The sequence below is a fragment of the Streptomyces sp. NPDC048436 genome (genome assembly GCF_043200355.1).
Classification (GTDB): domain Bacteria; phylum Actinomycetota; class Actinomycetes; order Streptomycetales; family Streptomycetaceae; genus Streptomyces.
In genome coordinates, this window is record NZ_JBICXP010000005.1 from 170,188 (window position 1) to 278,691 (window position 108,504).

Here is a 108,504-nt window from a genome sequence, read left to right on the forward strand (position 1 = left end):
CACGTCGCCTGGGCGGCATTGCACAGGCGGGTGCCCACTGTGATCGAAAGGCGACCGGATACGCTGACTTGTGTGATGGCAGCGACACATCGACAAACCGTGTCATCGACCCCGTCATCGCGCAAAGATCGACCGAGTGATGATCGACCGAGTGACCGACTTGTGATCGTCAGCAGACAGGAGAACCCCTCGTGACCGTCGTCGGGCCCTTCGGCCTCAGCGTGCGGGACCAGGCTCTCGAAGCCGATGTCCAGGCCGGATTGGCGGCCGTCGAGGAAGGTCTGCTCGACGCCACCAAGAGCGGGGTCCCGTTCATCACGGACGCCGCTCAGCATCTGGTGCGCGCGGGCGGCAAGCGGTTCAGGCCGCTCCTTGTGATGCTCTCCGCGCAGTTCGGCGATCCGCACGCGCCGGGCGTCGTGCCCTCCGCCGTGGTCGTCGAGCTCACGCACCTCGCGACGCTCTACCACGACGACGTGATGGACGAGGCGGACGTGCGCCGCGGAGTCGAGAGCGCCAACCAGCGCTGGGGCAACTCGGTGGCGGTGCTCACCGGCGACTTCCTCTTCGCCCGTGCCTCGTACATCCTGGCCGACCTCGGCCCGGACGCCGTCCGCATCCAGGCGGAGGCCTTCGAACGCCTGGTCACCGGCCAGATCCTGGAGACCGCGGGACCGCCCGACGGCCGCGACCCCATCGACCACTACCTCGACGTGCTCGGCGGCAAGACCGGCTCGCTGGTCGCGGTGGCGTGCCGTTTCGGCGCCATGATGTCGGGCGCCGACGAGACCGTCGTGGACGTCCTGACCCAGTACGGCGAGCGGCTCGGCGTCGCCTTCCAGCTCGCCGACGACGTACTGGACATCGCCTCCGACTCGCACGAGTCCGGCAAGACGCCCGGCACCGACCTGCGCGAGGGCATTCCCACGCTGCCGGTGCTGCGGCTGCGCGAGCGGGTGGAGAAGCTCGGTCTCGCCGAGGACATCGCCCTGAGCGAGCTCCTCGAATCGGACCTGACGGACGACGCGCGGCACGCGGAGGCGCTGGCACGGCTGCGGGCGCACCCCGCACTTGAGCAGGCCCGCAGGGACACCGTGCGGTACGCGGAGGAGGCGCGGTCGACTCTCGCGCCGCTGCGGGACTGCGACGCGAAGACGTCGCTCGTCGAGCTCTGCGATCTGGTGGTGCATCGGGCGGGCTGACGCCCGACCGAGAGGTGTGACTGAGGTCACATTCGTCATCGGTCTTGGATTGAGTCCAGGATCGGATCTATTCCGTACCTATGCCCAGAAGCTGACGCAGTGGGGCGTCGGTTCAGGTACGGGGGAGATCTCGATCATGGGCGTTTTTGGTACCTCTGGCACATGCGCGAACCGCCGCCGGGCGCTGCTCGCCGCCGGTGTGGCCGTCGCCGCGGCGGGGGGTGTGGCGGTGGCGGCGCCGCCTGCCGTCGCCGACAGCGGAAGCGGAAGCGGCGGAGCTTCCTTCGTGGCGAGCCTGAACGGCGCGAACGAGGTGCCGGTGCAGGGTGGCCCCGCGGTGGGCGACAAGGATGGCCGGGCCCTTGAGTTCGTCAGGGTCGAGGGCGACAAGGTGTCGGTCACGGTCAAGTGGCGCGGCACGGGCAAGCCGACCGCCCTCCATCTCCACCAGGGCGCCAAGGGCACCAATGGCGGCATCAAGGTCGACTTCACCAAGCTGCTGTCCACGAAGGGCACAGGCAGCGAGGCCACAGGCAAGAGCCACCGGGTCACCGGCACGGTCACGGTCGACGACGCCGCGCTGCTCGCGGAGTTGAAGACCAACCCGGGCGGTTTCTACGCCAACCTGCACACCGCCGAGTTCCCCGGCGGCGCCGTCCGCGGCCAGCTGCACAAGGTGACCACCGACTTCGACTTCCGCGACGCGGCGGCCCACTTCCAGGCATCCGTGATCCGGGGCAGGCAGATCTACGAGTGCGAGAAGGTCGAGGACGGCTCCGGCTCGGGGAAGTTCGCCTTCGCCCAGCGTGACGTGCGCGCCCGGCTCGGCGGCAACATCGCGCACGACTTCGTCGCCCCCAACTCGGGCGTCCCGCGCTGGACCGCCCCCGACCGCAGCCAGGTCACCGGCAAGCTCATCTCCAGGACGCCCAACGGTGACAACAACATCCCCGAACTCGACCTGGCGGCAACCCGGACCGGCAAGCCGCGCGGTCTCCTCGCCGGCACCGCGGAGATCCTGCGCCTGAACACAGCCGGCGGGGTCGCACCGGCGGGTGACTGCGAGCCGGGAGCCATCGCGGAGGTGCCGTACCGGGCGGACTACGTGTTCGTGCAGCGCTGAGCCGAGCGCGTTCTCAGCAGTTCTCAGCAGGACAGGCGGCGTATCCCCTACGGGATGGGGGAGGCGCCGCCTGTCCATGTCATCCCACAGCAGTACGTGGAGTTGAGCCCGGGGTCTGACGCTTCTCGTCGGCCGATTTGGTCGTATGGACATCAGCAAGGTCCAGCAAGAAACAACCACTCCTGACCTATTCGGGTGAGAATGGCGGCGCGGGGTGGACGCACGCACGTACTGGGAAGGCCGCCGCCGACCACGGAGGTAGGGCACACAATGGCACCGTACGAACCTGAGCAGAACACCGGTGAGGCCGGGGAGCTGCGCGCGGGCCGCCGGAAGGCGGCACGTTACGTGGTCCCCCTCGCGGTGGCGGGGGTGGCGGCGGCGACCATCGGGCTCGTCCCGGCGCTCGCGACGTCGGGCGACCCCGAGTTGCCGGACATCACCGCACAGAAACTCATCGAGAAGATCGCCGCGTCGGACACGGAGCAGCTCTCGGGCACCGTGAAGATCAGCACCGACCTGGGGCTGCCGTCCTTCGGCGGCATGTCCGGCGGCTTCGCTCCTGGCAGTGGCGGGGGCGGCGAGGGAGGGGACGGCGAGGGCTCGTCCGCCGACCCGCAGTCGAAGCTGATGGAGCTGGCGTCCGGCACGCACACGCTGCGCGTCGCCGCCGACGGCCCCGACAAGCAGAAGCTGTCCGTCCTGGACGACGCCGCCGAGTACAGCCTGATCCACAACGGCGACGACGTATGGGCGTACGACAGCAAGTCGAACGAGGCGTACCACTCCAAGGCGGAGGGCAAGGCCGGGGATTCGGCCGAGAAGGACCTCCCCAAGGACGTCCCGTCCACGCCCAAGGAGCTGGCCGACGAAGCGCTGAAGGCGGCGGACTCCACGACGTCGGTGAAGGTGGACGGCACGGCGCAGGTGGCGGGTCGTGACGCCTACCGCCTGGTCATCAAGCCCAAGCAGTCCGGTTCGACGGTCGGCCAGATCACGGTCGCGGTCGACTCCAAGACCGGTACGCCGCTGAAGTTCACGCTCACTCCGGCGGGCGGCGGCAGCGCGGTCGTCGACGCGGGCTTCACGAAGGTCGACTTCGACAAGCCGGCCGCGTCCACCTTCGCCTTCACGCCGCCCAAGGGCGCGAAGGTCACCGAGGAGGGCGACGAGGCCAAGGCCGAGAAGCACGGCTTCAAGGACGGCGGCAAGGAGTTCAAGGGCGAGAAGGACCTGGATGGCCTGAACGGTCTGAACGTCATCGGCGAGGGCTGGACCTCCATCGCCGAGCTGAAGCTGCCGGGCGGCCAGGGCCTGCCGACCGGTGAGTCCGGTGACGTACCGCCGGACGCACAGCGGCTCCTCGACTCGCTCGGCGACCAGGTGAAGGGCGAGTTCGGCTCGGGCACGGTCTTCAAGACCCGCCTGGTCAACGCCCTCATCACCGACGACGGCAAGGTCTACGTCGGCGCGGTCACCAAGGACGCCTTGGTGAAGGCGGCGAACGCGGCGCACTAGGCCACAGGCTGCGAACCAGACAATAAGCGGCGGATTCAGGGGGACACCCCTGAGTCCGCCGCACCGGTGAGGGAGGACATGTGCCCCGCGAAGACGGCAGCCCGACGCCACATGTGATCGAGACGGAGGCGCTCACCAAGCGCTACGGCAAACAGCTGGCTGTGGACCAGCTGAGCCTCACCGTTCCCGCGGGCAGCGTATTCGGGTTCCTCGGGCCGAACGGCAGCGGCAAGACGACCACCATCCGGATGCTGATGGGCCTGATCGAGCCGACTTCCGGCCAAGCGCGGGTCCTTGGCCGCCCCATGCCGCGCGAGGCACGCACCGTACTGCCGCACGTGGGCGCGCTCATCGAAGGCCCGGCCCTCTACGGCTTCCTCTCCGGCCGCGACAACCTCCTGCGCTACGACTCCGCCGACCCGACCGCGGACCCGCGCACCCGCGGGGCCCGCGCCGAAGCGGCCCTCGACCGGGTGGGTCTTACGGCCGCCGGGGGCAAGAAGGCGAAGGCGTACTCCCTCGGCATGAAACAGCGTCTGGGGCTCGCGGCCGCGCTGCTCCAGCCCCGCAGACTCCTCGTGCTCGACGAACCGACCAACGGCCTCGACCCTCAGGGGATGCGCGAAATCCGGTCACTGGTCCGGGAGTTGGCCTCGGAGGGCACGACGGTTTTCCTCTCCTCGCACCTTCTGGACGAGATCGAGCAGGTCTGCACGCATGCCGCGGTGATGGCCCAGGGTCGCCTGATCACCCAGGGTCCGGTGGCCGAACTCGCCGCAGGCGCGCGGGGGCGGCTCAAGGTCACGACCCCGGACACGGGCGACGCGGCCCGCGTCCTGAAGGAGCTAGGCGTGACGGATCTCGTCGTGACGGAGGACCGCGTGACGGGCGAACCGCCGGCCGCGGAGACCGGCACGGACCTCGCCGAGCTGAACGCGGCCCTGGTCGGGGCGGGTGTGCGAGTACGGGGCTTCGGCGTCGAAAGGGCCTCGCTCGAGGACGCGTTCGTGGCGCTTACGGGGGAGGGTTTCGATGTCGCGGGCTGAGATCGACGACGTACAAAGGCGCGAGGTCCGGTGGGTCTGGACCCTCGGGCTCTTCCGCAGCGAGCTGGGTATCACCTTCCGTCGCTGGCGCACCCTCGCCCTGCTCGGCGTGCTCGCGGCCGTGCCGATCCTCGTGGGCGTCGCCGTCAAGATCGAGACCAGTGACGGCTCGTCGGTCGCCGGGGGCGGCGAGGGCGGTGGCCCGGCGTTCATCGCGCAGATCACCAACAACGGCCTGTTCCTGGTCTTCACCGCGCTCGCCGCGACGCTTCCCTTCTTCCTCCCCATGGCGGTCGGCGTCGTCGCGGGCGACTCCATCGCGGGTGAGTCCAGCGCGGGGACGCTGCGCTACCTCCTGGTCGCCCCGGCGGGACGTACGCGCCTGCTGCTCGTCAAGTACGCGACGGCGATGACGTTCTGCCTGGTCGCGACCCTCGTCGTGGCTGTCTCCGCGCTCGCTGTCGGGGCGCTGCTCTTCCCGGTCGGCGAGGTCACCACCATCTCCGGCACTCAAATCGGCTTCGGTGAGGGGCTGTTGCGCGCCCTGCTCATCGCCCTTGTCGTCGCCGCGTCACTGGTCGGTGTGGCGGCGCTCGGGCTCTTCGTGTCGACGCTGACGAGCAGCGGTATCGCCGCGATGGCGACCACCGTCGGTCTGCTCATCACCATCCAGATCCTCGACCAGATCCCCCAACTGCACGCCATCCAGCCGTACTTCTTCTCGCACTACTGGCTGTCGTTCGCGGACCTGATGCGCGAGCCCGTCTACTGGGACGAGCTGGTCAAGAACCTCGGCCTCCAGGGCCTGTACGCCGCTGTGTTCGGCTCGGCGGCGTGGGCGCGGTTCGGGGCGAAGGACATCTCGGCGTAGCGGGCGTCAGGGCGTCAGCTCTCGTACGCGAAGCGCGCGAGCTGCGGCTCCTGGGCGAAGAACGTCTTGGCCTCGGTCAGGGCCCGCTCGTCCTTCAGTACGTCGCCGGGCTTGCTGCCGTTGCCGAGCAGTACGCCGCCGAAACGCATCCCGAGATACGCGGCGGAGTTGCGCAGGGTGCCGACCAGCGGATCGGCGACGACCGGCTCGTGGTCCGCCAGCGCCGTCACTCCCCACAGGTTGCGTTGGGCCAGCGTGGCCTTGAACTCGACTCCGGGGATGCGCAGCCAGCCCGACCAGTAGTCGAGGTAGCGCTTGGTGGTGGCCGAGACCGAGTACCAGTACAGGGGCGACACGATGACGATGTCGGTCGCTTCGAGGGTCGCGTCGAGCAGGACCCCGGCGCTGTCGCCGGACGGCCGGGTGTAGTCGCTGTCGTGCCGGAGGTCCTCGAAGTCGGGCAGCGGGTGGTCGGCGAGGTTCAGCCAGCGCTGCTGGACGTCCGAGGGAAGCTGCTCGGCGGCCCGGCGGGCCAGGATCTCGGAGTTGCCGTCGGCGCGGGAACTGCCGAGCACGAAAAGGAACTTGCGAGTCATGGGGCCCCTCCTGGAAATACGGCTACTGCTCATTACCTGCGTGTGCACTATATGCACACGCAGGTAACTGTGTCCAGGGTGGCCTGTGGCCCGCGGGTCAGGCGGAGAGCCCCCACACCGCGTACGCCACCGCGTCGCTGTTGTGGTCGAGCGCGGTGCCGTCGATGTTCGACTCCGTGTCGCACGCGGAGTGGTAGCACTTGTCGAACGGCTCACCGGCCGTGCCGCCCCAGTTCTGGGCCTGCCCGGCGGTCTTCTCGTAGTCGGCGCCGCTGAAAATACCGCCGACCGGGACGCCCGCGTCCTTGAACGGGGCGTGGTCCGAGCGTCCGTCGCCCTCCTCGTCAGGCTCCGTGGCGAGGTCGAGGCCGCCGTAGAAGTCCTTGAAGGTCTTCTCGATGGTGGGGTCGTCGTCGTAGACGAAGTAGCCCGGGTTCGGGGAGCCGATCATGTCGAAGTTCAGATAGTCCTTGATCTTCGAACGCTCGTCGGCCGGCAGCTTCTCGACGTAGTGCGAGGAGCCGACGAGCCCCAGCTCCTCGGCGCCCCACCAGGCGAACCGCAGATGCTTGGCGGGCTTGTACTGCTCGCGCGCCACGGTGAGGGCGGTCTCCAGTATCGCGGCCGAACCGGAGCCGTTGTCGTTGATGCCGGGCCCCGAATCGACGCTGTCGAGGTGCGAGCCCGCCATGACGACCTGGTCGGCGTCGCCGCCGGGCCAGTCGGCGATCAGGTTGTAGCCGGTCTTGCCGTTGGAGGTGAACTCCTGGAGCGAGGTGGTGAATCCGGCCTCGTCCAGCTTGCCCTTCACATAGTCGACGGAGGCCTTGTAGCCCGCGCTGCCGTGGGCGCGGTTGCCGCCGTTGGACGAGGCGATGTTCTGCAGCTGCGAGAGGTGGGCCTGGACGTTGGCCACGGATATGTCGGGCGCGGCCGCCGTGGGGGAGGGGGCCGCGGAGGATATCGCGCTGGTCGTGAGGAGTCCGGCGACGGCTATGACGGCGGCCGCCGTGGCGCGTCCGGGAACGGAGAGCTTCATGTGGGGGGCTCCGTGTTCTGTTGGCTCATTGCGTGGGGGACGCCAATTCCGCGTATGACGAACGGAATTGGCGTGCCTGATGGTGCTGGTGAGGTTGACCACGCGTCAAGAGCGCATATCGACGGGGTCGAGGCCGGCCAAGGTGCTGGAGACGACGTACCGCTCCATGCGGGCGTAGGGCCTGATCGAGCCCTGTGGCAGCCCTGCCTCGTAGGTGCCGCGCCCCATGAGCACGGTGTCGAAGCGCTTGTTCCGCGGCGCACCCGGGAGCGGCCCCCGCGTCACTGGACGCAGAACTCGTTCCCCTCGGGGTCCGTCATGACGATCCACTCGCCCCCCGGCTCCTTGACGTGCCGCAGGACGGCCGCGCCGAGCGCCTCGATGCGGGCGGCCTCGTCCTCGCGGGTGCCGGGCGCGGCGTGCACATCGAGATGCAGCCGGTTCTTGACGGTCTTCGTCTCCGGCACGCGCTGGAAGAGGATCCGCCGGCCCTGACCCGTGCCGCTCTCCTCCTCGTACGGATCGTCCGGATGCCGCACGGCCACCAGATCACGGAAGGCGCGGCGCCCGCGGAACTCGACGGTGTCGGACTCCTGGATGGCGCCGAAGCCGAGGAGGCGGGTGATGAGGACGCTGTTGTCCTCGACCTCGTAGCCCAGGGTCTCGGCCCAGAAGGTGGCCTGCGCGTGCGGATCGGCGGCGTCGACGACGAGTTTCCAATGTAGCGTCATAGTAACCACTTATACTGGTTACTATACGGAGGTAGCAATGAGGCAGGCCGGACAGGCGGAACGGGCACGGCGGCCGAGCGGGCCGGGGCTGACGCTGCATCACCCCGACGGGCAGCGCTTCCACTTCGATCCGGGCGCGCTGTGCCTGGAGTTGACCGCGACGGGCGGCCCGGGGATCTTCGCCCGCTTCGAGGCGCTGCACGCGCCGTCCGACCTGGTGCGGTGGGCGGGCGAGAGCCGCCTCAAGGCCGCCTCGCTCGAACTGACCGTCAGCGACGAGGAGTTGGCGGCGGTGCGGAACACCCGTGACGCCCTCTTCCTGCTCACCTTGGACCACGCCCAAGGCCGCCCACCGGCCCCCGAACTCCTGGCGACCGTGAACGCCGCGGCGGCCGAGCCCCCGCTCACCGCCCGCATCGAGCCCGACGGCACCCGCGCCTGGGCGCCGAACGCCACCGGCACCCAGCTCCTGTCGACCGTCGCGCGGGACGCCGTCGACCTCTTCACCGGGCCGTACGCGCACCGCATCCGCAAGTGCGCGACCTCCAACTGCTCCTTGCTCTTCGTCGACACCTCACGCCCGGGCCGCCGCCGCTGGTGCTCGATGGAACGCTGCGGAAACCGCCAGAAGGCCAGGGCGCACCGCGAGGCTCACTCGACGCGGGCCACCGCCTCCGCCACCCGCGACTCATAGGCCGGCCCCGGCCGCTCGGCGGCGAGCCGAGCCGCGTTACGCCGCGCGGTGCGCAACGCGTCCCAGGTCAGCAGCGTCAGCGCCAGCCACACGAGCCCGAACCCGGCCCACCGCTCAGGAGGCATCGCCTCGTGGAAGTAGAGGATGCCGAGCAGGAACTGGAAGACCGGCGCGAGGTACTGCAGCAGCCCAAGGGTCGACAGCGGCACCCGTATCGCGGCGGCGCCGAAGCAGACCAGGGGAATGGCGGTGACCACACCGGTCGCCGCGAGCAGCGCCGCGTGCCCGGTGCCTTCCGCCCCGAACGTCGCGTCCCCCCGCGCACCGAGCCAGACCAGGAACCCGACCGCGGGCAGGAACTGGATCGCGGTCTCCGCGGCGAGCGACTCAAGACCGCCGAGTCCGACCTTCTTCTTCACCAGGCCGTACGTGGCGAAGGAGAAGGCCAGGCAGAGGGAGATCCACGGCGGCTGCCCGTAGCCGAAGGCGAGTACGAGGACCGCCGCGAGGCCGACGGCGACGGCCGCCCACTGCACGGGACGCAGCCGCTCGCCGAGCAGCAGGACGCCCATCGCGATGGTGACCAGGGGGTTGATGAAGTAGCCGAGGGAGGCTTCCACGACGTGGCCGGAGTTCACGGCCCAGATGTAGACGCCCCAGTTGACGGTGATGACCGCGGCGGCGATCGTCACGAGCCCCAGCTTGCGCGGCTGGCGTATCAGCTCCCCCGCCCAGGCCCAGCGCCGCATGATGAGCAGCGCGACGCCGACCACGACGAGGGACCAGGCCATCCGGTGCGCGAGGATCTCACCCGCGCCCGAGGGCTTCAGGAGGGGCCAGAACAGGGGCACGAGGCCCCACATCCCGTAGGCCGCAAAACCGTTCAGCAGACCTATGCGCTGCTCGCTCTTCGACTGCGCAGCTGCGGCAGCGTCCACGGCCCCTCCTTGGTACACGGCAGCCCCACGCTGCATCCCCGAAGGTAGCGGCCCGGACACCCCCGTGTCATGCCCGTCTCACGAAAACGGTCATGACGTCCGTCCCGCCGTACCGCGCGCCCTCCAGCCGGGCGTTCAGCCCTTCAGCGCCACCGAGATCGCCTCGGCCACCGGCGTCGTCGGCCGCCCGATGAGCCGCGCCAGATCACCGCTCGTACCGGCGAGCCGCCCCCGCTCGATCGCCGAGTCGACGTCGACGAGGATCGCGGCGAACTGCTCGGGCAGCCCGGCGCCGGTCAGAATCGCGAGGTGCTGCTCGGCGGGGACGCTCGCGTACGAGATGTCCTTGCCGCTCTGCCGGGCGACCTCGGCGGCGTACTCGGCGAAGCTCCACGCCACGTCACCGCTCAGCTCGTAGACCTTGCCCTCGTGACCCTCACCGGTCAGTACGGCGACGGCGGCCGCCGCGTAGTCGGCGCGCGAGGCGGAGGCGACCCTGCCCTCGCCCGCGGAGGCGACGACGGCGCCGTGCTCCAGGACGGGGGCGAGGTTGGCCGTGTAGTTCTCGTGGTACCAGCCGTTGCGCAGGAACGTGTGCGGAAGGCCGGAGTCGAGGATCAGCTGCTCGGTCGCCTTGTGCTCGGCCGCGAGGTCGAAGTCGGCGTCGGGCCCGCCGAGGATGCCGGTGTACGCGAGGAGCGCGACATCCGCGCCGCGCGCCGCGTCGATGACCGCCGCGTGCTGCGGCACCCGCTTGCCCACCTCGCTGCCGGAGATCAGCAGCACCCTGTCGCCCGCGGCGAAGACGCCGGCGAGGGTCTCGGGCGCGTTGTAATCGGCGACGCGCAGTTCGACGCCGCGCGCGGCCAGCTCGGCGGCCTTGTCCTTGTCGCGGACGACGGCGGCGATCTGCCCGGCGGGGACCTGCGCGTCGAGCAGCCCGTCGATGACGAGACGGCCGAGGTGTCCGGTGGCTCCGGTGACGACGATGCTCATGGCTGATTGCTCCTGTTTCGACCAGTGGAATTCGGTATGCCCTAACCGTAGCGCTGGCGCTAACTATTCGTAAGTACCCACTTTGAAGTAAGGTACTGGCATGACAGTAAGTGGGTGGAACCTCGACAGCGACCAGATGTGCCCGCAGCGTCTGGTCCTGGAGCACGTCACAAGCCGCTGGGGCGTCCTCGCCCTGATCGCCCTGGAGGAGCGCTCGCACCGCTTCAGCGAGCTGCGCCGCGCGCTCGGCCGGGTGAGCGAGAAGATGCTGACCCAGACCCTGCAGACCCTGGAGCGCGACGGCCTCGTGCACCGCGACGCCAAGCCGGTCATCCCGCCCCGCGTCGACTACTCCCTCACGGATCTGGGGCGCGAGGCCGCCGAGCAGGTGCGGGCCCTTGCGGCCTGGACGGAGCGGCGCATGGACGACGTACACAAGGCGCGTGCCGCATACGACGAGGCCCGGTCCTGAGAGATCAGAACCGGGCGTCGGGGCGAGGCTGTTGAGAGGACTGTGGAGCGTCAGCCTGCGACGGTCCAGGTGTCGCCGCCGGCGAGGAGGGCTGCGAGGTCGCCCTTGCCGTTCTGTTCGATGGCGGTGTCGAGCTGGTCGGACATGAGCGTGTCGTAGACGGGGCGTTGGACATCGCGCAGGACACCGATGGGCGTGTGGTGCAGGGTGTCGGGGTCGGCGAGGCGGGAGAGCGCGAAGGCCAGGGTGGGCGAGGTGGAGTGCGCGTCGTGGACCAGGATCTGAGACTCGGTCTCAGAAGTGACCGGGACGACCTTGAGGTCGCCGGTGGCCGCGTCGCGTACGACGCCCTTGGAGCCGAGGCCGTTCTCCAGCGGTGTCCCGAAGCGGATGGGCTGTCCGTGCTCCAGGCGGATGACGGCTTCCTCGGCCTGCTGCTTGTCCTTCAACACCTCGAAGGCGCCGTCGTTGAAGATGTTGCAGTTCTGGTAGATCTCCACCAGGGCCGTGCCGGGGTGGTCGGCGGCCTGGCGCAGCACGGAGGTGAGGTGCTTGCGGTCGGAGTCCACCGTGCGCGCCACGAAGCTCGCCTCCGCGCCGATGGCGAGGGAGACGGGGTTGAAGGGCGCGTCGAGTGAGCCCATCGGCGTCGACTTGGTGATCTTGCCGATCTCGGAGGTCGGGGAGTACTGGCCCTTGGTGAGTCCGTAGATCCGGTTGTTGAAGAGCAGGATCTTGAGGTTGACGTTGCGGCGCAGGGCGTGGATGAGGTGGTTGCCGCCGATGGACAGGGCGTCGCCGTCGCCGGTGACCACCCACACGCTCAAGTCCCGCCGCGATGAGGCGAGTCCGGTGGCGATGGCGGGGGCGCGGCCGTGGATGGAGTGCATCCCGTAGGTATTCATGTAGTACGGGAAGCGCGAGGAGCAGCCGATGCCGGAGACGAAGACGATGTTCTCCTTGGCCAGACCCAGCTCGGGCATGAAGCCCTGCACGGCCGCCAGGACGGCGTAGTCACCGCAGCCGGGGCACCAGCGCACCTCCTGATCGGACTTGAAGTCCTTCATGGACTGCTTGGCCTCGGCCTTGGGCACCAGGGAGAGCGCTTCGATCGTGCTCCCGGTGCCTTCGGTCTGCGTGTCAGCCATGGATGGCCTCCTTGAGGGCCGTGGCGAGCTGCTCGGCCTTGAACGGCATTCCGTTGACCTGGTTGTACGAGACGGCGTCCACGAGGTACTTGGCGCGGACCAGCGTGGCGAGCTGCCCGAGGTTCATCTCCGGGATCACCACCTTGTCGTAACGCTTGAGGGCCTCGCCCAGATTCCGTGGGAAGGGGTTGAGGTGGCGCAGATGGGCCTGGGCGACGCTCTCGCCGACCGCGCGCAGACGGCGTACGGCGGCGGTGATGGGTCCATACGTCGAACCCCAGCCAAGGACCAGCAACTTGGCGTCGCCGGTGGCGTCGTCGACCTCCAGGTCGGGCACCTGGATTCCGTCGATCTTGGCCTGGCGGGTGCGGACCATGAAGTCGTGGTTGGCCGGGTCGTAGGAGATGTTGCCCGTGCCGTCCTGCTTCTCGATACCGCCGATACGGTGCTCAAGACCCGGCGTGCCGGGAATGGCCCAGGGGCGGGCCAGGGTCTGCGGGTCCCGTTTGTAGGGCCAGAAGACTTCCGTGCCATCGGCCTCGGTGTGATTCGTACCGGAGGCGAACTGCACACGCAGATCCGGGAGTTCATCCGTATCCGGGATCCGCCAGGGCTCGGAGCCGTTGGCCAGATACCCGTCCGACAGCAGGAACACCGGCGTGCGGTAAGTGACCGCGATGCGCGCCGCCTCGATCGCGGCGTCGAAGCAGTCGGCGGGCGTCTTGGGGGCGACGATCGGCACCGGCGCCTCCCCGTTGCGCCCGTACATCGCCTGCAGCAGATCGGCCTGCTCGGTCTTGGTCGGCAGGCCCGTCGAAGGCCCGCCCCGCTGGATGTCGATGACCAGCAGCGGCAGTTCGAGCGAGACCGCGAGGCCGATGGTCTCCGACTTCAGCGCCACACCGGGACCGGACGTGGTGGTGACCGCCAGCGACCCGCCGAACGCGGCGCCCAACGCGGCCCCGATGCCCGCGATCTCGTCCTCGGCCTGGAAGGTGCGCACCCCGAAGTTCTTGTGCTTGGACAGCTCATGCAGGATGTCGGAGGCCGGGGTGATGGGGTACGAGCCCAGATACAGCGGCAGATCCGCCTGCCGGCCCGCCGCGATCAGCCCGTACGACAGCGCCAGGTTCCCCGAGATGTTGCGGTACGTGCCCATCGGGAACGCGGCGGACGCCGGGGCCACCTCGTAGGAGACGGCGAAGTCCTCCGTCGTCTCACCGAAGTTCCAGCCCGCATGGAACGCGGCGATATTCGCCTCCGCGATGTCCGGCTTCTTCGCGAACTTCGTCCGCAGGAACTTCTCCGTGCCCGCCGTGGGCCGGTGATACATCCACGACAACAGCCCAAGCGCGAACATGTTCTTCGACCGGCCCGCGTCCTTGCGCGAAAGGTCGAACTCCTTGAGCGCCTCGACGGTCAGCGTCGTCAACGGCACCGGGTGGACGCTGTATCCGTCCAGCGAGCCGTCCTCCAGCGGCGACACCTCGTAGCCGACTTTCTGCATCGCCCGCTTGGAGAACTCGTCCGTGTTGACGATGATCTCCGCGCCGCGCGGCACATCGGCGATGTTCGCCTTCAAAGCCGCCGGGTTCATCGCGACCAGGACGTTCGGCGCATCGCCCGGAGTGAGGATGTCGTGGTCGGCGAAATGCAACTGGAAAGAGGAGACACCCGGCAGGGTCCCGGCAGGAGCACGGATCTCGGCGGGGAAGTTCGGCAGTGTCGACAGGTCGTTCCCGAAGGACGCCGTCTCCGAAGTGAACCGGTCACCGGTGAGCTGCATACCGTCACCGGAGTCACCCGCGAAGCGAATGATCACCCGGTCCAGACGGCGTACATCCTTCTCGCCGGTGTGCTTGCGTTGCTCTCCGACGACTGCCCCATCGGCCTGCTCGGCTGGGCTACTGACCTGGCTGGTCACTGAACTGGACCTCCCTCGGGCGGCTGAGCGGGAAGGGCTGGGCGACCGGCCTTCCCAAAGCCCACCCTACGTCGGTAAGGGTCGCCTTCCTGGGGTAGATCGCATCGTGGACGTGTTTTTGAGACGCCCGAATGCCCCGATTTGCCGTGATGTGCCTAGCCCCCCGGCCCGCCATGGAAGACGCCCCCACTCATTCTTTGGTTCTAGGACTGTTCTCCGTGCTCGTGTCTCGTGCGCGTGTCTGTGTGTCTGTGCGTCTGCGTGCTCGGTGCCGCTGCCGCTGCGGTGCGTGAAATTGCTGACAGAGTGTCAGGTCGCTAGGAGTTGAGATAGGTGAGCACCGCCAGTACACGCCGGTGATCCCCGTCACTCTGGGAAAGGCCCAGCTTCAGGAAGATGTTGCTGACGTGCTTCTCGACGGCGCCGTCGCTCACCACGAGCTGCCGGGCCACCGCCGAGTTCGTACGCCCCTCGGCCATCAGACCGAGTACCTCGCGTTCGCGTGGCGTAAGCCCCGCGAGGACGTCCTGCTTGCGGCTGCGGCCGAGCAGTTGCGCCACGACCTCCGGGTCGAGCGCGGTGCCGCCGTCCGCGACGCGCACCACGGCGTCCACGAACTCGCGCACGTCGGCGACGCGGTCCTTGAGCAGATAGCCGACGCCACGACTGGACCCGGCGAGCAACTCGGTGGCGTACTGCTCCTCGACGTACTGGGAGAGGACGAGCACCCCGAGCCCCGGATACTGCTGGCGCAGATGCACCGCGGCCCGCACTCCCTCGTCGGTGTGCGTCGGCGGCATCCGCACGTCGGCGACGACCACATCCGGCAGTCCGCTCGTCGACGACAGTTCGTCGATCGTCTTGATCAGGGCGACCGCGTCGCCCACCCCCGCGACGACGTCATGCCCGCGGTCGGTCAGCAACCGGGTCAGGCCCTCCCTGAGCAGCACTGAATCCTCGGCGATGACCACCCGCACTTTGTCCTCCACGTCCACGGCCCCCCGGTGTATTCGGTTCTCGGTGTTCCCCGGCACTCAGTATCGCGCCTGGGCGCGTGAGAAGGGGCGTTACGGCCTGCGTGGGCTCGTGGGCCCTCGCGGGCACGGCGAAACCCACCCGTCCATCCCGCGTCGCGGGGCGTTCGGGTGGGCAGCGGGCCGGCAGCCGCGGCTACGCCCGCCAGGGCAACTCCGCCGTCACGGTCGTGGGCCCGCCCACCGGCGAATCCACCACGAGGATCCCGTCGACCGCGTCGAGCCGCTCGGCGAGTCCGGCAAGGCCGGAGCCGCTGGTGACGTCCGCGCCGCCCGCGCCGTCGTCGGAGACCTGGAGCATGAGCCGGTCCTCGACCTGCCAGACGTCGACCGCGCCCCGGGTCGCACGGGCGTGCTTGCTGATGTTCTGCAGGAGCTCGGAGACCGTGAAGTACGCGATGCCCTCGATCGCGGCGGCGGGCCGCGCGGGCAGGTCCACCTCGACCTGGACCGGTACCGTGCACCGGGCGGCCAGCGAGGACAGGGCCGCGTTCAGGCCGCGGTCGGTCAGGACCGCCGGGTGGATGCCGCGGGCCAGGTCGCGCAGCTCCTGGAGGGCGACCTTGACCTCGCCGTGCGCCTCGTCCACCATGCGCGCGGCGGCCTCGGGGTCCTCCGTCAGTTTCTCCTTGGCGAGACCCAGATCCATGGCGAGGGCGACCAGGCGGGCCTGCGCGCCGTCGTGCAGGTCCCGCTCGATGCGGCGCAGGTCGGCCGCGGCCGTGTCGACGACGACACCACGGTCCGACTCCAGCTCGACGACCCGCGTCGCCAGGCTCGACGGGCCGAGCAGCCCGACGACCATGACGCGGTCGACGGTGGTCAGGGCCCGGATGATCCAGGGGGTGGCCAGCATGACGAGCAGGCCGGTGAGGGCGGTGACGCCGATCTCGAAGGGGTTGTCCAGGAGGACGCGGTGACCGTCGTCGCCGTAGAGCTGGATGCCGTCCTGGCCCGCGTAGGCCGGGAAGATCCACTGCCACAGCGGGTACGTCACCATCGCCCAGCCGTACGTCCAGAAGACGATCGACACGGTGAAGGAGAAGATCGCCCACGGCATGTGCAGGACGGCGTAGACGACGTGCCGCCAGGAGACGCCGCTCTTGAGCACGGCGCCCATCCAGGCCATCGGGCCGCTGCCCTTGGGCCGCAGCGGCTCCGGGTTCGCCACCTCCACGTCGAGCAGCGCACGTGCCCGCACCCGCTCCAGCGAGCCGATGCCACGGCAGGCGGCGAGTCCGGTGGCGAGCACCGGGATGCCGATGAAGGTGATCAGCAGTCCTGCGCCCAGCGACAGCATGGTGATGGCGAACGTGAACGTCACGATGGAGATCGGCAGGCTCAGGAGCACATAGCCGAACTCCTTCCAGGCGCGGGCCTCGAACGGCGCGCGCAGCCCGGCGGGGACACGGTGGCGTCGCTCGTCGAGGTCGGATCCCCGGAACTCCGAACGGTCCATGCGGCCGTGCTCCTGTCCGTACTCGTGTCCGTACTCCGTGGCCATCGGTGTCGTCCGTTTCTGCTCGGGTCAAGCTCTGTTCCGGAGTCGGGTTCCGGCGTCGTATCTCCAGAGTGCTGGCCGAACTTGATCCGGACCATGTGGTGCGTAGGTGTCTTGGACCGGGGGTTTTCCCTACCCCCGGGCCGCGTGCTCCCGGTCCCGCCACGGCAGTTCCGCCGTGATCGTCGTGGGCCCGCCCTGCGGCGAGTCGATCACGAACAGGCCGTCGACCGCGCCGAGCCGGTCGGCGAGCCCCGCCATACCCGTGCCCCCGTCGAGGCTCGCGCCGCCGTGGCCGTCGTCCTGCACCTGGATGAGGAGCCGCTGGTCCGCGCACCACACCTCGACGGACGCCGAACGGGCCCCGCTGTGCTTGCTGACGTTCTGCAGCAGCTCGGAGACCGTGAAGTACGCGATGCCCTCGATCGCGGCGGCCGGGCGCGTCGGCAGATCGGCGGTCACCTTCACCGGGACCGTGCACCGCGAGGCCACGGAGGACAGCGCCGCGTTCAGGCCGCGGTCGGTCAGGACCGCCGGGTGGATGCCGCGGGCCAGGTCGCGCAGCTCCTGGAGGGCGACCTTCACCTCGCCGTGCGCCTCGCCCACCATGCGCGCCGCGGCTTCGGGGTCCTCCAGGAGCTTCTCCTTGGCCAGACCGAGCCCCATGGCGAGGGCGACCAGGCGGGCCTGCGCACCGTCGTGCAGATCGCGCTCGATGCGGCGCAGGTCGGCCGCGGCCGTGTCGACGACGACACCACGGTCCGACTCCAACTCGACGATGCGCCGCTCCAGTTCATCGGAGGGCGAGAGCAGCCCGCGCACCATCGCGCGGTCCGCGTTGGCCAGGCCGCGCACGATGTAGGGGAGCACGGGCCAGAGCACGAAGAGGCCGACCAGGGTGATGGTGAAGGTCAGCACACCCCAGGGCAGCCGCATGAACCCGTACAGCATGGCGCGCCAGCCCACCGGATCCTTCAGGCTCGACCACAGCCAGCTGAAGAACCCGTGCCCGTGCGTCGGCATCGGGCTCGGCTCGTCGATCCGCACCCCGAGCAGCGAGCGGGCCCGGGCCCGCTCCACCTTGCCGATCTGCCGTGCGCCGAGCAGCGCGCCCGCGAGCAGCGGCAGGCCGATGACCGTCACGGCGAGTCCGCAGCCCATCGCGAGCGTCGTGACGACGTAGACGAAACCGGCCACGCCCAGCGGGAGGTTGGTGAGGAGATGCGCGATCTCCTTCCAGGTGTGACGGCCGTACGACGCGAAGCGCGCGGGCGGCGGCGGTGAAGGAGTGGATGAGGACATGGCGCTTGCGGTCATAAGCGCTAGGGTGCCCGGCGCGCCGCCGCGATGCCATGAGGAGGGCCGCCCGGACGACCGGGGGATAACCCCACCCGCGGGTACCACCGGGCACCACCAGTCCTTGCCGAAGCGTGACGCTCTGCTTACCTCAGCTTTAGCAGGCCCTAGACTCCCGTGGGGTCGGATGAGGGCGGTCAGGGAGTGAGGGGCTGACGTGCACGTGACGAACGTCGCGGCGAGCTATTACCAGTCGTACTCAGTCGTCGGGCTGCTCGCCGTCGTCGGCGTGCTGTTCGTCGCTGTCGCCTTCGGCGCGGGGCGGCTGCTGCGGCCCGTCGTGCCGACCCCCGAGAAGCTGCTGACGTACGAGTGCGGCGTCGACCCGGTCGGCGACGGCTGGGCCCACACCCAGGTCCGCTACTACGTCTACGCGTTCCTCTACGTCATCTTCGCCGTCGACTCGATCTTCCTCTTCCCGTGGGCCACGGTCTTCGCCGCGCCCGGCTACGGTGCGACGACGCTGGTGGAGATGTTCATCTTCCTCGGCTTCCTGACCGTGGGCCTGCTGTACGCATACAAGAAGGGCGTCCTCACATGGACGTGACCCCCGCTTCCGCTTCCGCCTCTTCCGTCCCTGCCTCGGCCCCCGTCGATCTGCCGGAGCCGGTGCTGCGCCCCGAGCCGCAGAAGCTCGGCGTGCTGTCCCGCCTTGCCCCCGAGCCGATGAAGGTGGTCCTCAACTGGGGCCGCCGGTACTCGTTGTGGGTCTTCAACTTCGGGCTCGCCTGCTGCGCCATCGAGTTCATCGCCGCCTCCATGGCCCGGCACGACTTCATCCGGCTCGGCGTGATCCCGTTCGCGCCGGGGCCGCGCCAGGCCGACCTGATGGTCGTCTCCGGTACGGTCACGGACAAGATGGCCCCGGCCGTGAAGCGCCTGTACGAGCAGATGCCCGAGCCGAAGTACGTCATCTCCTTCGGCGCCTGCTCCAACTGCGGCGGCCCCTACTGGGATTCGTACGCGGTGACCAAGGGCGTCGACCAGATCATTCCGGTCGACGTGTACGTTCCCGGCTGCCCGCCCCGTCCCGAGGCGCTGCTCCAGGGCATCCTCAAGCTCCAGGAGAAGATCGCGGCGGAGTCGCTGCGTGAGCGGTACGGCAACGGCGGTAGTGGCGGTAGTGGCGGTAATGGCAACCGGCCTTCGACGGCGGCTCTCCAGAGCGGACTCGTGAAGCCGCCGGTGCCGGGTGCCGCGACGGCGGGCGGGTCCGTGGCGGGGGAGGGGAACGCATGACCGGCTGGCTGCCGAGCCCCGTCGAGGAGCTCTTCGGCGCGGAGGCCACGGCCGACGAGGCGTACGACCTCCTGACGGTCGACGTCCCGCCGAGCTCGTGGATCACGGCGCTCGAAACCGCGCGCACGGCCCTGACCTGCACCTACTTCGACTGGCTGAGCGCCGTCGACGAACCGGGCACGGGCTTCCACGTCTCGGCCCACGTCGTCGCCCTCTCTCCTGTACGCCGCCTCCTCATCCGTACGACCGTTCCGCACGAGGCCCCGGTCCTGCCGACCGCGGTCGACGTCTACGCGGGCGCGGCGTGGCATGAGCGCGAGACGCACGAGATGTTCGGCATCGGCTTCGACGGCCACCCCCACCTGGTGCCCCTGCTCCTCCCGGACACCTTCGAAGGCCACCCCCTGCGCAAGGACTTCGTCCTGGCCGCCCGTGTCGCCAAGGCGTGGCCCGGCGCGAAGGAGCCGGGGGAGTCGGAGCACGGCGGGCCCAAGCGCCGCCAGATGCTGCCGCCCGGCGTACCCGACCCGAACGAATGGGGCCCCCTGAAGGGCCAGCTCCCCGCGGCCCCGGCCCGCCCGGCCCGCGGCGCCGCCCGCGCGGCAGGCGACCGCCCGGTCCGCCGGGCCCGCACGGCGGGGGAGGGCTCGGCCAGCCAGGCGGCGGACGCACCGCCGGAGGCTCCCGCGCCTGCACCGCGCAGGGCGCGCAGCGTGAGCCAGGGCTCGGCATCCCAGCGGCCGACGGCGGAGTCGGCACCGGAGCCGAAGCAGTCGGAGGCGAAGCCGTCGGAGGCGGAGCCGAAGCCGGAGACGCCCCCGGCCGGTTCGGACGCCCCGTGGCACCAGGCACGCCCGGCCTTCGAAGCCACCGAGGAACCGGCTCCGAGCACCCCGGAGGAATCCGAAAGCACCGACGCAGGCGCCACCGACACCAGCACCGACACCAGCACCGACACCAATACCGCTGGCCCCGAAGAGACCCGCCCCGAAGACAACCGCCCCGAAGAGACCCGCCCAGGAGGCACGGAGTGACCGACGCGCTCGACGTCGCCCTGCGTCTCCTCATCGTCTTCGCCGTCTTCCTGGTCCTGCCCCTCGTCATCGGCCAGACCGAGCACAAGGTGATGGCCCACATGCAGGGCCGCCTGGGCCCGATGTACGCGGGCGGCTTCCACGGCTGGGCCCAGCTCGTCGCGGACGGCGTGAAGTTCGCGCAGAAGGAAGACGTCGTACCGGCCGAGGCCGACCGCCGCATCTTCCAGCTCGCTCCCGCCGTCGCCCTGCTGCCCTACCTCCTCGTGCTGGTCGCCATCCCCATCGGCCCGAGTGAAGGCGCCGTCGGCCAGCTCGTCGACGCGGGCATCTTCTTCGTCCTCGCGGTCATGGGCGTCGGCGTACTCGGCTCGCTCATGGCCGGCTGGGCCAGCGCCAACAAGTTCTCCCTCCTCGGCGGCCTGCGCACCGCCGCCCAGCTCCTCGCGTACGAGCTGCCGATGCTGCTCGCCGCCGCCTCCGTGGCGATGGCGGCCGGCACTGTCTCGCTGCCCGGCATCCTCAACGCCTTCGAGTGGTGGTGGCTGCCCTGGCAGATCGTCGGCGCCCTCGTCTTCTTCATCGCGGGCCTCGCCGAACTCCAGCGCCCGCCCTTCGACATGCCGGTCGCCGACTCGGAGATCATCTTCGGCGCGTACACCGAGTACACGGGCCTGCGCTTCGCCCTCTTCCTCCTCGCCGAGTACGCCGGAATCGTCGTCCTCTGCGGCCTCACCACCGTCCTCTTCCTCGGCGGCTGGCACGGCCCCTGGGGCGCCGACGGCCTCGGCTGGGTCTGGACCCTCCTGAAGACCGGCCTGCTCGCCTTCGTCGTGATCTGGCTCCGCGTCAGTTACCCCCGTCTCCGCGAGGACCAGCTCCAGAAGTTCTCCTGGACCCTCCTCGTCCCGCTCGCCCTCGCGCAGATCGCGCTCACCGGAATCGTGAAGGTGGCGATCAACTAGTGGCTCCGATCCCCGGATCCGGCCTGGCCAAGGGCCTCGCCGTCACCCTCCGTACGATGACGAAGAAGACCGTCACCGAGCAGTACCCGGAGCACCAGCCCGAACTACCGCCCCGCACCCGCGGCGTGATCGGGCTCTTCGAGGAGAACTGCACGGTCTGCATGCTCTGCGCCCGTGAGTGCCCGGACTGGTGCATCTACATCGACTCCCACAAGGAGACGGTCCCGCCGGCCGTCGAGGGTGGCCGCGAACGCAGCCGCAACGTCCTCGACCGCTTCGCCATCGACTTCTCCCTCTGCATGTACTGCGGCATCTGCATCGAGGTCTGCCCCTTCGACGCACTGTTCTGGTCCCCGGAGTTCGAGTACGCCGAGACCGACATCCACGAACTCACCCACGAGCGCGACAAACTCCGCGACTGGATGTGGACGGTCCCCGCCCCGCCCGCCCTGGACCCCGCCGCGGAGGAGCCCAAGGAGATCGTCACCGCCCGCAAGACGGCGGAGAAGCTGGCCGCGGCGCAGCAGGCCACGCAGCAGGCCACGGAGTCCGGACCGGAGGGAGACGCATGACCCTCGCGGCCAACGCCCCCCAGGGCTTCCTCTCCCCGACGGGAGTGGAGATCGCCTTCGTCCTGGTCGGCCTCGTCACCCTCGGCTCGGCGATCGTCACCGTCACCACCAAGCAGCTGGTGCACGCCGCCCTGTGGCTCGTGGCGACACTCGGCGGCCTGGCCGTCGAGTACCTCCTGCTCACCGCCGAGTTCATCGCCTGGGTACAGGTCCTGATCTATGTCGGCTCCGTCGTCGTCCTCCTCCTGTTCGGACTGATGCTCACCCGGGCCCCCATCGGCCGCTCCCCGGACGCCGATTCGGGCAACCGCCCGGTCGCGCTCGCGGTGGCCGCCCTCGCCGCGGCCGCCCTGGTCTGGGTCGTCGTCGACGCCTTCCGCACCACCTGGATCGATCTCGACAGCGCCGCCGAGAAGGCCCAGGGCTCCACCGCCGTGACCGGAGAGTTCCTCTTCCGGCACTGGGTGCTGCCCTTCGAAGCCCTCTCCGTGCTGCTCCTCGCCGCCCTGGTCGGCGCGATCGTCCTCTCCCGCAGGAACGCCCGCATGACCCGCCTGACCCGCACGACCGGCCTGACCGGCCTGACCCGCACGACCGGCCTGAACGGCGCCCCCGGCGACCGCCCCGCCACCGGTGCCCCCGGCGACAAGGAGCAGCGCTGATGCACCTCGCCTATCCCGCCGTCCTGGCCGTCCTCCTCTTCTGCGTAGGCCTGTACGGAGTGCTCGCCCGGCGCAACGCGATCCTGGTCCTGATGTCCGTCGAGCTCATGCTCAACGCCGTCAACCTCAACCTGGTCGCCTTCGATGTCTGGCTCCGCGACGCCCTCCACTCCGGCCAGGCCCTGACGCTCTTCACCATCGCCATCGCCGCCGCCGAGATCGGCATCGGCCTCGCGATCGTCCTGGCGGTCTACCGCAACCGCGGCTCCTCCGCAGTCGACGAACTCCGCGACACCGCCGAGGGCCCCGACGACCCCGATGACGATCCCGAGGGCGCCGCCGCCGAAGAGCCCGCTTCCGAGGATGAGGCGCGGAAGTCGGAGAAGGCCCAGAAGTCGCAGAAGGCTGAGGCCACCGCGTGACCACGACCACCCTCGCCGTACTCGTCCCCCTCCTGCCGTTCCTCGGCGCCGTCGCCGGCCTGCTGCTCGGCCGCACGATCCCGGGTCTCGTACGCCCCCTCGCCGTGCTGCCGACCCTCGCGGCGCTGGTCCTCGCCGCCCTCGTGGCGTACCGACAGGGCGGCGGCCAGTCCGTCGACTCGGCCACCGAGCTCACCCCGACCGGCTCGGTCCCCGTCGAACTCGCCCTGCACATCGACGGCTTCGCCGCCCTCGTCGCCGTACTGGTCGGCGTCGTCGCCTCCTGTGTGCAGATCTACTCGACGGGCTACCTGCGCGACGACCCGCGCTACCCCTCGTACGCCGCTCTTGTCTCCCTCTTCACCTCCGCGATGCTGCTCGTCGTCTACTCCGGCGACCTGATGGTGCTCCTGGTCGGCTGGGAGATCATGGGCATCTGCTCGTACTTCCTCGTCGGCCACTACTGGGAGACGCCCGAAGCCCGCGCCGCCTCCCTCAAGGCCTTCCTGGTCACCAAACTCGGCGATGTCCCCTTCCTGATCGGCCTGTTCGCGCTCGCCACCGACGCCGGGTCTTTCCGCATCACGACGATCCTCGCGAAGGTCGCGGACGGCGGCCTCGACCACCCGACGCTGATCGCCCTGCTGCTCCTCGCCGGTGTGGCGGGCAAGTCCGCGCAGTTCCCGCTGCACACCTGGCTGCCCGACGCGATGGCGGGCCCCACGCCCGTCTCCGCGCTCATCCACGCCGCGACGATGGTCGCCGCCGGTGTCTACTTCGTGGCACGGCTCCTCCCGGTCTTCGCCGCCTCGTCGGCGGCCCTGGTCGTCCTCGCCGTCATGGCCGCCGTCACGATGGCCGGATCTGCCCTCGCGGCGCTCGCCCAGGACGACATCAAGCGCGTCCTCGCGTACTCGACGATCGGCCAGCTCGGCTACCTCACCGGCGCCCTCGCCGTCGGCGACCGCGGCGCGGCCGTCTTCCACCTCCTTACGCACGGCGCCTTCAAGGCGCTCCTCTTCCTCGGCGCGGGCGTGATCATCCACGCCGCAGGCACCAACTCCCTCGCCGCGATGTCCCGTATGAAGGGCCTGCGCGACCGGGTCCCGGACGCCTTCTGGACGATGACCGTGGCGCTCCTCGCGCTCGCCGCGATCCCGCCGTTCAGCGGCTTCTTCTCCAAGGAAGCCGTCCTGGGCGCCGCCGAGCACGCGGCCACCGGCCACTCCGAGACGGCCCCCAACGCCGCGGGGTGGATCGTCCTCGTCGCCGGTCTGCTGACCGCCCTCCTCACCGCCGCCTACGCGACGCGCCTGTGGCTGCTGGCCTTCAACGGCAAGGGTCCAGAAGCCCCCCACCACGGCAGGCAGCCCATCACGATGACCGCCGTGCTCTGGGTGCTCGCCGTCCCCTCACTCGCCCTCGGTCTGACCGTCGGCGTCCTTCCGGACTGGTTCGACGGCCACTCGCTCACCCCGACCCTCACCACCTCCGTCCTTGGCACCGGACTCGCCCTCGTCGGCGGGCTCGTCACCTACGGCGCCTGGCGCCACACCACGGCACTGGCCGCCCGCCACCCGATGGGCGCGGTCGCCGCCGACACGGGGGGCGATGGAGGCCTGGTGGAAGCAGAGGCCATCGCCACGCACGCCCCCGCCTACGGAGACGTGGCCGGCGCCCACGACCCGGCCGACCCCGGCCGCCTCCTGCTCGGCCCGCTGCACCGGCACGCCGCCGTCGGCTTCCACCTGGACGCCCTCTACGCGGCCCTGTTCGTGCGCCCCGTCCAGGCCGCCGCGCGCCTCGTCCGGTTCCTCGACCGCGAGGTCGTCGACACGTACGTACGCGGTGCGGGCGCCGCACCCCGCTGGCTCGGCGCGGCCGTCCGCCGCGCGCAGACCGGCAATGTGCAGACCTACCTGAGCGCGCTGCTCGCAGGCACCGTCGTCCTGGCTGTCGCCGCCGTCCTCGTCGCCACCGCCGGAGCGTGAGCAGCCGTGATCGATATCAGTGAATCCGTGATGCAGCTTCTTCTCGCGTTGATCGTGGTCGGCCCGCTCATCGGTGCCGTGGCCGCCCTGCTCCCGGCTCCGCCCGGACTTAAGGGGAAGTCGCCGGACCAGGCCGTGCTCCGCCACGGCGTGATCGTGACCGGCGCGATCCTCATCGCCGCGATCGTCCTCGCGCTCGGCTTCGACCATGACCACCCGTCAAAAATGCAGGCCACGACCGATATCAGCTGGATCCCCGCACTCGACGTGCGCATCCACCTCGGCATCGACGGCATCTCGCTCCCCCTCCTGGTCCTGACCGCGCTCCTGACCTTCCTCTGCGCGCTGTACTCCTACTTCAAAATGCCGACTGGGCCGTCCCCCAAGGCATTTGTGGCACTGATCCTCGTGCTCGAGTCCGGCACCCTCGCGACCTTCGCCGTCCTCGACCTGCTGCTGTTCTTCCTGGCGTTCGAGATGGTGCTCATCCCGATGTACTTCCTCATCGCACGCTGGGGCGGCGCCGAACGCACCCGGGCAGCCTGGAAGTTCATCCTCTTTACGCTGCTCGGCTCCGTCGTGATGCTGCTCGGCCTCCTCCTCATCGGGCTCAACTCCGGCACTTTTGACATGGTGGCACTCGCCACTGACAACGGCCGCGGGCTCTCCACATCCGTGCAGGTCACCGCCGTTCTGGCGGTCGGAATCGGGCTCGCGGTCAAGACGCCGATGTGGCCGCTGCACAGCTGGCTGCCGGACGCGCACACCGCCGCGCCCACCGTCGGCTCGGTCCTGCTGGCCGGCGTGCTGCTGAAGATGGGCACGTACGGATTCGTCCGGATCCTGCTGCCCGTCACGCCCGACGGAATGCACACCTTCGCGCCGTACCTCGCGGCCTTCGCGGTCGTCGGGATCATCTACGGCTCGCTCGCCTGCCTCGCCCTCGCCAAGCAGGGCGCGAAGGGCGACCTCAAGCGCCTCATCGCGTACTCGTCCGTGGGCCACATGGGCTTCGTCCTGCTCGGCATCTCGACGATGAGCCCGACCGGCGTGAACGGCGCGCTGTTCGCCAACATCGCGCACGGCCTTATCACCGGCCTGCTGTTCTTCCTCGTCGGCGCGCTCAAGGACCGCACCGGCACAAGCGACCTCGACACCCTCGCGCAGGAGTCGGGCGCCGCGCTCTACGGCAAGGCGCCCCGCCTCGGCGGTCTCCTCGCCTTCGGTGCCGTCGCCTCGCTCGGCCTGCCGGGCCTCGCCGGCTTCTGGGGCGAGATGCTCGCCCTGTTCGGCGCGTTCAAGCCCGCCGACGACCTCAGCCGCCCGGCCTTCCTCACCTTCATGGCGATCGCCGCGTTCGGCACCCTGCTCACCGCCGCGTACATGCTCATCGTCGTACGCCGCGTCTGCATGGGTCCGATGCCGCAGGGCGCGGCCACAACCGAAACCCCGGCGCTCGCCGACGTCCAGGGCTACGAACTCGCCGCCTGGACGCCGCTCGTCGCCCTCACCGTCCTCGCCGGGCTCTGGCCCGCCGCTCTGCTCGGTCTCACCGACCCGGCCGTCCAGCAGCTCCTCGCAGGAGGCAAGTCGTGACCGTGGCCGTCGAAAGCGCCGTCGGCGCCGTCCAGTCCGTCGACTGGCTCGCGATCGCCCCGCCCACCATCGCGGCGGTCGTCGGCCTCCTTGTGCTCGTCGCCGACCTCTTCGTGGGCGACAAGAACAAGGCGCTGCTCGGCTGGGTCTCCGTGGCGGGACTCGCCGCCGCCGCTCTCTCCCTGCTGCCGATCCTCGACGACGACCGGTCGACCTTCTGTCTGACCGGCGGCGCGACCGCCTGCAGCTACACCGCCGACCGCTTCACGCTCGTCATCCAACTGCTCGTACTCGGCGGCGCCTTGCTGGCCGCGCTGCTCTCCATGAGCACCCTCAAGGACGCGAACGGCACCAACAAGGAACTCCCCGAAGGGGAGTTCTGGTTCCTGCTGCTCTCCTCCGCCGCGGGCGCCGCGCTGCTGCCCGCCTCGCGCGACCTCGCGACGCTCGTCGTGGCCCTCGAAGTGGCCTCCCTGCCCGCGTTCGCGCTCGTCGGCCTCCGGCACGGCGACAAGAGGTCCTCCGAAGCGGCCCTGAAGTTCTTCCTCTCCTCCGTCACCGCCACCGCCGTGACGCTGATGGGCGTCAGCTTCGTGTACGCGGCGACCGGCACCCTGCACCTCACGGAGATCGCCGAGGAGCTCCAGCACGTCGACGGGCAGCTGGACACGCTCGCCCAGACCGGCGTCGCCCTCACCCTCGTCGGCTTCGCCTTCAAGGTGGCGGCCGTGCCCTTCCACTTCTGGGTGCCCGACACCTACGTAGGCGCGCCCTTGCCCGTCGCCGCTTACCTGTCCGTCGTCGGCAAGGCGGTCGGCTTCACCGGCCTGATCCTCGTCACCGTCGTCGCCTTCCCCTCGTACGCCGATGTGTGGGGCCCGGCGCTGGCCGTCCTCGCCGCCCTCACCATGACGGCGGGCAACGTGGCGGCGCTGAGGCAGCAGTCCACGCGCGCGTACAGCGCGGTCCGGCTGCTCGCCTGGTCATCGGTCGGCCAGGCGGGGTACCTCCTGGTGCCGATCGCCGCGGCCGGGTACGCCGACAATCCCGCGGAGGCCGAGAAGGCCGTCGGCTCCACCGTCGCGTACGCCCTGATGTACGCGGCCGTGAACCTCGGAGCGTTCGCCGTCGCCGCGCTCGTCGGCCGCACCCAGCGCCTGAACCGCGTCAGCGACTACCGGGGCCTCTACGCCAGAAGCCCGCTCGCCGCGCTGGTGCTCGGCTTCTTCCTGCTCTGCCTCGCGGGCCTGCCGCCGGGCATCATCGGCCTCTTCGCGAAGGTCACCGTCTTCTCTGCGGCGGTCGACGCGGGCCTGGGCTGGCTCGCCGTGGTGATGGCCGTGAACGTCGTGATCGCGCTCTTCTACTACCTGCAGTGGACCGCGCTGCTGTTCCGCGCTCCGGAGGGTGAGCCGGTGAAGCACCGCGTCCCGGCTCCGCTGACGGCCGCCATCGCCCTGACCGCGGTCCTCGGCATCGCGCTCTCCGGAGCGCCGCAGCTCGTCCTGAGGTTCTCCGACACCGGCCTCTTCTGACGGGCCCCCTGCCCTCCGGGAGTCTCTCCGCAAGGCCGCTCGGGCCTCACCCGAGCGGCCCACACCGCTCCTGCGCGCACAAGGGAACTAGTGCTCCCCGCCTGGCGTTGACCAGTACGGGAGGGTCCACTGAAGAGTGGAAGCACCAGTAGGCAGAGGGTTCCCCCACGCACCACCAGGAGGGCGTACCGTGCACCGCCGGCATAACGGGCTGAAGACCGCCGTACTCCTCGGGGGACTGTCCGCACTCATCCTTGTCATCGGCAGTTTCTTCGGCCGTACGGGCTTGATCGTCGCGCTCTTCGTGGCGCTCGGAACCAACGCGTACGCGTACTGGAACAGCGACAAGCTCGCCCTGCGCGCCATGCGCGCGCGCCCGGTGAGCGAGTTCGAGGCCCCCGAGCTGTACCGCATGGTCCGAGAGCTCTCCACCCAGGCCCGCCAGCCCATGCCCCGGCTCTACATCTCGCCCACCGAGGCGCCGAACGCGTTCGCGACCGGCCGTAACCCGCGCAACGCGGCGGTGTGCTGCACCGACGGCATCCTGCGCCTCCTGGACGAGCGCGAGCTGCGGGGCGTCATCGGCCATGAGCTGAGCCATGTCTACAACCGCGACATCCTGATCTCGTCGGTAGCCGGCGCACTCGCCTCGGTGATCATGTTCCTGGTCAACTTCGCCTGGCTGATCCCCGTAGGCAGGTCGAACGACAACGAAGGCCCCGGGATCTTCGGCATGCTGCTGATCATGCTCCTGGGTCCGCTGGCGGCGTCCGTCATCCAGCTCGCCATCAGCCGTTCCAGGGAGTACGAGGCGGACGCGTCCGGCGCGCAGCTCACGGGCGACCCGCTGGCCCTGGCGAGCGCCCTGCGCAAACTCGACGCGGGCACGAAGCAGCTCCCGCTGCCGCCCGAGCCACGTCTTGAGACGGCAAGTCACATGATGATTGCGAACCCTTTCCGTCCGGGGCAGGGCATGTCCAAGATGTTCTCCACGCATCCGCCGATGGCGGAGCGCATTGCCCGGCTCGAGCAGATGGCAGGTCGCCACCAGTGAAGACAATCCTCAACGTCATTTGGCTCGTCCTGTGCGGCTTCTGGATGTTCCTCGGTTACCTGCTGGCCGGGGTGCTCTTGTGCATCACGGTCATCGGCATCCCCTTCGGAGTCGCCAGTTTCCGCATCGGCCGCTATGCCCTGTGGCCCTTCGGCTACACGACAGTTGAGCGCCGTGACGCGGGCGCGCCGTCCTGCATCGTGAACATCCTGTGGCTGATCCTCGCGGGCTGGTGGCTCGCGCTCGGCCACATCGTCACCGGCTTCCTGCTCTGCGTCACGATCATCGGTATTCCGCTGGGCATCGCCAACTTCAAGCTGATCCCGGTGTCGTTGATGCCGCTGGGCCGCGAAATCGTCCGTACCGACCAGCCGTTCGCCTCGCGCTAGCGCGGCCGTCCGGGCAGCAGGCGGGCCGCCCGGCAGGCGCCCCGCTCGATTGTCAGTGCCGTGGTCCACCATGAACACATGACGGAAATCGAGGAGTTGCTGGACCGCGTGGCCGCCGAGGCCAAGACCGCAAGGCCCTGGGGCTGGGACGCGCTGCCCGTCCCCGCGAGCGCCCGCACCCTGGCCGCGGCCGAGGCGGCGCTCGGCTTCCCGCTCCCGCCGCTGCTCGCCGCCCTCTACACCGGCATAGGCGATGGCGGATTCGGCCCCGAGTACGGCCTGTTGCCCCTGCTCGAAGGCGTTTCGTCCGGAGGCGAGCCCTCGGCGGTCACCATGTACGAGGGGATGCGCGCCTCCGACTGGGGCTGGCCCGAAGGCGTGCTGCCGATATCCCACTGGGGCTGCGGGATGTACGCATGCGTGGACAGCCGCTCGGACACCGCCCCGGTCCTGCTCTTCGAGCCCAACGGCGGTGACCCGGAGCACGCCTGGTTCATCGACGCCCCGAGCCTCGCGGACTGGCTCACCATCTGGCTCGACGGCACCGGCTGGTACGAGGAGGACAACGAAGGCGCCGACCTGCCCCCGTGGCCGGGCCGCACCCCCACACCCGCCTGAACCTGCTGTGGCATACGCCGCACCGTACTGATCACCGCAACCGCGCCCCACCCTCATGACGTCCTTCAGGACAACAGCACACAGAGGGGCAGGTTCACCGCATGGGCATCATCAGCTGGTTCGTTCTGGGGCTGCTCGCCGGTGCCGTGGCCAAAATCCTGCTGCCAGGCCGCGACCCGGGCGGCTTCATCGGCACGACCGTCATCGGCATCGCGGGCGCCTTCATCGGCGGCTGGCTCTCCGCCCGCTACCTCGACCGCCCGATAGCCACCGACTTCTACGACGGAGCGACCTGGGCGGCGGCGATCGGCGGCTCACTCGTGCTGCTCATCGCCTACCGCATCCTCTTCGGTCACTCGCGCCGCTGAGGCACGTTCCCCCGATTCTGCGGCCAGCAGCAAGGGCGGGCACCCGGCTCGGGTGCCCGCCCTTGGGCGTCGTACGAAAGGGTGCGAACTACCGGTAGTTCACAAACTGCACGGCGAAGTCGAAGTCCTGCCCCTTGAGCAGCGCCTGCACGGCCTGGAGGTCGTCGCGGCTCTTCGAGCTGACCCGGAGCTCTTCGCCCTGGACCTGAGCCTTGACGCCCTTGGGGCCCTCATCACGGATGATCTTGGCGACCTTCTTCGCGTTCTCCTGGGAGATGCCCTCTTCGATCGAGGCGAAGATCTTGTACTCCTTGCCGGACAGCTGCGGCTCGCCGGCGTCCAGCGACTTCAGCGAGATACCGCGCTTGATCAGCTTGGACTGGAAGATGTCGAGGATGGCCTTGACCCGCTCCTCGCCGTTCGCCTCCATCAGGATCTTCTCGCCGGACCAGGCGATCGAGGCACCCGTGCCCTTGAAGTCGTAGCGCTGCGAGATCTCCTTGGCGGCCTGGTTGAGGGCGTTGTCGACCTCCTGCCGCTCGACCTTCGAGACGATGTCGAAACTGGAGTCGGCCATGTCCTGTGGCTCCTTGTATCGGGGTCTGCGTACTCAGCTGGTGCACGGCCTTCGGTCCCTGGCCGCATCCGCAAAGCCTAGCCACCGCCCCCGCACCGGGTACTGATCAATCGGGTGGCGAAGCACCCCTGTCCATCAGGTATCGTTTACGTCGTTGCCACGGAGCGCCGCGCCAAGCGGTCCCAGGCAGCGACCCAGGCGGTGTGCCCGAGCGGCCAAAGGGAGCAGACTGTAAATCTGCCGGCTCAGCCTTCCCAGGTTCGAATCCTGGCGCCGCCACACGAAGGAGACCCTCTCCGATCTTGCGGAAACGCGAGATGGAGGGGGTCTTTTCGTACGCTGAGGCCATGTCGTCAGGGTCATCAGTGTCGTCAGGGTCATCGCGCCGCAGGAACTGCCCCGAGTGCCGCCGGGAAATCGCCGTCGTCGGGGGTCGGTTCGCCCGTCATGATCCGCCGGGCTCGCACGGCAAGGGCGATCTCGTCTCCTGCCCCGGCTCCCGCAGGCACGCCCAGCTGGGCGCCGCACAGCCGGCTCTGGACGGGTACACGGTGCCGGACTTCCCCGGGCAGCTTCCGCTCTTCTGAGGCGCTCACGCGGGCCTCCAGGGGCTTTGGGCGGACGGTCGGCAGGTCGGCCGGTCGGCCGTCATGGCTGGCGTACGTCCATCCGGCTCACCAGACCGTCCTCGCGGAAGGTGTAGACGTGCTCGACAGTCGACGGAGCCCAGTGATCGCCCGTCTCGTCCCGCAGTCCGGGCCGCACGGTCGCCACGACCCGCCGCCCGTCGTCGTCGAGCCGCAGCCGCTCCAGGTGCACCAGAGGGTGCATCACCGCGAACTGCCGTGCCCAGTAGGCGCGTACCGCCGCGATCCCGCGAGCGCGGGTGTTGTCCAGGAGGTTCGGCCAGTCCACGTCCGGTGCCAGTGAGCGGGGGATGAAGGCCTCGCGCTCTTCGGTACTGAAGACGGCGTACATCCGTCGCAGCAAGGCTTCGTGCGCGGCGGGTACATCGGCGGCGGGCATGGGAGTTCCTCACGTAGGCGGCACTCTTCAGCCAAGCACCGCCCCGCCCGCGGGACATCCCTCAGAAGGCCCACATCCCCGTACGGTCCGTGCGGACGTCAGTTCCCCGCAACGGACTTGACCGCCACGGACACGGGCGTGGACCCGCTGATCAGCTCCAGCGTCAGGCCCGCCGTCGCCGACGAGTCGACGAGCTCCGCGAGCACCGCCGCCACGTCGTCCCGCGGGATCGGGCCGCGTCCGGTCGACGCCTCCAGACGCACGAGACCGGTGCCCGCGTCGTCCGTCAGCATGCCGGGGCGCAGGATCGTCCAGTCCAGGGCCGCGCGCCCGCGTACGGACGCGTCGGCCTCGCCCTTGGCCCGCAGATAGGCGTCGAAGATCTCGTCGCCCTTGTGCGCGGGGTCCGCGCCCATCGACGACACGACCACGTAGCGCCGGACTCCGGCGCGCTCCGCCGCGTCCGCGAAGAGCACGGCGGCGTCGCGGTCCACGGTGTTCTTGCGGTCGGCCCCGCTGCCCGGCCCCGCGCCCGCCGCGAAGACGGCCGCGTCGGCGCCCTCCAGGTGCCCGGCGACCTCTTCCACGGACGCCGACTCCAGGTCGCACAGCGCGGCTTCGGCACCCGCCTCCCGCAGATCCGCCTCCTGCCCGGCCTTACGGATGAGCCCGACGACCTCGTCACCCCGCGCGGCGAGCAACCGCTCGAGCCGCAGCGCGATCTGACCATGACCTCCAGCGATGACAATGCGCATGTCTTCGACCGTACGGCAGGCACCGCGTGTTCGCCCCGCACGCGCGGGGGCATGACCGGAACGGCCGCCCGCCCTCAGGACGGTTCGGCCCCTTTCGGCCGACCGGGCCCGGCCCCCTTCGTCCGTCCCTGCCGCGGCAGATCGAGCGCCACGGCGGCGGCCGAATCGCAGTACTCCCGCACCGCGCTCGTCCGTGCCACCACGCGCCCCCGGTGCACCACGATGCGGCTGTACGCGAGCGAGAGCGCGCCCGCGAGATGTTCGCCGCGCACCGCGAGGAGCTCGGCGGGGAAGCCCGCCTCCACCCTGACCTGGGGCAGGCCCATCGCGGCCCGTGCCGCGGCGCTCACCGCGCCGTACGCGGCCTCGGGCCGCAGCCCGCTCCGCGAGGCCAGCAGATAGGCGGCTTCCAGCGGATCCCCGCGCCCCACGGGGTTCGACACGTCCCGCATGGCCCCGCTGCCGGCGGCGACCCGCACCCCGGCCGCCCGCAGCAGCCGGACCGGAGCCACGGCACCGCGCCGGTCCACGCTTCCGCATCCGCCCTGCGGCAGGCACACCACCGTCACGCCGGCCGCCGCCAGCTGGTCGGCGGTCCGCGCGGCCACGTCCGACGGCAGCCGCCCGAGCCCGCCGCACGGCCCGATCGTCACCCCGGGCCGCAGCCCGCCCGCCATGGCCGCGAGCCGCCCGAGTCGCGCCGGATCGGTGCCGTCCGTGTGCAGGTCGACGGGGCAGCCGTGCTCGGCGGCGACCTCGAGCACCGCCTCCACGTAGCCGGTCGGGTCGGGGTCGAGGTCGGGGCAACCGCCCACTACGGAGGCGCCCATTTTCACCGCGTCCCGCAGCATCGCGAGCCCGTCGGCACCGGCAAGCCCGGTCAGCAGTCCCGGCACGGCCACGGTCGACAGGTCGACCAGACCACGCAGCGAACGGCGCGCCTGCAGCACCGCCTCCATCGACGTGAGCCCCTGGACGTCGCCGATCCGCACATGTGAACGCAGCGCCGTCGCGCCGTGCCCGAGCTGGAGCAGGGCGGCCTCGGTGGTCCGCCGCTGGACGTCGGGGAGGTCGTACGAGATCGGGCCGTCCCCCTCCGCGGAGAGGGCCGTGTCGCTGTGCGCGTGCGGCTCGGCAGCGGCGGGCAGCAGGAGGTAGCCGGCGAGGTCCACGTGCGCGGCGTGCGCGGTGAGGCTGCCCGCGGTGCCGACCGCTTCGATGCGCCCGGAACCGAGCCGCACGTCCACGGTCCGGCCGTCGGTCAGCCGGGCGCCGCGGAGGAGCAGTGCGGTGGCGTCGGCGGCATCGTCTCCTGAGGGCCCGGAAGAGCCGGAGGAGCCGGAGGAGTGGGGCTGCGGCTGGCTGTCGGGCATCGCGCTCCTGAGGTTCGGGGGCGGCTGCGCGGGTGGCCGGCGTCCGGGACTGAGGCGTCCGGGATCCCGCCCAAGATCACGCAACGTGGGTCGAGCCTAGGACGACGGCAGGCCCTCTTCGAGGAGGAGCGAAATAGTCGTACCGGCGTGGTGCGCGGGGTCTGCGCCGGCGTGGCGCGGGGGCCCGAACCGGCGTGGCGCGACGGCCCGAACCGGCGTGGCGCGACGACCCGAACCAATGTGGCGCGTGGGCCCGAACCGGCGTGGCGTGAGGCGCCGAAGTGACGTGGTGAGGCGGCCGGGACGCATGCCGACATGCCCTTGGACGGGCCTGCCGAAACGGATTTGGGCGATCGGCGACCAACCGTGTAATGTCTTCATCGCTCGCCCCAATAGCTCAGTCGGTAGAGCGTCTCCATGGTAAGGAGAAGGTCTACGGTTCGATTCCGTATTGGGGCTCTGATGTCGCGTGATCCTCGCCCTCGGGCGAGGGGATCCGGCATCGCAGCGGTGTAGCTCAGTCGGTAGAGCAAGCGGCTCATAATCGCTGTGTCACCGGTTCAAGTCCGGTCACCGCTACTCAATTGGTAGCCGATTGTGGGGTCGGACCTTCGATCGGCTACTCTTTTTTTGCGTTCATCCGTCCATCCGTCCGTCAAGGAGCACTCACGTGGCTGCCACAGACGTCCGCCCGAAGATCACGCTGGCCTGCGTGGAGTGCAAGGAGCGGAACTACATCACCAAGAAGAACCGGCGTAACGACCCGGACCGTCTTGAGATGAAGAAGCACTGCCCGCGCTGCAACGCGCACACTGCGCACCGCGAAACGCGCTAGATACAGGCTCGTACACGAGGCCGTCCCCGATTCTGGGGGCGGCCTCGCGTCGTTTATCCATACGTGATCCATACGTGCAGGAGGTACCGAGTCCATGGCGCTCGACCAGTCATTCGTGGGGCGGTCCTACCCGCCCACCGATCCCTATGAGGTCGGCCGGGAGAAGATCCGTGAGTTCGCGGAGGCGGTGGGTGACACCAACCCCGCCTACACCGACACGGAAGCCGCCAAGGCTTTTGGGCACCCCGACGTGATCGCCCCGCCGACTTTCGTGTTCGCCATCTCGTTCAAGGCCGCGGGTCAGGTCATCGAGGACCCGCAGCTGGGACTCGACTACAGCCGCGTCGTACACGGGGACCAGAAGTTCGCGTACACGCGCCCGGTGCGCGCGGGGGACCGGCTGACGGTCACCTCGACCATCGAGGCCATCAAGTCGATGGCGGGCAACGACATCCTGGACATCCGTGGCGAGGTCCACGACGAGGCCGGCGAGCACGTCGTGACCGCCTGGACCAAGCTCGTCGCGCGTGCGGCGGAGCCCGCGGCAGCGGAGGCGTGAGGCGATGACAGCGAAGATTTCGTACGACAGTGTCGAGGTCGGCACCGAGCTGACGGCCCAGAGCTTTCCTGTGACGCGCGCCACGCTGGTGCGGTACGCGGGAGCCTCCGGCGACTTCAACCCGATCCACTGGAACGAGAAGTTCGCGGTCGAGGTCGGTCTTCCCGACGTCATCGCGCACGGCATGTTCACCATGGCCGAGGCGATCCGCGTGGTGACGGACTGGGTGGGTGATCCGGCCGCCGTCGTCGAGTACGGCGTGCGCTTCACCAAGCCCGTCGTGGTTCCGAACGACGACAAGGGCGCGCTGATCGAGGTCAGCGGCAAGGTCGCCCAGAAGCTCGACGACAACCGGGTCCGGGTGGACCTGGTGGCGACGAGCGCGGGCCAGAAGGTGCTCGGGATGTCCCGTGCCGTGGTCCAGCTCGCCTGATCGTCGGATCGTCGGATCGTCGGATCACCGCGTCGGCGTAGGTAAGGGGCGCTCGCACTGGCGAGCGCCCCTTACGCGTACCCGTTCCCTCTATACACGTCCCGCCGCGCACACCCCTTGACCTAGGTAGTGATTGGCCACTAACTTGGCCGCATGGTCAGGATGAGCGCAGAAGAGCGGCGGGAGAGTGTCGTCCGCGCGGCGATGATCGAATTCGCCCGCGGCGGCTACAACGGCACGTCCACCGAGGCGATCGCCAAGCGGGTGGGCGTCTCGCAGCCCTATCTCTTCCGGCTCTTCCCCGGCAAGCAGGCCATCTTCCTCGCCGCGGCCCTTCGGTGCTGCCAGGAGACCACGGAGGTCTTCAGTGCGGCGGCCGAGGGGCTGGAGGGGGAGGAGGCCCTGCATTGCATGGGGCAGGCCTACCAGGCGCTCATCGCCGACGACCCGGACAAGCTGCTCATGCAGATGCAGATGTACGTCGCCGTGGCGTCGGCCGAAGCGTCAGGTGACCGGGAGTTCGGGGAGGCGCTGCGGGCCGCCTGGATGGACATGTATGACGCGGCCCGGCTGGGGATGGGGGCGGACGTCGACGAGACGACGCAGTTTCTGGCGTACGGGATGCTGATCAACGTCCTGGTGTCGATGGGGTTCAAGCCCGATCACCGGGTGTGGGCCGGCTTCTACGACTCGGCGCAGCCCAAGAGGTAAGTGGCAGGTGTCATGGGGGGCGTGCTTTTTGCGCCCGTGAAAGTTAGTCATCAATAACTAACCACAGGGGAAGCAATGTCACAGCAGACCGGGAAGCAGACCGCGAAGTGGGGAAGTGCCGCCTGGGCGCTCGCCATCACCAGCGTCGCGGGATTCATGGCGGCGCTCGACAACCTCGTCGTCACCACCGCCCTGCCGTCCATCCGCGAGGACCTCGGAGGCGGCCTCGACGACCTTGAGTGGACGGTGAGCGCCTACACCCTGACCTTCGCCGTACTGCTGATGTTCGGAGCGGCCCTGGGTGACCGCTTCGGCCGGCGCAGGCTCTTCATCGCCGGCCTCGCGGTCTTCACCGGAGCCTCCGCCGCCGCGGCCCTCGCGCCCGGCATCGAGGCGCTGATCGCCGCCCGGGCGGTCCAGGGCGTGGGCGCCGCGGTCATGATGCCGCTGACGCTCACCCTGCTGACGGCGGCCGTGCCGGTGGCCAAGCGCGGTATGGCGTACGGGATATGGGGCGCCGTCAACGGCCTCGCGGTCGCCAGCGGTCCGCTCATCGGAGGCACCCTCACCGAACACGCGTCCTGGCAGTGGATCTTCTGGCTGAACGTCCCGCTCGGCCTCGCCCTGCTGCCGCTCGCCCGGCTGCGGCTCGCCGAGTCGCACGGCACGGGAGCGCCGCTCGACATCACCGGAACGCTGCTGGCCAGCGGCGGGCTCTTCGGCATCGTCTACGCCCTGATCCGCGGCAACCTCGACGGCTGGACCAGCGCGACCGTCCTCGTCGGCCTGATCGGCGGCGGCGTGCTCCTGGCGCTCTTCGTCCGCCACGGCATCCGCAGCGAGAACCCGATGCTGCCGATGCGGCTCTTCCGCAGCCGGGCCTTCTCCGCGATCAACGCCGCGAGCCTGCTGATGTTCGTCGGGATGTTCGGCTCGATCTTCCTGCTCAGTCAGTTCCTGCAGACGGTTCTCGGCTACTCGCCCACCGAGGCGGGCCTGCGGATGCTCCCCTGGACCGGCATGCCGATGATCGTCGCGCCCCTTGCGGGCTATCTCTCGGACCGGATCGGCGGCCGCCCGGTCGTGACGGTGGGTCTCGCGCTCCAGGCCATCGGACTCGGCTGGTTCGCGTTCATCGTGGAGCCCGATATGTCGTACGCCGCCCAGCTGCCCGCCCTGATCATCAGCGGGATCGGCATGGCGCTGTACTTCGCCCCCGCCGCCAACCTGGTGATGTCCAGCGTCCGCCCCTCGGAGCAGGGCATCGCGTCCGGTGCCAACAACGCCTTCCGGGAGGTCGGCGGCGCCCTCGGTATCGCGGTCCTCGCCTCGGTCTTCTCCGGGCAAGGCGGCTACGGCACCCCGCAGACCTTCGTGGACGGTCTCGCCCCCTCGCTCTGGGTGGGCGCCGCGGTGGTCGCCGCGGGCGCGGTGGCCGCGTGGCTGCTTCCCCGGGTGGGCGGCACCAAGCAGACGGCCGACGCCGACGCCGCTTCGCCCGCCGAGAGCGAGCGCGTCCCGGTCGGCGTGTGAACCGGCCTTGACCGGCCGCCCCCGCATCCACGGTCCGTGGCCCCGCCCGAGCGGCGGCGCCACGGACCGTACTCTTGAGCACGTGCAGGAACTCCATGACGCTCCCCTCGCCCCACTGACCACCTTCCGGCTCGGTGGCCCCGCGACCCGTCTGATCACCGCGTCGACCGACGCCGATGTGGTCGCCGCGGTCCGCGAGGCCGACGACTCCGGGACCCCGCTGCTGCTCATCGGCGGTGGCTCGAACCTGGTCATCGGAGACAAGGGCTTCGACGGCACCGCTCTGCGCATCGCCACGAAGGGCTTCGAACTCGACGGTACGAAGCTGGAGCTGGCCGCCGGTGAGGTGTGGACCGACGCGGTCGCGCGCGTCGTCGAGGCCGGACTCGCGGGCATCGAGTGCCTCGCCGGGATCCCCGGCTCCGCGGGCGCGACGCCGATCCAGAACGTGGGGGCGTACGGCCAAGAGGTCTCGTCGACCATCACCGAAGTGATCGCGTACGACAGGAAGACCCAGGAGACGGTCACCGTCGCGAACGCCGAGTGCGACTTCTCGTACCGCCACAGCCGCTTCAAGGCCGAACCCGACCGCTTCGTGGTCCTGCGGGTCCGCTTCGCGCTTGAGGACGCCCAGGGGATGAGCGCCCCGCTCAAGTACCCGGAGACGGCCCGCACGCTCGGCGTGCAGGCGGGCGACCGGGTCCCGGCGGCGGTCGCGCGCGAGACCGTCCTGAAGCTGCGCGCCGGCAAGGGCATGGTGCTCGACCCCGAGGACCACGACAGCTGGTCGGCGGGGTCCTTCTTCACCAACCCGATCCTCACGGACGAGGAGTTCGCCGTCTTCCACGCGCGCGTGGCGGACCGCCTCGGCCCGGACGTCGCACCCCCCGCCTTCCCGACGGGCGACGGCCGCGTGAAGACATCCGCCGCCTGGCTCATCGACAAGGCGGGCTTCACCAAGGGCTACGGCCAGGGCCCGGCGCGCATCTCCACCAAGCACACCCTCGCCCTCACCAACCGCGGCGGCGCGACCACGGAGGACCTGCTGGCCCTCGCCCGTGAGGTCGTCGCCGGAGTGCGGGACGCCTTTGGGGTCACACTGGTCAACGAGCCGGTCACGGTGGGCGTCAGTCTGTAAGCCCCTGGCAGGCGGCTAGCAGGCCACTAGTAGGCGACGCCCACGCCCTGCTTCACCGTCGACAGGTCGTCGATCACCGACAGCATCGCGTGCGCCACGTCCGCCCTGCCGATGAACCGCCCGCTGGCCGGGGTGCCCCCGACGACCTTGCGGTAGACGCCCGTCGCCGGCTTGTCCTGCAGCCTCGGCGGGCGCACGGCCGTCCAGTCCGTCGTGCTGCGCGCGAGACCGGCCTCCATGGCCCGCAGATCGTCGTACACGCTCTTCAGGATCTTGCTGACCAGGACTCCCGCGATCCGGTCGACCACCGGCTGACGCTCGGCCGGCGGGCCCACCGGGGCCGCGCTCACCACCACGAGCCTGCGCACCCCCTCGGCCTCCATGGCGCGCACCACCGACCGCGTCAGCTCGGCCGCGATCCCCGCGTCCGCCTTCTTGCGCGCCCCGAGGCCCGAGAGCACCGCGTCGCGCCCCGCCACCGCGGCTCGCAGGGACTCCGGGTCCGTGAGGTCGGCCCGGAACACCTCAAGGCCCTCGCCCGTCGCACTCAGCCGCGAGGGGTCACGTACGACGGCCGTGACCTCGTGCCCCGCCGCGAGCGCCTGCCGGACGATCTCCCCGCCGACGCCGCCGGTCGCACCGAACACCGTGAGCTTCATTGCGCACCCTCCCCAGGTGGGTAAGTATTCACTCACCTCTAGGGTGAGTATGTACTTACTCCTCCGTCAAGCTCCGTTGGACGGCCCATGCAGCAGAAGCCCACCCGCGCCCGCATCCTCGACGCGGCCCACGACCTCATGCTCACCATCGGGCTCGCGCGCGCCACCACCAAGGAGATCGCCAAGGCGGCGGGCTGCTCCGAAGCGGCGCTCTACAAACACTTCGCGAGCAAGGAGGAGCTCTTCGTGGGCGTCCTGCAAGAGCGGCTGCCCCGCCTCGGCCCGCTGCTGCACCGCCTGGCCGAGGACCCGGGGGAGCGCTCCGTGGAAGAGAACCTCGCCGAGATCGCCCGCCTGGCCAGCCACTTCTACGCCCAGAGCTTCCCGATCGCCGCGTCCCTCTACGCCGAGACCAAGCTCAAGCGCCGCCACGAGGACTCCATGCAGGAGATGGGCACCGGCCCGCACATGCCCATCGAGGCACTCGACGCCTACCTCCGCACCGAACGCGACGCCGAACGGATCGCCCCCGGAGCCGACACCTTCGCGGCCGCCTCGCTCCTCCTGGGCGCCTGCGCCCAGCGAGCCTTCGCCTACGACGCCACGGTCGGCAAGCAGCCCCCGCAGCCGGTCGACGAGTTCGCCGCCGCTCTCGCCCGCACACTCCTCGCGGGCATCAGCCGCTGAGCCACTCCTCGATCCCCGACAGCAGCTTCTCCTGTACGTCGACGGGCGCTGCCGAGCCACGCACCGACTGCCGCGCCAGCTCGGCCAGTTCGTCGTCCCCGAAGGCGTGGTACTTGCGCGCGATCTCGTACTGCGCAGCGAGCCGCGACCCGAAGAGCAGCGGGTCGTCGGCCCCCAGGGCCATCGGCACCCCGGCGTCGTACAAGGTCCGCAGCGGCACGTCCTCGGGCTTCTCGTAGACGCCGAGCGCCACATTGGACGCCGGGCACACCTCGCAGGTCACGCCCCGGTCCGCGAGCCGCTTCAGGAGCCGCGGATCCTCGGCCGCCCGCACCCCGTGACCGATCCGCCCCGCGTGCAGGTCGTCAAGGCAGTCCCGCACCGAAGAGGGGCCGCCCAGCTCACCGCCGTGCGGCGCCGCGAGCAGGCCGCCGTCCCGCGCGATCGCGAAGGCCCGGTCGAAGTCCCGCGCCATGCCCCGGCGTTCGTCGTTCGAGAGCCCGAAGCCGACGACGCCGTGATCGGCGTACCGCACCGCGAGCCGGGCAAGGGTGCGGGCGTCCAGAGGGTGCTTCATGCGGTTCGCGGCGACGAGTACGCGCATTCCGAGGCCGGTGTCCCGCGAGGCGCTCTCGACCGCGTCCAGGATGACTTCCAGGGCCGGGATGAGCCCACCGAGCCTCGGCGCGTACGACGTCGGGTCGACCTGGATCTCCAGCCACCCCGACCCGTCCCGGATGTCCTCCTCGGCGGCCTCCCGCACCAGGCGCTGGATGTCCTCCGGCTCCCGCAGACAGGACCGAGCCATGTCGTAGAGCCGCTGGAAGCGGAACCACCCACGCTCATCGGTCGCCCGCAGCTCCGGAGGCTCCCCGCCGGTCAGCGCCGGGGGCAGCCGCACCCCGTACTTGTCGGCGAGCTCCAGCAGGGTGGTGGGCCGCATCGACCCGGTGAAGTGCAGATGCAGATGGGCCTTCGGCAGCTCTCTTACGTCACGTACACGCTCCATTGGAGGATCTTGCCGTACGCATGCGGCGTCCCGGAAGCCACTTTCCCGTTCGTGCCCATCCCCGAACGAAGAAACGGGCCGCCTCCCCGAAGAGGGGAGACGGCCCGCACGCGCGCGTGGAGCGCGAAAACACCGAACCTCAGTCGCGGGCCTCGGCGAGCAACTTCTGGACGCGTGAGACGCCCTCGACGAGGTCCTCGTCACCCAGGGCGTACGAAAGGCGCAGGTAGCCCGGCGTACCGAAGGCCTCACCCGGGACGACCGCGACCTCGGCCTCCTCAAGGATCAGCGCGGCGAGCTCCACGGAGTTCTGCGGGCGCTTGCCGCGGATCTCCTTGCCGATGAGGCCCTTCACCGAGGGGTACGCGTAGAAGGCGCCCTCCGGCTCGGGGCAGAACACGCCCTCGATGTCGTTCAGCATCCGCACCATGGTCTTGCGGCGCCGGTCGAAGGCCTCGCGCATCTTCTCGACGGCGGTCAGATCGCCGGAGACGGCCGCGATGGCGGCGACCTGCGCGACGTTGGAGACGTTCGACGTGGCGTGCGACTGCAGGTTCGTCGCGGCCTTCACCACGTCCTTGGGGCCGACGATCCACCCCACGCGCCAGCCGGTCATCGCGTACGTCTTGGCCACTCCGTTGACCACGATGCACTTGTCGCGCAGCTCGGGCAGGATCGCCGGGAGCGAGGTGAACCTCGCGTCTCCGTAGACGAGGTGTTCGTAGATCTCGTCGGTCATCACCCACAGGCCGTGCTCGACGGCCCAGCGGCCGATCGCCTCGGCGTCGGCCTCGCTGTAGACGGCGCCGGTCGGGTTGGACGGCGACACGAAGAGGACGACCTTGGTGCGCTCGGTGCGCGCGGCCTCCAACTGCTCGACGGAGACGCGGTAGCCCGTGGTCTCGTCGGCGACGACGTCGACCGGTACGCCGCCCGCGAGACGGATCGACTCCGGGTACGTCGTCCAGTAGGGAGCGGGGACGATGACCTCGTCGCCCGGGTCGAGGATCGCGGCGAACGCCTCGTAGATCGCCTGCTTGCCGCCGTTCGTCACCAGGACCTGCGAGGCGTCGACCTCGTAGCCCGAGTCGCGCAGGGTCTTGGCGGCGATCGCGGCCTTGAGTTCGGGAAGTCCGCCGGCCGGGGTGTAGCGGTGGTACTTCGGGTTCTTGCAGGCCTCGACGGCGGCTTCGACCACGTAGTCGGGCGTCGGGAAGTCGGGCTCACCCGCGCCGAAACCGATCACCGGCCGTCCTGCCGCCTTGAGGGCCTTCGCCTTGGCGTCGACGGCGAGGGTCGCGGACTCGGAGATCGCGCCGACGCGGGCGGAGACCCGGCGCTCGGTGGGAGAAGTGGAAGCGCTCATAACCCCATCGTTCCAGACCGGAAACACCCCCGGTACAGGGGTTTGCGGGACTGCCCCAGCTGATTCTGTTCGACGGAGGGCCGCGAAGCACGTACACTCACTGCTCGTTGGCCCTCACCGGTCGCACCGTCCCATCGCACTCAGTGCACTCGGGTGGATGCGGTAGGTTGGGGGAAATCAAAGGGTCGTAGCTCAATTGGTAGAGCACTGGTCTCCAAAACCAGCGGTTGGGGGTTCAAGTCCCTCCGGCCCTGCTACACACTCCTTTCACCGGGATGTGTGCGCATGTACGTACTGCATTGCACCGCCGTGCGGCTCATACCGGGCGCGGCACGGCCACGACCCGGAATCAGGTGAGGACGAGTGACGGACGCCGTGGGCTCCATCGACATGCCTGATGCCCAGGACGAGGCGCCGGAGTCCAAGAAGAAGGCCCGCAAGGGCGGCAAGCGCGGCAAGAAGGGCCCCTTCGGCCGTCTCGCGCTCTTCTACCGCCAGATCGTCGCGGAACTCCGCAAGGTCGTCTGGCCGACTCGCAATCAGCTCACGACGTACACCTCCGTGGTGATTGTCTTCGTCGTCATCATGATCGGCCTCGTGACCGTGATTGACTATGGGTTCAACCAGGCCGTCAAGTACGTCTTCGGCTGAGCCGATGGCTGAGCCGAGAGCGAAGGGCGCCGTACCCGGCGCCCATTTCGCGCGTTCCACCCCTCTGTATCCAGGAAGAAGCAGCCACAGTGTCTGACCCGAACCTGAACGACGCCATCGAGTCAGTCGAGTCCGCTGAGGACGAGCTCGACATCGTCGAGGCGGCGGACGCCGAGGACCCGGACCAGGCCGAGGCTGCCGACGCCGCCGCGGGCGAGCCCGCCGAAGAGGCAGCTCTGCACGCCGAGACCGAGTCCGCCGAGACCGAGGCCGAGGCGGCCGACGGTGAGGCCGAGGCCGAGGTCGACGACGAAGCCGCCGCCGAGTCCGACGAGGACGCCGCCGAGTCCGGTGAGGACGGCGAGGTTGCCGAAGAGGCCGCCGAGGAAGAAGCCGAGCCGGTCGACCCGATCGTCGCCCTGCGCGAAGAGCTCCGCACGCTCCCCGGCGAGTGGTACGTCATCCACACGTACGCCGGTTACGAGAACCGCGTGAAGACCAACCTCGAACAGCGTGCCGTCTCGCTGAACGTCGAGGACTTCATCTTCGCGGCCGAGGTGCCGCAGGAAGAAGTCGCGCAGATCAAGAACGGCGAGCGCAAGACCGTCCGTCAGAACAAGCTTCCCGGATACGTCCTGGTGCGCATGGACCTGACGAACGAGTCCTGGGGCGTCGTCCGCAACACCCCCGGTGTCACCGGCTTCGTGGGCAACGCCTACGACCCGTACCCGCTGACCCTGGACGAGATCGTCAAGATGCTCGCCCCGGAGGCCGAGGAGAAGGCCGCCCGCGAGGCCGCCGAGGCCTCGGGCAAGCCGGCTCCGTCCCGCAAGGTCGAGGTCCAGGTCCTCGACTTCGAGGTCGGCGACTCGGTCACCGTCACCGACGGCCCGTTCGCGACGCTGCAGGCCACGATCAACGAGATCAACGCCGACTCGAAGAAGGTCAAGGGCCTCGTCGAGATCTTCGGTCGCGAGACTCCGGTCGAGCTCAGCTTCGACCAGATCCAGAAGAACTAGCCCTCCGCGGCTTCCTCTGGAACACACGCCTCCGAACAGGTCAGACAGGCTGCCAAAGCCGGTCTGACCTGCTCGGTTTTTAGCCGCGCGACTATACCCGTTATCGTGGTGCGGTATGCCTCCATCCGGATGACTGGATGGTGGCTGGAAACTCTCACTAGGACCCGGAGAGAGCAATGCCTCCCAAGAAGAAGAAGGTCACGGGGCTTATCAAGCTCCAGATCCAGGCCGGCGCAGCCAACCCGGCCCCGCCGGTCGGCCCCGCGCTGGGCCAGCACGGCGTGAACATCATGGAGTTCTGCAAGGCCTACAACGCCGCGACCGAGTCGCAGCGTGGCTGGGTGATCCCGGTGGAGATCACGGTCTACGAAGACCGCTCCTTCACCTTCATCACCAAGACGCCGCCGGCCGCCAAGATGATCCTCAAGGCCGCAGGTGTCGAGAAGGGCTCCGGCGAGCCGCACAAGACCAAGGTCGCCAAGATCACCGAGGCGCAGGTCCGCGAGATCGCCACCACCAAGATGGAAGACCTCAACGCCAACGACCTGGACGCCGCGTCGAAGATCATCGCCGGCACCGCCCGTTCCATGGGCATCACGGTCGAGGGCTGAGAGCTTTCTCCGTCTGACCTTTCTCAGTGGTAGGGCCAAGCGCTGGTCCACACCACAACTCCGTACCTGAACCAAGGAGCAGCAGTGAAGCGCAGCAAGACTCTCCGCGCTGCGGACGCCAAGATCGACCGGGACAAGCTCTACGCCCCGCTCGAGGCCGTCCGTCTCGCCAAGGAGACCTCCGCGACCAAGTTCGACGGCACCGTCGAGGTCGCCTTCCGCCTGGGTGTCGACCCGCGCAAGGCCGACCAGATGGTCCGTGGCACCGTGAACCTCCCGCACGGCACCGGCAAGACCGCCCGGGTCCTGGTCTTCGCGACCGGTGACCGTGCTGCGGCCGCGGAAGCCGCTGGGGCCGACATCGTCGGCGCCGACGAGCTGATCGACGAGGTCGCGAAGGGCCGCCTGGACTTCGACGCCGTCGTCGCCACCCCGGACCTCATGGGCAAGGTCGGCCGCCTCGGCCGCGTGCTCGGTCCGCGTGGTCTGATGCCGAACCCGAAGACCGGCACCGTGACCCCCGATGTCGTGAAGGCTGTCAACGACATCAAGGGCGGCAAGATCGAGTTCCGCGTCGACAAGCACTCGAACCTGCACTTCATCATCGGCAAGGTCTCCTTCGACGAGACCAAGCTGGTGGAGAACTACGCCGCGGCGCTGGAGGAGATCCTCCGTCTGAAGCCGTCGGCCGCCAAGGGTCGCTACATCAAGAAGGCCGCCCTCGCCACCACGATGGGCCCCGGCATTCCGCTGGACAGCAACCGCACCCGCAACCTCCTCACCGAGGAGGACCCGGCCGCCGTCTGAATCTGACGGCAGTCGCGTCGTGTACGCGTTTGTGATGACGGGCCCCGCAACCTTTCGAGGTGCGGGGCCCGTCCTCGTATGCGTGCGTGCCCGTCAGCGGGCTGCGCTAGCGTGCACCATTCACACGAGTACAAGGGGTGGGATGTCATGAACAGCACGACCATGCGGCGCGCGGGCCTGTCGATCGCGGTGACTGCCGCACTGACCGGGATCGCGGCCTGTGGCTCTTCCGGCGGGGACGGCGACACGAAGGGCAAGGGGAAGTCCGTGGCGCTGAGCCCGATAGCCGCCCTGCGCACCATCGAGGACAAGACCGACAACGCCGATTCGGCCAAGGTCGAGGGCAAGACCGTCATGGGCACGCAGATGTCGATGGACATGGACGGCGCCATGGCGTGGTCGGACGGCATCACCGGCAATGTCACGGCGACCATGACCGGTGGCACGCAGGCCGAGCAGATGAAGCAGATGGGCCAGTCGAAGATCGACTACCGCTATTTGAAGACGGGCTTCTACGCGAACATGGGCGACCAGTTCGCCTCCCAGGCCGGCGGCGGCAAGCACTGGATCGAGTACGACTACGAGACGCTGGCCGAGATGGGCGGCGCCGCGGGCGACGCCTTCAAGGACCAGATGCAGAACACCACCCCGAATCAGTCGGTCAAGATGCTGCTCGCCTCGGGTGACGTGAAGCGCGTGGGCGAGGAGACGGTCCGCGGGACGAAGGCGACGCACTACTCCGGCGAGGTCGACGTCGCCGACTTCACCGGCAAGAACTCGGACCTGGACGCGTCCCAACTGGCGGAGCTGAAGAAGCAGTTCAACCAGGCGGGCATGAGCACCGAGACGATCGACATCTGGGTCAACGGCGACGACCTGCTGGTCAAGAAGGTCGAGAAGGCCGACATGAAGACCGGCTCCTTCTCCCAGACGGTCCACTACAGCGACTACGGCACCCCGGTCACCGTGGAGAAGCCCCCGGCCTCGGACACCATGAGCTTCAAGGACCTCATGAACCAGCAGCCGAAGGCCTGATCCCGCCTGTCGGGTACTCTCACCACACTGAATCTGTATCGATCATGTGTTCCTAGGGGTGGGGTCATGACTGTGAAGAGAGTGGCGGGCGCTGTGCTCGCGACCGGGCTGCTGTGTACCGGTGCGGTGGCTTGCGGAGGCTCCGACGACGGCAAGGCGAAGGGGGCGGCCTCGGGGGAGACGCAGTCCCGTTCGCAGGTGACCGAGGTCATCACGGCCGCGTACGAGAAGACCGCGAAGGCCAAGTCGGCCAAGGTCGAGATGACGATGTCGACGCCGAAGTCGATGTCCGGCGCCTCCGGCACCACCGGCGACATGAAGATGTCCGGCGTCATGGGCTGGGACCCGACCGTCATGGATATGACGATGTCGGGCTCGGCGCTCACGGAGGGTTCCCCGGAGGCACCGGAGAAGATCCGGATGCTCTGGCTCGACAACGTGATGTACATGGACATGGGGGCTGCCGCCGCCAAGGACATGGACGGCAAGCAGTGGGTCAAGATGGACCTGAACACCATCGCCGAGCAGATCGGCGACGAGAAGGCCGCCAAGCAGATGACCGGCGGCCTGGAGAGCATGAACCAGGACCCCGCGCAGCAGCTCGCGATGCTCCTGGAGTCGCCGAACCTGAAGCACGCGGGGCCGGCGAAGGTCGACGGAGTCCAGACCCAGCGCTACAAGGGCCGGCTGACCGTCAAGGAAATGATGGAGACGAACAAGGGCCTCAGCGACGTGCTCAGCAAGAGCGAGCGCGAGGACCTGTTCAAGAACATCGACAAGTCGGGCATCAAGGGCTACGACACCGAGGTCTGGGTCAATGAGGACGACTATCCCGTCCGCATGGACATCGACATCAAGACCCCCGAGGGCACGGTGAAGACGTCCCAGAAGTTCTCCGACTACGGCGCCGCGGCCAAGGTGACCGCTCCGCCGGCCGGCAAGACCTTCGACCTGATGGACATGTTCAAGGAGCTCGGGGACATCGGTAAGTCGGGCTCCGGTTCCAGCGGTTCCAGCGGCTCCGACAGCGGCCTCTGAGCCGATTTGCCTGACGCGAACCCGTTCGCGTACTCTTCCCCAGAAGCCAAAGACCGCTGGTCGTTGCCGTGTGCTCGTCAGAGTGTGCGGTGGCCGAAGGATCCGCTGAAACTGCGGACGACCCGCGTAGGTGACTGTGGAAGTGAGTGCTCCCGGACGGAATCTCGTCAGGTCGAGCTCATGCCCCGGCGCCTGCGCCGGGGCGTTTTGTTTTGTCAGCCCCTTTTGAGCGGTCCTCATCACCCGGAAGGAGGCCGACGCTCTATGCCGACGCCCGACAAGGCTGCCGCGGTAGCCGAGCTCACGGACAAGTTCCGCAGCTCGAACGCCGCCGTGCTGACCGAGTACCGGGGTCTCACCGTGGCCCAGCTCAAGCAGCTGCGCCGTTCGCTCGGTGAGAACTCCGAGTACGCCGTGGTGAAGAACACGCTGACCAAGATCGCGGCCAACCAGGCCGGGATCGACACGCTGGACGACCTGTTCTCGGGTCCGACGGCGGTTGCCTTCGTCACCGGTGACCCGGTGGTGTCGGCGAAGGGTCTTCGTGACTTCGCCAAGGACAACCCCGACCTCATCATCAAGGGCGGTGTCCTTGACGGTAAGGCGCTGTCCGCCGATGAGTTCAAGAAGCTCGCGGACCTCGAGTCCCGCGAGGTTCTGCTCAGCAAGCTGGCCGGCGCGCTGAAGGGCAAGCAGACGCAGACTGCGCAGCTCTTCCAGGCGCTGCCGTCGAAGTTCGTCCGCACCGCGGAGGCGCTTCGTGCCAAGCAGGCCGAGCAGGGCGGTGCCGAGTAATTCGGCTCGCGCATTGATCGCCACCCGCTAGGGCGACGGTCGCAGCGGGCCCAACGTACGCCCGCCTTCATGTACACCCGGCACCAGCCGAAATAGTGGAAGGATCGCCCATCATGGCGAAGCTCAGCCAGGAAGACCTGCTTGCTCAGTTCGAGGAGCTCACGCTCATCGAGCTCTCCGAGTTCGTGAAGGCCTTCGAGGAGAAGTTCGACGTCACCGCCGCCGCCGCGGTCGCCGCTGCCCCGGCCGGCCCGGGTGCCGTTGCCGAGGCCGTCGAGGAGCAGGACGAGTTCGACGTCGTCCTCACCGGCGCCGGCGACAAGAAGATCCAGGTCATCAAGGTCGTGCGTGAGCTGACCTCGCTGGGTCTCAAGGAGGCCAAGGACCTCGTGGACGGCGCCCCGAAGCCCGTCCTCGAGAAGGTCGACAAGGCTGCCGCCGAGAAGGCTGCCGAGTCCCTCAAGGGTGCCGGCGCCTCCGTCGAGGTCAAGTAACCTCGCGAGTCGTCTGACTCCTTCTCAGCGCTGCTCAGGCGGCGCGTGCCAAGGGCGATCACCCATCTGGGTGGTCGCCCTTCGGCGTTCCCCGGCACACCCGCGAGGGCTGCCTTGCGAAGCTCCCACCGACGAGTATGGTGATCTTCGTCGTGCCTCGGAACGGCCGTGACGGTGACGAACTGAGAGCCATGTCTGGGCAGGGGGGCCTTGACGAACCGCACGCAGCGCGCAATTCTCAGGACGCGTCGTCACAACGATCCGCATCCGAGGCATGGATCGGTGACGAAGAGGGCAGTATCGATGTGCGTTGAGGACGTGGCTTGCAGCAGGGGTTGAGAACAACGAGGGTCTCCCAGAACCCGCACTGGACATCAGTGGGCCGTTTGGCTACACTGACCCTTTGCGCTGCCTGTTAGCTGCCTCCTGCCCGTCACCAGGGGCATGCCCATGCTTGAGCACTGTGGACTGAAACTTCCCTGACCTGGGATTTCTGTCTCTGTGTCCAACCTGGGACCGGTACGCGCGTAGTGAGTCCGAGCCCTCGGAAGGACCCCCTCTTGGCCGCCTCGCGCACTGCCTCGACCGCGAATACGAACAACGGCGCAAGCACTGCCCCGCTGCGCATTTCCTTTGCAAAGATCAGGGAGCCCCTCGAGGTTCCGAACCTTCTTGCGCTCCAGACCGAGAGCTTTGACTGGCTGCTCGGAAATGACGCGTGGAAGGCTCGCGTCGAGGCGGCTCTCGACAGTGGACAGGACGTCCCCACCAAGTCAGGTCTGGAGGAGATCTTCGAGGAGATCTCTCCGATCGAGGACTTCTCTGGGTCGATGTCCTTGACGTTCCGCGACCACCGTTTTGAGCCTCCGAAGAACTCCATCGACGAGTGCAAGGAGCGCGACTTCACGTTCGCCGCTCCGCTCTTCGTCACTGCCGAGTTCACCAACAACGAAACCGGCGAGATCAAGTCCCAGACGGTCTTCATGGGCGATTTCCCGCTCATGACGAACAAGGGCACCTTCGTCATCAACGGCACCGAGCGTGTCGTCGTGTCGCAGCTGGTCCGTTCGCCGGGTGTCTACTTCGATTCCTCGATCGACAAGACGTCCGACAAGGACATCTTCTCCGCCAAGATCATCCCTTCCCGGGGTGCCTGGCTGGAGATGGAGATCGACAAGCGCGACATGGTCGGTGTGCGCATCGACCGCAAGCGCAAGCAGTCGGTCACCGTTCTGCTCAAGGCTCTCGGTTGGACGACCGAGCAGATCCTCGAGGAGTTCGGCGAGTACGAGTCCATGCGCGCCACCCTGGAGAAGGACCACACCCAGGGCCAGGACGACGCACTGCTCGACATCTACCGCAAGCTCCGTCCGGGCGAGCCGCCGACGCGTGAGGCTGCTCAGACGCTGCTTGAGAACCTCTACTTCAACCCCAAGCGCTACGACCTCGCGAAGGTCGGCCGCTACAAGGTCAACAAGAAGCTGGGTGCGGACGCTCCGCTCGACGCGGGCATCCTCACGGTCGAGGACATCATCGCCTCGATCAAGTACCTGGTGAAGCTGCACGCCGGTGAGGTCGAGACCGTTGGCGACAGCGGCACGTCGATCGTCGTCGAGACCGACGACATCGACCACTTCGGCAACCGTCGTCTGCGTAACGTCGGCGAGCTCATCCAGAACCAGGTCCGCACGGGTCTGGCTCGTATGGAGCGCGTCGTCCGTGAGCGCATGACGACTCAGGACGTCGAGGCGATCACGCCGCAGACCCTGATCAACATCCGGCCGGTCGTCGCCTCCATCAAGGAGTTCTTCGGCACCAGCCAGCTGTCGCAGTTCATGGACCAGAACAACCCGCTGTCGGGTCTCACCCACAAGCGCCGTCTGTCGGCGCTTGGCCCGGGTGGTCTCTCCCGTGAGCGGGCCGGCTTCGAGGTCCGTGACGTGCACCCGTCCCACTACGGCCGCATGTGCCCGATCGAGACGCCTGAAGGCCCGAACATCGGTCTGATCGGTTCGCTCGCCTCGTACGGCCGCGTCAACGCGTTCGGCTTCGTCGAGACGCCGTACCGCAAGGTCGTCGAGGGCGTCGTCACCGACGACGTCGACTACCTCACGGCCGACGAAGAAGACCGCTTCGTGATCGCCCAGGCCAACGCCGTGCTGGGTGAGGACATGCGCTTCACCGAGTCGCGCGTCCTGGTCCGCCGTCGTGGCGGCGAGATCGACTACATCCCCGGCGACGACGTCGACTACATGGACGTCTCGCCGCGCCAGATGGTGTCGGTCGCGACCGCGATGATCCCGTTCCTCGAGCACGACGACGCCAACCGTGCCCTCATGGGCGCGAACATGATGCGTCAGGCCGTGCCGCTGATCACCGCCGAGGCTCCCCTCGTCGGCACCGGCATGGAGTACCGCTGTGCGGTCGACGCCGGTGACGTGATCAAGGCCGAGAAGGCGGGTGTGGTCCAGGAGGTCTCCGCGGACTACGTCACCGTCACCAACGACGACGGCACGTACACCACGTACCGCATCGCCAAGTTCTCCCGGTCGAACCAGGGCACCTCGGTCAACCAGAAGGTTGTCGTCGACGAGGGTGCCCGCGTGATCGAGGGCCAGGTTCTGGCCGACGGTCCCGCGACCGAAGAGGGCGAGATGGCCCTCGGCAAGAACCTGCTCGTGGCGTTCATGCCCTGGGAAGGTCACAACTACGAGGACGCGATCATCCTGTCGCAGCGCCTCGTACAGGACGACGTCCTCTCCTCGATTCACATCGAGGAGCACGAGGTCGACGCCCGTGACACCAAGCTGGGCCCGGAGGAGATCACCCGGGACATCCCGAACGTCTCCGAAGAGGTCCTCGCCGACCTCGACGAGCGCGGCATCATCCGTATCGGTGCCGAGGTCGTCGCCGGCGACATCCTCGTCGGCAAGGTCACGCCCAAGGGCGAGACCGAGCTGACGCCCGAGGAGCGCCTGCTCCGCGCGATCTTCGGTGAGAAGGCGCGCGAGGTGCGCGACACCTCGCTGAAGGTGCCGCACGGTGAGATCGGCAAGGTCATCGGCGTACGCGTCTTCGACCGTGAAGAGGGCGACGAGCTGCCGCCGGGCGTGAACCAGCTGGTTCGTGTCTACGTGGCACAGAAGCGCAAGATCACGGACGGCGACAAGCTCGCCGGCCGGCACGGAAACAAGGGCGTCATCTCCAAGATCCTTCCGATCGAGGACATGCCCTTCCTTGAGGACGGCACGCCCGTCGACATCATCCTCAACCCGCTGGGTGTCCCGTCCCGAATGAACCCGGGTCAGGTCCTGGAGATCCACCTCGGCTGGCTCGCCAGCCAGGGCTGGGACGTCTCCGGTCTCAGCGAGGAGTGGGCGCAGAGCCTGCAGCGCATCGGCGCCGACCAGGTCGGCCCGCGGACGAACGTCGCGACTCCGGTCTTCGACGGTGCCCGCGAGGACGAGCTGACCGGCCTGCTCGAGCACACCATTCCGAACCGTGACGGCGACCGCATGGTCATGCCGTCCGGCAAGGCGCGGCTGTTCGACGGGCGCTCGGGTGAGCCGTTCCCGGACCCGATCTCGATCGGGTACATGTACATCCTCAAGCTGCACCACCTGGTCGACGACAAGCTCCACGCTCGCTCGACCGGTCCGTACTCCATGATCACCCAGCAGCCGCTGGGTGGTAAGGCTCAGTTCGGTGGTCAGCGCTTCGGTGAGATGGAGGTGTGGGCGCTTGAGGCTTATGGCGCCGCGTACGCACTCCAGGAGCTGCTGACGATCAAGTCCGACGACGTGACCGGCCGCGTGAAGGTCTACGAGGCCATCGTCAAGGGCGAGAACATTCCCGAGCCCGGCATTCCTGAGTCCTTCAAGGTGCTCATCAAGGAAATGCAGTCGCTCTGTCTCAACGTGGAGGTGCTGTCCTCGGACGGCATGTCCATCGAGATGCGCGATACCGACGAGGACGTCTTCCGCGCGGCGGAGGAGCTCGGTATCGACCTGTCCCGGCGCGAGCCGAGCAGCGTCGAAGAGGTCTGACGGGTTGGCCGGCCGGACCTCGTGTCCGGCCGGCTCTCCCCGGACCCGTTCAGACCATGATGAAGCGCCTTTTTTCTCGCTGATGCGAGGGGCACAACCCCGAAAGAGGGATTGACGACAAAGTGCTCGACGTCAACTTCTTCGACGAGCTGCGGATCGGCCTTGCCACCGCGGACGACATCCGACAGTGGTCCCACGGCGAGGTCAAGAAGCCGGAGACCATCAACTACCGCACGCTCAAGCCCGAAAAGGACGGACTCTTCTGCGAGAAGATCTTCGGTCCGACCCGGGACTGGGAGTGCTACTGCGGTAAGTACAAGCGTGTCCGCTTCAAGGGCATCATCTGCGAGCGCTGCGGCGTCGAGGTCACTCGCGCCAAGGTGCGTCGTGAGCGGATGGGCCACATTGAGCTGGCCGCGCCTGTCACGCACATCTGGTACTTCAAGGGCGTCCCGTCGCGCCTCGGCTACCTGCTTGATCTCGCCCCGAAGGACCTCGAAAAGGTCATCTACTTCGCGGCGTACATGATCACGTTCGTGGACGAGGAGCGCCGCACGCGTGACCTGCCCTCCCTGGAGGCGCACGTCTCCGTGGAGCGTCAGCAGGTCGAGAACCGTCGCGACTCCGACCTCGAAGCCCGCGCCAAGAAGCTCGAGACCGACCTGGCCGAGCTTGAGGCCGAGGGCGCCAAGGCCGACGTACGCCGCAAGGTGCGCGAAGGTGCCGAGCGGGAGATGAAGCAGCTGCGTGACCGTGCGCAGCGCGAGATCGACCGTCTCGACGAGGTGTGGAACCGCTTCAAGAACCTCAAGGTCCAGGACCTGGAGGGTGACGAGCTGCTCTACCGCGAGCTGCGTGACCGCTTCGGCACGTACTTCGACGGTTCGATGGGTGCCGCTGCACTGCAGAAGCGCCTTGAGTCGTTCGACCTGAACGAGGAAGCCGAGCGGCTTCGCGAGATCATCCGTACCGGCAAGGGCCAGAAGAAGACCCGTGCGCTCAAGCGCCTCAAGGTCGTCTCCGCGTTCCTGCAGACCAGCAACAGCCCCAAGGGCATGGTGCTCGACTGCGTGCCGGTCATCCCGCCGGACCTGCGTCCGATGGTGCAGCTGGACGGTGGCCGCTTCGCGACCTCCGACCTGAACGACCTGTACCGCCGCGTCATCAACCGCAACAACCGCCTGAAGCGGCTTCTCGACCTCGGTGCTCCCGAGATCATCGTGAACAACGAGAAGCGCATGCTCCAGGAGGCCGTGGACGCCCTCTTCGACAACGGTCGTCGTGGTCGCCCGGTCACCGGTCCCGGTAACCGCCCGCTGAAGTCCCTGAGCGACATGCTCAAGGGCAAGCAGGGTCGTTTCCGTCAGAACCTTCTCGGTAAGCGTGTGGACTACTCCGCGCGTTCCGTGATCGTCGTCGGTCCGCAGCTGAAGCTGCACCAGTGTGGTCTGCCGAAGGCCATGGCACTGGAGCTCTTCAAGCCGTTCGTGATGAAGCGCCTGGTCGACCTGAACCACGCGCAGAACATCAAGTCGGCCAAGCGCATGGTCGAGCGCGGCCGCACGGTCGTGTACGACGTCCTGGAAGAGGTCATCGCCGAGCACCCGGTTCTCCTGAACCGTGCGCCGACGCTGCACCGTCTCGGCATCCAGGCCTTCGAGCCGCAGCTGGTCGAGGGCAAGGCCATTCAGATCCACCCGCTCGTCTGCACCGCGTTCAACGCGGACTTCGACGGTGACCAGATGGCCGTGCACCTGCCGCTCTCCGCGGAGGCGCAGGCCGAGGCCCGCATCCTGATGCTGTCCTCGAACAACATCCTGAAGCCGGCCGACGGTCGCCCCGTCACCATGCCGACCCAGGACATGGTCCTTGGCCTCTTCTTCCTCACCACGGACGAGGAGGAGCGCAAGGTCATCGGCGAGGGCCGGTCCTTCGGCTCCACGGCCGAGGCGATCATGGCGTTCGACGCCAAGGAGCTCTCGCTCCAGGCGAAGGTCGACATCCGCTTCCCGGTGGGCACCATCCCGCCGCGTGGCTGGACCCCGCCGGTCGGCGAGGACGGCGACGACTTCGGAGGCGAGCGGGCGTACCAGCAGGGCGACAGCTTCCGGCTGCGTACGACCCTGGGCCGCGCGCTCTTCAACGAGCTGCTGCCCGAGGACTACCCGTTCGTCGACTACTCGGTGGGCAAGAAGCAGCTCTCCGAGATCGTCAACGACCTGGCCGAGCGCTACCCCAAGGTCATCGTGGCGGCGACGCTCGACAACCTGAAGGCGGCGGGCTTCTTCTGGGCGACCCGTTCCGGTGTCACCGTGGCCATCTCCGACGTCGTGGTCCCCGAGGCCAAGAAGGCGATCGTCGCGGGCTACGAGGCGCAGGACGAGAAGGTCCAGAAGCAGTACGAGCGCGGTCTGATCACCAAGGACGAGCGCACGCAGGAGCTCATCGCGATCTGGACCAAGGCGACCAACGAGGTTGCCGAGGCGATGAACGCGAACTTCCCCAAGACGAACCCCATCTTCATGATGGTTGACTCGGGTGCCCGAGGAAACATGATGCAGATGCGTCAGATCGCCGGTATGCGTGGTCTGGTGTCGAACGCGAAGAACGAGACGATCCCGCGTCCCATTAAGGCGTCGTTCCGTGAGGGCCTCTCGGTCCTTGAGTACTTCATCTCCACGCACGGTGCCCGTAAGGGTCTGGCGGACACGGCTCTCCGTACCGCCGACTCCGGTTACCTCACCCGTCGTCTGGTCGACGTCTCTCAGGACGTCATCATTCGCGAGGAGGACTGTGGCACCGAGCGCGGTCTGAAGCTCAAGATCGCGGTCAAGGGCGAGGACGGTGTGCTCCGCAAGACGGAGAACGTCGAGACCTCGGTGTACGCCCGCATGCTGGCCGAGGACGTCGTCATCGATGGCAAGGTCATCGCGCCGGCCAACGTCGACCTCGGTGACGTCCTGATCGACGCCCTGGTCGCCAACGGCGTGGAGGAGGTCAAGACCCGCTCGGTCCTGACCTGTGAGTCCGCGGTCGGCACCTGTGCCTTCTGCTACGGCCGTTCGCTCGCCACCGGCAAGCTGGTCGACATCGGTGAGGCGGTCGGCATCATCGCCGCCCAGTCCATCGGTGAGCCCGGCACGCAGCTGACGATGCGTACGTTCCACACCGGTGGTGTGGCCGGTGACGACATCACCCAGGGTCTGCCCCGTGTCGTCGAGCTCTTCGAGGCTCGTACGCCCAAGGGTGTCGCCCCGATCTCGGAGGCGGCTGGCCGCATCCGTATCGAGGAGACCGAGAAGACCAAGAAGATCGTCGTCACGCCGGACGACGGCAGCGACGAGACTCCCTTCCCGATCTCGAAGCGCGCCAAGGTCCTCGTGCGTGAGGGTGACCACGTCGAGGTGGGCCAGAAGCTCACCTTCGGTGCCACCAACCCGCACGACGTGCTGCGGATCCTCGGTCAGCGCGCGGTCCAGGTCCACCTGGTCGGCGAAGTCCAGAAGGTCTACAACAGCCAGGGCGTGTCGATCCACGACAAGCACATCGAGATCATCATCCGGCAGATGCTGCGCCGCGTGACGATCATCGAGTCCGGCGACGCGGAGCTGCTGCCGGGCGAGCTCGTCGAGCGCTCGAAGTTCGAGACCGAGAACCGTCGTGTGGTCACGGAAGGCGGCCACCCGGCCTCCGGCCGTCCGCAGCTGATGGGTATCACCAAGGCCTCGCTTGCGACGGAGTCGTGGCTGTCCGCGGCGTCCTTCCAGGAGACGACCAGGGTCCTGACGGACGCGGCGATCAACGCCAAGTCCGACTCCCTGATCGGACTCAAGGAGAACGTCATCATCGGTAAGCTCATCCCGGCCGGTACGGGTCTCTCCCGCTACCGCAACATCCGGGTCGAGCCGACCGAAGAGGCCAAGGCCGCGATGTACTCGGCCGTCGGCTACGACGACATCGACTACTCCCCGTTCGGCACCGGCTCCGGCCAGGCTGTTCCGCTGGAGGACTACGACTACGGGCCTTACAACCAGTAGGCGTTGCGAGCCAGTTGGCTTGAGTTGAACTGATGGGCGGTCATCCCTTTGGGGGTGGCCGCCCTTCGGCGTTTCATCGCCCGCTGCCGAGGCCTTCCTGGAGATGGTGCAGCCGGGTGTGCAGATCGGGGTGCGAGGAGAGCAGCCGGGCGATCAGGCCAGGTTCCTGGAGCGGCGAACCCAGAGTCGCCGCCGTGGCCCGCTCGGCTTCCTCGCCCGCTTGTTCTTTGCGCAGCACCGCCATGAGCTGGGGAGCGAAGCCGAGAGCGGCGGCGTGCTGGTCGGCGCGGAGTTCCGATCGGCGGGACACCGCTGCCACCAGGTACGGCGTGACCAGAGGCAGGAAGACCAGGCCGTACGTAGCGACCGCGACGGCGATCACGGCGGAGCCCACCAGGGCGACCACGACAGCCGCGGCGCCCACGGAGAGCCGGTCGATGAGGGAGGCGAGCCGGAACAGGAGGCGCCAGGTGAGCCGTCCCGGCAGCGCGTACCAGTAGGTGAGCAGGGAGGCCCATGCGTGTCCCCTTGTGTGGTGGCCGAGTTCATGGGCGAGTACGCCGCCGAGCTGGGCGGACGGTAATTCGTTCAGCGAGTGCCTTGTGACCCCGACGATGTGTCCGGCGGCAGCCATGGCGTTGACGTCGTCGCTGTCCTCGACCCACAACTGGTAGGCGTCACCGTTCACCCCGGCACGCGCCGTCACCTCACGCCAGACCGGCCCGAACCGTCGGCTTTCCTCCGGCGTCGGATATCGGAGGCCGAAGAGGTGGCGGGCCAGGACACGTTCGCTGGGGCGGTGGAAGACGAGCGCTCCGCTCAGGGCCCAGATACCGACAGGGGCCCACCAAGGAAGGCCCAGGAGGGCATCGATGACGTACGACACGAGGAAGACGACAGCCGCGCTCATGGCCACATGAGGAAGGTGGAGCAGCAGGCTGCCGAGGGTGAGGGCGTCCGCGCGGCGTTGTCGGGCCGTGATGTGGACGCGTCCCTTGCGGACGGCGAGGTCGTCCGGGTCGGGTATCTCGGGTTCGTCAGGCGGGGACATGGTGCTCCTTCCGGGGGCGTGTCAGGTGATGAGCAGCGATCCGGGAAGCAGGAGTGAGGCGCAGCCGAAGGCGATCAGACCGGTGCGTATCCACAGGTGCTTGCGGGCCACGATGCGGCTGGTCTCGGTGAGGGTGGTGAGGAGGCCGTCGGCGGGATTGCGCCCGGTTTCCGTGAGGGCGGCATTGAGCTGTCCGGCTTGCGCGGCCCGCTGTACGTCGCCGAAGTAGGTGAGCGGTTCACCCGGGCTCCAGCGGCTTCTCCGGTAGCGGGGGACCACGGCCAGGAGCAGGGAGAGCAGGGCGGTGACGAGGGAGGCCACCCCGCCCCACCACAGGGCGGTCGCGGGGGCCGAGAGCAGCGAGGGGCTCCAGTGTCGGCTTGCCAGGAGACCGCCGAGCAGCCCGGCGGACATGCTGAGCGCTCCGACCAGCACGGTTGCCTTGGAGTCGGCGCGGGCGATTTCGGTACGGAGGTCGGCGAGCAACTGTGCGCCCGCCCGGGCCCCGGGACCGCCCGCGATGGTCATGTCGGGCGCTCCGGCCGCTTCTCGGTCGGTGGCTGTGGCGGCAACTCCGGGTAGGGAGGAGCGAGTTCGCCCTCCGGTGCGGCCGTCGACTTCAGGATGTCCGTCATCCGCCGCGCGATGAGCCGGTGGGGTTCTTCCAGCTGATAGTCCTCCAGGCCCTTGCTCTCGAGGACCTGGTCGATCAGATGGAGCTGGGTCTGTACGAGCTCCGCCTGGTCGGCGCGGAGATGGTCCAGGACCAGTTTGGTGTCGTCGCGGTGCTCGGCCAGGTGCAGCGCCAGGGCGCCGATGCCGTCCTTGGCCAGGCAGTCCTCGTAGAACTTGATCTTCTCGGCCATGCGCTGCCGGTCGTGCCGGTCGTGCAGCACCGCCACCTCGTGCTCGGGCACGGCGGCCTCCCCTTCGTGCAGGGCTGCCCGCAGCCGGTCCTGATGGGCGCGCTCGGAGGCGTCGCGCCGCAACCGTACGGAGCAGGTGACCCGCAGGCCCTCGCGGTCGCCGACCCGGGGGTCCCGGTCCACCGCCTGCTGGACGGCGCGCTCGGCGTCGGCGCTCGCGCCGATGGCGTGGCGGCGGCCTGCCTCACGCATCAGCGGCAGGAGCTCGCGGGTGAGGAGTGCGGGTACATCGCGCTCCTGGCTGATCACGAAGCGCTCCGGAACAGCGACGCGCCAGGTGATGTCCGCGGTGGCCTCGAACTCGAAGCTGTCCACCGTGCTGGGCAGGCGGACACGCGCCGAGAAGGAATGCGGGTCCGTGTTCACCTCGTACAGCGCGACGTACCGACGGACAGAGGTGGGCCGGGCGGGCGGGGGGAACGTCTCGTACGCCCCTTTGCGTGTCACGAAGACCAGGGTGTGGTCGATGCGGCCGGTGAAGCGGCGCCCGCCGAGGCTCAGTCGTGGCAGCTGCCACACGGTGAGCACCGGGTCGGTCAACTGCGAGTACTTCACGGTGGGTTCGGGTCGCTGTTCCAGCCAGTCGGGCTCGTCGGGCCGCACGTGGATGTCTTCCATGATCGGACTCCTTGGTGAGAGGTCAGGGCGCGGAGACCGCCGACTGGAGCCGTCGGCTCGCCTGCGGTATCCCACCGTCGGCGGCGCGCACCGTACGCAGCAGATGGCCGATGCGCTGTCGGTCGGTGGGTGTGGTGGCGATGGCGGGGAGCAGTGCGGTGAGCGCCGCCTCGGTTGCCGGGTCCCGGTCGGCGATGCGCACCCAGTCGCGCAGCACGCCCAGTGCCCCCGAGGTGTGGGCGCGGTCGTTGAGCGCGGTATGCCAGAAGGTGGCCAGATGCCGGGCTTCCTCGGTGGCGTCCTGCACGGTGGCGCGGGCGTACCAGCCGAGGACCAGCGGCCGGTCGCCGTCCTCTTCCGGCTGCTCGCAGGCGTGGAGAAACGCGAGCAGTGCGTGATCCCGGACCGCGTGGTCGTCGCGGACGTACTCGGCGAGGCGGGCGAGGACCGGCCCCTCCACGGCCAGGAGCAGCAGCTCCAGGGCGTCCACGAGCTGCAGCGCCTCCTCCTGCTCGCCCTCCTCTTCCGTGTCGTCCCACTGCTGCTGGCCTGCGACGTCGAGCAGGGCCTGGAGGGCCTCCTCGTGGAGCACAGGGCCAAGCAGGCCGTACGCGCGAATGGCCGTCCAGCGGCGGCTCTCGTTCTCGCCCGTGCACCAGCTGTGCAGGATCTGGGGCACCGTGGGCACTTTCAGGAGTACGGCCAGGGTGAGGGCGTTCGCTGCGTTCAGCCATGCGCCGAAGCTGTTGGCATCGGCCCAGGGCTCGATGAGCAGTGCCAACGCGGACGGGAGGTCCGCGGCTGCCAGCAGTGCGGCGGCCGCGGCGGCGCGGGTACGCACGAGGGGGCGGCCGTCACCGGCGAGCTGCTCGATCCAGGCGACAAGGGCGGGGCGCGCGGAGGGGTGGAGGTTCCACACTTCGTGGAGCAGGGCCCGTGGGATGTCCCGGTTCTGGAAGCCCGCGACGAACTGCGCGACCGCGCCCCACTCGGTCACCTCCGTGCCCATGTGACCCTGTGCGCGTGCCAGTTGGAGGCGGTCGGCCCGTGTGCTGCCGAAAACGGGGATGCGGGGTGGCTCGTGGGGGTCCTCGGTCTTCTGCAGCAGCGCGAAGAGGCGGTCGCCGAGCTCGGCGGTCACCGCGTACGAGGCTCCGTCGAAGACGGCGAGCGAGATGAGGAACGCCTTGTCGCGCAGCGGGGGCTGTTCGCCGGTGAGCCACTCGGTGACCTGGGCTGCGATGTCGGCCCTCCCGTGGGCAGCGAGCTCCTGCTCACTGGTCTCGCCGTGGTGCAGGGCGGAAAGGCGCCGCGCGAACCGGGCGATCTCGTCGGGCCGGTGCTCCCGGTCGAGGAACTCTTGTACGGGCGGCAGCCGGCGCAGGGCCAGCCACGCGGTCGCTCCGACGGACTGGGTGACGTGGGAGCGCAGCATGTCCTCCACCGGCGGAGGTTCCCAGCGCACGGACGGTACGTCGCCGAGCGCCGCCGACGGCTCGATCGTGATCACCAGATGTCCGTCGGCGCGCTCCAACTGCTCGCGCATGCTGCGCAGATGGAGCTCCCGCAGGGGGCGGCTCCGGCTGGTCGCCAGGTTGCACAGGACGTATCCGGCGGCGCCTTCCAGGTGCTCGCGCAGCGCCGCGGGGGAGGTGCCGGGTTCGAGGTCGCGCATCCGCTCGACGCCCAGTCGGAGCAGCAGCATCATCGCGGCGGAGCGGCGGCCCGTCGCGTGTCCCCCGGAGAGGACCACGACGCGTTCGGTCCGTAGCCGGCCGAGCGCCTCGTCAAAGCTGGGGCAGCTCTGGAAGACCGCCGAGAGCGCCTCGATCTCGGCCCGGGGGATGGGCCCGGACGCAGGGCCGCTTGTGGCGTCGGCGGAGCCCCCGAACTGATAGATCACGTTGCCTTGCACATAGCCGCCGCTGACTCCGTACTGGTCCCGTTCGACCAGGCTGGAGACGAAGGACGGGGCATGCTCGATCAGGTCTCGCCGGGCGGCCCAGGCCTTCTGGCGCTGTTCTTGTGCGTCGGGCGTCTCTTCCTGTTTCGGATCATTCTTCTGGTCGTTGCCCTCGGTGGTCGAGTCCGCCGTGGCCGTGCCTTCTGCCTCGTCCTGGCTCATCGGCCGTCCCCTCGGCCGAAGCGATAGTGGACGTCGCCCTGTACGTGGCTGTTGCCGCCGTACTGGTCGCGCCCGATGTGGGTGGTGTTGTGCTGCACTCCCGGGGAGACCCCCTTCGGGGTCGTGTCTTCGTACGAGGGGGTTGTCGCGGCGGTAACGGCGTCGCCGTGCAGCCAGGCGACCGTCGGCCCCTCTTTCGCCTCGACCGTGATCCGATGAAACTCCTCGGGCCGCACGCCCAGAGGGCCGTGCCGCACCACCCCCTGGTACACGCCGTCGGACACGCACAGCACGCTGTGGTCCTGCCGCCCCCGCAGCGCATCCCGCAGGGGGGCCGCGTCCAGCAGCCGACAGGCGTGATTGAGGTCCGAGCCGACCCAGCCGTTGAGCTCGTCCACGGCGACGTAGCCGGTGGACAGCACGATGCGCAGGCGCATCTGGGCACTGTTCGAGATCAGCCGGTTCTTGTTGTGCAGCAGCGCGGGGGTATCGGTCAGCAGGGTCTTCAGTACCGCGGGTACCGGGACCTGGGCTTCGATGAGTTCCATGACGGAGTCGCCACGGTCCGCGCGCAGCCGGACGGTCTCACTGACGCCCGCCGCCGCGAGGGTCTGGTCGGCGACGTCGTACAGAAGGCGTCGCAGGAAGGCCTGCTCCACGTCGTCGCGCTTGCCGAACTGTTCGATGTCGAAGAGCAGGATCGTGCGGTTCACGGGCTCGGTCATGTCTGCCTCTCACCGATTCGGTTCCGTTGACCAGCACGATGGCGGGCCGGGGCGAGACGGCAGAGGGACGTTGACGCGTACGAACTGTGACCACATGCACAGAGTGACCGTCGGCTACGGATCTTTTACGGAGTGCTACTGCTGCCGACGATGCGGCGCAGGATGTCGGGGCGGACGACGACGATGCGGCGACGGCTCGTGACGACGACCTGCCGGTCACGCAACTCCTTCAGGAGCCGGGCGACCGCCTCGCGCGAGGCCCCGACCGAACCGGCGAACTCCTGCTGGCTGAGAGGGACGGTGAGCTCGATGCCCTCCGGGGTCCGCGTGCCATGCGTGCGTACGAGGTCGAGCAGCAGCACCGCAAGGCGCTCGCGCACCGAGAGCGCCGCCCACTCGAGACGGCGGCGGTCGGTCGAGCGCTGCCGGTCGGTGGCCAGGCCGAGGAGCTTGAGCGCCACCTGAGGGCTGTCGGTGAGGAACCGCGTGAAGCGGCCCTGCTCGATGGCCACCGCCTCGACCTGCTCCAGCGCGGTCACGGTCGCCGAGCGGCCACGGCCGCTGAGTGCGGCACCCTCGCCGACGATGTCGCCGGGGCCACGCAGGGCGAGGAGGGCCTCGTAGCCGTTGACCGCGGTCGCCGTGACCTTGGTCCAGCCCTGGAGGAGCAGCAGTACGTGGGTGGAGGGCTCGTCCTGGCGCATGATGACGCCGCGTGCGGGATAGCGCAGGGGGCGGCCGATCGCGAGCAGCGCGGTCCGGTCGTCTCTCTCCAGACGTGCGAGGAAGGGCACCCGATCGTCTAAGCCGTCATCTTCCCCTACGTGCGCCTGCCCCCCGGCCATCCCGCTGCCCCCGTGTTCACGTGCGCCGATGCCATTGATCTCGCAACCAGTCAACGTACTTGAGGCGGCCGTTCGGGGAACGGGCGGCAATCGGCCCCTCTGGCCGAGACCGGTCACATGGGAGCCGAAAAGCCCGGCGTGTCGCCCCCCACCGCATTTGTTTTGACCGAACCCGATGAGGTAGGTACGCTCAGACCTTGTGCCTGGGGTGTGCCTGGGCTCGCGCGCGTGTCCTCAACCGCATCGTGAGTCCGAGAACGGCCACCGTAAATCTGCGCCTCTCTTCGCCTTGCGGCGGGAGTCTGCAGGATTCGACACACCCGACCGCGTGGGTCGGTGAATGTTCCAGGTTAGCTTTACCATTCGGCACACAGAAACCGGAGAAGTAGTGCCTACGATCCAGCAGCTGGTCCGGAAGGGCCGGCAGGACAAGGTCGAGAAGAACAAGACGCCCGCGCTCGAGGGATCGCCCCAGCGCCGCGGCGTCTGCACGCGTGTGTTCACGACCACCCCGAAGAAGCCGAACTCGGCCCTGCGTAAGGTCGCGCGTGTGCGTCTGACCAGCGGGATCGAAGTCACCGCTTACATTCCGGGTGAGGGACACAACCTGCAGGAGCACTCCATCGTGCTCGTGCGTGGTGGCCGTGTGAAGGACCTGCCGGGTGTTCGCTACAAGATCATCCGCGGCTCCCTTGACACCCAGGGCGTCAAGAACCGCAAGCAGGCCCGCAGCCGCTACGGCGCCAAGAAGGAGAAGTAAGAATGCCTCGTAAGGGCCCCGCCCCGAAGCGCCCGGTCATCATCGACCCGGTCTATGGTTCTCCTCTGGTGACCTCCCTCATCAACAAGGTGCTGCTCAACGGCAAGCGCTCCACCGCCGAGCGCATCGTGTACGGCGCCATGGAGGGCCTGAAGGAGAAGACCGGCAACGACCCGGTCATCACCCTCAAGCGCGCGCTCGAGAACATCAAGCCGACCCTCGAGGTCAAGTCCCGCCGTGTCGGTGGCGCGACCTACCAGGTCCCGATCGAGGTCAAGCCGGGCCGAGCCAACACGCTCGCCCTGCGCTGGCTCGTCGGTTACTCCCGCGCCCGTCGCGAGAAGACCATGACCGAGCGTCTGCTCAACGAGCTCCTCGACGCCTCCAACGGCCTTGGTGCCGCTGTGAAGAAGCGCGAGGACACCCACAAGATGGCCGAGTCCAACAAGGCCTTCGCGCACTACCGCTGGTAGTCGCTACCCACATCGAGACCGAGAGAAGACTGAGCCGATATGGCTACCACTTCACTTGACCTGGCCAAGGTGCGCAACATCGGCATCATGGCTCACATCGACGCGGGCAAGACGACGACCACCGAGCGGATCCTGTTCTACACCGGTGTCTCGTACAAGATCGGTGAGGTCCACGACGGCGCCGCGACGATGGACTGGATGGAGCAGGAGCAGGAGCGTGGCATCACGATCACCTCTGCTGCCACCACCTGTCACTGGCCGCTGAACGACGTCGACCACACCATCAACATCATCGACACCCCGGGCCACGTCGACTTCACCGTCGAGGTAGAGCGTTCGCTCCGTGTGCTCGACGGTGCCGTGACGGTGTTCGACGGCGTTGCCGGTGTCGAGCCCCAGTCCGAGACTGTCTGGCGTCAGGCGGACCGCTACGGCGTCCCGCGCATCTGCTTCGTCAACAAGCTCGACCGCACGGGTGCCGAGTTCCACCGCTGCGTCGACATGATCATCGACCGCCTCGGTGCGACCCCGATCGTCATGCAGCTGCCCATCGGCGCAGAGGCTGACTTCAAGGGTGTCGTCGACCTCGTCACGATGAAGGCCTTCGTCTGGTCCGCAGAGACCAAGATGGGCGAGGCGTACGACATCGTCGACATCCCGGCGACGCACGCCGAGGCCGCTGAAGAGTGGCGCGGCAAGCTCCTTGAGGCTGTCGCCGAGAACGACGAGCAGATGATGGAGCTGTACCTCGAGGGCCAGGAGCCCACCGAGGAGCAGCTGTACGAGGCCATTCGCCGCGTCACCATCGCCTCCGGCAAGGGCGGCGACACCACTGTCACCCCCGTGTTCTGCGGCACCGCGTTCAAGAACAAGGGCGTCCAGCCCCTGCTCGACGCGGTCGTGCGTTACCTCCCGTCGCCCCTGGACGTCGAGGCCATCGAAGGCCACGACGTCAAGGACCCCGAGGTCGTCGTCAAGCGCAAGCCTTCGGACGACGAGCCGCTTTCGGCTCTCGCGTTCAAGATTGCGAGCGACCCGCACCTCGGCAAGCTCACCTTCGTCCGGATCTACTCCGGTCGCCTCGAGGCCGGCACCGCGGTGCTGAACTCGGTCAAGGGCAAGAAGGAGCGCATCGGCAAGATCTACCGGATGCACGCGAACAAGCGTGAGGAGATCGAGTCGGTGGGCGCCGGTGACATCGTCGCCGTCATGGGCCTGAAGCAGACCACCACCGGTGAGACGCTGAGTGACGACAAGAAGCCGGTCATCCTGGAGTCCATGGACTTCCCGGCGCCGGTCATCGAGGTCGCCATCGAGCCCAAGTCCAAGGGTGACCAGGAGAAGCTGGGTGTAGCCATCCAGCGTCTCTCGGAGGAGGACCCCTCCTTCCGCGTTCACTCGGACGAGGAGACCGGCCAGACCATCATCGGTGGTATGGGCGAGCTTCACCTCGAGGTGCTCGTCGACCGCATGAAGCGCGAATTCCGCGTCGAGGCGAACGTCGGCAAGCCGCAGGTCGCGTACCGCGAGACGATCCGCAAGACCGTCGAGCGTCACGACTACACGCACAAGAAGCAGACCGGTGGTACCGGTCAGTTCGCCAAGGTGCAGATCGCGATCGAGCCCATCGAGGGCGGCGAGTCCTCGTACGAGTTCGTGAACAAGGTCACCGGTGGCCGCATCCCCCGGGAGTACATCCCGTCGGTGGACGCGGGTGCGCAGGAGGCCATGCAGTTCGGCATCCTGGCGGGCTACGAGATGACTGGCGTCCGCGTCACCCTTCTCGACGGTGGCTACCACGAGGTCGACTCCTCCGAGCTCGCCTTCAAGATCGCCGGTTCGCAGGCGTTCAAGGAGGCCGCGCGCAAGGCCAGCCCCGTGCTGCTCGAGCCGATGATGGCCGTTGAGGTCACCACGCCCGAGGACTACATGGGCGACGTCATCGGCGACATCAACTCCCGCCGTGGCCAGATCCAGGCCATGGAGGAGCGCAGTGGCGCCCGTGTCGTGAAGGGCCTCGTGCCCCTCTCGGAGATGTTCGGCTACGTCGGAGACCTCCGCAGCAAGACCTCGGGTCGCGCAAGCTACTCGATGCAGTTCGACTCCTACGCCGAGGTTCCGCGGAACGTCGCCGAGGAGATCATCGCGAAGGCCAAGGGCGAGTAACGCACCGCGTCCCACGCTTTAGGCTTGACACCGAACGCCGGGGTTTTCCCGGAAGGGCGAAACCCCGGCGGACGGCTTCCCAGCAAAGATCACCTGGCGCCGATGAGTAAGGCGTACCAGAACCACTCCGCAGGAGGACCCAGTGGCGAAGGCAAAGTTCGAGCGGACTAAGCCGCACGTCAACATCGGCACCATCGGTCACATCGACCACGGTAAGACGACCCTCACGGCCGCCATTACCAAGGTGCTGCACGACGCGTACCCGGACCTGAACGAGGCCTCGGCCTTCGACCAGATCGACAAGGCTCCCGAGGAGCGCCAGCGCGGTATCACGATCTCGATCGCGCACGTCGAGTACCAGACGGAGACGCGTCACTACGCGCACGTCGACTGCCCCGGTCACGCCGACTACATCAAGAACATGATCACGGGTGCCGCGCAGATGGACGGCGCCATCCTCGTGGTCGCCGCCACCGACGGCCCGATGCCGCAGACCAAGGAGCACGTGCTCCTGGCCCGCCAGGTCGGCGTTCCGTACATCGTCGTCGCCCTGAACAAGGCCGACATGGTGGACGACGAGGAGATCCTGGAGCTCGTCGAGCTCGAGGTCCGTGAGCTCCTCTCCGAGTACGAGTTCCCGGGCGACGACCTTCCGGTCGTCAAGGTCTCGGCGCTCAAGGCGCTCGAGGGCGACAAGGAGTGGGGTGAGTCCGTCCTCAACCTGATGAAGGCTGTCGACGAGTCCATCCCGGAGCCCGAGCGTGACGTCGACAAGCCGTTCCTGATGCCGATCGAGGACGTCTTCACGATCACCGGTCGTGGCACCGTCGTCACCGGTCGTATCGAGCGTGGCATCCTCAAGGTCAACGAGACCGTCGACATCATCGGCATCAAGACCGAGAAGACCACCACCACGGTCACCGGTATCGAGATGTTCCGCAAGCTGCTCGACGAGGGCCAGGCCGGTGAGAACGTCGGTCTGCTCCTCCGTGGCATCAAGCGCGAGGATGTCGAGCGCGGCCAGGTCATCATCAAGCCCGGTTCGGTCACGCCGCACACCGAGTTCGAGGCCCAGGCCTACATCCTGTCGAAGGACGAGGGTGGCCGTCACACCCCCTTCTTCAACAACTACCGCCCGCAGTTCTACTTCCGCACCACGGACGTGACCGGCGTCGTGACCCTCCCCGAGGGCACCGAGATGGTCATGCCGGGCGACAACACTGAGATGACCGTTGAGCTCATCCAGCCCGTCGCGATGGAAGAGGGCCTGAAGTTCGCCATCCGTGAGGGTGGCCGGACCGTCGGCGCCGGCCAGGTCACCAAGATCAACAAGTAAGCTTCTCGCTTGCTTGCGGATCGGGGTAACCCGGTTGCTCTGAACTGAGCGCATCGCAGTACAGGCAGTACACGCAGTAACGGAAGGGCCCGTACGACTTCGGTCGTACGGGCCCTTTTGTGTGTGGGGGATCCGCTCATTGGTAGCGGGGCAGGTCCTCGGTCGAGATCGTCCACTCGGCGACGGTGACGTCTTCCCCGTAGACGAAGTCTTTGCGGGTCGCGTAGTCCCGCGTCTTGCTCACCCAGTCGTTGTCCGGGTTGGAGCGCGAGACGATTTCGATCGCGGCGATGAGCGTACGGGGATCGAAGGAATCCTGGACGTCCATGTCCGCCTCGGCGATCACCATGATGTCCGGGTGCCGCATGATTCCACCGGGCTCGTCCTCCACGTCGGGTGTCCCTGTATGAGCCACCAGCTCTTCCGGCATCACCTTCTCCAGGCGCTTCCGGACGCGCAGGGCGGTCAACTCGTGGGGTCCGACCCGCGACAACATGTCGTGGACGATCCCTTCCTGGGTGATCTCAAATTTTCCCGGAAGGGCGTCTCCCATCTGTACGACGGCTTCGCGCATCGCCTGGTACTGGGAGCTGCCCTGTCGTGCGCTGTGCGGGGTGACGGTCATGGCGTGCGCTCCTCGTCTGCGCCCGGGGGGCAAGGGTCGTCACGTTCATGCTAGGCGGCCTCCTTTCCATCGGGACGGCAGTCGCGGCAGCGGTCCGGGGCGGGGCCGCGGAAGGCTCGGTCGCAGGTGTCGCAGTTCTGGAGCGGATGCCGGACGGGTGGCACGGAGGCCGCCACGGGTGAGGGAGGCAGCAGCGCCGTCAGGCGGTGGGCCAGGAGGGCGGCCGGGCGGCGTGGGCCCTCGGGTGGCAGGTCGTGGGTGAGGGCGTGGCGTACGGCATCGGGGGCCACGTCGCGTTCCAGCCAGGCGGCGACGCCGGGGGTGAGGTGGGTGGTGTCGCGGGCCGAGAGGAGGAGGCGGGGGTCGTGGTGGCGCAGGTCCGTGAGGAGGTCGGTCGCCTGGCGCAGGAGGGCCGGGGCCGAGTAGGCCGGATGCGGCACGGCGGGGAGGGGGCGGGCCTGTTTACGCCGCTGCGGGGGTGGGTGTGGAGCTGGGTGCTCGCCGGTCTCGGGCGGAAGGGGCCGAGTCGGGGCGTGCGTGCGCTGTGGGGTCGTGTGCGGCTGGTTGCAGAAGGTCGTGCGGGTGACGATGCGGCCCGCGGGGGTGCGTTCGCGTTCGCGGCGCAGGTAGCCGTGGGTCTCCAGCTCGCGCAGCGCGGCGGCGATGCGGGTCGTGCCCTCGGGGAAGCGGGCGGCCAGCGTCTTGATGTCGGCGCGGGCCCCGGCGGGCAGCGACTGGATGTGGCAGCCGATGCCGATCGCCAGGAGGGAGAGCTCCGGGTGCTGGGTGAGGTGGTTGCCGATCACCGTGAAGCGGGTGGTGTGGCGGGTGCTGTCGTGAGAGATGCCGCCGGAGGGGCGTCGCCGCGCGTCCTGGCCGCCGCGGGGGCGCCGGGTCGCTCGTGCGTGGGATTGACTGCCGCCGGTGGCGGACTGGGAGCGCAGGGGCGCGCTAGGGTTTTGGGTGTCCATCGGGAAGCCCTTATCTTCCTCGGTGGTCAGGCCCTCGCCTTGGGATGCCAGTCCCGGCGGGGGCCGTCGCATGTCTGGGGTTGTTTTGCCTACTGGCGCTGAGAGTAGGGCAGTCGGGGGATCGGAAAGCCAGCTGAGCCGGTGATGTTCACTCGCGTGAGTGAGCGGGGTCCTGGAGGTTGCCGACGGCATGCGGGCGGGCGCTCCGACGGGCGGGGCGGGGCGGGGTGGGGTTCGGTGAGGTTCTTTCTCCCTCACGTTCCTTGGGGAGGCGCCAAGGGCACCGGAGCACGAGGGTGCGGGTTCCGGTGGTGTGGGGATCAGCTCGGCTCGGCCCGGACGGTCTTGCGGGGGAGCGGCCTTTCGGGGCGTACGAAGGGCCGGCCATGGGGGCCCAGGTTTGATCTGCGTCACCCACCGGGTACGCTGCCCAGCTTCGATTAGCCAGGCCCGTGCCCCGTATGGCAGACTGTCGGGGTTGCTCGGTTGAGTTGCCGATGCTGCGCGCCTCCCGCCGGGAGGACCGGAAGCGAGTCCCACAGTACTCGTCGCCCCATCTGCCGTAAGGCAGCACTGGAGCGGACGTACGGGAATCTTCTGGGAAGCGTGGGCGGGGTGCCAGCCAGGCACCCGGTGGGTTTCTTCTCCCCGGTTCCGCGGTCCTGGGCCGCGATCCCACAGCAGTGGATTTCCTTCGGGAGATTTCGTTAGTGAGATTGCGACACGCCCGACCGCGTGGGTCGGTCAGAAGATGAGTTGAACACCGGGTTCCAGAGCGTTTTCGAGAGACAGGACTACCAAGTAGCCATGGCGGGACAGAAGATCCGCATCCGGCTCAAGGCCTACGACCACGAGGTCATCGACTCTTCGGCGAAGAAGATCGTCGAGACGGTGACGCGTACTGGTGCGTCGGTCGCAGGCCCGGTGCCGCTGCCCACTGAGAAGAACGTGTACTGCGTCATCAAGTCGCCGCACAAGTACAAGGACTCGCGCGAGCACTTCGAGATGCGCACTCACAAGCGCCTGATCGACATCCTCGACCCGACGCCCAAGACCGTTGACTCGTTGATGCGCCTGGACCTTCCGGCCGGCGTCGACATCGAGATCAAGCTCTGAGAGGCGCGGAGAAGATGGCAAAGCAGATCAAGGGCGTCCTGGGCGAGAAGCTCGGCATGACCCAGGTCTGGGACGAGAACAACCGTGTCGTCCCGGTCACTGTCGTCAAGGCTGGGCCCTGCGTCGTTACCCAGGTCCGTACGAATGACTCCGACGGCTACGAGTCGGTCCAGATCGCCTTCGGCGAGATCGACCCTCGCAAGGTGAACAAGCCCCTCAAGGGTCACTTCGCCAAGGCCGACGTGACCCCCCGCCGCCACCTGGTGGAGATCCGCACCCCTGACGCCAGCGAGTACACGCTGGGCCAGGAGGTGACTGCCGAGACGTTCGAGTCCGGCGTCAAGGTTGACGTCACGGGCAAGAGCAAGGGCAAGGGCTTCGCCGGTGTCATGAAGCGTCACAACTTCAAGGGACTCGGCGCCGGTCACGGCACCCAGCGCAAGCACCGCTCTCCCGGTTCCATCGGTGGCTGCGCCACCCCGGGCCGTGTGTTCAAGGGCCTCCGCATGGCGGGCCGTATGGGCAACGAGCGGGTCACCACCCAGAACCTGACCGTTCACGCCGTTGACGCGGAGAAGGGCCTGCTCCTCATCAAGGGCGCAGTTCCCGGTCCGAACGGTGGCCTCGTCCTGGTCCGTACCGCGGCCAAGGGGGTTTGAGGAACCGATGAGCACCATTGACATCCTTTCGCCGACAGGCGACAAGACCGGGACCGTCGAGCTCCCCGCGGAGATCTTCGACGTCGAGAAGATCAGCATTCCGCTGATCCACCAGGTCGTTGTCGCCCAGCTGGCCGCTGCCCGTCAGGGCACGCACAAGACCAAGCGCCGCGGTGAAGTCCGCGGTGGTGGCAAGAAGCCGTACCGCCAGAAGGGCACCGGCCGCGCGCGCCAGGGTTCGACCCGTGCGCCGCAGTTCGCCGGCGGTGGCGTCGTCCACGGCCCGCAGCCGCGTGACTACTCGCAGCGGACCCCGAAGAAGATGAAGGCCGCGGCCCTGCGCCACGCCCTCACCGACCGGGCCCGCAACGCTCGTATCCACGTTGTCACCAACGTGGTCGAGGGCGACATCTCCACCAAGGCCGCGAAGACGCTGCTCGGCAAGGTCAGCGAGCGTAAGAACGTGCTCCTGGTCATCGACCGGGCGGACGAGACTTCGCTGCTCTCCGCCCGCAACCTGCCCCAGGTGCACATCCTGGAGCCGGGCCAGCTGAACACGTATGACGTGCTCGTCTCGGACGACGTGGTCTTCACCAAGGCCGCCTTCGAGTCCTTCGTGTCTGGCCCCAACAAGGCCGATGAGACCGAAGGGAGCGAAGCCTGATGGCTACGCGTCACCCGAGCATCGCCCCCAAGGCGGCCAAGGCCGCCAAGGCAGCGCGCATCGCCAAGGCGAAGCGCCACGCCACCGAGGGCAAGAACACCGTTGAGACGCCGCTGAGCAAGAGCTTCACGGACCCCCGTGACGTCCTCGTCAAGCCGGTCGTCTCTGAGAAGAGCTACGCGCTTCTCGACGAGGGCAAGTACACCTTCGTCGTTGCGCCCGGCGCCAACAAGACCCAGATCAAGCAGGCCGTCGAGGCGGTCTTCTCGGTCAAGGTCACCGGGGTCAACACGATCAACCGGCAGGGTAAGCGCAAGCGGACCAAGACCGGTTTCGGCAAGCGCGCTGACACCAAGCGCGCCATCGTGACCCTCGCTGAGGGCGACCGTATCGACATCTTCGGCCAGGCCTCCTAACGGAGCGCCCTGGTCCGAATATCGGACGAGGACTGAGAAATGGGAATCCGCAAGTACAAGCCGACGACGCCGGGCCGCCGTGGCTCCTCCGTCGCCGACTTCGTCGAGGTCACGCGGTCCACGCCGGAGAAGTCGCTGGTCCGCCCGCTGCACAGCAAGGGCGGCCGTAACAACGCCGGTCGTGTGACCGTTCGCCACCAGGGTGGCGGACACAAGCGCGCCTACCGAGTGATCGACTTCCGTCGTCACGACAAGGACGGCGTGCCGGCGAAGGTCGCGCACATCGAGTACGACCCGAACCGCACCGCGCGCATCGCGCTCCTGCACTACGCGGACGGCGAGAAGCGCTACATCCTGGCCCCCCGCAACCTGTCGCAGGGTGACCGGGTCGAGAACGGACCGGGCGCGGACATCAAGCCGGGCAACAACCTGGCCCTCCGCAACATCCCGGTCGGTACGACCATCCACGCCATCGAGCTGCGGCCCGGCGGCGGCGCGAAGTTCGCCCGCTCCGCGGGTGCCTCCGTGCAGCTGCTCGCGAAGGAGGGCTCGATGGCCCACCTTCGTATGCCGTCCGGTGAGATCCGTCTGGTCGACGCCCGCTGCCGCGCCACGATTGGCGAGGTCGGCAACGCCGAGCAGTCGAACATCAACTGGGGCAAGGCCGGCCGTAAGCGCTGGCTGGGTGTTCGCCCGACCGTTCGCGGTGTGGCGATGAACCCGGTCGACCACCCGCACGGTGGTGGTGAGGGCAAGACCTCCGGTGGTCGCCACCCGGTCTCGCCGTGGGGTCAGAAGGAGGGTCGTACTCGTTCGCCGAAGAAGGCGAGCAGCAAGTACATCGTCCGCCGCCGCAAGACGAACAAGAAGCGCTAGGAGCGGGTTTAGATGCCGCGCAGTCTCAAGAAGGGACCCTTCGTCGACGGACACCTCATCAAGAAGGTGGATGTCCAGAACGAAGCAGGTTCCAAGAACGTCATCAAGACCTGGTCCCGTCGCTCGATGATCGTCCCGGCCATGCTCGGCCACACGATCGCGGTGCACAACGGCAAGACCCACATCCCGGTGTTCGTCACCGAGGCGATGGTCGGCCACAAGCTCGGCGAGTTCTCGCCGACTCGCACCTTCCGCGGCCACGTCAAGGACGACCGGAAGTCGAAGCGCCGCTAGCGCGGGGTGGAACGACTATGACTTACACCGAAGGGACAACCATGGAAGCCAGGGCCCAGGCGCGGTACATCCGCGTCACGCCCATGAAGGCCCGCCGAGTGGTGGACCTCATCCGTGGCATGGATGCCACGGAGGCTCAGGCGGTCCTGCGTTTCGCCCCGCAGGCCGCGAGCGTGCCGGTTGGCAAGGTGCTTGACAGCGCCATCGCCAACGCTGCACACAACTACGACCACAGTGACGCCTCTTCGCTGGTCATCAGCGAGGCGTACGTGGATGAGGGCCCGACCCTGAAGCGGTTCCGTCCGCGTGCTCAGGGCCGTGCCTACCGGATCCGTAAGCGGACCAGCCACATCACCGTGGTCGTCAGCAGCAAGGAAGGAACCCGGTAATGGGCCAGAAGGTAAACCCGCACGGGTTCCGGCTCGGCATTACCACCGACTTCAAGTCGCGTTGGTACGCCGACAAGCTGTACAAGGACTACGTCAAGGAAGACGTCGCCATCCGTCGGATGATGACGTCCGGCATGGAGCGCGCCGGCATCTCGAAGGTTGAGATCGAGCGCACCCGTGACCGCGTGCGGGTGGACATCCACACCGCGCGTCCCGGCATCGTCATCGGCCGCCGTGGCGCCGAGGCCGACCGCATCCGCGGTGACCTCGAGAAGCTCACGGGCAAGCAGGTCCAGCTGAACATCCTCGAGGTCAAGAACCCCGAGGTCGACGCTCAGCTGGTCGCGCAGGCCGTTGCAGAGCAGCTGTCCTCCCGCGTCTCCTTCCGTCGCGCCATGCGTAAGAGCATGCAGTCGACGATGAAGGCCGGCGCCAAGGGCATCAAGATCCAGTGTGGTGGCCGTCTCGGCGGCGCCGAGATGTCTCGCTCGGAGTTCTACCGCGAGGGCCGCGTGCCCCTGCACACCCTCCGTGCGAACGTCGACTACGGCTTCTTCGAGGCCAAGACGACCTTCGGCCGTATCGGCGTGAAGGTCTGGATCTACAAGGGCGACGTCAAGAACATCGCCGAGGTCCGCGCCGAGAACGCCGCGGCCCGTGCGGGTAACCGCCCGGCCCGTGGTGGCGGCAACGACCGCCCGGCCCGTGGTGGCCGTGGTGGCGAGCGTGGCGGCCGCGGCCGCAAGCCGCAGCAGCAGTCCGCGCCGGCTGCCGAGGCCCCCAAGGCCGACGCTCCCGCCGCAGCTGCCGCTCCGGCTGAGAGCACCGGAACGGAGGCCTGACCGACATGCTGATCCCTCGTAGGGTCAAGCACCGCAAGCAGCACCACCCCAAGCGCAGCGGTATGTCAAAGGGTGGTACGCAGGTTGCGTTCGGCGAGTACGGGATTCAGGCCCTCACTCCGGCGTACGTGACCAACCGCCAGATCGAGGCGGCTCGTATCGCGATGACCCGCCACATCAAGCGTGGCGGCAAGGTCTGGATCAACATCTACCCGGACCGTCCGCTGACGAAGAAGCCCGCCGAGACCCGCATGGGTTCCGGTAAGGGTTCCCCCGAGTGGTGGGTCGCGAACGTCAAGCCCGGACGGGTGATGTTCGAGCTGTCCTACCCGAATGAGAAGACTGCGCGTGAGGCGCTTACCCGCGCTGCTCACAAGCTTCCGATGAAGTGCCGGATTGTTCGGCGCGAGGCAGGTGAGTCGTGATGTCGGCCGGTACCAAGGCGTCCGAGCTGCGCGAACTGGGTGACGAGGAGCTTCTCAACAAGCTCCGCGAAGCCAAGGAAGAGCTGTTCAACCTCCGCTTCCAGGCGGCGACCGGTCAGCTCGAGAACCACGGTCGGCTCAAGGCCGTCCGAAAGGACATCGCGCGGATCTACACCCTGATGCGTGAGCGCGAGCTGGGCATCGAGACGGTGGAGAGCGCCTGATGAGCGAGAGCAACGTGACTGAGACCAAGACTGACCGCGGATTCCGCAAGACCCGTGAGGGCCTGGTCGTCAGCGACAAGATGGACAAGACCGTCGTCGTCGCTGTCGAGGACCGTGTGAAGCACGCGCTGTACGGCAAGGTCATCCGCCGTACGAACAAGCTCAAGGCGCACGACGAGCAGAACGCTGCCGGCGTCGGCGACCGCGTCCTCCTGATGGAGACGCGTCCGCTGTCGGCGACCAAGCGCTGGCGCATCGTCGAGATCCTCGAGAAGGCCAAGTAAATCTCCCAGGGGTATCCCTAGGAGTTCGTTCCGCCAGGCTCGGCAGGGGCCCTCTCGTAAGAGAGAAGCCCCTGCCGGGAACCGGCAGACAATCAGGAGATAGACGTGATCCAGCAGGAGTCGCGACTTCGGATCGCCGACAACACGGGTGCGAAGGAAATTCTCACCATTCGTGTTCTCGGTGGCTCGGGTCGCCGCTACGCGGGTATCGGTGACGTCATCGTCGCCACCGTCAAGGACGCGATCCCCGGTGGCAACGTGAAGAAGGGTGACGTCGTCAAGGCTGTCATCGTTCGCACCGTCAAGGAGCGCCGCCGTCCCGACGGCTCGTACATCCGCTTCGACGAGAACGCCGCCGTCATTCTGAAGAACGACGGCGACCCTCGCGGCACCCGTATCTTCGGCCCCGTCGGCCGTGAGCTGCGCGAGAAGAAGTTCATGAAGATCATCTCGCTCGCGCCGGAGGTGCTGTAAGCATGAAGATCAAGAAGGGCGACCTGGTTCAGGTCATCACCGGTAAGGACAAGGGCAAGCAGGGCAAGGTCATTGCCGCTTACCCGCGCGACGAGCGCGTCCTGGTCGAGGGTGTCAACCGGGTCAAGAAGCACACGAAGGCCGGCCCGACCGCCAGCGGTTCGCAGGCCGGCGGCATCGTGACCACCGAAGCCCCTGTCCACGTCTCCAACGTCCAGCTGGTCGTGGAGAAGGACGGCAACAAGGTCGTCACGCGTGTCGGTTTCCGCTTCGACGATGACGGCAACAAGATCCGCGTTGCCAAGCGGACGGGTGAGGACATCTGATGACGACCACCACCACTCCGCGTCTGAAGACGAAGTACCGCGAGGAGATCGCGGGCAAGCTGCAGGAAGAGTTCTCGTACGAGAACGTCATGCAGACCCCGGGTCTCGTCAAGATCGTGGTCAACATGGGTGTCGGCGACGCCGCCCGTGACTCGAAGCTCATGGACGGTGCCGTCCGTGACCTGACCACCATCACGGGTCAGAAGCCGGCCATCACCAAGGCCCGGAAGTCCATCGCGCAGTTCAAGCTGCGCGAGGGTCAGCCGATCGGCTGCCACGTCACGCTCCGTGGCGACCGCATGTGGGAGTTCCTGGACCGCACCCTGTCGCTCGCGCTTCCGCGCATCCGCGACTTCCGTGGTCTGTCCCCCAAGCAGTTCGACGGCCGTGGCAACTACACCTTCGGTCTCACGGAGCAGGTCATGTTCCACGAGATCGACCAGGACAAGATCGACCGCGTCCGGGGTATGGACATCACCGTGGTCACCACGGCGACCAACGACGCTGAAGGCCGTGCCCTTCTCCGTCACCTCGGCTTCCCCTTCAAGGAGGCGTAACCGAGATGGCGAAGAAGGCACTTATTGCCAAGGCTGCTCGTAAGCCCAAGTTCGGTGTGCGCGGCTACACCCGCTGCCAGCGCTGTGGCCGTCCGCACTCCGTGTACCGCAAGTTCGGCCTCTGCCGCGTGTGCCTTCGTGAGATGGCTCACCGTGGCGAGCTGCCGGGCGTGACCAAGAGCTCCTGGTAATTCCCCTCTGTCCTTAGGGACTTGGGAATTACTGGAGGCTCTCGGTAAGTATCTGGTCGGTAGGCGACCCACCTCTCCATGCCTTAGGCTAGGAGGGTTGGGCGCCTGCCGCCCTGACCGACTTACTACGCCGTAGGTCCCCGCGCCGCACCCGTCCCGCCTCTGAGTGGGGAGAGGGATGGCGCAGATAGGAAACCACGGCGAGAGAGGCCGAAGGCCAATTCATGACCATGACTGATCCGATCGCGGACATGCTGACTCGTCTGCGTAACGCGAACTCGGCGTACCACGACACCGTGTCTATGCCGCACAGCAAGATCAAGTCTCACATCGCGGAGATCCTCCAGCAGGAGGGCTTCATCACGGGCTGGAAGGTCGAGGACGCCGAGGTTGGCAAAAACCTCGTTCTCGAGCTGAAGTTCGGCCCGAACCGTGAGCGCTCCATTGCGGGCATCAAGCGGATCTCCAAGCCCGGTCTCCGGGTTTACGCGAAGTCCACCAACCTGCCGAAGGTGCTCGGCGGCCTGGGCGTGGCGGTTATCTCCACGTCCCACGGTCTGCTCACCGGCCAGCAGGCAGGCAAGAAGGGCGTAGGTGGGGAAGTCCTCGCCTACGTCTGGTAGTCGGGAACGGAGGAATAGCTAATGTCGCGTATTGGCAAGCTCCCCATCACGGTTCCCGCCGGCGTGGACGTCACCATCGACGGCCGGACGGTCGCGGTTAAGGGCCCCAAGGGTTCCCTTTCCCACACTGTCGTCGCGCCGATCGATGTCGCTAAGGGTGAGGACGGCGTCCTGAACGTCACCCGCCCGAACGACGAGCGTCAGAACAAGGCCCTGCACGGCCTGTCCCGCACGCTGGTGGCGAACATGATCACCGGCGTGACCACGGGTTACGTGAAGAAGCTCGAGATCAGCGGTGTCGGTTACCGCGTACTCGCGAAGGGCTCCAACCTGGAGTTCTCGCTGGGTTACAGCCACCCGATCCTGGTCGAGGCCCCCGAGGGCATCACCTTCAAGGTGGAGTCCGCGACCAAGCTTTCGGTCGAGGGCATCGACAAGCAGAAGGTCGGCGAGGTTGCGGCCAACATCCGCAAGCTGCGCAAGCCCGACCCGTACAAGGCCAAGGGCGTCAAGTACGAGGGCGAAGTCATCCGGCGCAAGGTCGGAAAGGCAGGTAAGTAAGCCATGGCATACGGTGTGAAGATCGCCAAGGGTGACGCTTACAAGCGTGCCGCCAAGGCCCGCCGCCACATCCGCATCCGCAAGAACGTGTCGGGTACGGCGGAGCGTCCGCGCCTCGTCGTGACTCGCTCGAACCGCAACATCGTTGCTCAGGTCATCGACGACCTCAAGGGTCACACCCTTGCGTCCGCGTCGACCCTGGACACCACGATCCGCGGTGGCGAGGCCGACAAGTCCGCGCAGGCCAAGCAGGTCGGCGCGCTCGTTGCTGAGCGTGCCAAGGCCGCGGGTGTCGAGACCGTCGTGTTCGACCGCGGTGGCAACAAGTACGCCGGGCGCATTGCCGCTCTGGCGGACGCCGCCCGCGAAGCCGGGCTGAAGTTCTAAGCCCCGGTTCCGGAGCTAGCGGACGTAACAGAGAGAGGTAATTCCAATGGCTGGACCCCAGCGCCGCGGAAGCGGTGCCGGTGGCGGCGAGCGGCGGGACCGGAAGGGTCGCGACGGTGGTGCTGCCGCCGAGAAGACCGCATACGTTGAGCGCGTTGTCGCGATCAACCGTGTCGCCAAGGTAGTCAAGGGTGGTCGCCGTTTCAGCTTCACCGCGCTGGTCGTGGTGGGCGACGGTGACGGCACCGTAGGTGTCGGATACGGCAAGGCCAAGGAAGTTCCCGCGGCCATCGCCAAGGGCGTTGAAGAGGCCAAGAAGAGCTTCTTCAAGGTTCCGCGTATCCAGGGCACCATCCCGCACCCGATCACGGGCGAGAAGGCCGCAGGCGTCGTCCTGCTCAAGCCTGCTTCCCCCGGTACCGGCGTTATCGCCGGTGGCCCGGTGCGTGCTGTGCTCGAGTGCGCCGGCGTGCACGACATCCTGTCGAAGTCGCTCGGCTCGTCCAACGCGATCAACATCGTGCACGCGACCGTGGCGGCCCTCAAGGGCCTGCAGCGTCCCGAGGAGATCGCGGCTCGCCGTGGTCTGCCCCTCGAGGACGTCGCCCCCGCGGCTCTGCTTCGTGCACGTGCGGGAGCGGGTGCGTAATGGCCCGTCTCAAGATCACGCAGACGAAGTCGTACATCGGCAGCAAGCAGAACCACCGCGACACACTGCGTTCGCTCGGGCTCAAGCGCCTGAACGACGTGGTCGTCAAGGAAGACCGCCCCGAGTTCCGCGGAATGGCTAACACCGTCCGCCACCTCGTGACGGTTGAGGAGGTCGACTGACATGGCGGAGCAGAACCCGCTGAAGGTCCACAACCTCCGGCCCGCCCCGGGCGCCAAGACCGCCAAGACCCGTGTGGGTCGTGGTGAGGCGTCCAAGGGTAAGACCGCAGGTCGTGGTACCAAGGGCACCAAGGCCCGTTACCAGGTTCCGGAGCGCTTCGAGGGTGGCCAGATGCCCCTCCACATGCGTCTCCCGAAGCTCAAGGGCTTCAAGAACCCGTTCAAGACCGAGTTCCAGGTCGTGAACCTCGACAAGCTGAGCGCGCTGTTCCCCGAGGGTGGCGAGGTCACCGTTGAGGGACTCGTCGCCAAGGGTGCCGTTCGCAAGAACAGCCTCGTCAAGGTCCTCGGCCAGGGTGAGGTCACCGTGGCGCTGCAGGTGACGGTTGACGCCGTCTCCGGCTCCGCCAAGGAGAAGATCACCGCCGCCGGCGGTACCGTCACCGAGCTCGTCTGAATTCTTCAGGCCACTCGATGACTTGAGCGATTCCCAGCCGGGGATGCCCCACATATGGGGCATCCCCGGTTGGTCGTTCCAAGGGGGGCACGGTCGCCGGTAAGGTGGCGTGCACTGTCTAAGCTCCGTACGGTCTGCCCGTGCGGTTTTTCTGACTGATACGTATTCGTCGATCCTCAGACCACTACCTCTTGCGCACGCGCGCGGGGGTCGCAGGAGGCACCGTGCTCACCGCGTTCGCCCGGGCGTTCAAGACGCCCGACCTGCGCAAGAAGCTGCTCTTCACACTCGGCATCATCGTGATCTACCGGATCGGTACGCACATTCCGATCCCGGGCGTCAGCTACAAGAACGTCCAGACCTGCATGGACCAGAACAGCACCAATCAGGGGCTCTTCGGTCTGGTGAACATGATGAGTGGCGGCGCGCTGCTGCAGATCACGATCTTCGCGCTCGGGATCATGCCGTACATCACGGCGAGCATCATCCTGCAGCTGCTGACCGTGGTGATCCCACGCCTTGAGGCCCTCAAGAAGGAGGGGCAGGCAGGTACGGCGAAGATCACGCAGTACACGCGTTATCTGACCGTCGCGCTCGCGATCCTCCAGGGCACCGGGCTTGTGGCCACCGCCCGTACGGGTTCGCTGTTCTCCGGCTGCCCCGTCGCCACCGAGATCGTCCCGGACCAGTCGATCTTCGTGACCGTCACCATGGTCATCACGATGACCGCGGGTACGGCCTGCGTCATGTGGCTCGGTGAGCTCATCACCGACCGGGGCATCGGCAACGGCATGTCGATCCTGATGTTCATCTCGATCGCCGCGACGTTCCCGAGCGCTCTGTGGGCCATCAAGAAGCAGGGCTCCCTGGCCGGCGGCTGGATCGAGTTCGGCACCGTCATCGCGGTCGGTCTTGTCATGGTCGGTCTTGTCGTCTTTGTGGAGCAGGCTCAGCGCCGCATTCCGGTCCAGTACGCGAAGCGAATGATCGGCCGCCGTTCCTACGGCGGAACGTCGACGTACATTCCGCTGAAGGTCAATCAGGCGGGCATCATCCCTGTGATCTTCGCCTCCTCGTTGCTCTACATCCCTGCTCTGGTGGCCCAGTTCGCGGGCGGCAACTCGGGGTGGAAGCAGTGGATCGAGGCGAACCTGACAAAGGGCGACCACCCGATCTACATCGCGACGTACTTCTTGTTGATCGTGTTCTTCGCCTTCTTCTACGTGGCTATCTCGTTCAACCCCGAGGAAGTCGCGGACAACATGAAGAAGTATGGTGGCTTCATCCCGGGCATCCGGGCTGGCCGTCCGACCGCTGAGTACTTGAGCTACGTACTCAACCGGATCACGTGGCCGGGCTCGCTGTATTTGGGGCTGATCGCTCTTGTGCCGACGATGGCGTTGGTGGGCTTCGGCGCGAACCAGAACTTCCCGTTCGGCGGGACAAGCATCCTGATCATCGTGGGTGTGGGTCTGGAGACCGTGAAGCAGATCGAGAGCCAGCTTCAGCAGCGCAATTACGAAGGGTTCCTCCGCTGATGCGAATCGTCCTCGTCGGGCCGCCCGGTGCGGGCAAGGGAACGCAGGCCGCGTTCCTCGCCAAGAACCTGAAGATCCCGCACATCTCCACGGGCGACCTCTTCCGCGCCAACATCAGCCAGGGCACGGAGCTGGGCAAGCAGGCGAAGGCCTACATGGACGCCGGCAACCTCGTCCCCGACGAGGTCACCATCGGTATGGCCCACGACCGCATGACGCAGCCGGACGCCGCGAACGGCTTCCTGCTCGACGGCTTCCCGCGGAACGTGTCGCAGGCCGAGGCCCTGGACGAGTCGCTCAAGACGGACGGCCAGAAGCTCGACGCGGTGCTCGACCTCGAGGTCCCCGAGGACGAGGTGGTCAAGCGCATCGCAGGCCGCCGCATCTGCCGGAACGAATCCAGCCACGTCTTCCACGTGGCGTACAGCAAGCCGAAGACCGAGGGCGTCTGTGACGTCTGCGGCGGCGAGCTCTACCAGCGCGGTGACGACCAGGAAGAGACCGTGCGCAAGCGGCTCGACGTGTACCACCGCGAGACCGAGCCGATCATCGACCACTACAAGGCCCAGGGCCTGGTGGTGACGATCTCCGCGCTCGGCAAGGTGGACGAGGTCACGGAGCGCGCGATGGCCGCGCTGAAGACCGACAAGTAGCCAGTACGCTGTACGGCCGCGGTGCCCCTAGGGGGACCGCGGCCGTAGTGTTGTGTGCGTAAGCGGTTGTTGGACGGATGACGGAGAGCGGAAGCCCCATGGTGCAGATCAAGACCCCCGAGCAGATCGCGAAGATGCGTGAGGCGGGCCTTGTCGTCGCCGCCGTCCACGCCGCGACGCGTGAGGCGGCGGTGCCCGGCGCCACCACGAAGGACCTGGACGACGTCGCGCGCAAGGTGATCGCCGAGCACGGCGCGAAGTCCAACTTCCTTGGGTACGGCGGCTTTCCGGCGACGATCTGCACCTCGGTCAACGAGGTCGTCGTACACGGCATCCCGGACGACAAGACCGTCCTGAAGGACGGCGACATCATCTCCATCGACGCGGGCGCGATCATCGACGGCTGGCACGGCGACGCCGCCTACACCGCGTTCGTGGGCACCGGTCACGCCCCGGAGCTCGTCGAGCTCTCCCGGGTGACCGAGGAGTCCATGTGGGCCGGCCTGGCCGCCATGAAGCAGGGCAACCGGCTCGTCGACATCTCCCGCGCCATCGAGACGTACATCCGCCGCCAGCCGAAGCCCGGCGGCGGCAAGTACGGCATCGTCGAGGACTACGGCGGCCATGGCATCGGCACCGAGATGCACATGGACCCGCACCTCCTGAACTACGTCGAGCGCCGCCGCGGCAAGGGCCCCAAGCTGGTCCCCGGCTTCTGCCTGGCCATCGAGCCCATGGTCTCCCTCGGCACGCCCCGCACGGAGGTCCTGGAGGACGACTGGACGGTCATTACGACCGACGGCACGTGGTCCTCGCACTGGGAGCACTCGGTGGCGCTGACGGAGGAGGGGCCGATCGTGCTGACGGCTCCGGATGGCGGCAAGGCGAAGCTGGCGGAGTATGGGGTCACTGTGGCGCCCGATCCGTTGGGGTGAGCTCGACCTCCACAGGCTGCTTAAGGATCATCCCGATGGGGCATTCTTCCTCGATTCGTCTTTCCGGGTGGCCTGACGTAGACTGACTCGTCGGCTCTCGTGCATCCGTGTGCCTGCATGCGGCGTACGAAGTCGATCAAGGTAGCCGATTCGAAGGGCGAAGCGTGGCCAAGAAGCAAGGTGCCATCGAGATCGAGGGCACTGTCGTCGAGTCTCTTCCGAACGCCATGTTCAAGGTTGAGCTCCAGAACGGCCACCAGGTCCTGGCACACATCAGCGGCAAGATGCGTATGCACTACATCCGCATCCTCCCTGACGACCGGGTCGTGGTGGAGTTGTCTCCGTACGACCTGACGCGTGGCCGGATCGTCTACCGGTACAAGTAGATCTTGCCCGCACCCCATTCGCGTGGGGTGATGGCACTGACCCGGAGAACCTCACCAATGAAGGTCAAGCCGAGCGTCAAGAAGATCTGCGACAAGTGCAGGGTGATCCGCCGTCACGGCCGGGTCATGGTCATCTGCGACAACCCGCGCCACAAGCAGCGCCAGGGCTGACGCACTACTGCCGTTCGCAGATTTTCGCGCGACGCACGTAAGCACATGTGCAGGACCCGTCCCTCTTCAGTGATGGAGGGCGACACCCCCGGTCGGAGGCCGGGGACCCAGGATGTACCTCGTACGGCACCTGGGAATGGTCCTGCTGAAGACCTCCGAAAATCAACAGGAGCCTTGAATGGCACGCCTTGAAGGTGTTGACCTCCCGCGCGAAAAGCGTGTCGAGGTCGCCCTCACGTACGTGTTCGGCATTGGCCGCACGCTGTCCCAGCAGACGCTGGACGCCACCGGTGTGGACCGCAACACCCGTGTTCGTGATCTGTCCGAAGAGGACCTGATCAAGATCCGCGAATACGTGGACGCCAACATCCAGACGGAGGGTGACCTCCGCCGCGAGATCCAGGCCGACATCCGCCGCAAGGTTGAGATCGGCTGCTACCAGGGTCTGCGTCACCGTCGTGGCCTGCCCGTCCGCGGTCAGCGCACCAGCACGAACGCACGTACCCGCAAGGGCCCGCGTCGCGCCATCGCCGGTAAGAAGAAGCCGGGCAAGAAGTAGTCCTCGCTCAGCGGTCTATCGACAGCTGTCGCTGCAGGACCGACCACCTCCCGTAGGAGTAATAGATGCCCCCCAAGGGTCGTCAGGGCGCTGCCAAGAAGGTGCGCCGCAAGGAAAAGAAGAACGTCGCTCATGGGCACGCCCACATCAAGAGCACGTTCAACAACACGATCGTGTCCATCACGGACCCGACCGGCAATGTGATCTCGTGGGCCTCCGCCGGCCACGTCGGCTTCAAGGGCTCGCGCAAGTCGACTCCGTTCGCCGCGCAGATGGCCGCCGAGTCGGCCGCGCGTCGCGCCCAGGAGCACGGCATGCGCAAGGTTGACGTCTTCGTCAAGGGTCCGGGTTCCGGTCGTGAGACCGCCATCCGTTCGCTGCAGGCGACCGGCCTTGAGGTCGGCTCGATCCAGGACGTGACGCCCACGCCGCACAACGGCTGCCGTCCGCCCAAGCGCCGCCGCGTCTGACGCACGGTTGTCTTAGTTTTTCCTGGGTTCGGGCGGTACGGCTCTTCGGAGGCGTGCCGCCCGTACCCTTGCAGTAACAGCAGGGCGTCAAATAGCGGTCGCCCATGACTGAAGGATCGCAACATGCTTATTGCTCAGCGCCCGTCGCTGACCGAAGAGGTCGTCGACGAGTTCCGCTCCCGGTTCGTGATCGAGCCGCTGGAGCCGGGCTTCGGTTACACCCTCGGCAACTCCCTGCGTCGGACCCTTCTCTCGTCGATCCCGGGTGCGGCCGTCACGTCCATCCGCATCGACGGTGTCCTGCACGAGTTCACCACCGTGCCGGGCGTCAAGGAAGACGTCACCGACCTCATCCTCAACATCAAGCAGCTGGTCGTCTCCAGCGAGCACGATGAGCCCGTCGTGATGTACCTGCGCAAGCAGGGTCCCGGTCTCGTCACCGCCGCTGACATCGCCCCGCCCGCCGGTGTCGAGGTGCACAACCCCGACCTGGTCCTCGCCACGCTCAACGGCAAGGGCAAGCTGGAGATGGAGCTGACCGTCGAGCGCGGTCGCGGCTACGTCTCCGCCGTCCAGAACAAGCAGGTCGGTCAGGAGATCGGGCGCATCCCGGTCGACTCGATCTACTCGCCGGTCCTGAAGGTCACGTACAAGGTCGAGGCCACGCGTGTCGAGCAGCGGACCGACTTCGACAAGCTGATCGTCGACGTCGAGACCAAGCAGGCCATGCGTCCGCGTGACGCCATGGCGTCCGCCGGTAAGACGCTGGTCGAGCTGTTCGGCCTGGCGCGCGAGCTCAACATCGACGCCGAGGGCATCGACATGGGCCCCTCGCCGACGGACGCGGCCCTGGCCGCCGATCTCGCCCTGCCGATCGAGGAGCTCGAGCTCACCGTTCGGTCGTACAACTGCCTCAAGCGCGAGGGCATCCACTCCGTGGGTGAGCTTGTCGCTCGTTCCGAGGCGGACCTGCTCGACATTCGCAACTTCGGTGCGAAGTCGATCGACGAGGTCAAGATGAAGCTCAATGGCATGGGCCTCGCGCTGAAGGACTCGCCTCCCGGGTTCGACCCGACCGCCGCGGCTGACGCCTTTGGCGCCGATGACGACGCCGACGCCGGGTTCGTCGAGACCGAGCAGTACTAGATCTGAATTTTGCTGCGGGCCGGCTCTGGCTGGTCGCGCAGTTCCCCGCGCCCCTACGGGGCGCGGTGCCACTGACCCCGGTACCTGATACGGCCGGGGCAGACATCAAGGAGAAACACCATGCCGAAGCCCACCAAGGGTGCCCGTATGGGCGGCAGTGCCGCGCACGAGAAGCTTCTGCTGGCGAACCTTGCCAAGCAGCTCTTCGAGTACGGCCGCATCACCACCACCGAGGCGAAGGCCCGTCGTCTGCGTCCCTACGCGGAGCGTCTGGTCACCAAGGCGAAGAAGGGTGGCCTTCACAACCGCCGCCAGGTGCTGTCCGTCATCACCGACAAGAGCATCGTGCACACGCTCTTCACGGAGATCGGCCCGCGCTACGAGAACCGCCCGGGTGGCTACACCCGTATCACCAAGATCGGTAACCGTCGTGGCGACAACGCGCCCATGGCGATCATCGAGCTGGTGGAGGCCCTGACCGTGGCGCAGGCTGCCACCGGTGAGGCCGAGGCGGCCACCAAGCGCGCTGCCAAGGACGCCGAGGTTTCTGAGCCCAAGGTCGACACGACCAAGGGCGATGAGGCTGCCGAGGAGTCGAAGGACGCCTGAGGCTCTGCCTTGCTGTGAGCGGGTCCGCCCTTCGGGGCGGGCCCGCTTTCGCGTGGTCGGCCTCCTGAGAGGATCTGTTCTGTGAGTGATGAAGTAGAGCCCGGCTTCGTGCGGGTGCGTCTCGACCTTTCGTACGACGGCAAGGACTTCTCCGGCTGGGCCAAGCAGCGCCAGGGGCAGCGGACCGTCCAGGGCGAGATCGAGGACGCGCTTCGGACCGTGACGCGGTCGCAGGAGACGTACGAGCTGACCGTCGCCGGGCGCACCGACAGCGGGGTGCACGCGCGAGGGCAGGTCGCTCATGTGGATCTGCCCGAGGCAGTGTGGGCCGAGCACAGTGACAAGTTGCTGCGGCGGCTCGCCGGGCGCCTTCCGCACGACGTACGGGTGTGGAAGCTGGCCGAGGCTCCCGCGGGGTTCAACGCGCGGTTCGCGGCCGTGTGGCGGCGTTACGCCTATCGCGTGACCGACCACCCCGGCGGTGTCGATCCGCTGTTGCGCAGTCATGTGCTGTGGCACGACTGGGAGTTGGACCTCGACGCCATGAACGCCGCGGCCGAGAAGCTTCTCGGCGAGCATGATTTCGCCGCCTACTGCAAGAAGCGTGAGGGCGCGACGACCATTCGTACGCTCCAGGAACTGCGCTGGGAGCGGCGGCCGGACGGGATCCTTGAGGCGACCGTGCGGGCCGATGCCTTCTGCCACAACATGGTGCGGTCCCTGGTCGGGGCCATGTTGTTCGTGGGGGACGGGCATCGCCCTGTGGACTGGCCCGCCAAGGTGCTCGCCGCCGGGGTGCGGGACTCCGCCGTGCATGTCGTACGGCCGCACGGGCTGACCCTTGAGGAAGTCGGTTACCCCGCCGACGAGTTGCTCGCCGCCCGCAGCAAGGAAGCGCGCAACAAGCGGACGTTGCCCGGCGCCGGGTGCTGCTGAGCCCCGGCTGCCGAACTGACGGACTACTGCGGGGCGTTGGCCGCGGCGGAGGCCTGGGCCTCGCCCCGCCGGTTGATCTGGCCGAAGGCGAAGCGGGCCAGGTCGTCGCCGACGGTGTAGACCTTGCGCTCCTTCGTCGTGACGTCCTTGTCGCTGGTGAAGCCGGACGTCGTGAAGTAGGCGTAGCGGCCGTACGCGTTGTAGGTGCCCCGGCAGACCGCCGTACGGCAGAAGCTGGGCACGCCCTTGCCGGGCAGCGAGACGACCAGGCCTTCCTTCGCCTGTTCGTTGACCTTGGTGGCCTGGGCCGCCGTGTCGAAGACGGCGACGCCGACCGTCACGGCGATGTTGCCCTTCACATAGCTGGCGCGGAACAGCTGCGTGCAGTCGTTCTTGGTGAGGATCGTGCCGAGCGCGGCCTGGGTGTTGCTCGCGCACTTCTTCGTGCTGTCGGTGGCGCCCTTCTTGTAGACGCGGTCGCCCGAGGTCAGCGACTTGCCGGGGAAGAGCGTCTCGGCGCTGAGCGGCGCCTTGTCCTTCTTGGCGCTGGAGATGAACTCCTTGGGGTCCGGCGGGGGCGGCGGTGTCGTCTCCTCGAAGGACGGGCCCGGGTTCGTGCTCGCGCCGGGGATGTCCGCGGTCGACGGCAGCTCGCTGGCCGGCTTGTTCGACGCGGTGGAGTTGTCGCTGTTCGCGGAGACCACCGCGATGGCGACGGCGGCCGCGACCACGACGGTGGCGAGCGCGCCGCCGCCGATCATCAGCCATTTGCGGCGCCGGGTGCGCGATTCGGATGCCTCGGCGAGCGCCGCCCAGTCAGGGGTCTGTGAATCCCCTGGACCCCACTGAGGTCCCCCTTGCCCAAAGCTCATGCGCCGCATCTTAGACGGGCAGTTGGGGATGTTGAGCGCGGGCCGGGGGGTCGCCCGACCTAGCCTGATCCCTATGAATACGGGCAAAAGTGCTGTTAGTGGGTGGTTTCTGCGGCCGGTGGCCTGGCACGCCTGGGCGGCGCTCGGGGCCGTGCTGCTCGCCGCGGTCGTCCGGGTGGGGCTGCGGGGCTCCGGCGGCGGGATGGACAACGCCATCGTGGTGCGGGCGGCCGAGGCCTGGCTGGAGGGGCGCTCGCCCTATGCCGACCGGCACTTCCTCTATCTGCCGGGTGCCGTGATCGCCGCGCTGCCGCAGGCGCTGCTTCCGCAGTCCCTCGTGCGTTTCCTCGTCCCCGCCGGGGTCACGGCCGGGCTCGTCTTCGGGTGGGGGTGCGCGCTGCGGATCCACGGAGTGCCGTGGCGCAGCCGGTTCGCGGTGTTCGGGCTGCTCGCGCTCGCCCTGGGGTTCGCGCCGTTCGGGCACCTCATCAACCTCGGCAACTGGACCGTGGCCTCGGCGGCGGCGCTGCCGCTCGCGCTGCTGCTCGCGTGCCGGGAGAGGTGGGTGGCCGCGGGCCTGGTGATCGGAGCCGCCGTCGCCGTGAAGCCGCTGCTGGCTCCGGTGGTGCTGCTCTTCGTCTTCGCCCGGCAGTGGCGGGGGCTCGGGGCGGCGGTGCTCGTGCCCGCTGTGGTTTCCGTGGGGGCGGCGCTCGCCATGCCGGATCCGGCGGGGTTCTTCACGCGGACGCTGCCGTTCCTGCTGCGGGGCGACGACACCTTCGTACGGCTCTATGAGGCGTCGCCCGGCGCGGTCCTGCCGCGACTCGGGGTGCCGCGGGGGGTGGCGTCGCTCCTTGGCTTCGTGGCCGCGGGGGCGGGGGTGTGGGCCGCGTGGCGGCGCTGGGGGAGTGGCGGCGGGCCGCGGGAGGCCCGGGTGGTCGAGACGGCCGTGATGCTGATGCTGGCGGCCTTCCTGGTGTCCAGGCCGTCGTACGACCACTATCTGCTGGTAGTAGTTCCGCTGCTGCTCGCAGGGGCGCTCGTGCCGGGGGCCGTGGCCCGGGGGGCGTGGTTCTGGCTGGCGCTCGTCCCGCAGGTTCCGGGCTTCGCCTGGCCCTGGCTGGAGCCCGGGACGCGGCGGGCCTTCAGGGACTGCGTCACCCTGTGTGTGCTGGCCTTCACGGTCGCCCGGTCCTGTCTGCGGCCGAGGGCGGTTACCCTGGACGGCGCGGAACCGCCCGAGGCGGTGGAGTCGGCGGTGCCGGTCTCCAGTTCCGCGTTTTGACCCGTACGGGACGGCACGGGTACTCTCGGAAATTGTTATACGTATTGGCTTCGTCGTTCTCACGCGAAAGGGGCCCTTACGTAGGTTCCCTGGAGCAGTTACCAGTGGCTCGCATACGGGCAGCGTCCCCGGCATTGTGAGCCCCAGCTGCATGATCGCTTCCTGGGTGCCGTGTGTCTGGACCCCATCCACTGAAGAAGCGAAGGCTACGAAGTGCGTACGTACAGCCCCAAGCCCGGCGATGTGACCCGCCAGTGGCACGTCATCGACGCTCAGGACATCGTCCTGGGTCGTCTGGCGACCACTGCCGCCAACCTCCTGCGTGGCAAGCACAAGCCGGTTTACGCGCCCCACATGGACATGGGTGACTTCGTCGTCATCATCAATGCCGACAAGGTGCACCTCTCCGGCAACAAGAAGACCCAGAAGCTGGCGTACCGCCACTCCGGTTACCCGGGTGGTCTGCGTTCCGTCCGCTACGACGAGCTTCTCGCGAAGAACCCCGAGAAGGCCGTCGAGAAGGCCATCAAGGGCATGATCCCCAAGAACACCCTGGGTCGTCAGATGCTCTCGAAGCTGAAGATCTACGCGGGTGACCAGCACCCGCACGGCGCTCAGCAGCCGGTCCCGTTCGAGATCACCCAGGTCGCGCAGTAGTTCCGGCCACCACCCCCAAAGACGTAAAGAAATCTGAGGAGAATCGTGGCCGAGACCACCGTTGAGCAGCCGGTCGAAGAGACCGAGGTCGCTGACGTCGAGCAGTACACCACCGAGTCCGAGGTGCCCGTCGAGGGCGAGTACACCTCTGAGTCGAACGCCGCGCGCTTCGGCGACCCCCAGCCGGCCGCCGGCCTGGGCCGTCGCAAGAACGCCATCGCCCGTGTCCGGATCGTCCCGGGCACCGGCAAGTGGAAGGTCAACGGGCGCACGCTCGAGGACTACTTCCCGAACAAGGTCCACCAGCAGGAAGTCAACGAGCCCTTCAAGGTGCTCGAGCTCGACAACCGCTACGACGTCGTCGCCCGCATCTCGGGTGGTGGCGTCTCCGGTCAGGCCGGTGCGCTCCGTCTCGGTGTCGCCCGTGCGCTGAACGAGGCCGACGTCGACAACAACCGCGCCGCCCTCAAGAAGGCCGGTTACCTCAAGCGTGACGACCGTGCGGTCGAGCGCAAGAAGGCCGGTCTCAAGAAGGCCCGCAAGGCTCCGCAGTACAGCAAGCGCTAATCTGCCTGCTTGTACTTTTCGTTCGCCCCGGCGGCACGTTGTGTGCTGCCGGGGCGTTCGTTTATCGGAAACCTGGAGGAGGACAGCAGTGGGACGACTCTTCGGTACGGACGGCGTGCGCGGCGTCGCCAACGCGGATCTGACGGCCGAGCTCGCGCTCGGGCTCTCCGTGGCGGCGGCTCATGTGCTCGGCGAGGTGGGGACGTTCGAGGGCCATCGGCCCGTCGCGGTGGTCGGGCGTGACCCGCGCGCGTCAGGGGAGTTCCTTGAGGCCGCGGTGGTCGCCGGTCTCGCGAGCGCGGGCGTGGACGTCCAGCTCGTCGGTGTGCTGCCCACCCCCGCGGTGGCGCATCTCACCGGTGCGCTGGGCGCCGACCTCGGCGTGATGCTCTCCGCGAGCCACAACGCCATGCCGGACAACGGCATCAAGTTCTTCGCGCGCGGCGGCCACAAGCTGCCCGACGAGCTCGAAGAACGCATCGAGTCCGTGTACGAGCAGCACCGCACCGGTGCTCCCTGGCAGCGCCCCACGGGCGCGGGCGTCGGCCGGGTGCGGACGTACGACCAGGGCCTCGACCAGTACGTCGCGCATCTGCTCGGCGTGCTGCCCAATCGCCTCGACGGGCTGAAGATCGTCCTCGACGAGGCGCACGGCGCCGCCGCCCGTGTCTCGCCCGAGGCGTTCGCGCGCGCCGGTGCGGAGATCATCACGATCGGCGCCAAGCCGGACGGCCTGAACATCAACGACGGCTGCGGCTCCACGCACCTGGGCCTCCTGAAGGCCGCCGTCGTCGAGCACGGCGCCGACTTCGGTGTCGCGCACGACGGGGACGCGGACCGCTGCCTCGCCGTGGACCACACCGGCGCCGAGGTCGACGGCGACCAGATCCTCGCCGTCCTCGCGCTCGCCATGCGGGAGCACGGCACGCTGCGCTCGGACACCGTTGTCGCGACGGTCATGTCGAACCTCGGCTTCAAGATCGCCATGGAGCGCGAGGGTCTTTCCCTGGTGCAGACAGGCGTCGGCGACCGGTACGTCCTTGAGTCGATGAAGGAGCACGGCTTCGCCCTCGGCGGCGAGCAGTCCGGGCACGTGATCATCCTCGACCACGCGACCACCGGCGACGGCACCCTGACGGGGCTTCTGCTCGCGGCGCGCGTCGCCGAGACCGGGCGCAGCCTCGCGGAGCTCACCGCGGTCATGGAGCGGCTCCCGCAGGTCCTGATCAATGTGCCCGACGTCGACAAGTCGCGCGTCACCACCTCCGCCGAGCTGTCGGCCGCCGTCGCCGAGGCCGAGCGTGAACTCGGCGCGACGGGACGGGTGCTGCTGCGCTCGTCCGGCACGGAGCCGCTGGTGCGGGTCATGGTGGAGGCCGCCGACATCGAGCAGGCGCGGTCCGTGGCAGGACGCCTCGCCGACGTGGTGAAGTCGGCCCTCGGCTAGAGCAGTTGTGCCTTGGCGGTACGTTCGCGCTGCTTGGCCCAGAGGAACTTCTGGGTGAGCAGCGTGAGCGTACCGGCGACGACGATGCCCAGCAGGTTGAGCAGGAGCTGTTCCGTGGAGCCCCAGGTCTGCTTCGCGTCGCCGTAGCTGAGCGCCACCGCCGCGTTGGCCGCCGCGGGCACGGTCGTCACCGAGATCGCGACGCCCACCAGGGCGCCCGACTTGGCCGAGGTCAGCGAGAGCATGCCCGCGGCTCCGGCGAGGACCGCCACGACGAACGAGAACCAGTCGGGCGCGTAGACGAAGCCGGTGTTGGGACGGTCCTGGTCCAGCTGCTTCTCGGTGAACAGACCGACCGCGTCCATGAAGAAGCTGAAGCCGACCGTCACCGCCATGGCGACGGCGAAGCCCGCCAGGATCGCGATGAGCGAGCGCACCGCCAGGCGCGGCGCCCGCTGGACCAGGGCGGTGCAGAAACCCGCCAGGGGGCCGAACTCCGGTCCGACCGCCATCGCGCCCACGATCAGGATCGCGTTGTCGAGGACGACACCGCAGGCCGCGATCATCGTGGCGAGCGTGATGAACGCGACGTACGTGATCGAGAGCGTCGACTCCTCGTGGGTCGCGTCGGTGAGCTGCTCCCACAGGACCGCGTCCGCGCCTTCGCCCGGCGCCTCGTCCTCCGCCTTGTCGGCGCGCAGGGAGAGCGAAAGGTCGATGTTCTCCAGCGCGATCGAGCCCGACTTGTGGATGTCAAGCGCGCGCAGGCCCCCGATCAGCGTGTCGCCCGCCTCGCGGGCGACATCGCACATCACGACGTCGCCCACCGGGTTGCGGGCCGCTCCCGGTACGACGGCGAGGTGTGTGGCGCCGACCGTGCCCTCGATCAGACGCACCACCGCGGCCGTCTTGTCGGCCGGAGTGATCAGACGTAGATGCAGCATCCGCGCAGGGTATCCGGGAGGCCGCCGGCGGTCACAGCTTGCGCAGGCTCAGCCGCTGCACCTTGTGGTCGGGGCCCTTGCGGATGACCAGGGTCGCCCGGCCGCGGGTGGGCGCCACGTTCTCCAGGAGGTTGACCTTGTTGATCGTGCGCCAGGTGGTGCGGGCGTAGTCAAGGGCCTCGTCCTCCGATACCTGGGTGTACTTGCGGAAGTACGAGGACGGGTTCTGGAAAGCCGTGTCGCGCAGCTTCTTGAAGCGGTTCAGGTACCAGCCCTCGATGTCGTCCGCGCGCGCGTCCACGTACACGCTGAAGTCGAAGTAGTCGGCGAGTCCCACGCGGGTACGGCCGTCCTTGCCGGGCAGAGCGGGCTGCAGGACGTTCAGGCCCTCGACGATGAGGATGTCGGGGCGGCGGACCGTGAGGCGCCGGCCCGGCACGATGTCGTAGATCAGATGGGAGTAGACGGGCGCCGTCACCTCGTCCTTGCCCGCCTTGATGTCCGCCACGAAGCGGGTCAGGGCCCTTCTGTCGTACGACTCCGGGAAGCCCTTGCGGGACATCAGGCCGCGGGCCTGGAGTTCCTTGGTCGGCAGGAGGAAGCCGTCCGTGGTCACCAGCTCCACGCGGGGGTGCTCGGGCCAGCGGGAGAGGAGCGCCTGGAGGAGGCGGGCGACGGTCGACTTGCCTACGGCGACCGAGCCGGCGACTCCTATGACGAAGGGCGTGCCCGACTGGGAGCCCTTCTCGCCGAGGAAGGTGTTGAGGGCGCCGCGCAGGCCGTCCGTCGCGCCCACGTAGAGGTTGAGGAGGCGCGAGAGCGGGAGGTAGATGTCCCGCACTTCGTCCAGGTCGATGACGTCGCCGAGGCCGCGGAGCTTCTCCACCTCCTCCGCTGTCAGGGGCAGGGGCGTCTTCTCGCGAAGGGCGCTCCACTCGCTGCGGGTGAGGTCGAGGTAGGGAGTCGCCTCCGGCTTGTGCCGGTGGGCGCTCCGCGGTGCCGTCGGGGGCACGGAGACCGAAGGGATCACAGTCCATTGTTACGGCTGTTTGAACGGGATGGAGGGTGGGGTGCGTCACCCCCTACGTCCCCCGTGGGCCGCGGGCGGTTCCGTGGCGGGGGCTCGTAGGCTGCTGAGCGTGATTATTGGGGTCGGTATCGACGTGGCCGAGATCGAGCGGTTCGAGGCCGCGCTGCAGCGCACGCCTGGAATGGCCGAGCGGCTTTTCGTGGAGCGGGAGTTGCTGCTGCCCAGCGGGGAGCGGCGCGGGATCGCTTCCCTCGCGGCGCGGTTCGCGGCGAAGGAGGCGCTGGCCAAGGCGCTGGGGGCGCCGGGCGGGCTGCGGTGGACGGACGCGGAGGTGTTCGTCGAGGCGAGTGGGCAGCCGCGGGTGCGGGTGAAGGGGACGGTGGCGGCGCGGGCCGCCGAGTTGGGGGTGCGGTCGTGGCATGTGTCGCTCAGCCATGACGCCGGGGTGGCCTCCGCCGTGGTGATTGCTGAGGGGTAGCCCCTGGGTGACACTCGAAGGCATGCGTACTGCGTACAGCGTCGAGACGGTCAGGGCAGCGGAGCGGGAGTTGATGGCCGGGGTGCCGGAAGGTGCCCTGATGCAGCGGGCCGCCGCCGGGCTCGCGGTGGTCTGCGCGGAGATCCTCGGCAAGGTGTACGGCTCCCGCGTCGTGCTGCTCGTGGGCAGCGGTGACAACGGCGGTGACGCCCTGTACACCGGGGCCCGGCTCGCCCGGCGCGGGGCGGGTGTCTCCGCGGTGCTGCTTTCGCCTTCGCCCGAACGGGTGCACGGGGGTGGGCTCGCCGCGTTCCGTGCGGCCGGGGGGCGCGTGGTCGCTGACGGGGGCGAGGAGGCTCTCCGTAGGGCCGATCTCGTGGTCGACGGGATCGTGGGCATCGGGGGAAAGGGCGGGCTGCGGTCGGAGGCGGCTCAACTCATGGGCGCCGTACGGGAGTCGGGCGCTCCCGTGGTAGCCGTCGATCTGCCGAGCGGCGTCGACGCCGACAGCGGGGAGGTCGCAGGCGAGGCGGTGCGGGCTGATGTGACGGTGACCTTCGGGGCGTACAAGCCGGGGCTGTTGATCGATCCCGGGCGGGAGTACGCCGGTGTCGTGCGCCTGGTCGAGATCGGGATCGAGCCGGGGGCCGCCGAGGCCGAGGCCCTTCAGTACGCCGATGTCGCCTCGCTGCTGCCGATGCCCACGGGGGAGAGCGACAAGTACCGGCGGGGCGTGGTGGGGGTCGTCGCCGGGTCGGCCCGCTATCCGGGGGCGGCCGTGCTCTGCGTCGCGGGCGCTCTGCGGGCTGGAGCGGGGGCCGTGCGGTACGTGGGGCCCGCCGCCGACGCGGTCATCGCCCGGTTTCCCGAGGCGCTGGTCTCCAGTGGGCCGGCCCACAAGGCGGGGCGGGTGCAGGCCTGGGTGGCGGGGCCCGGGCTCGGGGACGACGCCGAGCGGCTTGGGGACGTGCTCGCCGCCGATGTGCCGGTGCTGATCGACGCGGACGGGCTGCGCCTTGCGGATGCGGGCGCGGTGCGGGGGCGTACGGCGCCCACGCTGCTCACTCCGCACGCGGGCGAGGCCGCCGCGCTCCTTGGGACCACCCGGGAGGAGGTCGAGCGGGGGCGGCTCGCGGCCGTGCGGGAGCTGGCGGCAGCGTATGGGGCGACGGTGCTGCTCAAGGGGGCCACGACGCTGGTCGCCGACGAGAGCGGCGCGGTGCGCGTGAACCCGACAGGCACCCCGTGGCTGGCCACCGCGGGAAGCGGCGACGTGCTGTCGGGCCTGGCGGGCTCCTTGCTGGCCGCGGGCCTCGGCGCGAGGGACGCGGGTTCCGTGGGCGCCTACTTGCATGGCCTTGCGGCCCGGCACGCGGCGGACGGGGCGCCGGTGGGTGCGCAGGACGTGGCGGAGGCGATTCCTGCGGCTTGGCGGGATGTGCGGGGGTAGGGGGCGGGGGCTCGGGGGGCGCAGGCCCGGGCTCTGAGGCGCGTGGCTGCCAGGGTGTCAGCGGGCTCTGAGACACTGGTCGGCGTTATGACTGAGACCGCACCCTTGCGTGCCCGCGCCGAGATCGACCTGGCCGCCCTCCGGGCCAATGTGCGGACTCTGCGCGCCCACGCCCCAGGCGCCGCCTTCATGGCCGTCGTGAAGGCGGACGCGTACGGGCACGGCATGGTGCCCTGCGCCAAGGCCGCCGTAGAGGCGGGAGCCACCTGGGTGGGCGCCGCGACCCCCGAGGAGGCGCTCGCCCTGCGGGCCGCCGGGATCCAGGGGCGCGTCATGTGCTGGCTGTGGACGCCGGGCGGGCCGTGGCGTGAGGGTGTCGAGGCCGATCTCGACATGTCGGTGAGCGGCTTGTGGGCCCTGCGCGAAGTGACCGCCGCGGCACGGGCGGTGGGGCGTACGGCCCGCGTCCAGCTGAAGGCCGACACCGGCCTCGGGCGCAACGGCTGTGGGCCCGCCGACTGGCCCGAACTCGTCTCGCAGGCGCTCCAGGCCGAGGCGGAGGGCCTGGTCCGCGTCACGGGCCTCTGGTCGCACTTCGCGTGCGCCGACGAGCCGGGGCACCCCTCCATCGCCGCCCAGCTCACGCTCTTCCACGAGATGGTCGCCGCCGCCGAGGCGCGCGGGGTCCGCCCCGAGGTGCGGCACATCGCCAACTCCCCGGGGACGCTCACGCTTCCGGAGACCCACCTCGATCTCGTACGTCCGGGAATCGCGATGTACGGGATCTCGCCGAGCCCCGAGGTCGGCACCCCGCAGGATTTCGGGCTGCGGCCCGTCATGACGCTCAGCGCCTCGCTCGCCCTGGTGAAGCACGTCCCGGGGGGTCACGGCGTGAGTTACGGGCATCACTACGTCACACCGGGCGAGACGACCCTGGGACTCGTCCCTGTCGGGTACGGCGACGGGATCCCGCGGCACGCGTCCGGCACAGGACCCGTGCTCGTCGGCGGCAAGTGGCGCACGGTCGCAGGGCGGGTGGCGATGGACCAGTTCGTGGTCGACCTCGGCGGGGACGAGCCGGCGGTGGGCTCCGAAGCCGTCCTGTTCGGACCCGGTGACCGGGGCGAGCCGACCGCCGAGGACTGGGCGCAGGCCGCGGGGACCATCGCGTACGAAATCGTCACCCGCATCGGATCGCGTGTTCCGCGCGTCTATGTGAATGAGTGACGGACGGGCGGGGGACGGCCGAAGAGAGCGGACCGACGACTGAGGACGACTGAGTAGGAGCGGCACGTGAGCGAGACCAGCACGGGGGCGGCCGCGGAAGCGGTGGCGGAAGCCGCCGCGGCGGCCGGTACCTGGCGCCGGGCCGGTCTGGCCGGCGCCGCGATAGGCGTCGTCGCCGCGGGAGCCGCCGCCGGTGTCGCCATCGAACGGCTGACCGTCGGCCGCGGCATGCGCAAGAAGGCGCGCCTCGCGCTCGACGCGTCCGGGCCGTACGGATCGCTGCGCGGCATGCCCGGCACGGCGTACGCGGACGACGGCACGGAGCTCTCGTACGAGGTCGACGAGCTCGACAAGGCCACGGCGGACAGCGCGCAGGCACCGCGCCGCCGCAGGCTCTTCGGGCGCAGGGCACCCGCTCCGGTCACCGTCGTCTTCAGCCACGGCTACTGCCTGAGCCAGGACTCCTGGCACTTCCAGCGGGCGGCCCTGCGCGGCGTCGTGCGGTGTGTGTATTGGGACCAGCGCAGCCACGGCCGGTCGGGGCGCGGCGTGGCGCAGCTGGAGGACGGGCAGCCGGTCTCCATCGACCAGCTGGGGCGTGACCTGAAGGCCGTCATCGACGCGGCGGCGCCCGAGGGACCGCTCGTCCTCGTCGGGCACTCCATGGGCGGCATGACGACGATGGCGCTCGCCGACCACTTCCCCGAGCTGATCCGCGAGCGCGTCGTCGGCGTCGCCCTCGTCGGTACGTCGTCCGGGCAGCTCGGCCAGGTCAACTTCGGTCTGCCGGTCGCCGGGATGAACGCCGTGCGCCGTGTCCTGCCCGGCGTCCTGAAGGCGCTCGGCTCGCAGGCCGAGCTGGTCGAGAAGGGGCGCAGGGCCACCGCCGATCTCTTCGCCGGCGTCATCAAGCGGTACTCGTTCTCGCAGAAGGACGTGGACCCGGCGATCTCGCGGTTCGCCGAACGGATGATCGAGTCGGTGCCGATCGACGTGGTCGCGGAGTTCTATCCGGCCTTCGGCGAGCACGACAAGGCGGAGGCGCTGAAGCACTTCGCCGAGCTGCCGGTGCTCGTCCTGGCCGGGGAGAAGGACCTGGTGACGCCCATCGAGCACAGCGAGGCCATCGCCGATCTGCTCCCCGACGCCGAGCTCGTGCTCGTCCCCGACGCCGGGCACCTGGTCATGCTGGAGCACCCCGAGGTGGTCACGGACCGGCTCGCGGACCTCCTGACCCGGGCGGGCGCCGTGCCGGCGGCGGCCGACGCGCGGACGTCCAGCGGCTAACGTGGGTGGGCATGGAAGCACCGCACAGCCCTGCCCACGTGAACTCCCTCGGCATCACCGTCACCTCCCCTGAACAGATGGGCGAGTTGGGCCGCCGCCTGGCCAAACTGCTGCGCCCCGGCGACCTCGTGATGCTCAGCGGCGAGCTCGGCGCGGGCAAGACGACACTGACCCGCGGCCTCGGCGAAGGCCTTGGCGTACGCGGCGCCGTCACGTCGCCGACCTTCGTCATCGCCCGCGTCCACCCCTCGCTGTCCGACGGGCCGCCCCTCGTACACGTCGACGCGTACCGCCTGGGCGGCGGCCTCGACGAGATGGAGGACCTCGACCTCGACGTCTCGCTGCCCGAATCGGTGATCGTCGTGGAGTGGGGCGACGGCAAGGTCGAGGAGCTCTCGGACGAGCGGCTGCGCGTCGCCATCGACCGGGCCGTCGGCGACACGACCGACGAGGTGCGGGAAGTGACGCTGACCGGGTTCGGCGCGCGGTGGCAGGAGGCGGACCTCACGCTGCTGTCCGCCTGAGCGGTCGCCGCGAGGCCGTCCGCCTGGATCTCTCGTCGGTTCCGCCGAACTTTCCGACAAGGCGTCGGCATGATGTTGCGCGGCGTGTGCCGCGCGTGGTCACATGGATACCAGTACTGGTTAGGTCTACCTAACCACGTCTGCCCCCGGAGCCCAGGAGGCATCCATGTCGGCTTCAGAACGTGACGTAGAGCCCCGACCGCACGGGCTGTCGGGGCCATCGGGGATCTCGATGAGCGAGCTGCTCGCGTCCTGCGCCGCGGCGAGCGCCGTGTCGACGCCGCCGCGCCATCACGCGGACCCGGAGGGGATCACGCCTAGGGAACGACGACGACCGTCTTGCTGATGGTCGCGAACTCCCACATCGCGTTGCCGTCCTTGCGCGACTCGCGGATGCCGCCCGTCTTCTTCGACGGGTCCGGCTTCGGCGTCGAGCCGTCCGTCGCCGCGCTGAAGCCGATCGCGATCCCGTCGACGTTCGCGAAGCGCACGACGTGCTCGATCGCCACGCCATCCGTGCCGGTGACCGTCCCCGAGCGCGAGGTGACCGCGTACGTACCCGGTACCGGGTCCACCGTGCTCGGCGTGACCTTGAACGTGCGCCGCGCCTTGCCGGTGGCGCCGACCAGCCATACGCGGTCGTCACCCACCGAATACACGACCCGCTCGCCCTTGCCGGACTGTGCGGGCACCGCCGTCGGGCCGGCCTTGTCCTTGGGGGAGCGGGGGGCCGACGCCGAAGGGGAAGTGTCGGGCTTCTTGCCCAGGTGGTCCGGCGCGCTGGCCGATGCCTGGTAAGCGAGGAAGCCGACCGCGGCGACCGCGGCGGCGGTGAGACCGGCCACGATTCCCGAGCTGCTCCTGGACACCTGCGCCACCCTCTTCGTACTCCGTACGGCTATGGGGTGACGTTAGCAGCAGGTGTGCGGCATCCCGGGTCGGCCGTGCTCCGGGCGCCGGAGCCGTAGGCTATTCGCGTGCTCTTGCTCGCTCTGGATACCGCCACCCCCGCCGTCACCGTCGCGCTGCACGACGGCTCGTCCGTCGTCGCAGCCTCCAGCCAGGTGGACGCCCGCCGCCACGGCGAGCTGCTGCTGCCCGCCGTCGACCGGGTCCTCGCCGACGCGGGGCTGAGACTCGACGCGGTCACCGGCATCGTCGTAGGCGTCGGTCCCGGCCCCTACACGGGCCTGCGGGTCGGCCTGATGACCGCCGACACCTTCGGCCTCGCGCTCGGTGTGCCGGTGCACGGCGTGTGCACCCTCGACGGCCTCGCGCATGAGTCCGGCATCGAGGGCGGTCCCTTCGTCGTCGCCACGGACGCACGGCGCAAGGAGGTCTACTGGGCGCGGTACGCGGATGCGCGCACCCGCCTCACCGAGGCCGCCGTGGACCGCCCCGCCGACATCGCGGACGAGGTGGCGGGCCTGCCCGCCGTCGGCGCCGGCGCGCTGCTCTACCCCGAGACCTTCCCGGACGCCCGCGCCCCCGAGCACGTCTCGGCGGCCTCGCTCGCCTCGATCGCGGCCGAGAAGCTCGCCGCGGGTGAGGAACTCCTCGCCCCGAGGCCGCTGTATCTGCGCCGCCCCGACGCGCAGGTGCCCAAGAACTACAAGGTGGTCACCCCCAAGTGACATCCGTGACGCCAGTTGTCCTGCGCGAGATGCGCTGGTGGGACATCGAACCCGTCTTCGTCCTGGAGAAGGAACTCTTCCCGGACGACGCCTGGTCGCGCGGCATGTTCTGGTCCGAGCTCGCCCACGCGCGCGGACCGCTGGCCACCCGCCGCTATGTGGTGGCCATGGACGGCGAGCGCCTCGTCGGGTACGCCGGGCTCGCCTCCGCGGGCGACCAGGCCGACGTACAGACCATCGCCGTCGCCCCGGGCCACTGGGGCACGGGGCTCGGCTCCCGGCTCCTCACCGACCTGCTCGGCGCGGCGACCGCCTTCGAGTGCGCCGAGGTCATGCTGGAGGTGCGGGTCGACAACACACGGGCGCAGAAGCTGTACGAGCGCTTCGGCTTCGAGCCCATCGGCTTCAGGCGCGGCTACTACCAACCGGGCAACGTGGACGCCCTGGTGATGCGTCTGACCGATCCATCAACCTCAGTGAACTCCGGGCAAGGAACCGACTCCCATGGCTGACTCGCGCGACCAACCTCTCGTACTCGGCATCGAGACCTCCTGCGACGAGACCGGCGTCGGCATCGTGCGCGGCACGACCCTGCTCGCCGACGCCATCGCCTCCAGCGTCGACGAGCACGCCCGCTTCGGCGGTGTGGTGCCCGAGGTCGCCTCGCGCGCGCACCTGGAGGCGATGGTGCCGACCATCGACCGCGCCCTGAAGGAGGCCGGTGTCGCCGCGTCCGACCTCGACGGCATCGCGGTGACCGCGGGGCCGGGTCTGGCGGGCGCGCTGCTCGTGGGCGTCTCGGCGGCCAAGACGTACGCGTACGCGCTCGGCAAGCCCCTCTACGGCGTCAACCACCTGGCCTCGCACATCTGCGTCGACCAGCTTGAACACGGCTCGCTGCCCGAGCCGACGATGGCGCTGCTCGTCTCCGGCGGCCACTCCTCACTGCTGCTCTCCGCCGACATCACGTCGGACGTACGTCCCCTGGGCTCGACGATCGACGACGCGGCGGGCGAGGCCTTCGACAAGATCGCGCGCGTGCTGAACCTGGGCTTCCCGGGCGGTCCCGTCATCGACCGGTACGCGAAGGAGGGCGACCCGAACGCGATCACCTTCCCGCGCGGCCTCACCGGGCCCCGCGACCCCGCGTACGACTTCTCCTTCTCCGGCCTGAAGACGTCGGTCGCACGCTGGATCGAGGCCAAGCGGGCCGCGGGCGAGGACATCCCCGTACGCGACGTGGCGGCGTCCTTCCAGGAGGCGGTCGTCGACGTGCTGACCCGCAAGGCCGTGCGGGCCTGCAAGGACGAGGGCGTGGACCACCTGATGATCGGTGGTGGCGTGGCGGCCAACACGCGGCTGCGGGCGCTCGCGCAGGAGCGGTGCGAGGCGGCCGGGATCCGGCTCCGGGTGCCGCGGCCGAAGCTGTGCACGGACAACGGCGCGATGGTGGCCGCCCTCGGCGCGGAGATGGTGGCGCGTAACCGCTCGGCCTCCGGCTGGGACCTGTCGGCGGACTCCTCGCTGCCGGTGACGGAGCCGCATGTTCCGGGGCGCTCGCACGAGCACGGCCACGACCACGACCACGTGCACGAGGTCAGCAAGGAGAACCTGTACTCGTGACCGTCGCGCTGATGTGGGAGGCCCGCGCCGCCGAGGGACGCGGCGAGGAGCTGCTCGCGTGGGCGCGGGCACAGGTGCTCGACGGTGAGCCGGTCCGGCGGGAGAGCTTCCGCGCCCCGCAGGACCGGGTGCTCGTACTGACCTGGTGGGACGCCACGTACGACACCGAGCTGCCCGAACTGCCGGAGCCCGCACCGGAGTTGGTGACGCGGGCGGTGCACAGGTGGCGCTTCGAGTCGGTGGGCCTCGGCTGATCTCCCGTCAGGGACCCCGCCGTGCCTGGCCCAGGAGGCCGTCGATGACCGCGGCCAGCTGCTGGGCCGCGTCGTAGTTCCCGGTCAGTTCGAGCCAGCGGCCGGCCAGCGCGGTCAGGTGGGGCAGCTCGTCCGCGTCCGCCTCCGTGAGCATGCCGGGGAAGTGGCGCCCCCGGTCCGGCTCCTCGGCGCGCCGCGCCATCGCCTGCCGGAAGACCAGGTCGCCGTAGACGCAGTGCCAGATGGTGCGGTAGGCGGCGACGGCCTCGGGCGGGGTCAGTCCGCAGGCGACGCATGAGGCGATGATCTCCTCGACCATCCACAGGGCGCCCTTGTCGGTGAGATCGCCGAGGCTCAGGACCTCCACCACCCAGGGCATCCGCGCCAGCGTGTCGTGCATGTGTACGGAGACCGCGAGCAGCCGGTCGCGCGGGTCGTCGGGCAGCTCGGGGCGCGCGAGGGTGTCGGCGGTGCCGGACAGGCAGAGCATCAGGAGCTCGTCCTTGTCGCGTACGTGGTGGTAGAGCGCCATCGGGGTCGTGCCGACCTCCTTGGCGACCCGGCGCATGCTCAGGGCGGCGACGCCCTCCTCCTGGAGGATGCGGCGCGCGACGCCGACGATCATCTCGGGCTCGATGCGGCGGGGGCGCCCGCGCTTCTTCTTCTCCTCGCCGGGTTTGTCGGCTGCTGCTGCCGCCGCTGACTCCGGCTTCTCTGCTTTCACATGGCTCATTGTCGCGCCCGCTGTGGCACCGCCGCCTCGCTCCTGTATTTTCTATACGCGTATAGTAATGTGCGTGGGCATGGTGAATCCCACTGACTCCACGCCCCCGGGGGCCCGTTGGCTGCTGCCGGTGCTGCTGACCGTGCAGTTCCTGGTCTCCCTCGACATGTCCGTCGTGAACATCGCGCTGCCCGACATCGGCGACGACCTCGGCTTCGGCCCCGGCTCGCTGCTCTGGGTCGTCAACGCCTACGCGCTCGCCTTCGGTGGCCTCCTGATGCTGGGCGGGCGCCTGGCCGACCTCGCCGGGCGGCGGCGCACCCTGATCGCCGGGTTCGCGGTCTTCGGCGCGGCGAGCCTGCTCGGCGGGCTCGCGCAGACGCCGGGTCAGCTCATCGCGGCGCGGGCCGTGCAGGGCGCGGGAGCGGCGGCGCTCGCACCCGTCGCGCTCACCCTGATCACCGTCAACTACCGCGCCGGGGCGGCGCGTTCACGGGCGCTCGGGCTCTGGGGCGCGGCGGGCGCGCTCGGCGGCGCGGTCGGGGTGATGGCGGGCGGGCTGCTCACGGAGTGGGCGGGCTGGCGCTCGGTGATGCTGATCAACGTCCCGGTGGTGCTCGCCGCCCTCGTTCTCGCGCGCGGCGGCGTACCCCACGACCGGCGCACCGGGCCCGCCCCGCGCCTCGACGTGGTGGGGGCGCTTCTCGTAACGGCCGGCATGACGGCTCTCGTCCTCGGGCTCGCCCGCACGGAGACGTACGCGTGGGGGTCCGGCACGACCCTGGGCACCCTCGGGGCGGCGGTCGTGCTGCTCGCCGCGTTCGCCGTGGTCGAGTCGCGCCGACGGGAGCCGCTGCTCAGGCTCGGCCTGCTCAGGAACCGGCCCGTGCTCTCCGCGAACGCTTTCGCGCTGCTGATGTCGTCGGGGCAGTTCGCCGCCTTCTACTTCACCTCGCTCTATCTGCAGGAGGTCATGGCGTACGGGTCGACACGGGCGGGGGCGGCGTTCCTGCCGTTCTGCGTGGGCGTCGTCGCCGGGTCGGTGATCTCGGCTCGCACTGTCGTGCGCTTCGGGGAGCGGGCACTTCTGGTGACCGGGGGTCTCCTCGGGGCGGCGGGGTTCGTGTGGTTCGCGCTCACGGTCGACCCCGGCGGCACCTTCCTGGGGTCCATCGCCGGGCCCTCCCTCGTGGCGAGCGTGGGCATCGGCATGTGCTTCGTGCCGCTGGGGACGGCGGCCACGTCGGGCGTCGCCGCGGAGGAGACCGGCATGGCCTCGGGGCTGCTCAACAGCTCCCGGCAGCTGGGCGGATCGCTGGGGCTCGCGGTCCTGGTGACGGTGGCGTCGGGTGTCACGGGGGCTGCGGGCGTCACGGGAGCTGCGGGAAACAGCCGGGGGCGGGGCGCGCTCGCGGACGGGTACGCGACGGCCTTCGGGGGCGCCGCGGCGCTCCTCGCGGCGGCTGCCTTGGCGACCGCGGTGCTGCATCGCGTGCCGACGCGGACGGGACGACCTGCGAAGACGCCCGCCACGTACGCCCAAAAAGATTCTTCGAAGAATCTGGGCGACGATGTCGATCCTGGCGTCTCCCGTTCGACGCATGGGTGAGAGGCGGGAAGAAGCCCCGCCCGACACGTGGTCGCCACGCGACTACGTGCCAGCCGAATGGAGAGATGGACATGCCGCGCTTTCTGACGATGATCCGCGTCGACGAGAAGAACGCTCCCGAGGGCGGCCCGAGCCCCGAGATGGAGCAGCGCATGGGTGAGCTGCTCGAAGAGATGACCAAGGCGGGCGTCATGCTCGACACGGCGGGCCTCACGCCGACCTCCGCGGGCACCCGGGCTCACTGGGAGGGCGGTGAACTCTCCGTCACCGACGGCCCGTTCACCGAGGCCAAGGAGGTCGTCGGCGGCTACTCGATCTCGCAGTGCAAGGACAAGGCCGAGGCGATCGAGTGGGCGGGACGCTTCCTGAAGACCCACGACCCGTACTGGACGGTGACGGCGGAGGTGCGGGAGATCGCGGAGGCCTGAGGCGGGCGATCCTCCGGGGCGTCGCGACTCCGAACCTTTGCGGTGTCCTCGCGGGGGTGCTCTGATGGGTGGCCGTGACGGCCCACCCCGCAGAGCAGCCCCGCGCCCACGCCTCATCCGAGGCCCCCCGCGCCATCGAGACCGTCTTCCGCATCGAGTCGCCGCGCCTCATCGCCGGTGTCGCCCGGATCGTGCGGGACGTGGGCATCGCGGAAGAGCTCGCGCAGGACGCCCTGGTCGCCGCGCTCGAACAGTGGCCCGAGACCGGCGTCCCCGACAATCCCGGCGCCTGGCTCATGACCACGGCCAAGCGCCGCGCCATCGACCTCGTACGCCGCAGGGAGCGCTACGCGCGCAAGCTGGAGGAGATGGGGCGCGACCGCGACTTGGAGGCGGCCCCGCTCGGCATCAACGAGCGCGGCGAGGTCGCCGATCCCGACGACATCGACGACGACCTCCTCCGCCTCGTCTTCACCGCCTGCCATCCCGTGCTCTCCGCCGAGGCCCGCATCGCGCTCACGCTGCGGCTGCTCGGCGGCCTGACGACGGCGGAGATCGCCCGCGCGATGCTGGTTCCCGAGGCGACGGTGGCTCAGCGGATCGTGCGCGCGAAACGTACCCTCGCGGCCAAGGGTGTGGCCTTCGAAGTGCCGTACGGGGCTGAGCGCGAGGCCCGGCTTGGGTCGGTGCTCGAGGTCATCTACCTCATCTTCAACGAGGGGTACGCGGCCACGGCGGGCGACGACTGGCTGCGGCCCTCCCTGTGCGAGGACGCGCTGCGGCTCGCCCGCGTCCTTGCGGGGCTGATGCCGCGGGAGCCCGAAGTGCATGGCCTGGCGGCGCTGTTGGAGCTCCAGGCGTCCCGCACGGCGGCCAGGACGGGGCCCGGGGGTGAGCCGGTGCTGCTGGCGGACCAGGACCGCCGCCGCTGGAACCGGCCACTGATCCGGCGGGGCTTCGCGGCACTGGCCCGCGCGCGCTCGGCGGGTCCTGGCGCCCCCGGCCCGTACGCGCTGCAGGCCGCGATCGCCGCGTGCCACGCGAATGCCCCTTCGTACGAGGACACGGACTGGCCCCAGATCGCCACCCTGTACGGGTTGCTGGCCGCCCGCACCCCATCGCCGGTGATCGAGCTGAACCGCGCGGTGGCGGTATCGATGGCATCGGGCCCGGCGGAGGCACTACCCCTGGTGGACGCACTCGCCGCTGAACCCGCCCTGAAGGGCTACCACTTGCTGCCGAGCGTCCGAGGCGACCTGCTGACCCGCCTCGGCCGAGTGGAGGAGGCCCGGGCGGAGTTCGAGCGTGCGGCGGGGCTGACGCGGAATGAACGGGAGCGGGAGTTGCTGCGGGGGCGTGCCGCGTCTTGCGGCCCACCTTGCGGCCCGCCTGGCGTTTGAGGGCGAACTCGGCGGGGGCGGTGGTCGGCGGTGCCGCAGAGCTCCGGCCGCAGGGGGTTCTCAGGCGCCCACCGGGTGACCGATCAGCATCGTCGGCGCCCCCGCCACCCGCGTCAGGAACACCGTCGCCGAGTTCTTGCCCTGCGGCTTCACCTTGCGGCGCAGTTCCTCCGGTTCCACCGCCGAGCCCCGCTTCTTCACCGTGAGGATTCCGACCTCCCGCTCCCGCAGCAACGCCTTCAACTTCTTCACCCCGAAGGGAAGTTGGTCGGTGATCTCGTACGCCACCGCGTACGGCGTCTCACGCAGCGAGTCGGAGGTGACGTACGCGATCGTCTCGTCGATCAGGCCGCCCTCGACCCGCTCCGCCACCTCCGCCACCAGATGCGCACGGATGACGGCGCCGTCCGGTTCGTACAGGTAGCGGCCGACGGGGCGCGTCCCGGGGTCCGGCAGCATCGTGGCCAGTGGGGACCACAGGGAGACGCCGGAGGGCAGCAGCGTCGCGCGGTGCGATGACGGGGCGTCCGTGCCAAACCACAGCACGGCCTCCTTCACGTCGCCGCCGTACGAGATCCACTCCGCCGCGGCCTCGGCGGGCACCGCCTCGTGCGGG

General features: G+C 68.7%; 122 protein-coding genes and 4 tRNA genes (1 of these 126 only partly in view). 94 read left to right on the forward strand and 32 right to left on the reverse strand.

The features are described 5' to 3' along the window. The first annotated feature begins 191 nt into the window (after window positions 1-191). The 5 genes from ACGFX9_RS19230 (at window position 192) to ACGFX9_RS19250 (ending at window position 5,760) form a co-directional block, all read left to right on the forward strand. Entirely contained in the window at window positions 192-1,202 is a 1,011-nt protein-coding gene (locus tag ACGFX9_RS19230; RefSeq protein ID WP_393472939.1) for a polyprenyl synthetase family protein, read from the forward strand. A 136-nt stretch (window positions 1,203-1,338) separates the two neighbouring features. Next, entirely contained in the window at window positions 1,339-2,325 is a 987-nt protein-coding gene (locus tag ACGFX9_RS19235) for a CHRD domain-containing protein (RefSeq protein ID WP_393472942.1), read from the forward strand. Between the two features lie 270 nt (window positions 2,326-2,595). Further along, window positions 2,596-3,843, forward strand: a complete 1,248-nt coding sequence (locus ACGFX9_RS19240; protein WP_393472945.1) for an outer membrane lipoprotein carrier protein LolA — start codon at window positions 2,596-2,598, stop codon at window positions 3,841-3,843. Window positions 3,844-3,923: 80 nt separating this feature from the next. Continuing rightward, on the forward strand, window positions 3,924-4,889 hold the full coding sequence (locus ACGFX9_RS19245; RefSeq protein ID WP_393472948.1) for an ABC transporter ATP-binding protein: 966 nt from the start codon (window positions 3,924-3,926) through the stop codon (window positions 4,887-4,889). Continuing rightward, window positions 4,876-5,760 carry an ABC transporter permease gene (locus ACGFX9_RS19250; RefSeq protein WP_393472950.1) on the forward strand — a complete coding sequence of 295 codons (885 nt, stop codon included), beginning with the start codon at window positions 4,876-4,878 and terminating at the stop codon, window positions 5,758-5,760. The genes ACGFX9_RS19245 and ACGFX9_RS19250 overlap by 14 nt, the downstream gene beginning before the upstream one ends. Before the next feature lie 14 nt (window positions 5,761-5,774). Here ACGFX9_RS19250 and ACGFX9_RS19255 read toward each other — a convergent pair whose 3' ends face one another. From ACGFX9_RS19255 to ACGFX9_RS19270, 4 genes are all read right to left on the reverse strand, one after another. After that, entirely contained in the window at window positions 5,775-6,356 is a 582-nt protein-coding gene (locus ACGFX9_RS19255) for a flavodoxin family protein (protein WP_393472953.1), read from the reverse strand. Window positions 6,357-6,453: 97 nt separating this feature from the next. Next, window positions 6,454-7,395 (reverse strand): M28 family metallopeptidase, encoded by a 942-nt coding sequence (locus ACGFX9_RS19260; protein ID WP_393472956.1) that lies wholly within the window; start codon window positions 7,393-7,395, stop codon window positions 6,454-6,456. A gap of 105 nt (window positions 7,396-7,500) precedes the next feature. Continuing rightward, entirely contained in the window at window positions 7,501-7,680 is a 180-nt protein-coding gene (locus tag ACGFX9_RS19265) for a hypothetical protein (RefSeq protein ID WP_393472959.1), read from the reverse strand. Continuing rightward, window positions 7,677-8,126, reverse strand: a complete 450-nt coding sequence (locus ACGFX9_RS19270) for a VOC family protein (protein ID WP_393472962.1) — start codon at window positions 8,124-8,126, stop codon at window positions 7,677-7,679. Before ACGFX9_RS19270 ends, ACGFX9_RS19265 begins: the two co-directional genes overlap by 4 nt. A 37-nt stretch (window positions 8,127-8,163) precedes the next feature. Here ACGFX9_RS19270 and ACGFX9_RS19275 point away from each other — a divergent pair, with 37 nt between their 5' ends. After that, window positions 8,164-8,820 (forward strand): CGNR zinc finger domain-containing protein, encoded by a 657-nt coding sequence (locus ACGFX9_RS19275; RefSeq protein ID WP_393472965.1) that lies wholly within the window; start codon window positions 8,164-8,166, stop codon window positions 8,818-8,820. Here ACGFX9_RS19275 and rarD read toward each other — a convergent pair. Beyond that, the gene (gene rarD, locus ACGFX9_RS19280) at window positions 8,778-9,794 is read right to left on the reverse strand and encodes an EamA family transporter RarD (RefSeq protein WP_393472968.1); all 1,017 of its coding nucleotides are present in this window, start codon (window positions 9,792-9,794) and stop codon (window positions 8,778-8,780) included. The genes ACGFX9_RS19275 and rarD overlap by 43 nt on opposite strands. A 99-nt stretch (window positions 9,795-9,893) precedes the next feature. Continuing rightward, a complete protein-coding gene (locus ACGFX9_RS19285) occupies window positions 9,894-10,754 on the reverse strand; it encodes an SDR family oxidoreductase (RefSeq protein ID WP_393472971.1) in 861 nt (286 codons plus the stop codon). 100 nt (window positions 10,755-10,854) lie between these two features. Here ACGFX9_RS19285 and ACGFX9_RS19290 point away from each other — a divergent pair, with 100 nt between their 5' ends. Continuing rightward, window positions 10,855-11,226 carry a winged helix-turn-helix transcriptional regulator gene (locus ACGFX9_RS19290; protein WP_393472974.1) on the forward strand — a complete coding sequence of 124 codons (372 nt, stop codon included), beginning with the start codon at window positions 10,855-10,857 and terminating at the stop codon, window positions 11,224-11,226. A 50-nt stretch (window positions 11,227-11,276) separates the two neighbouring features. Here the strand turns inward: ACGFX9_RS19290 and ACGFX9_RS19295 are convergent, their stop codons facing one another. From ACGFX9_RS19295 to ACGFX9_RS19315, 5 genes are all read right to left on the reverse strand, one after another. Further along, window positions 11,277-12,374 carry a 2-oxoacid:ferredoxin oxidoreductase subunit beta gene (locus ACGFX9_RS19295; RefSeq protein WP_393472976.1) on the reverse strand — a complete coding sequence of 366 codons (1,098 nt, stop codon included), beginning with the start codon at window positions 12,372-12,374 and terminating at the stop codon, window positions 11,277-11,279. Further along, window positions 12,367-14,298: a 2-oxoacid:acceptor oxidoreductase subunit alpha gene (locus ACGFX9_RS19300; protein WP_393472979.1), complete on the reverse strand. Its 1,932-nt coding sequence runs from the start codon at window positions 14,296-14,298 to the stop codon at window positions 12,367-12,369. The genes ACGFX9_RS19295 and ACGFX9_RS19300 overlap by 8 nt, the downstream gene beginning before the upstream one ends. A gap of 317 nt (window positions 14,299-14,615) precedes the next feature. Continuing rightward, on the reverse strand, window positions 14,616-15,275 hold the full coding sequence (locus ACGFX9_RS19305) for a LuxR C-terminal-related transcriptional regulator (protein ID WP_393473963.1): 660 nt from the start codon (window positions 15,273-15,275) through the stop codon (window positions 14,616-14,618). A 193-nt stretch (window positions 15,276-15,468) separates the two neighbouring features. Further along, complete coding sequence (locus tag ACGFX9_RS19310) at window positions 15,469-16,836, reverse strand: sensor histidine kinase (protein ID WP_393472982.1); 1,368 nt, start codon at window positions 16,834-16,836, stop codon at window positions 15,469-15,471. A 129-nt stretch (window positions 16,837-16,965) separates the two neighbouring features. Beyond that, complete coding sequence (locus tag ACGFX9_RS19315) at window positions 16,966-18,150, reverse strand: sensor histidine kinase (RefSeq protein ID WP_393472985.1); 1,185 nt, start codon at window positions 18,148-18,150, stop codon at window positions 16,966-16,968. 196 nt (window positions 18,151-18,346) lie between these two features. Here ACGFX9_RS19315 and ACGFX9_RS19320 point away from each other — a divergent pair, with 196 nt between their 5' ends. From ACGFX9_RS19320 to ACGFX9_RS19385, 14 genes are all read left to right on the forward strand, one after another. After that, the gene (locus tag ACGFX9_RS19320; protein WP_361182433.1) at window positions 18,347-18,736 is read left to right on the forward strand and encodes an NADH-quinone oxidoreductase subunit A; all 390 of its coding nucleotides are present in this window, start codon (window positions 18,347-18,349) and stop codon (window positions 18,734-18,736) included. Beyond that, complete coding sequence (locus tag ACGFX9_RS19325) at window positions 18,727-19,428, forward strand: NADH-quinone oxidoreductase subunit B (RefSeq protein WP_393472988.1); 702 nt, start codon at window positions 18,727-18,729, stop codon at window positions 19,426-19,428. The genes ACGFX9_RS19320 and ACGFX9_RS19325 overlap by 10 nt, the downstream gene beginning before the upstream one ends. Beyond that, window positions 19,425-20,462 carry an NADH-quinone oxidoreductase subunit C gene (locus tag ACGFX9_RS19330; RefSeq protein ID WP_393472991.1) on the forward strand — a complete coding sequence of 346 codons (1,038 nt, stop codon included), beginning with the start codon at window positions 19,425-19,427 and terminating at the stop codon, window positions 20,460-20,462. The genes ACGFX9_RS19325 and ACGFX9_RS19330 overlap by 4 nt, the downstream gene beginning before the upstream one ends. Then, window positions 20,459-21,427: an NADH-quinone oxidoreductase subunit H gene (locus tag ACGFX9_RS19335; protein WP_393472994.1), complete on the forward strand. Its 969-nt coding sequence runs from the start codon at window positions 20,459-20,461 to the stop codon at window positions 21,425-21,427. The genes ACGFX9_RS19330 and ACGFX9_RS19335 overlap by 4 nt, the downstream gene beginning before the upstream one ends. Continuing rightward, window positions 21,427-21,999, forward strand: coding sequence for a NuoI/complex I 23 kDa subunit family protein (locus tag ACGFX9_RS19340; protein WP_393472997.1), 573 nt, complete (start codon window positions 21,427-21,429; stop codon window positions 21,997-21,999). The genes ACGFX9_RS19335 and ACGFX9_RS19340 overlap by 1 nt, the downstream gene beginning before the upstream one ends. Continuing rightward, window positions 21,996-22,661, forward strand: coding sequence for an NADH-quinone oxidoreductase subunit J (locus tag ACGFX9_RS19345; RefSeq protein WP_393473000.1), 666 nt, complete (start codon window positions 21,996-21,998; stop codon window positions 22,659-22,661). The genes ACGFX9_RS19340 and ACGFX9_RS19345 overlap by 4 nt, the downstream gene beginning before the upstream one ends. Beyond that, complete coding sequence (gene nuoK, locus ACGFX9_RS19350; RefSeq protein WP_393473002.1) at window positions 22,661-23,083, forward strand: NADH-quinone oxidoreductase subunit NuoK; 423 nt, start codon at window positions 22,661-22,663, stop codon at window positions 23,081-23,083. Before ACGFX9_RS19345 ends, nuoK begins: the two co-directional genes overlap by 1 nt. After that, window positions 23,080-25,074 carry an NADH-quinone oxidoreductase subunit L gene (locus tag ACGFX9_RS19355; RefSeq protein WP_393473005.1) on the forward strand — a complete coding sequence of 665 codons (1,995 nt, stop codon included), beginning with the start codon at window positions 23,080-23,082 and terminating at the stop codon, window positions 25,072-25,074. Before nuoK ends, ACGFX9_RS19355 begins: the two co-directional genes overlap by 4 nt. 6 nt (window positions 25,075-25,080) lie before the next feature. Beyond that, a complete protein-coding gene (locus ACGFX9_RS19360) occupies window positions 25,081-26,670 on the forward strand; it encodes a NuoM family protein (RefSeq protein ID WP_393473008.1) in 1,590 nt (529 codons plus the stop codon). Further along, window positions 26,667-28,205 carry an NADH-quinone oxidoreductase subunit N gene (locus tag ACGFX9_RS19365; protein WP_393473010.1) on the forward strand — a complete coding sequence of 513 codons (1,539 nt, stop codon included), beginning with the start codon at window positions 26,667-26,669 and terminating at the stop codon, window positions 28,203-28,205. Before ACGFX9_RS19360 ends, ACGFX9_RS19365 begins: the two co-directional genes overlap by 4 nt. A 190-nt stretch (window positions 28,206-28,395) precedes the next feature. Beyond that, window positions 28,396-29,259, forward strand: a complete 864-nt coding sequence (htpX, locus tag ACGFX9_RS19370; protein WP_393473013.1) for a zinc metalloprotease HtpX — start codon at window positions 28,396-28,398, stop codon at window positions 29,257-29,259. Continuing rightward, window positions 29,256-29,648 carry a YccF domain-containing protein gene (locus tag ACGFX9_RS19375; protein ID WP_393473016.1) on the forward strand — a complete coding sequence of 131 codons (393 nt, stop codon included), beginning with the start codon at window positions 29,256-29,258 and terminating at the stop codon, window positions 29,646-29,648. The genes htpX and ACGFX9_RS19375 overlap by 4 nt, the downstream gene beginning before the upstream one ends. A 78-nt stretch (window positions 29,649-29,726) precedes the next feature. Further along, window positions 29,727-30,266: an SMI1/KNR4 family protein gene (locus ACGFX9_RS19380; protein ID WP_393473019.1), complete on the forward strand. Its 540-nt coding sequence runs from the start codon at window positions 29,727-29,729 to the stop codon at window positions 30,264-30,266. 101 nt (window positions 30,267-30,367) lie between these two features. Next, the gene (locus tag ACGFX9_RS19385) at window positions 30,368-30,634 is read left to right on the forward strand and encodes a GlsB/YeaQ/YmgE family stress response membrane protein (protein ID WP_393473022.1); all 267 of its coding nucleotides are present in this window, start codon (window positions 30,368-30,370) and stop codon (window positions 30,632-30,634) included. A gap of 88 nt (window positions 30,635-30,722) precedes the next feature. Here the strand turns inward: ACGFX9_RS19385 and ACGFX9_RS19390 are convergent, their stop codons facing one another. Continuing rightward, on the reverse strand, window positions 30,723-31,211 hold the full coding sequence (locus ACGFX9_RS19390; protein WP_393473025.1) for a YajQ family cyclic di-GMP-binding protein: 489 nt from the start codon (window positions 31,209-31,211) through the stop codon (window positions 30,723-30,725). Between the two features lie 197 nt (window positions 31,212-31,408). On the opposite strand from ACGFX9_RS19390, the gene ACGFX9_RS19395 reads away from it, so the two are divergent. Both ACGFX9_RS19395 and ACGFX9_RS19400 read left to right on the forward strand, forming a co-directional pair. Further along, window positions 31,409-31,490, forward strand: a tRNA-Tyr gene (locus ACGFX9_RS19395). Between the two features lie 68 nt (window positions 31,491-31,558). After that, window positions 31,559-31,798 (forward strand): hypothetical protein, encoded by a 240-nt coding sequence (locus tag ACGFX9_RS19400; RefSeq protein ID WP_393473028.1) that lies wholly within the window; start codon window positions 31,559-31,561, stop codon window positions 31,796-31,798. A 61-nt stretch (window positions 31,799-31,859) separates the two neighbouring features. Here the strand turns inward: ACGFX9_RS19400 and ACGFX9_RS19405 are convergent, their stop codons facing one another. The 3 genes from ACGFX9_RS19405 to ACGFX9_RS19415 all read right to left on the reverse strand — a co-directional run bounded on the left by ACGFX9_RS19405 (window position 31,860) and on the right by ACGFX9_RS19415 (window position 34,365). Continuing rightward, window positions 31,860-32,237, reverse strand: coding sequence for a nuclear transport factor 2 family protein (locus ACGFX9_RS19405; RefSeq protein WP_393473031.1), 378 nt, complete (start codon window positions 32,235-32,237; stop codon window positions 31,860-31,862). 98 nt (window positions 32,238-32,335) lie between these two features. Beyond that, window positions 32,336-32,992, reverse strand: a complete 657-nt coding sequence (locus ACGFX9_RS19410) for an SDR family oxidoreductase (protein WP_393473034.1) — start codon at window positions 32,990-32,992, stop codon at window positions 32,336-32,338. A 74-nt stretch (window positions 32,993-33,066) separates the two neighbouring features. Next, complete coding sequence (locus ACGFX9_RS19415; RefSeq protein ID WP_393473037.1) at window positions 33,067-34,365, reverse strand: amidohydrolase family protein; 1,299 nt, start codon at window positions 34,363-34,365, stop codon at window positions 33,067-33,069. A 386-nt stretch (window positions 34,366-34,751) separates the two neighbouring features. Here ACGFX9_RS19415 and ACGFX9_RS19420 point away from each other — a divergent pair. The 8 genes from ACGFX9_RS19420 (at window position 34,752) to ACGFX9_RS19455 (ending at window position 39,574) form a co-directional block, all read left to right on the forward strand. Then, a tRNA-Thr gene (locus ACGFX9_RS19420) sits at window positions 34,752-34,824 on the forward strand. 47 nt (window positions 34,825-34,871) lie between these two features. Beyond that, window positions 34,872-34,944, forward strand: a tRNA-Met gene (locus tag ACGFX9_RS19425). 91 nt (window positions 34,945-35,035) lie between these two features. Beyond that, complete coding sequence (gene rpmG, locus ACGFX9_RS19430; RefSeq protein WP_004571794.1) at window positions 35,036-35,200, forward strand: 50S ribosomal protein L33; 165 nt, start codon at window positions 35,036-35,038, stop codon at window positions 35,198-35,200. A gap of 94 nt (window positions 35,201-35,294) precedes the next feature. After that, a complete protein-coding gene (locus tag ACGFX9_RS19435) occupies window positions 35,295-35,759 on the forward strand; it encodes a MaoC family dehydratase N-terminal domain-containing protein (protein WP_393473040.1) in 465 nt (154 codons plus the stop codon). 4 nt (window positions 35,760-35,763) lie between these two features. Further along, window positions 35,764-36,192, forward strand: coding sequence for a MaoC family dehydratase (locus ACGFX9_RS19440; RefSeq protein WP_393473043.1), 429 nt, complete (start codon window positions 35,764-35,766; stop codon window positions 36,190-36,192). A 153-nt stretch (window positions 36,193-36,345) separates the two neighbouring features. Then, window positions 36,346-36,903: a TetR/AcrR family transcriptional regulator gene (locus ACGFX9_RS19445; RefSeq protein ID WP_393473046.1), complete on the forward strand. Its 558-nt coding sequence runs from the start codon at window positions 36,346-36,348 to the stop codon at window positions 36,901-36,903. A gap of 75 nt (window positions 36,904-36,978) precedes the next feature. Next, a complete protein-coding gene (locus ACGFX9_RS19450) occupies window positions 36,979-38,436 on the forward strand; it encodes a DHA2 family efflux MFS transporter permease subunit (RefSeq protein WP_393473049.1) in 1,458 nt (485 codons plus the stop codon). Between the two features lie 25 nt (window positions 38,437-38,461). Further along, window positions 38,462-39,574, forward strand: coding sequence for a UDP-N-acetylmuramate dehydrogenase (locus tag ACGFX9_RS19455; protein ID WP_393473966.1), 1,113 nt, complete (start codon window positions 38,462-38,464; stop codon window positions 39,572-39,574). A gap of 26 nt (window positions 39,575-39,600) precedes the next feature. Here ACGFX9_RS19455 and ACGFX9_RS19460 read toward each other — a convergent pair whose 3' ends face one another. Further along, complete coding sequence (locus ACGFX9_RS19460; RefSeq protein WP_393473052.1) at window positions 39,601-40,233, reverse strand: NAD(P)-dependent oxidoreductase; 633 nt, start codon at window positions 40,231-40,233, stop codon at window positions 39,601-39,603. An 87-nt stretch (window positions 40,234-40,320) separates the two neighbouring features. On the opposite strand from ACGFX9_RS19460, the gene ACGFX9_RS19465 reads away from it, so the two are divergent. Beyond that, complete coding sequence (locus ACGFX9_RS19465; protein ID WP_393473055.1) at window positions 40,321-40,920, forward strand: TetR/AcrR family transcriptional regulator; 600 nt, start codon at window positions 40,321-40,323, stop codon at window positions 40,918-40,920. Here the strand turns inward: ACGFX9_RS19465 and ACGFX9_RS19470 are convergent. Beyond that, complete coding sequence (locus ACGFX9_RS19470) at window positions 40,910-41,929, reverse strand: adenosine deaminase (protein WP_393473058.1); 1,020 nt, start codon at window positions 41,927-41,929, stop codon at window positions 40,910-40,912. The two genes, ACGFX9_RS19465 and ACGFX9_RS19470, sit on opposite strands and share 11 nt — an antisense overlap. Before the next feature lie 139 nt (window positions 41,930-42,068). Beyond that, window positions 42,069-43,295 (reverse strand): pyridoxal phosphate-dependent aminotransferase, encoded by a 1,227-nt coding sequence (locus tag ACGFX9_RS19475; protein ID WP_393473061.1) that lies wholly within the window; start codon window positions 43,293-43,295, stop codon window positions 42,069-42,071. A 181-nt stretch (window positions 43,296-43,476) separates the two neighbouring features. Between ACGFX9_RS19475 and ACGFX9_RS19480 the strand changes: the two genes are divergently transcribed. The 11 genes from ACGFX9_RS19480 (at window position 43,477) to ACGFX9_RS19530 (ending at window position 57,828) form a co-directional block, all read left to right on the forward strand. Then, window positions 43,477-43,549, forward strand: a tRNA-Trp gene (locus ACGFX9_RS19480). Window positions 43,550-43,658: 109 nt separating this feature from the next. Then, window positions 43,659-43,946, forward strand: coding sequence for a preprotein translocase subunit SecE (secE, locus tag ACGFX9_RS19485; protein WP_393473064.1), 288 nt, complete (start codon window positions 43,659-43,661; stop codon window positions 43,944-43,946). Window positions 43,947-44,035: 89 nt separating this feature from the next. Continuing rightward, window positions 44,036-44,965, forward strand: a complete 930-nt coding sequence (gene nusG / locus ACGFX9_RS19490; protein WP_393473067.1) for a transcription termination/antitermination protein NusG — start codon at window positions 44,036-44,038, stop codon at window positions 44,963-44,965. Window positions 44,966-45,141: 176 nt separating this feature from the next. Then, a complete protein-coding gene (gene rplK, locus ACGFX9_RS19495) occupies window positions 45,142-45,576 on the forward strand; it encodes a 50S ribosomal protein L11 (protein WP_355803871.1) in 435 nt (144 codons plus the stop codon). A gap of 84 nt (window positions 45,577-45,660) precedes the next feature. Further along, window positions 45,661-46,383, forward strand: a complete 723-nt coding sequence (gene rplA / locus ACGFX9_RS19500) for a 50S ribosomal protein L1 (protein ID WP_344522028.1) — start codon at window positions 45,661-45,663, stop codon at window positions 46,381-46,383. Window positions 46,384-46,530: 147 nt separating this feature from the next. Then, window positions 46,531-47,418, forward strand: coding sequence for a hypothetical protein (locus ACGFX9_RS19505; RefSeq protein WP_393473070.1), 888 nt, complete (start codon window positions 46,531-46,533; stop codon window positions 47,416-47,418). 66 nt (window positions 47,419-47,484) lie between these two features. After that, a complete protein-coding gene (locus ACGFX9_RS19510) occupies window positions 47,485-48,456 on the forward strand; it encodes a hypothetical protein (protein ID WP_393473073.1) in 972 nt (323 codons plus the stop codon). Between the two features lie 264 nt (window positions 48,457-48,720). Next, a complete protein-coding gene (gene rplJ, locus ACGFX9_RS19515) occupies window positions 48,721-49,251 on the forward strand; it encodes a 50S ribosomal protein L10 (RefSeq protein ID WP_393473076.1) in 531 nt (176 codons plus the stop codon). Between the two features lie 113 nt (window positions 49,252-49,364). Continuing rightward, window positions 49,365-49,745 (forward strand): 50S ribosomal protein L7/L12, encoded by a 381-nt coding sequence (rplL, locus tag ACGFX9_RS19520; protein WP_393473079.1) that lies wholly within the window; start codon window positions 49,365-49,367, stop codon window positions 49,743-49,745. A 560-nt stretch (window positions 49,746-50,305) separates the two neighbouring features. After that, a complete protein-coding gene (gene rpoB / locus ACGFX9_RS19525; protein ID WP_393473082.1) occupies window positions 50,306-53,791 on the forward strand; it encodes a DNA-directed RNA polymerase subunit beta in 3,486 nt (1,161 codons plus the stop codon). A gap of 122 nt (window positions 53,792-53,913) precedes the next feature. Next, window positions 53,914-57,828, forward strand: coding sequence for a DNA-directed RNA polymerase subunit beta' (locus ACGFX9_RS19530; RefSeq protein ID WP_393473085.1), 3,915 nt, complete (start codon window positions 53,914-53,916; stop codon window positions 57,826-57,828). Between the two features lie 73 nt (window positions 57,829-57,901). On the opposite strand, the gene ACGFX9_RS19535 is transcribed toward ACGFX9_RS19530, so the two are convergent. The 6 genes from ACGFX9_RS19535 to ACGFX9_RS19560 all read right to left on the reverse strand — a co-directional run bounded on the left by ACGFX9_RS19535 (window position 57,902) and on the right by ACGFX9_RS19560 (window position 64,118). Next, a complete protein-coding gene (locus ACGFX9_RS19535) occupies window positions 57,902-58,879 on the reverse strand; it encodes a M48 family metalloprotease (RefSeq protein WP_393473088.1) in 978 nt (325 codons plus the stop codon). A 21-nt stretch (window positions 58,880-58,900) separates the two neighbouring features. Then, window positions 58,901-59,407, reverse strand: a complete 507-nt coding sequence (locus tag ACGFX9_RS19540) for a Pycsar system effector family protein (RefSeq protein WP_393473091.1) — start codon at window positions 59,405-59,407, stop codon at window positions 58,901-58,903. Continuing rightward, window positions 59,404-60,423: a hypothetical protein gene (locus ACGFX9_RS19545; protein WP_393473094.1), complete on the reverse strand. Its 1,020-nt coding sequence runs from the start codon at window positions 60,421-60,423 to the stop codon at window positions 59,404-59,406. The genes ACGFX9_RS19540 and ACGFX9_RS19545 overlap by 4 nt, the downstream gene beginning before the upstream one ends. Before the next feature lie 22 nt (window positions 60,424-60,445). Next, window positions 60,446-62,548 (reverse strand): hypothetical protein, encoded by a 2,103-nt coding sequence (locus ACGFX9_RS19550; protein WP_393473097.1) that lies wholly within the window; start codon window positions 62,546-62,548, stop codon window positions 60,446-60,448. Further along, the gene (locus ACGFX9_RS19555) at window positions 62,545-63,273 is read right to left on the reverse strand and encodes a hypothetical protein (RefSeq protein ID WP_393473100.1); all 729 of its coding nucleotides are present in this window, start codon (window positions 63,271-63,273) and stop codon (window positions 62,545-62,547) included. Before ACGFX9_RS19555 ends, ACGFX9_RS19550 begins: the two co-directional genes overlap by 4 nt. A 125-nt stretch (window positions 63,274-63,398) precedes the next feature. Continuing rightward, window positions 63,399-64,118, reverse strand: coding sequence for a Crp/Fnr family transcriptional regulator (locus ACGFX9_RS19560; protein ID WP_393473103.1), 720 nt, complete (start codon window positions 64,116-64,118; stop codon window positions 63,399-63,401). A 388-nt stretch (window positions 64,119-64,506) separates the two neighbouring features. Here ACGFX9_RS19560 and rpsL point away from each other — a divergent pair, with 388 nt between their 5' ends. From rpsL to tuf, 4 genes are all read left to right on the forward strand, one after another. Continuing rightward, the gene (gene rpsL, locus ACGFX9_RS19565) at window positions 64,507-64,878 is read left to right on the forward strand and encodes a 30S ribosomal protein S12 (RefSeq protein ID WP_003948652.1); all 372 of its coding nucleotides are present in this window, start codon (window positions 64,507-64,509) and stop codon (window positions 64,876-64,878) included. A 2-nt stretch (window positions 64,879-64,880) separates the two neighbouring features. Then, entirely contained in the window at window positions 64,881-65,351 is a 471-nt protein-coding gene (rpsG, locus tag ACGFX9_RS19570; RefSeq protein WP_055553483.1) for a 30S ribosomal protein S7, read from the forward strand. A gap of 39 nt (window positions 65,352-65,390) precedes the next feature. Next, window positions 65,391-67,517 carry an elongation factor G gene (gene fusA / locus ACGFX9_RS19575; protein ID WP_393473106.1) on the forward strand — a complete coding sequence of 709 codons (2,127 nt, stop codon included), beginning with the start codon at window positions 65,391-65,393 and terminating at the stop codon, window positions 67,515-67,517. A gap of 142 nt (window positions 67,518-67,659) precedes the next feature. Further along, on the forward strand, window positions 67,660-68,853 hold the full coding sequence (tuf, locus tag ACGFX9_RS19580; RefSeq protein ID WP_351170407.1) for an elongation factor Tu: 1,194 nt from the start codon (window positions 67,660-67,662) through the stop codon (window positions 68,851-68,853). Between the two features lie 136 nt (window positions 68,854-68,989). On the opposite strand, the gene ACGFX9_RS19585 is transcribed toward tuf, so the two are convergent. After that, entirely contained in the window at window positions 68,990-69,478 is a 489-nt protein-coding gene (locus ACGFX9_RS19585; protein ID WP_393473109.1) for a Uma2 family endonuclease, read from the reverse strand. Between the two features lie 50 nt (window positions 69,479-69,528). After that, window positions 69,529-70,449: a helix-turn-helix domain-containing protein gene (locus ACGFX9_RS19590; RefSeq protein WP_393473112.1), complete on the reverse strand. Its 921-nt coding sequence runs from the start codon at window positions 70,447-70,449 to the stop codon at window positions 69,529-69,531. A gap of 807 nt (window positions 70,450-71,256) precedes the next feature. Between ACGFX9_RS19590 and rpsJ the strand changes: the two genes are divergently transcribed. From rpsJ to truA, 31 genes are all read left to right on the forward strand, one after another. After that, entirely contained in the window at window positions 71,257-71,565 is a 309-nt protein-coding gene (rpsJ, locus tag ACGFX9_RS19595) for a 30S ribosomal protein S10 (RefSeq protein WP_003948644.1), read from the forward strand. A gap of 14 nt (window positions 71,566-71,579) precedes the next feature. Then, a complete protein-coding gene (gene rplC / locus ACGFX9_RS19600) occupies window positions 71,580-72,224 on the forward strand; it encodes a 50S ribosomal protein L3 (RefSeq protein WP_393473115.1) in 645 nt (214 codons plus the stop codon). 7 nt (window positions 72,225-72,231) lie between these two features. Then, on the forward strand, window positions 72,232-72,888 hold the full coding sequence (gene rplD / locus ACGFX9_RS19605; protein ID WP_393473118.1) for a 50S ribosomal protein L4: 657 nt from the start codon (window positions 72,232-72,234) through the stop codon (window positions 72,886-72,888). Next, window positions 72,888-73,304 (forward strand): 50S ribosomal protein L23, encoded by a 417-nt coding sequence (rplW, locus tag ACGFX9_RS19610; protein ID WP_393473121.1) that lies wholly within the window; start codon window positions 72,888-72,890, stop codon window positions 73,302-73,304. The genes rplD and rplW overlap by 1 nt, the downstream gene beginning before the upstream one ends. Before the next feature lie 39 nt (window positions 73,305-73,343). Next, on the forward strand, window positions 73,344-74,180 hold the full coding sequence (gene rplB / locus ACGFX9_RS19615) for a 50S ribosomal protein L2 (protein WP_393473123.1): 837 nt from the start codon (window positions 73,344-73,346) through the stop codon (window positions 74,178-74,180). A gap of 12 nt (window positions 74,181-74,192) precedes the next feature. Beyond that, entirely contained in the window at window positions 74,193-74,474 is a 282-nt protein-coding gene (rpsS, locus tag ACGFX9_RS19620) for a 30S ribosomal protein S19 (RefSeq protein WP_160506662.1), read from the forward strand. Window positions 74,475-74,515: 41 nt separating this feature from the next. After that, on the forward strand, window positions 74,516-74,863 hold the full coding sequence (gene rplV / locus ACGFX9_RS19625) for a 50S ribosomal protein L22 (protein ID WP_016645177.1): 348 nt from the start codon (window positions 74,516-74,518) through the stop codon (window positions 74,861-74,863). Further along, the gene (rpsC, locus tag ACGFX9_RS19630) at window positions 74,863-75,705 is read left to right on the forward strand and encodes a 30S ribosomal protein S3 (RefSeq protein WP_160506663.1); all 843 of its coding nucleotides are present in this window, start codon (window positions 74,863-74,865) and stop codon (window positions 75,703-75,705) included. Before rplV ends, rpsC begins: the two co-directional genes overlap by 1 nt. Before the next feature lie 5 nt (window positions 75,706-75,710). Beyond that, window positions 75,711-76,130: a 50S ribosomal protein L16 gene (gene rplP / locus ACGFX9_RS19635; protein WP_135332557.1), complete on the forward strand. Its 420-nt coding sequence runs from the start codon at window positions 75,711-75,713 to the stop codon at window positions 76,128-76,130. Then, window positions 76,130-76,354 (forward strand): 50S ribosomal protein L29, encoded by a 225-nt coding sequence (gene rpmC / locus ACGFX9_RS19640; protein WP_005481220.1) that lies wholly within the window; start codon window positions 76,130-76,132, stop codon window positions 76,352-76,354. Before rplP ends, rpmC begins: the two co-directional genes overlap by 1 nt. Then, window positions 76,354-76,638, forward strand: a complete 285-nt coding sequence (gene rpsQ / locus ACGFX9_RS19645) for a 30S ribosomal protein S17 (protein WP_055564830.1) — start codon at window positions 76,354-76,356, stop codon at window positions 76,636-76,638. Before rpmC ends, rpsQ begins: the two co-directional genes overlap by 1 nt. Before the next feature lie 105 nt (window positions 76,639-76,743). Next, window positions 76,744-77,112 (forward strand): 50S ribosomal protein L14, encoded by a 369-nt coding sequence (gene rplN / locus ACGFX9_RS19650; RefSeq protein WP_073768975.1) that lies wholly within the window; start codon window positions 76,744-76,746, stop codon window positions 77,110-77,112. Window positions 77,113-77,114: 2 nt separating this feature from the next. Next, entirely contained in the window at window positions 77,115-77,438 is a 324-nt protein-coding gene (rplX, locus tag ACGFX9_RS19655; protein WP_160506664.1) for a 50S ribosomal protein L24, read from the forward strand. Continuing rightward, window positions 77,438-77,995 (forward strand): 50S ribosomal protein L5, encoded by a 558-nt coding sequence (rplE, locus tag ACGFX9_RS19660; RefSeq protein ID WP_249588332.1) that lies wholly within the window; start codon window positions 77,438-77,440, stop codon window positions 77,993-77,995. The genes rplX and rplE overlap by 1 nt, the downstream gene beginning before the upstream one ends. 5 nt (window positions 77,996-78,000) lie before the next feature. Further along, on the forward strand, window positions 78,001-78,186 hold the full coding sequence (locus ACGFX9_RS19665) for a type Z 30S ribosomal protein S14 (protein ID WP_003948630.1): 186 nt from the start codon (window positions 78,001-78,003) through the stop codon (window positions 78,184-78,186). A gap of 224 nt (window positions 78,187-78,410) precedes the next feature. Next, the gene (rpsH, locus tag ACGFX9_RS19670; protein WP_317874225.1) at window positions 78,411-78,809 is read left to right on the forward strand and encodes a 30S ribosomal protein S8; all 399 of its coding nucleotides are present in this window, start codon (window positions 78,411-78,413) and stop codon (window positions 78,807-78,809) included. 21 nt (window positions 78,810-78,830) lie between these two features. After that, a complete protein-coding gene (gene rplF / locus ACGFX9_RS19675) occupies window positions 78,831-79,370 on the forward strand; it encodes a 50S ribosomal protein L6 (protein WP_393473126.1) in 540 nt (179 codons plus the stop codon). A 3-nt stretch (window positions 79,371-79,373) separates the two neighbouring features. Next, the gene (rplR, locus tag ACGFX9_RS19680; RefSeq protein WP_344522013.1) at window positions 79,374-79,757 is read left to right on the forward strand and encodes a 50S ribosomal protein L18; all 384 of its coding nucleotides are present in this window, start codon (window positions 79,374-79,376) and stop codon (window positions 79,755-79,757) included. 46 nt (window positions 79,758-79,803) lie between these two features. Continuing rightward, window positions 79,804-80,406, forward strand: a complete 603-nt coding sequence (rpsE, locus tag ACGFX9_RS19685) for a 30S ribosomal protein S5 (RefSeq protein WP_383319529.1) — start codon at window positions 79,804-79,806, stop codon at window positions 80,404-80,406. After that, the gene (rpmD, locus tag ACGFX9_RS19690; RefSeq protein ID WP_041985698.1) at window positions 80,406-80,588 is read left to right on the forward strand and encodes a 50S ribosomal protein L30; all 183 of its coding nucleotides are present in this window, start codon (window positions 80,406-80,408) and stop codon (window positions 80,586-80,588) included. The genes rpsE and rpmD overlap by 1 nt, the downstream gene beginning before the upstream one ends. 1 nt (window position 80,589) lies before the next feature. Then, the gene (gene rplO, locus ACGFX9_RS19695; protein WP_249588330.1) at window positions 80,590-81,045 is read left to right on the forward strand and encodes a 50S ribosomal protein L15; all 456 of its coding nucleotides are present in this window, start codon (window positions 80,590-80,592) and stop codon (window positions 81,043-81,045) included. 224 nt (window positions 81,046-81,269) lie between these two features. Next, entirely contained in the window at window positions 81,270-82,583 is a 1,314-nt protein-coding gene (secY, locus tag ACGFX9_RS19700) for a preprotein translocase subunit SecY (protein WP_393473129.1), read from the forward strand. After that, the gene (locus ACGFX9_RS19705; RefSeq protein WP_393473132.1) at window positions 82,583-83,236 is read left to right on the forward strand and encodes an adenylate kinase; all 654 of its coding nucleotides are present in this window, start codon (window positions 82,583-82,585) and stop codon (window positions 83,234-83,236) included. The genes secY and ACGFX9_RS19705 overlap by 1 nt, the downstream gene beginning before the upstream one ends. A 98-nt stretch (window positions 83,237-83,334) precedes the next feature. Next, on the forward strand, window positions 83,335-84,171 hold the full coding sequence (gene map / locus ACGFX9_RS19710) for a type I methionyl aminopeptidase (RefSeq protein ID WP_393473135.1): 837 nt from the start codon (window positions 83,335-83,337) through the stop codon (window positions 84,169-84,171). Between the two features lie 164 nt (window positions 84,172-84,335). Next, window positions 84,336-84,557 carry a translation initiation factor IF-1 gene (gene infA / locus ACGFX9_RS19715; protein ID WP_003948620.1) on the forward strand — a complete coding sequence of 74 codons (222 nt, stop codon included), beginning with the start codon at window positions 84,336-84,338 and terminating at the stop codon, window positions 84,555-84,557. 57 nt (window positions 84,558-84,614) lie between these two features. Further along, window positions 84,615-84,728: a 50S ribosomal protein L36 gene (rpmJ, locus tag ACGFX9_RS19720; RefSeq protein ID WP_003974245.1), complete on the forward strand. Its 114-nt coding sequence runs from the start codon at window positions 84,615-84,617 to the stop codon at window positions 84,726-84,728. Window positions 84,729-84,906: 178 nt separating this feature from the next. Continuing rightward, window positions 84,907-85,287, forward strand: a complete 381-nt coding sequence (rpsM, locus tag ACGFX9_RS19725) for a 30S ribosomal protein S13 (RefSeq protein ID WP_135332566.1) — start codon at window positions 84,907-84,909, stop codon at window positions 85,285-85,287. Window positions 85,288-85,352: 65 nt separating this feature from the next. Further along, window positions 85,353-85,757, forward strand: coding sequence for a 30S ribosomal protein S11 (rpsK, locus tag ACGFX9_RS19730; RefSeq protein ID WP_003948617.1), 405 nt, complete (start codon window positions 85,353-85,355; stop codon window positions 85,755-85,757). A 123-nt stretch (window positions 85,758-85,880) separates the two neighbouring features. Further along, complete coding sequence (locus ACGFX9_RS19735; RefSeq protein WP_016645160.1) at window positions 85,881-86,903, forward strand: DNA-directed RNA polymerase subunit alpha; 1,023 nt, start codon at window positions 85,881-85,883, stop codon at window positions 86,901-86,903. A 120-nt stretch (window positions 86,904-87,023) separates the two neighbouring features. After that, window positions 87,024-87,512, forward strand: a complete 489-nt coding sequence (gene rplQ / locus ACGFX9_RS19740) for a 50S ribosomal protein L17 (RefSeq protein ID WP_393473138.1) — start codon at window positions 87,024-87,026, stop codon at window positions 87,510-87,512. 81 nt (window positions 87,513-87,593) lie between these two features. Further along, window positions 87,594-88,448, forward strand: a complete 855-nt coding sequence (gene truA, locus ACGFX9_RS19745) for a tRNA pseudouridine(38-40) synthase TruA (RefSeq protein ID WP_393473141.1) — start codon at window positions 87,594-87,596, stop codon at window positions 88,446-88,448. Between the two features lie 23 nt (window positions 88,449-88,471). On the opposite strand, the gene ACGFX9_RS19750 is transcribed toward truA, so the two are convergent. Then, a complete protein-coding gene (locus tag ACGFX9_RS19750; RefSeq protein WP_393473144.1) occupies window positions 88,472-89,320 on the reverse strand; it encodes a hypothetical protein in 849 nt (282 codons plus the stop codon). A gap of 73 nt (window positions 89,321-89,393) precedes the next feature. Between ACGFX9_RS19750 and ACGFX9_RS19755 the strand changes: the two genes are divergently transcribed. From ACGFX9_RS19755 to glmM, 4 genes are all read left to right on the forward strand, one after another. Continuing rightward, complete coding sequence (locus ACGFX9_RS19755) at window positions 89,394-90,605, forward strand: glycosyltransferase family 87 protein (protein WP_393473146.1); 1,212 nt, start codon at window positions 89,394-89,396, stop codon at window positions 90,603-90,605. A gap of 213 nt (window positions 90,606-90,818) precedes the next feature. After that, window positions 90,819-91,262 (forward strand): 50S ribosomal protein L13, encoded by a 444-nt coding sequence (gene rplM, locus ACGFX9_RS19760; RefSeq protein ID WP_393473149.1) that lies wholly within the window; start codon window positions 90,819-90,821, stop codon window positions 91,260-91,262. Between the two features lie 45 nt (window positions 91,263-91,307). Next, window positions 91,308-91,829 carry a 30S ribosomal protein S9 gene (gene rpsI, locus ACGFX9_RS19765; RefSeq protein ID WP_393473152.1) on the forward strand — a complete coding sequence of 174 codons (522 nt, stop codon included), beginning with the start codon at window positions 91,308-91,310 and terminating at the stop codon, window positions 91,827-91,829. Between the two features lie 88 nt (window positions 91,830-91,917). Further along, entirely contained in the window at window positions 91,918-93,276 is a 1,359-nt protein-coding gene (gene glmM / locus ACGFX9_RS19770) for a phosphoglucosamine mutase (protein WP_393473155.1), read from the forward strand. On the opposite strand, the gene ACGFX9_RS19775 is transcribed toward glmM, so the two are convergent. Together ACGFX9_RS19775 and coaA are read right to left on the reverse strand one after the other, a co-directional pair. Continuing rightward, a complete protein-coding gene (locus ACGFX9_RS19775) occupies window positions 93,273-94,220 on the reverse strand; it encodes a DUF389 domain-containing protein (RefSeq protein WP_393473158.1) in 948 nt (315 codons plus the stop codon). The two genes, glmM and ACGFX9_RS19775, sit on opposite strands and share 4 nt — an antisense overlap. A 31-nt stretch (window positions 94,221-94,251) precedes the next feature. Next, entirely contained in the window at window positions 94,252-95,232 is a 981-nt protein-coding gene (gene coaA / locus ACGFX9_RS19780; RefSeq protein ID WP_393473969.1) for a type I pantothenate kinase, read from the reverse strand. 127 nt (window positions 95,233-95,359) lie between these two features. On the opposite strand from coaA, the gene ACGFX9_RS19785 reads away from it, so the two are divergent. The 5 genes from ACGFX9_RS19785 (at window position 95,360) to tsaE (ending at window position 100,216) form a co-directional block, all read left to right on the forward strand. Beyond that, window positions 95,360-95,728: a holo-ACP synthase gene (locus ACGFX9_RS19785; RefSeq protein ID WP_393473161.1), complete on the forward strand. Its 369-nt coding sequence runs from the start codon at window positions 95,360-95,362 to the stop codon at window positions 95,726-95,728. 22 nt (window positions 95,729-95,750) lie between these two features. Continuing rightward, window positions 95,751-97,178 carry an NAD(P)H-hydrate dehydratase gene (locus ACGFX9_RS19790; RefSeq protein ID WP_393473163.1) on the forward strand — a complete coding sequence of 476 codons (1,428 nt, stop codon included), beginning with the start codon at window positions 95,751-95,753 and terminating at the stop codon, window positions 97,176-97,178. Between the two features lie 87 nt (window positions 97,179-97,265). Then, the gene (alr, locus tag ACGFX9_RS19795) at window positions 97,266-98,405 is read left to right on the forward strand and encodes an alanine racemase (protein ID WP_393473165.1); all 1,140 of its coding nucleotides are present in this window, start codon (window positions 97,266-97,268) and stop codon (window positions 98,403-98,405) included. A 66-nt stretch (window positions 98,406-98,471) separates the two neighbouring features. Beyond that, the gene (locus ACGFX9_RS19800; RefSeq protein WP_393473168.1) at window positions 98,472-99,692 is read left to right on the forward strand and encodes an alpha/beta fold hydrolase; all 1,221 of its coding nucleotides are present in this window, start codon (window positions 98,472-98,474) and stop codon (window positions 99,690-99,692) included. Window positions 99,693-99,703: 11 nt separating this feature from the next. Beyond that, a complete protein-coding gene (gene tsaE / locus ACGFX9_RS19805) occupies window positions 99,704-100,216 on the forward strand; it encodes a tRNA (adenosine(37)-N6)-threonylcarbamoyltransferase complex ATPase subunit type 1 TsaE (protein ID WP_393473171.1) in 513 nt (170 codons plus the stop codon). Between the two features lie 317 nt (window positions 100,217-100,533). On the opposite strand, the gene ACGFX9_RS19810 is transcribed toward tsaE, so the two are convergent. After that, complete coding sequence (locus ACGFX9_RS19810) at window positions 100,534-101,085, reverse strand: hypothetical protein (RefSeq protein ID WP_393473174.1); 552 nt, start codon at window positions 101,083-101,085, stop codon at window positions 100,534-100,536. 108 nt (window positions 101,086-101,193) lie between these two features. Here ACGFX9_RS19810 and tsaB point away from each other — a divergent pair, with 108 nt between their 5' ends. Genes tsaB through ACGFX9_RS19830 form a run of 4 tightly spaced genes read left to right on the forward strand, consistent with a single transcriptional unit; the run spans window position 101,194 to window position 103,727 of the window. Next, the gene (gene tsaB, locus ACGFX9_RS19815) at window positions 101,194-101,850 is read left to right on the forward strand and encodes a tRNA (adenosine(37)-N6)-threonylcarbamoyltransferase complex dimerization subunit type 1 TsaB (protein WP_393473177.1); all 657 of its coding nucleotides are present in this window, start codon (window positions 101,194-101,196) and stop codon (window positions 101,848-101,850) included. Between the two features lie 29 nt (window positions 101,851-101,879). Then, entirely contained in the window at window positions 101,880-102,362 is a 483-nt protein-coding gene (gene rimI, locus ACGFX9_RS19820; RefSeq protein WP_393473972.1) for a ribosomal protein S18-alanine N-acetyltransferase, read from the forward strand. Then, the gene (gene tsaD / locus ACGFX9_RS19825) at window positions 102,355-103,473 is read left to right on the forward strand and encodes a tRNA (adenosine(37)-N6)-threonylcarbamoyltransferase complex transferase subunit TsaD (RefSeq protein WP_393473180.1); all 1,119 of its coding nucleotides are present in this window, start codon (window positions 102,355-102,357) and stop codon (window positions 103,471-103,473) included. Before rimI ends, tsaD begins: the two co-directional genes overlap by 8 nt. After that, window positions 103,470-103,727, forward strand: a complete 258-nt coding sequence (locus tag ACGFX9_RS19830) for a hypothetical protein (RefSeq protein WP_393473183.1) — start codon at window positions 103,470-103,472, stop codon at window positions 103,725-103,727. Before tsaD ends, ACGFX9_RS19830 begins: the two co-directional genes overlap by 4 nt. Window positions 103,728-103,734: 7 nt before the next feature. Here ACGFX9_RS19830 and ACGFX9_RS19835 read toward each other — a convergent pair whose 3' ends face one another. Further along, on the reverse strand, window positions 103,735-104,460 hold the full coding sequence (locus ACGFX9_RS19835) for a TetR/AcrR family transcriptional regulator (protein WP_393473186.1): 726 nt from the start codon (window positions 104,458-104,460) through the stop codon (window positions 103,735-103,737). Between the two features lie 70 nt (window positions 104,461-104,530). Here ACGFX9_RS19835 and ACGFX9_RS19840 point away from each other — a divergent pair, with 70 nt between their 5' ends. The 3 genes from ACGFX9_RS19840 to ACGFX9_RS19850 all read left to right on the forward strand — a co-directional run bounded on the left by ACGFX9_RS19840 (window position 104,531) and on the right by ACGFX9_RS19850 (window position 107,888). Beyond that, entirely contained in the window at window positions 104,531-106,060 is a 1,530-nt protein-coding gene (locus ACGFX9_RS19840) for an MFS transporter (protein ID WP_393473189.1), read from the forward strand. Window positions 106,061-106,131: 71 nt separating this feature from the next. Beyond that, the gene (locus ACGFX9_RS19845) at window positions 106,132-106,488 is read left to right on the forward strand and encodes a YciI family protein (protein ID WP_393473192.1); all 357 of its coding nucleotides are present in this window, start codon (window positions 106,132-106,134) and stop codon (window positions 106,486-106,488) included. A 74-nt stretch (window positions 106,489-106,562) separates the two neighbouring features. Then, window positions 106,563-107,888 (forward strand): RNA polymerase sigma factor, encoded by a 1,326-nt coding sequence (locus tag ACGFX9_RS19850; RefSeq protein WP_393473975.1) that lies wholly within the window; start codon window positions 106,563-106,565, stop codon window positions 107,886-107,888. 60 nt (window positions 107,889-107,948) lie between these two features. Here the strand turns inward: ACGFX9_RS19850 and ACGFX9_RS19855 are convergent, their stop codons facing one another. Then, window positions 107,949-108,504 carry the final stretch of a methyltransferase domain-containing protein gene (locus ACGFX9_RS19855; protein WP_393473194.1) on the reverse strand. 659 nt of this gene lie beyond the right edge of the window, so only the last 556 of its 1,215 coding nucleotides appear in the window; its start codon lies off the right edge, out of view; its stop codon occupies window positions 107,949-107,951.

What these genes read in the sequence shown, in the direction of transcription:
- rplF (WP_393473126.1), top strand. Translation starts at nt 78,831, where the DNA reads ATGTCGCGTATTGGCAAGCTCCCCATCACGGTTCCCGCCGGCGTGGAC.
- ACGFX9_RS19295 (WP_393472976.1), bottom strand. Translation starts at nt 12,374, where the DNA reads ATGGCTGACACGCAGACCGAAGGCACCGGGAGCACGATCGAAGCGCTC.
- rplL (WP_393473079.1), top strand. Translation starts at nt 49,365, where the DNA reads ATGGCGAAGCTCAGCCAGGAAGACCTGCTTGCTCAGTTCGAGGAGCTC.
- rplE (WP_249588332.1), top strand. Translation starts at nt 77,438, where the DNA reads ATGACGACCACCACCACTCCGCGTCTGAAGACGAAGTACCGCGAGGAG.
- ACGFX9_RS19840 (WP_393473189.1), top strand. Translation starts at nt 104,531, where the DNA reads ATGGTGAATCCCACTGACTCCACGCCCCCGGGGGCCCGTTGGCTGCTG.
- rpsK (WP_003948617.1), top strand. Translation starts at nt 85,353, where the DNA reads ATGCCCCCCAAGGGTCGTCAGGGCGCTGCCAAGAAGGTGCGCCGCAAG.
- rpmJ (WP_003974245.1), top strand. Translation starts at nt 84,615, where the DNA reads ATGAAGGTCAAGCCGAGCGTCAAGAAGATCTGCGACAAGTGCAGGGTG.
- ACGFX9_RS19400 (WP_393473028.1), top strand. Translation starts at nt 31,559, where the DNA reads ATGTCGTCAGGGTCATCAGTGTCGTCAGGGTCATCGCGCCGCAGGAAC.
- ACGFX9_RS19450 (WP_393473049.1), top strand. Translation starts at nt 36,979, where the DNA reads ATGTCACAGCAGACCGGGAAGCAGACCGCGAAGTGGGGAAGTGCCGCC.
- ACGFX9_RS19775 (WP_393473158.1), bottom strand. Translation starts at nt 94,220, where the DNA reads ATGCTGCATCTACGTCTGATCACTCCGGCCGACAAGACGGCCGCGGTG.
- rpsC (WP_160506663.1), top strand. Translation starts at nt 74,863, where the DNA reads ATGGGCCAGAAGGTAAACCCGCACGGGTTCCGGCTCGGCATTACCACC.
- ACGFX9_RS19470 (WP_393473058.1), bottom strand. Translation starts at nt 41,929, where the DNA reads ATGGAGCGTGTACGTGACGTAAGAGAGCTGCCGAAGGCCCATCTGCAT.
- ACGFX9_RS19405 (WP_393473031.1), bottom strand. Translation starts at nt 32,237, where the DNA reads ATGCCCGCCGCCGATGTACCCGCCGCGCACGAAGCCTTGCTGCGACGG.
- ACGFX9_RS19275 (WP_393472965.1), top strand. Translation starts at nt 8,164, where the DNA reads ATGAGGCAGGCCGGACAGGCGGAACGGGCACGGCGGCCGAGCGGGCCG.
- tsaD (WP_393473180.1), top strand. Translation starts at nt 102,355, where the DNA reads ATGGCTGACTCGCGCGACCAACCTCTCGTACTCGGCATCGAGACCTCC.
- ACGFX9_RS19550 (WP_393473097.1), bottom strand. Translation starts at nt 62,548, where the DNA reads ATGAGCCAGGACGAGGCAGAAGGCACGGCCACGGCGGACTCGACCACC.
- rpsJ (WP_003948644.1), top strand. Translation starts at nt 71,257, where the DNA reads ATGGCGGGACAGAAGATCCGCATCCGGCTCAAGGCCTACGACCACGAG.
- rplP (WP_135332557.1), top strand. Translation starts at nt 75,711, where the DNA reads ATGCTGATCCCTCGTAGGGTCAAGCACCGCAAGCAGCACCACCCCAAG.
- ACGFX9_RS19240 (WP_393472945.1), top strand. Translation starts at nt 2,596, where the DNA reads ATGGCACCGTACGAACCTGAGCAGAACACCGGTGAGGCCGGGGAGCTG.
- rpmD (WP_041985698.1), top strand. Translation starts at nt 80,406, where the DNA reads ATGGCCCGTCTCAAGATCACGCAGACGAAGTCGTACATCGGCAGCAAG.
- rplX (WP_160506664.1), top strand. Translation starts at nt 77,115, where the DNA reads ATGAAGATCAAGAAGGGCGACCTGGTTCAGGTCATCACCGGTAAGGAC.
- ACGFX9_RS19345 (WP_393473000.1), top strand. Translation starts at nt 21,996, where the DNA reads ATGACCCTCGCGGCCAACGCCCCCCAGGGCTTCCTCTCCCCGACGGGA.
- ACGFX9_RS19435 (WP_393473040.1), top strand. Translation starts at nt 35,295, where the DNA reads ATGGCGCTCGACCAGTCATTCGTGGGGCGGTCCTACCCGCCCACCGAT.
- ACGFX9_RS19705 (WP_393473132.1), top strand. Translation starts at nt 82,583, where the DNA reads ATGCGAATCGTCCTCGTCGGGCCGCCCGGTGCGGGCAAGGGAACGCAG.
- ACGFX9_RS19250 (WP_393472950.1), top strand. Translation starts at nt 4,876, where the DNA reads ATGTCGCGGGCTGAGATCGACGACGTACAAAGGCGCGAGGTCCGGTGG.
- ACGFX9_RS19460 (WP_393473052.1), bottom strand. Translation starts at nt 40,233, where the DNA reads ATGAAGCTCACGGTGTTCGGTGCGACCGGCGGCGTCGGCGGGGAGATC.
- ACGFX9_RS19440 (WP_393473043.1), top strand. Translation starts at nt 35,764, where the DNA reads ATGACAGCGAAGATTTCGTACGACAGTGTCGAGGTCGGCACCGAGCTG.
- ACGFX9_RS19555 (WP_393473100.1), bottom strand. Translation starts at nt 63,273, where the DNA reads ATGACCGAGCCCGTGAACCGCACGATCCTGCTCTTCGACATCGAACAG.
- ACGFX9_RS19750 (WP_393473144.1), bottom strand. Translation starts at nt 89,320, where the DNA reads ATGAGCTTTGGGCAAGGGGGACCTCAGTGGGGTCCAGGGGATTCACAG.
- rpsE (WP_383319529.1), top strand. Translation starts at nt 79,804, where the DNA reads ATGGCTGGACCCCAGCGCCGCGGAAGCGGTGCCGGTGGCGGCGAGCGG.
- ACGFX9_RS19260 (WP_393472956.1), bottom strand. Translation starts at nt 7,395, where the DNA reads ATGAAGCTCTCCGTTCCCGGACGCGCCACGGCGGCCGCCGTCATAGCC.
- rarD (WP_393472968.1), bottom strand. Translation starts at nt 9,794, where the DNA reads ATGCAGCGTGGGGCTGCCGTGTACCAAGGAGGGGCCGTGGACGCTGCC.
- ACGFX9_RS19755 (WP_393473146.1), top strand. Translation starts at nt 89,394, where the DNA reads ATGAATACGGGCAAAAGTGCTGTTAGTGGGTGGTTTCTGCGGCCGGTG.
- alr (WP_393473165.1), top strand. Translation starts at nt 97,266, where the DNA reads ATGACTGAGACCGCACCCTTGCGTGCCCGCGCCGAGATCGACCTGGCC.
- ACGFX9_RS19545 (WP_393473094.1), bottom strand. Translation starts at nt 60,423, where the DNA reads ATGGAAGACATCCACGTGCGGCCCGACGAGCCCGACTGGCTGGAACAG.
- ACGFX9_RS19560 (WP_393473103.1), bottom strand. Translation starts at nt 64,118, where the DNA reads ATGGCCGGGGGGCAGGCGCACGTAGGGGAAGATGACGGCTTAGACGAT.
- ACGFX9_RS19270 (WP_393472962.1), bottom strand. Translation starts at nt 8,126, where the DNA reads ATGACGCTACATTGGAAACTCGTCGTCGACGCCGCCGATCCGCACGCG.
- ACGFX9_RS19475 (WP_393473061.1), bottom strand. Translation starts at nt 43,295, where the DNA reads ATGAGCGCTTCCACTTCTCCCACCGAGCGCCGGGTCTCCGCCCGCGTC.
- rplC (WP_393473115.1), top strand. Translation starts at nt 71,580, where the DNA reads ATGGCAAAGCAGATCAAGGGCGTCCTGGGCGAGAAGCTCGGCATGACC.
- ACGFX9_RS19510 (WP_393473073.1), top strand. Translation starts at nt 47,485, where the DNA reads ATGACTGTGAAGAGAGTGGCGGGCGCTGTGCTCGCGACCGGGCTGCTG.
- tsaE (WP_393473171.1), top strand. Translation starts at nt 99,704, where the DNA reads ATGGAAGCACCGCACAGCCCTGCCCACGTGAACTCCCTCGGCATCACC.
- ACGFX9_RS19465 (WP_393473055.1), top strand. Translation starts at nt 40,321, where the DNA reads ATGCAGCAGAAGCCCACCCGCGCCCGCATCCTCGACGCGGCCCACGAC.
- ACGFX9_RS19735 (WP_016645160.1), top strand. Translation starts at nt 85,881, where the DNA reads ATGCTTATTGCTCAGCGCCCGTCGCTGACCGAAGAGGTCGTCGACGAG.
- rplV (WP_016645177.1), top strand. Translation starts at nt 74,516, where the DNA reads ATGGAAGCCAGGGCCCAGGCGCGGTACATCCGCGTCACGCCCATGAAG.
- rimI (WP_393473972.1), top strand. Translation starts at nt 101,880, where the DNA reads ATGCGCTGGTGGGACATCGAACCCGTCTTCGTCCTGGAGAAGGAACTC.
- ACGFX9_RS19590 (WP_393473112.1), bottom strand. Translation starts at nt 70,449, where the DNA reads ATGGACACCCAAAACCCTAGCGCGCCCCTGCGCTCCCAGTCCGCCACC.
- ACGFX9_RS19325 (WP_393472988.1), top strand. Translation starts at nt 18,727, where the DNA reads ATGGACGTGACCCCCGCTTCCGCTTCCGCCTCTTCCGTCCCTGCCTCG.
- rpsS (WP_160506662.1), top strand. Translation starts at nt 74,193, where the DNA reads ATGCCGCGCAGTCTCAAGAAGGGACCCTTCGTCGACGGACACCTCATC.
- ACGFX9_RS19310 (WP_393472982.1), bottom strand. Translation starts at nt 16,836, where the DNA reads ATGGCCACGGAGTACGGACACGAGTACGGACAGGAGCACGGCCGCATG.
- ACGFX9_RS19285 (WP_393472971.1), bottom strand. Translation starts at nt 10,754, where the DNA reads ATGAGCATCGTCGTCACCGGAGCCACCGGACACCTCGGCCGTCTCGTC.
- ACGFX9_RS19410 (WP_393473034.1), bottom strand. Translation starts at nt 32,992, where the DNA reads ATGCGCATTGTCATCGCTGGAGGTCATGGTCAGATCGCGCTGCGGCTC.
- rpsG (WP_055553483.1), top strand. Translation starts at nt 64,881, where the DNA reads ATGCCTCGTAAGGGCCCCGCCCCGAAGCGCCCGGTCATCATCGACCCG.
- rplJ (WP_393473076.1), top strand. Translation starts at nt 48,721, where the DNA reads ATGCCGACGCCCGACAAGGCTGCCGCGGTAGCCGAGCTCACGGACAAG.
- ACGFX9_RS19385 (WP_393473022.1), top strand. Translation starts at nt 30,368, where the DNA reads ATGGGCATCATCAGCTGGTTCGTTCTGGGGCTGCTCGCCGGTGCCGTG.
- ACGFX9_RS19835 (WP_393473186.1), bottom strand. Translation starts at nt 104,460, where the DNA reads ATGAGCCATGTGAAAGCAGAGAAGCCGGAGTCAGCGGCGGCAGCAGCA.
- ACGFX9_RS19390 (WP_393473025.1), bottom strand. Translation starts at nt 31,211, where the DNA reads ATGGCCGACTCCAGTTTCGACATCGTCTCGAAGGTCGAGCGGCAGGAG.
- ACGFX9_RS19315 (WP_393472985.1), bottom strand. Translation starts at nt 18,150, where the DNA reads ATGACCGCAAGCGCCATGTCCTCATCCACTCCTTCACCGCCGCCGCCC.
- rplD (WP_393473118.1), top strand. Translation starts at nt 72,232, where the DNA reads ATGAGCACCATTGACATCCTTTCGCCGACAGGCGACAAGACCGGGACC.
- map (WP_393473135.1), top strand. Translation starts at nt 83,335, where the DNA reads ATGGTGCAGATCAAGACCCCCGAGCAGATCGCGAAGATGCGTGAGGCG.
- ACGFX9_RS19540 (WP_393473091.1), bottom strand. Translation starts at nt 59,407, where the DNA reads ATGACCATCGCGGGCGGTCCCGGGGCCCGGGCGGGCGCACAGTTGCTC.
- ACGFX9_RS19330 (WP_393472991.1), top strand. Translation starts at nt 19,425, where the DNA reads ATGACCGGCTGGCTGCCGAGCCCCGTCGAGGAGCTCTTCGGCGCGGAG.
- ACGFX9_RS19235 (WP_393472942.1), top strand. Translation starts at nt 1,339, where the DNA reads ATGGGCGTTTTTGGTACCTCTGGCACATGCGCGAACCGCCGCCGGGCG.
- ACGFX9_RS19585 (WP_393473109.1), bottom strand. Translation starts at nt 69,478, where the DNA reads ATGACCGTCACCCCGCACAGCGCACGACAGGGCAGCTCCCAGTACCAG.
- nuoK (WP_393473002.1), top strand. Translation starts at nt 22,661, where the DNA reads ATGCACCTCGCCTATCCCGCCGTCCTGGCCGTCCTCCTCTTCTGCGTA.
- ACGFX9_RS19445 (WP_393473046.1), top strand. Translation starts at nt 36,346, where the DNA reads ATGGTCAGGATGAGCGCAGAAGAGCGGCGGGAGAGTGTCGTCCGCGCG.
- ACGFX9_RS19380 (WP_393473019.1), top strand. Translation starts at nt 29,727, where the DNA reads ATGACGGAAATCGAGGAGTTGCTGGACCGCGTGGCCGCCGAGGCCAAG.
- rplB (WP_393473123.1), top strand. Translation starts at nt 73,344, where the DNA reads ATGGGAATCCGCAAGTACAAGCCGACGACGCCGGGCCGCCGTGGCTCC.
- ACGFX9_RS19290 (WP_393472974.1), top strand. Translation starts at nt 10,855, where the DNA reads ATGACAGTAAGTGGGTGGAACCTCGACAGCGACCAGATGTGCCCGCAG.
- rplW (WP_393473121.1), top strand. Translation starts at nt 72,888, where the DNA reads ATGGCTACGCGTCACCCGAGCATCGCCCCCAAGGCGGCCAAGGCCGCC.
- rplQ (WP_393473138.1), top strand. Translation starts at nt 87,024, where the DNA reads ATGCCGAAGCCCACCAAGGGTGCCCGTATGGGCGGCAGTGCCGCGCAC.
- ACGFX9_RS19505 (WP_393473070.1), top strand. Translation starts at nt 46,531, where the DNA reads ATGAACAGCACGACCATGCGGCGCGCGGGCCTGTCGATCGCGGTGACT.
- fusA (WP_393473106.1), top strand. Translation starts at nt 65,391, where the DNA reads ATGGCTACCACTTCACTTGACCTGGCCAAGGTGCGCAACATCGGCATC.
- ACGFX9_RS19845 (WP_393473192.1), top strand. Translation starts at nt 106,132, where the DNA reads ATGCCGCGCTTTCTGACGATGATCCGCGTCGACGAGAAGAACGCTCCC.
- rpsH (WP_317874225.1), top strand. Translation starts at nt 78,411, where the DNA reads ATGACCATGACTGATCCGATCGCGGACATGCTGACTCGTCTGCGTAAC.
- ACGFX9_RS19535 (WP_393473088.1), bottom strand. Translation starts at nt 58,879, where the DNA reads ATGTCCCCGCCTGACGAACCCGAGATACCCGACCCGGACGACCTCGCC.
- rpsM (WP_135332566.1), top strand. Translation starts at nt 84,907, where the DNA reads ATGGCACGCCTTGAAGGTGTTGACCTCCCGCGCGAAAAGCGTGTCGAG.
- rplK (WP_355803871.1), top strand. Translation starts at nt 45,142, where the DNA reads ATGCCTCCCAAGAAGAAGAAGGTCACGGGGCTTATCAAGCTCCAGATC.
- rpmC (WP_005481220.1), top strand. Translation starts at nt 76,130, where the DNA reads ATGTCGGCCGGTACCAAGGCGTCCGAGCTGCGCGAACTGGGTGACGAG.
- ACGFX9_RS19665 (WP_003948630.1), top strand. Translation starts at nt 78,001, where the DNA reads ATGGCGAAGAAGGCACTTATTGCCAAGGCTGCTCGTAAGCCCAAGTTC.
- ACGFX9_RS19790 (WP_393473163.1), top strand. Translation starts at nt 95,751, where the DNA reads ATGCGTACTGCGTACAGCGTCGAGACGGTCAGGGCAGCGGAGCGGGAG.
- rplR (WP_344522013.1), top strand. Translation starts at nt 79,374, where the DNA reads ATGGCATACGGTGTGAAGATCGCCAAGGGTGACGCTTACAAGCGTGCC.
- ACGFX9_RS19415 (WP_393473037.1), bottom strand. Translation starts at nt 34,365, where the DNA reads ATGCCCGACAGCCAGCCGCAGCCCCACTCCTCCGGCTCCTCCGGCTCT.
- rpsQ (WP_055564830.1), top strand. Translation starts at nt 76,354, where the DNA reads ATGAGCGAGAGCAACGTGACTGAGACCAAGACTGACCGCGGATTCCGC.
- ACGFX9_RS19255 (WP_393472953.1), bottom strand. Translation starts at nt 6,356, where the DNA reads ATGACTCGCAAGTTCCTTTTCGTGCTCGGCAGTTCCCGCGCCGACGGC.
- rplO (WP_249588330.1), top strand. Translation starts at nt 80,590, where the DNA reads ATGGCGGAGCAGAACCCGCTGAAGGTCCACAACCTCCGGCCCGCCCCG.